Origin of the sequence: Paludibaculum fermentans (genome assembly GCF_015277775.1) — a bacterium.
Taxonomy (GTDB): domain Bacteria; phylum Acidobacteriota; class Terriglobia; order Bryobacterales; family Bryobacteraceae; genus Paludibaculum; species Paludibaculum fermentans.
The window spans coordinates 749,475-864,817 of sequence record NZ_CP063849.1; the positions used below are offsets into that span (position 1 = coordinate 749,475).

A 115,343-nucleotide genomic window follows, 5' to 3' on the forward strand; every position below is an offset into this window, starting at 1 on the left:
GGCGAGATTCTTGCCTCCGGGCCATTCGTCGCGGGTGAACGACATGGGGCAGTTCTCGATGCCGATCTTGACGCCGTTGGCTTCAGCCAGGGCGATGAGCGGCTTCCAGGTTTTGAGGAAGCGCGGCCAGTTCTCGTCGACGCTCTTCGTGTGGTCGCGGCCGATGAAGGTGTTGACGACCGGCACTTCCAACAGCGCGGCGGCCTTGATCACCTTCTTGAGGTGGTCGGTATAGACCTTCGCTTCGGCCAGGTTCGCCGTCAGCGGGTTGGGGTAGTAGCCCAGGCCGCTGATGGAGACACCCGTCTCGGCGCACTCTTCCTTGATGCGGGCCGCGTCGGACTTCTTGAGGTCGACGACGTCGATGTGGGTGACCCCGGCGTAGCGGCGTTCCGCTTTCCCCTTGGGCCAGCACATCAACTCGACGCAATCGAAGCCGCTCTCGGCGGCAAACTCCAGCACCTCGGTGAGGGTCTGGTCCGCGAGGATCGCGCTGACGAATCCCAATTTGAGCATTCGGTAATCTCCTTAATATCCTGAGGGCGCAACGGCGCCTTGAAAGTGGATGGCGGGCAGCCCGAGGCGTTGACGGGCGTCCTCCAGCATGGAAGCCGTGCGGGTGGCGCCGCAGCGGGTGACGCCCAGCGCGCGCACGCGCAGCAGGGCATCCAGGTCTCGAATTCCGCCGGCGGCCTTGACCTGGACCGAGGCCGGCGAGTATTGGCGCATCAGGCGCAGATCGTCGTCCGTCGCGCCGGAAGGGGCATAGCCGGTGGAGGTCTTCACCCAATCGGCCTGCAATTCGGCGCAGATCTCGCACAGACGGACCTTCTGCTCGTCGTTGAGATAGGCGTTCTCGAAGATGACCTTGATCTTCTGCCCGGCGGCATGGGTGGCTTCTTCAATTGTCCGGATGTCATTGGCAACATAGCCCCAGTCGCCGCTGAGCACGGCGCTGATGTTGACGACCATGTCCAGCTCTTCGCCCCCGTCGGCCAGGGCCTGGCGGGTTTCAGCGAGCTTGATGGCGGTCGAGTGACAGCCGTGGGGAAAGCCGATGGTGGTGCTGGCTTTTACCTGGCTGCCGCGCAGGCGTTCCGCGCAATGGCGCAGCGCGTAGGGCAGGATGCAGACGCTGGCGGTGTCATAGGCGAGCGCAAGATTGATGCCTTGCTCCAGATCGTCCCACTTCAGGGTTGGATTCAGAAGCGAGTGGTCGATCATCTTCGCAACGTCTTCGTAGGTGTAGTCGAGTGACATGGCGATGCGGGCTGGACCGCATAGTCCTCCCGTTCCAAGATATCGCGTGCGGGGGCGCGGGTGGGCATTCATACAGGCTACGGAACGAAATTAAGAGTTTCGGCGTATCATGTTCTGACATCTGGACGGATCAATCTATGGACGCGGTACATCTGCTGGCCACCACGTTGGGGTTGGGTTTCGCCGCGGGTTTGCGGCTCTACTCCACTGTTCTGGGACTCGGGCTGGCCATCCGGTTCGGGTTCCTGCGACTGCCGGAGACGCTGCATGGGCTGGAAGTGCTGGCGCATCCGGCCGTGCTGATCGCCGCTGGAGTGGCCTTTGCGGCCGAGTTCGTGGGAGACAAGATTCCCTGGGTTGACAGCGTCTGGGACTCGGTGCACACCATCATCCGGCCCATTGGCGCGGTGGTGCTGGCGGCCACGGCCTTTGCGGATCTCGATCCGGTTGTCCGGCTGGTGCTGGTGATCCTCTGCGGCGGGGTGGCGTTGTCGAGCCATGCTACCAAGGCGGCGACGCGGCTGGCGGTGAACCACAGTCCGGAGCCCTTCTCCAATGTGGCGCTGAGCCTGATGGGCGATGCGGCGGCGCCGTTCATGGTGTGGCTGACGACGTCGCACCCGATGATTGCGCTGGTCCTGGTGCTGGGGTTCCTGGTGATGTTTGCCTGGCTGGCGCGCCGCATCTGGCGGCTGTTGCGCGGTGGATTTGAACGGCTGCGGCGCTGGTCGATGGCCTAGCGGCTAAACTGAAGTCGGATCCATGCCAGAACCGACGTTGCTCACATTAGCTCCCCAACCTGCTTTGGTGATCCGGGCGACCACCGCTCCGGACCAGATCGCGGCCGTACTGCACCGCTGCCTGCCGGCGGTATGGCAATGCGCGGTGGCGCGCGGGGCGACGATCTCCGGCGCGCCGTTCACCCGGTACCTGCAGTTTGACGAGCAGGGTCTGATGGAGATCGAGGTGGGCATGCCGGTGCTCGAAGCGGTCGAGGGCCAGGATCCGGTACAGGCCGTGGAGTTGCCGGGCGGCCCGTGCGCGACGCTGGTACACGAAGGCGTCTACGAACGGCTGCCGGCCACACACATGGCGCTGGACGAATGGCTGGAGTCGAAGGGGCGGCAACCGGCGGGGCCGCGCTGGGAATCATATGTGACCGATCCCGGCAACACCCCGGATCCGTCTGACTGGCGTACCCTGCTGGCGCAGCCTCTCGTTCCTGAGTAGACAAAGCAGCGCCTCTGATTGCTGCAGCCGGCGGCTTGGATTCCGAATCTATACCCCATAGTGCTGTCTCGCCGTAGTTGCGGCTACCATAAGGACAGATCCAGCAGAGGAGCGCTATGGCTGAACCTATTTCCGAAATTGGCCTGATTGGCCTCGCCGTCATGGGCCAGAATTTCGCCCTGAACGTTGCCGACCATGGTTTTCCGATCTCCGTCTTTAACCGGACGACGGCCACGATGCAGAAATTCGTGGCGGAGAACCTGAATACGCCGGGCGGACTGAAGGGCTTTGCGACGCTGGAGGAGTTTGTGGCGTCGCTCAAGAAGCCGCGGCGGGTGATGATTCTGGTGAAGGCCGGCGCCGGCACGGACGCCGTGATCAACGGCCTGATCCCGCTGCTGGAGAGCGGCGACATCATCATCGACGGCGGCAATGCGAACTGGAACGACACGATCCGGCGCGAGCGCGAGTTGAAGGCCAAGGGCCTGCGGTTCATCGGCTCCGGCGTCTCGGGCGGGGAAGAGGGCGCGCGGTTTGGTCCCTCGCTGATGCCGGGCGGCGATCCGGCGGCGTATGAGTTCATCCGTCCCATCTGGGAGGCGGTGGCGGCCAAGGTGGACAAGGCTTCCGGCAAGCCGCTGGAAGGCGCCGCACCGGGCAAGCCGATTCAGGGCGGGGTGCCGTGCACCACGTACATCGGACCGGACGGGGCGGGGCACTACGTCAAGATGGTCCACAACGGCATCGAGTACGGCGACATGCAGATGATCTGCGAAGCCTACGCGCTGATGACGGGTGTGCTGGGCTACACGGCTCCGGAGTGCGCCAAGGTCTTTGCCGAATGGAACAAGGGCGTCCTCGACAGCTTCCTGATTGAGATCACGGCCGATATCCTGGGCCAGGCGGATCCGGTGACGGGCAAGCCGATCGTGGACGTGATCCTGGACACGGCCGGGCAGAAGGGCACGGGCAAGTGGACTTCGGTGAGTGCCCTGGACATGGGCGTTCCGGCACCGACGGTGGCCGAGGCGGTGTTTGCGCGCTGCATCTCGGCGGTGAAGGAAGAGCGCATGGCCGCGTCGAAGATCCTCACCGGGCCGGCCGAAACCTTCAGCGGCGACAAGGCCGGCATGGTGCAGGCGATTCACGACGCGTTGTACTGCTCGAAGATCTGCTCCTATGCGCAGGGTTTCCAACTGATGCGCGAGGCGCAGAAGGAGTACAACTGGACGCTGCACTTCGGCGAGATCTCGATGATCTGGCGCGGCGGCTGCATCATCCGGGCGCGGTTCCTGCAGAAGATCAAGGAAGCCTACGACCGGGACGAAAAGCTGGCGAACCTGCTGCTGGATCCCTACTTCAAGAGCGAGATCGACCGGTGCCAGGAGAACTGGCGGAAGGTGGTGTCGGCGGCGGCCACCTATGGTGTGCCTGCTCCGACGTTCTTCTCGGCGCTGGCGTATTACGACAGCTACCGGGCTCCGCGGCTGCCGGCGAACCTGCTGCAGGGGCAGCGGGACTTCTTTGGGGCGCACACCTATGAACGGGTGGATCAGCCGCGCGGGAAGTTCTTCCACATCGACTGGCCGAAGCCGGGCCGGCCCCAGTTGGATATATAGACGGTAAGTTCCTGCGCCCGGGCGGTTTTACCAGCGCCGTCCGGGTGCCTTTCGAGGCTTGTACGGGTGTGATGCGGTGCGTGTTGCGATAACATGACAAGCATCACCAAGTGAGGAGCCGGGCTGGGATGCGGGCTATCTGGATTACTGCTGTTTTGCCGGGCGTGCTGTTTGCCGCAGGCGCCAAGAACGTCGATTTCGACCGCGAAGTGCGGCCGATCCTTTCCGACAAGTGTTTCCAGTGCCACGGCCCTGATGAGAAGACGCGGAAAGCGGGCCTGCGGTTTGACGATCGCGAGAGCGCCTTCGGCAAGGGCGTGATCTCGCCAGGCCATTCGGCCGACAGCAAACTCTACAAACGGATCAGCCACGAGAAGAAGGGCCTGCGGATGCCTCCGCCGACTTCGGGCATGTCTCTGACAGACACCGAGATCGGGGTGATCAAGCGCTGGATCGACGAAGGCGCGAAGTGGGAGACCCACTGGGCGTACCGGCCTCCGAAGCGGGCTGAGCTGCCTGTGACGAAGCGGAAGAACTGGGCGCGGAACCCGATCGACTCCTTCCTGCTGGCGCGGATCGAGAGCGAAGGACTGCAGCCCTCGCCCGAGGCCTCGAAGGCGACCCTGATCCGGCGGGTGACGTTCGACCTGACGGGCCTGCCTCCGACGACGGCTGAGGTGACGGCCTTCCTCAACGACAAAGCTCCGAACGCGTATGAGAAGGTGGTGGACCGGCTGCTGGCGTCTCCGCGCTATGGCGAGCGCATGGCGATGCAGTGGCTGGACCTGGCGCGCTACTCGGATACGCACGGATACCACATCGATTCGCACCGTGACATGTGGCCTTGGCGCGACTGGGTGATCTCGGCCTTCAACCGGAATCTGTCATTCGATCAGTTCACGGTCTGGCAACTGGCCGGCGACCTGCTGCCGAACGCGACGCGCGAGCAGCGCGTGGCTACGGGGTTCAACCGGAATCACATGATCAACTTCGAGGGCGGCGCGATTCCCGAGGAGTATCAGGTGGAGTACGTGGCCGACCGCGTGGAGACGACTTCCAACGTCTGGATGGGCACCACGCTGGGCTGCGCGAAGTGCCACGACCACAAGTACGATCCGATCCGGCAGAAGGACTTCTACCGGTTCGGCGCGTTCTTCAATACCTTGCCGGAGAAGGGCCTGGACGGGCAGAAGGGCAACGCGGAGCCGCTGCTGGAGCTGCCGGATGACGCGCAGGAAAAGCAGATGGCGGAGCTGAAGCAGTCGCTGCAGGCGCGCATGGATGTGCTGGCGCCGGAAGACCTGATGCTGGCGCAGTGGGCCTGGGAGAAGGCGAGCTTTGACGGCGCGAATCCGAGTTCACCGACGGAAGGGCTGCGGGCGTGGTACGAGCTGGATGGCAACCTGACGGACATCAGCGGGCACTTCCGGAACGGGCGTGTGTTGAAGGGCGATATCGTCTATGGCTCGGGCGGTCCGGTGAACCGGGCGGCGGACATCGATACTTCGGCGGTGGTTCGCTGGCCGGCGGGCGTGCTGGAGCCGGGCAAGCCGTTCACGCTGGCGTTCTGGTTCCGCATTGGGCGGCAGAAGGAATCGAAGATGTTCCAGGTGCTGGAAGGCCCGAAGGGCTTTGAGGTGGGCTTCGGCGAACCGGAGACGCTGCCGAGGCTGAGGCGCGGGCATCACCTGGAAGTGCGGTGGTTTGACGGAGCGGCGAAGGAGTACGCGCTGCGCTCGGACGAGTGGATTGAGCAGGGCCGGATGTACCATGCGGCGCTGGTGAGCGACGGCCGGCAGGTGAGCCTGTTGCTGGATGGCCAGCCTTCCAAGCTGATTGTGGAGAAGCAGACGCTGAGCGGGCCGCTGGACGTGAACGGGCCGATCGACTTGAACAACACGGCGACGGGCGGCTTCTTCCGCGGCCGGCTGGACGATTTGCGGGTGTACGGGCGGGCGCTGAAGCAGGAAGAGGCGGTGCGGCTGGCGGTGGACTATCCGGCCGAGGTGCTGCTGGCGACGCCGGGCAAGCGGTCGAGCGATCAATACGGGCGGCTGCGCGAGTACTACCTGACGAAGGCGGGTCCGGCGGAGTGGCGGCAGGCCTATGCGGAGTTCAAGACGCTGAGCGAGCAGAAGGAACTGCTGGAAGAGAAGATCCCGACGACGATGGTGATGGAAGAGGCGAAAAAGCCTCGCGAGACCTACCTGCTGGGGCGCGGCGATTACACGAACAAAGTGGAGAAGGTGATGCCGGGCGTCCCGTCGATGCTGCCTCCGCTGCCGGCTGGCGTGAAAGCGGACCGGCTGGCGCTGGCGCAGTGGCTGGTGAATCCGAATCATCCGCTGACGGCTCGGGTGGCGGTGAACCGCTACTGGCAAATGTACTTCGGCACGGGCATCGTCAAGACTTCGGAAGACTTCGGTTCGCAGGGTGAACCGCCGGTGCATGCGGAACTGCTGGACTGGATGGCGACCGAGTTCATGCGAACGGGCTGGGACGTGAAGGGCATGCAGCGGCTGATTGTGACGTCGGCGGCGTACCGGCAATCGTCGAAGGTGAGTCCGGCGCTGCATGAGAAGGATCCGGAGAACCGGCTGCTGGCGCGGGGGCCGCGGTTCCGCATGCCGGCGGAGATGGTGCGCGACAATGCGCTGGCGGTGAGCGGCCTGTTGAAAGAGAAGATCGGCGGGCCGAGCGTGCTGCCGTACCAGCCACCGGGGCTGTGGGAAGAGCTGGCGTTCGGCGAGGCGTTCTCGGCGCAGGAGTACAAGCAGGATCACGGGGACAAGCTGTACCGGCGGTCGATGTACACGTTCTGGAAGCGCACGGTGCCGCCGGCGTCGTTGAACACGTTTGACGCTCCGGATCGCGAGAAGTGCACGTCGCGGCGGGCGGTGACGAACACTCCGCTGCAGGCGCTGGTGACGCTGAACGATCCGACGTATATCGAGGCGGCGCGGAACCTGGCACAGCACCTGCTGGAGAAGAAGGAGACCGACGACCAGCGGCTGCGCGACGCGTTTGAGCGGGTGACGGCGCGGCCGCCGTCGAGCGCGGAGCTGCAGGTGCTGCGGGCGTCGTTGAAGGGCGAGATGGCGAGCTACCAGCAGAATGCCGGGGGCGCCGAGGAGCTGCTGAAGATTGGTGAATCGGCGGTGGACCGCAGGGTGGAGCCGGCGGTGCTGGCGGCGTGGACGAATCTGTGCACGGTGCTGTTGAACCTGGACGAGACGATTACGAAGGAGTAGATGACATCATGAATCGCCGCGAACTCCTGACTCGATTGCCCATGGGCATTGGCGTGGCCGCGCTGTCGCATCTATTTGGGGCCGAAACAAAGAAGGGCATTCCCGGTTTGCCGGGGCTGCCGCATTTCGCGGCGAAGGCGAAGCGGGTGATCCTGCTGCACCAATCGGGCGGGCCGTCGCAGATGGACCTGTTCGACTACAAGCCTGGGATGAAGAAGTACCAGGGCGTGGACCTGCCGAACAGCGTCCGGAACGGGCAGCGGATTACGGGGATGACCTCGGGGCAGGCGACGTTCCCGGTGGCCTCGTCAATGTTCCAGTTTCAGCAGTATGGGCAGACTGGCACGTGGGTGAGCGAGCTGTTGCCGCATACGGCGAAGATCGTGGATGAGCTGGCGCTGATCAAGACCGTGCATACGGAGGCGATCAATCACGATCCGGCGATCACGTTTTTCCAGAGCGGCAGCCAGCAGCCGGGCCGGCCGAGCATTGGCGCGTGGGTGAGCTACGGGCTGGGCAGCGAGAACGAGAACCTGCCGGCGTTTGTCGTGATGGTGAGCCAGGCACACGCGATCAACACGGACCAGCCGCTGTTTTCGCGGCTGTGGGGCAGCGGGTTCCTGCCGTCGAACTACCAGGGCGTGAAGTTCCGGGCGTCGGCGGATCCGGTGCTGTACCTGTCGGATCCGAAGGGCATCACGAAGCAGAACCGGCGTTCGATGCTGGATGCGATCGGGAAGCTGAACGAGATGAAGTTCCAGCAGGTGGGCGATCCGGAGATCGAGACGCGCATCACGCAGTATGAGATGGCGTACCGGATGCAGACGTCGGTGCCCGAGCTGGTGGACCTGTCGAAGGAGCCGGAGAGCACGTTCGAGATGTATGGGCCGGAGTCGAAGAAGCCGGGGAGCTATGCGCGGAACTGCCTGCTGGCGCGGCGGCTGGCGGAGCGCGGGGTGCGGTTCATCCAGCTTTATCACCGGGGCTGGGACCAGCATAACGACCTGCCGCGAGATTTGGCATTGCAATGCCGGGGTACGGATCAGCCGACGGCGGCGCTGGTGGCGGACCTGAAGCAGCGGGGTCTGTTGGAGGACACGCTGGTGGTGTGGGGCGGGGAATTCGGGCGGACCGTGTACTGCCAGGGGCGCCTGAGCGAGTCGAATTACGGCCGGGACCATCATCCGAGGAACTTCTGCATGTGGATGGCGGGCGGCGGCGTGAAGGCGGGCGCGCGGGTCGGGGAGACGGACGATTTCAGCTACAACATCGTGCAGGATCCGGTGCATGTACACGATATGCAGGCGACGATTCTGCGGTGCCTGGGGATCGACCATAAGAAGCTGACGTACCAGTTCCAGGGGCGGCATTTCCGGTTGACGGATGTGCATGGGGAGCTGGTGGAGCCGGTGTTGAGTTAGGGACGGGGTTGGCTGGTCCGGGCTGGTCGAGTGTCAGAGATGGACGGGCGCACGAGGGGGTGACGATACCTGGCGCGCCCTTTTTGCGTGGGGGCGGTTTGGGTGTCAAAGAGCGGGTGGGGTGCGGCTTGGCGCGGGTGCCCCATTTGGTTGGTGGGTGTCGGTTTGCAGAGGGTGGCTGGGGCGCCGGCCAGGGGACCGGCTGCGGACGAGGGCGTCCGCCGTCCCAGCGCGGGGCGGCGTCTGGATGGTTAGGGGGAGCGTGCTTCTGGGTGGGGGTGGATGGCCCTGGTTGCCGGTTCTGATGCCGGGGGCGGTGTTGGGTTTGTTCGCTCGTGGAGAGTGGATTTCGGGGGCTGCGCGGGTCTCTTCTGAGTGTGGCTTTTTGTGGACGCGGAGGAAAGCTCGGGGGTGGTTGGGTACGGGTGGGCTTCGTGGTGGGGGCTCGTTGTGGTCGCGGTTGTCGATTGGGAGGATGGCCCGGTCGTTGGCTTTGATGCCTCGCGGGGAGTGGATTGCGCGGGTGTGGGCGTGGTCGCGGGGTGGTTGGTTGGGGACTTTCGGTTGGCTGCCCGCTCGTTGACACTCGCGGCTCGGTTCGTGGTTGCGGGGCTGGGCGCGGGGGCGTCCGTGGTGTCGGGGTGTTCGGGCGTGAGGGGCTCGGTGGGTGTCGGGGGAACGGGGGGCACTGGTTGTTGGTGGGTTGGGGACTTTTGGCGGACTATCCGCTCGTTTACACTCGCGGCTCCGTTTGCGGCGGCTCCGTTTGCTTCGCTGGCCCGGTTGGCTTCGTTTGACGGGGTGGGCTTGCGGGCGTGCTTGAGACAGCGGAGGCTTAGGCCGGGGGCTGTGGGTGGACGGATGGCCTTCACAGGTTGCGGAGCTGGGACCGGGCGGACGGGGCGGCAGGCTCCTCGGGCTTCCAGGAGGGGTTGGCGGCATGGGGGCGGAACGAGATTGCTATTGCCTGACGCAGGCGCTTGGTCTTCGGCACCGATTGGTGTCGTGCGGATTGCTCCGGCTTGCGCGGTTAAGGCTATGGGCCTGGTGGAACCTGCGGCCGCGGCGAAGAGGGCCTGGACCCGGGCGGGGATGGCGGCCTGATGCAGCGCCCGATCAGGTAGAGGCGCGCTTCGATGTCTTCCGGCAGGCGGTGCGGGCCGGAGTAGAGATTGTGGCGGGTGGCGTTCTGTGAGACCCGGAGCTTGCCTTCGGCGGTGCGGGGGCCGGTCGATTTCTGGGCGTTGGCTCGGTTGGCGGCGAGGCGGCGCTCGGAGATGGGTTGGTTGGCCATAGCGGTGGTTCCCTGGGCCGGACCTCAGCTGGGGTTGCTCCTCAAGGCCTGGAGGGCGGCGATGTCGGCCCGGCTGCGGCGCCAGGAGCGGGTCTCGAAGTCCTGGCCGGCGCGGACGCAGGCGGTGTCGCGGGGGCCGAACTGGCGGAAGGCGGCGTAGGTGCGGTAGGCGGGATCGGCGTTGGGGCACTCCTTTGTCACCGAATCCCAGTCGCGCTCGATGGCGGCGGAGAGAGCTGTGCTTTCGAGGAGCGAGTAGCGGGCCTTGCGCCAGAGTTCCTCGGCGATGGAGTCAGCGACGTGCTGCTCGAAGCGGGTGGCCGGGGTGAAGTGTTGGTGGACGTCGTCCCGCAGTCCCGAGAAGAGGGCTTGATCCTCGATGCACGCGATCAGGCTGGCCGAGTCGTCTCCGAGTAGGAGGGCGTTCTCGGCGCTGGTGGTTGCCAGGAAATGGCGCGACGGTACCATGTCGTCCCTATTCGTATTGAAAATCCGCATAGTTGTTCTCCTTGGGCAACGTTATACAGGCAGGATCCAAGGCTGTTGGGGGGGCTTCCCCGTAACCGATTGATTCGAAAGCGACGATAAATTTCGAACTTGGGAACTGGTTTTGAGGGAGGGGCGGAAATGGGGGAGAAGTCGAGCGGGCGGGGGTGCGGGGGTTGGTGGCGGGGTGGCTTCGTGAAGGCGGGGCGGGCCCTAGACGGACAGGGACACAGGCACCCATTCCAGCGGGGTTTTCTTCCTCCTGATTGCAGACGGTTTAGTACTATTTAAGGGATATGGCGCAGGATCGGGCTGACACGATCGATTCGGGCGTGGCGGCTGGCGATGGTACCGAGAAGGATCGACGACTAGAGGCAAACTGCCTCCCTTGGGGGTGGGAAACTCCAATCGAAGTGCGGATTCTGACCTATTGCGTTGGAACTGGCGGCGGATCGCCTGTTACCAATCCAAATCTTCCCTCAGCCTGTCGAGCTGGTCGCGGAACTGACGCTTCAGGTGCTCGGCGTTGTCGTAACTGGTGGGGAAATGTCCCAACCCCTTGAGCTTCTCCTGAAAGGCCCAAAGCGAGAGGAGATCTTCCTTTCGCGCGCTACCGGTTTTGATGTCCGCATTCTTGAAGTAGGTAAAGATGCTGGGCCGGCCGCTTCTCATAAACTGCCCGTATGCTACGTCGAATTCCTCCTCGGTGAACTTGCCCGTCTTCGTGAAGAACAGGCCGACGAAAATATCACACGCCCGAACCTTCTTGTTGTATTCATCCTGGAGCCGCGTCCCGGACATGGCATCCAGGAAGTTCTCCCAGCGGTCAATCTGGAGATAGAGTCCTTCCTTGCGGAGGTCGTCGGTCCGCTGGCGAAAGTAAAGTTCGAAATCGTCCCGGTCTTGCTTCAACTCCATCGAAGAGGCGAGAAAGATCCGAATCGTGCGATCCCTCGCAGGAGCCGGCTGGGCCCAGCGCGGTAAGTCGTCCGTGGCGATACCATCCAATAGCCCGAGGACATTTACTTCCGAGTAACTGAGCGGACATTCCACTGTCAGGCGGTGGTGCTCCTTGCGCCGCAGCAGATCCTTCTCCTTGAAGAATCCGGGGACTGCCTCCGCCCGGCAGAGCGAACAGTTACAGGGGATCAGCTTCTCGACCTTGTCGCGGAGCCCCTGGAACGATGCGTTGACGGCATCCAGGTCGGCGGCAATCACGCTGAGAAGGGCCTTCTGCTCCGGACCACGGGCGCGCAGCTCGATTTCGTTTCCGTTCGGTAGCAACTCCACCAGCACCGACGTGCCGTCCCTTTGGAACAACACGCCCGTCACCCACGCCAGTTCCGGATCGTGCACAAAACGGTGCAAACGGACGGTCATGCGGCTGATGATGCCTTTGGGGAGGAATGCGTAGCAGTAGCGCAATACCAGATCCTCCGGCTGGCCCCACTCCGCCAAGCCTTCCGGCTTCGAAGGCGGTAGCAGTTGGGGAGCCAGCCAGGTCGGCGGCTGGCTGTCTCGCAGTTCGTAGCAAAGCTCAAAGCGCTGCATCAGCGCCAACAACTCGGGGTGCATCTCCGCGTACACCGAGTCCCTCCACAGGCGCTCGCAATCGCCGTCGTCGAATCGGCCTCGCTTCGCTTTCACGGTCTCGTCGTCGAGAATCCGGAAGACCGCCTCCGTCGCCCATTCATTTTGGAGGATTACCGTGCGGGTGAGCAGCCGGTCGTCCTGAAAATGCAGGAACACGCCCAGATCATGCAGATAGCGACTCAGGTGCCGCGCTTTGGTCCTGTCGAGTTCCAGATGCCTGCCGTAGATTTCGAAGAATTCGCTCTCCGGAATGTAGGGCACTTGCCTGGCGCGGGCTTCGACATCGGCCCGCACCTGGATCCAGCGGGCGGGCAACTCCTCGCCAATGTGGTCGAGGTGGCTGGCGAAGAACTCAATGCCCTCGCGCAACGAGGTGGCGGAACCGCTCAGTTCCAGATTGCCGGCATAGCGCTGCTTCACGTTGTCGTAGCGGCCGGCGATGCCCGCCATGTCGATCGCCTTGCTCCGGCCGCCCTTCTCGTTTTGGAAGATGAGCACCGGGCTATGCTCTCCAAAGACGTCGATCAACTCCAGCCAGTACTTGAACCCCGGGTCCGATACTGACTTCTGGTCCTTGCGAGTGTCGTCCACCAGCAGGTACAGCGAGCGGCGCGTGAGGAAGAACTGGTGCGTGGCGTGGTAGATCTCCTGGCCGCCGAAGTCCCACACATTCAGGCGGAAGCGCCGTCCATTGGGCAGATCGAATTCATGCCGGTGGATGGCGATCCCTCGGGTGGTCTCCTGCTCCGTGGGCAGCGACAGGCCGGGTTGGTACAAACGGCGGAGCAGGCTGGTCTTCCCCGCGCCACCCTCTCCGAGGATCAGCACCTTAGCCTCATACAGGTGGTCGACCTCACCTTGCGCGCGCTCGTGAAAGTAGTTCAGGACCGCGTCTTTCCCCTGCTTCACGATTACCGGCGGCGGACTCGTAAGCGGGCAGCCCTCGAGGTAGATGCCGCCTTCGCGCCAGGATTCTGAACTCCACTGGACAGGGCAGTCTCGCCGAATGAGCGGAACGAGGGGAGAGAGGTCTGCAACCTGCGAGGCCACGAGATCGAGTGTTCGGAGGGCCGTCAGCTCAGACAGCGCCCTAAGGTCGCTCACTTGCGTATTTGAGACATTCAGAGTCTGAAGGCCAGTCAGCCCAGACAGCGGCCCAAGGTCGCTTAATTGCGTCCCGGAGACACGCAGCGTCTGAAGGCCAGTCAGCCCAGCCAGCGGCCCAAGGTCGCTCACTTGCGTACCTGAGACATTCAGCGTCTGAAGGCCAGTCAGCCCAGACAGCGGCCCAAGGTCGCTCACTTGCGTCCCAGAGACATTCAGCGTCTGAAGGCCAGTCAGCCCAGCCAGCGCCCCAAGGTCGCTCACTTGCGTGTATTTTGAGACATACAGCGTCTGCAGGCCCAGTCAGCCCCAGACAGCGCCCCTCAGGTCGCTCACTTGGGTATTTGAGACATACAGCGTCTGCAGGCCAGTCAGGCCAGACAGCGCCCCAAGGTCGCTCACTTGCGTAATTGAGGCATACAGTGTCTGCAGGCCAGTCAGCCCAGCCAGTGCCCCAAGATCTCTCACTCGCGTATTAGAGACATTCAGCGTCTGCAGGCCAGTCAGCCCAGACAGCGCCCCAAGGTCGCTCACTTGGGTATTTGAGACATACAGCTCCTGCAGGCCAGTCAGGCCAGACAGCGCCCCAAGATCGCTCACTTGCGTGTTTGAGATATCCAGCGTCTGCAAGCCAGTCAGCCCGGACAGCGCCCCAAGGTCTCTCACTTGGGAATTTGAGATGTACAGCGCCTGCAGGCCAGTCAGCCCAGACAGCGCCCCAAGGTCGCTCACCTGCGTCTCGGAGACAAATAACGACCGCAGGGCAGTCAATCGAGCGAGAGGTCCAATCTCGATCAATAGTTCATTCTTGGCGCCGCCGTTCTCGGTATGCCGCCAGTCCCACCTCCGACCATCGACATCCAACCATTCGCTCGCGAACGACACGGATTCCAGCCAGACCAGGTCGGCAATCTCCGCAGGGACCTCGGAGAGCCCGCAATTGCCCAGATCGAGAAAAGTGGCCCTGGATTGTTTGTTCTTTGCGATGAGCTGCCGCGCAAGGTCAGACATTGGGTACCGACTCCAAATACCGATTCATTCTCGAAAACAGAGGGTGATTTCGAAATGATTCTAGCAGCCCATCCCACCAGAGTGGGTACTCGAAACCGGCTGGGGCGTCGTCTGATGCGGCTTCCTCACGCCGCCTGGAGCGCTTAGCGCACTCCCACGTGGCATTCCCCTCGGGGGACACCTGAAAACCGGCCAACGGAATCGTGGCTGGACAAGGGTTGCTATCCCTCGCCGGTGGGCATTGCGGCAATCCGTTGTCTCCGATTTGCTCCGTTCCCGCTTATGCCGGCTGCACCTGCTCAATGCTACGCGCCGTGATCCACGGACTGAAGGGACGAGCGAAGCGCGCTTCCGGCAATGCGGGCGCGTTCAATCGGGGGCCGTGCGAGAATTCGGTTGGCAATGCGAGGGACCAAGGCAGGCGGAGGACGTCCCTTTTGCTGGGACGTCCCAGTCGCCGAATCAGTTGGCCGTTGGCGCGGCGGGCTGGCGTTGGACCACCGTGCGGTAGGGGATCACCTCGCCACGGAAGACCTTGTTCTTGACAGCCGGGTCGGCATCGAGAATCTGCTGGGCCGCGGCGGCGTCCGGGGCTTCCACCACAATGAGGCCGAAGAGCCGCTTGGGCTGGAAGGCTTGCCCGGCCGAGACCAGTTTGCCGGAGGCCAGCAACTCCCGGAGGTAGGCAGCGTGGGCCTGGAGAACAGGCATCTCTTCGGCGGTCACATTGCTGAGCGCAAAGTCCGCGCGCACCGGTTCAATCTGCAGCAGGAACTGGCGCACCGGTGGTGTCTGCGCAAACAGCTCCGCGCAGAGGGGGAGGATCAAGAGAAATCGTCGTCGCATATTTAGGATGACGGAGTCCGAAAGGGGTTTGTTCTTTGCGTGGCGGGTCACAAGTGTAACTTCAGATGATCCCGCCGACTGGACCGGGGTGCAGTCCTCCGCCAGGTGTTGCAGCCCATGACAGAAGTAGCGCAGCCGCATTGGCACCGCCGCCGGTACAGGAATGGAACCGCAAGTGCCATTTCGAAGCCGCACCGAAGCGAGTCGCCTGATTCAAGGTGGAAGGCCCGCGCCGGAGCGAATCCAAAGGGTGAGAAGTGGTCGCGGCCCACGGCAGTGTCGAGCCGGCGTCCGTGGGGCCGGCACAGGCTCGGGTGACGGGGCGCCGGAGTATCGAGAGCCAAATCACGAGCCGTGCGATTCGATTGGGAGCGAGAATGGCTGGGCGTCGAGGAGGGGCTACCAGCCCGGGGCGTTGGCGATGTCGGGCTGCATGTAGTGCATGATGGCGTAGATGCTTTGGATGCGATTGTTCCTCACTACGAACAACTCGCTGAGCAGGTTCCGTGGGTAGGGCGTACCGTCGCCGCGGGTGGCGCCGGGCGGCCGGTTGAAGACGGCAAAGGCCAGCACGACGCCGGCCTCTTCGTCGATGACCGGGAAGCGGCGGTGGTCGACGGCGGCGATGGTTTTGCCGAAGCCTTCCAGGGTAGTGCAGTCGGCCAGGACGACGATTCCAGGGATGGCTGCGCGCGGCGGGCGATTGGAGCCGGGGGCGGACGCGGTGAGGACGCCATTTTCAATGCGTGGGCAGCCTTTGACGGCGAGCACGCGGGAGCCGTCGTGGTGCTGCACGCCATCCAGGTAACTTTGCGCGGCGGCGACCATGGCCTGGCGCGAGGAGGCGGCCGCGCCGGAGGGCCGGGCCTGCGGCGGCGGCTCGATTGCGAAGCCCTTGCCATCGAAGATGCCGTCCGATTTGCGAGCCACGATGGATTCTCCTTCCGTGATCTGTCCATCCACGACGCGGATGCGCAGGGTGGCGAGATTGGTGAGGCCGCTTTCCTCGATCTGGCCAAAGTAAGCTGCCTGGCCGGTGACGGGGTCCAGGTAGCGGCGCTGGACCTGGCCGAGCGCGGAGGCGGTGCTCCAGATGCCTGTGCCCGGTCTGGTGACGGCGGCGTTCTCGGTGTAGCGGAAGCCGGGCGCGAGGGGGGCGGCGGCCGGGTCGTGCTTCACGATTGCGGTCAGGTATTGGTCGAGTGCCTTGGCGAGACAGGGGCGATCGCAGGTTGCGGCCGCGGAGCCGAGCGTGCACAGGCTGAGAACCAGCAGGGCGCGGAAGATAAAAGAGAAAGATGTCTCCATTGATAGCGTCCACGGTATCATGGCGGGCGGAGGGTGGCTGCTCTGTCGAATGGGCCAACTTTGGCGCCTTGCGCACCGGAACAGGCGCTCCTGAACGGGCTGGGCGCCGCGCGCGCCCCAGTTGGTGATCCGCCTCCGGCTACGTTGAACGGGCGTGCCGTTCCGGCGCCTGACCATCCCTGGTCTTTTTGACCACGGGCGGTCGGCCTGACCACCTGTGGTCAACCTGGCGATGGGAGGTCACCTGGGCTTGCTCCGTTGTGGCCGCAATTCCTTGGGGGAAAGCTTTGCAATGGCGCCGCCTGGGAGTTGGCGCATCAATTGCAAAACCTATCTGTTTGCAGCAGCCACAGCACAACGCGAAACCGGAAGAAATGAAGCCCCATCTACACATAGAACCTGCCGGATCCCTGCAGTCCCGGCCCGAGCCGCAGGCTGTCCTGTCTCCCTGGCTCGTCGAAAACGGCCTGAGAGAACTCCAGTCGCTCTTCCGTGCCGTCGTCTTCCACCCGTCTTCGCCCATCCTGATTGCCGATGATGATCGCAATTATCAGGAAGCCAGTGTGGGCGCGGGCAAGCTTTTCGGGCTGCAGCGGGAAAACATCATTGGCCGCCGTCTCGACGACTTCCTGGCGCCCTCGGTCTCCTCACTCCTGCAGGAGCGCTGGCAGCAGTTCCTCAAGGATGGCGACCAGGTGGGCACCCTGCAACTGCTGCGCCCGGACGGAAGCTCATACGATGTTGAATACCGCGCCCGCGGCAACGTACTCCCGGTCCGTCATCTGCTGCTGCTGAAAGACAAGCTCCCGTCATCCGGAGGAGCTGCCAGCGCCGAGGAGATGCCCAACTGGGTGCAGGACTACGCCCTGTGCCTTCTCGACGCCGATGGCCACATCGTTGCCTGGTACGGCGGCGCAGAGCGGATGTACGGCTACAGGTCAGAGGAAGTCCTTGGAGCCGGCCTTGCGTTCTTCTATCCGGCCGACGACAGGCAGCTCGTCCGAATGGAGCGCAAACTGCTGCGCGCGGCCCGGGAAGGCCACGCTGCCAGTGAAGCCTGGCACTGCCGAAAGGACGGCTCCCAATTCTGGGCGAACTCCGTCACCATGGCACTCCGTGACGAAGCGGGTATCCTTCAGGGTTATGCCCGCGTGGTGCGTGACTTCACTGACCGGCATGAGCGCGATGAGGCACTCGATATCCGGCGCGCCGAGCTTCGGACCGAGGCCGACCAGTCCACCATTGCGGGCGTCGCCTCCGGCGAGTTCGAACGGATTGCCGAGATGAATGACCCGCTGCTCGAGATGCTCGGCTATACGCGCGAAGATCTCCTGGCCGGGCGCATCGTTTGGGCCTCCCTGACGCCGAAGGAGTACGCCGCCGCCGACGAGTTCGCCCACGAAGAGGGTTTGCGCTTTGGCGCCTCCAGTCCGTTTGAGAAGGAGCTGCTCCGCAAGGACGGCACTCGCGTGAGCGTGCGTGTGGCTACGGCGGTTCTCAAGCTGTCTCCGTTCCGCTGGATCAGCTTCGTGACGGATCTGCGGTCGGAACCCGGCGCGCAGGTTTCGCTGGATTCCCTGGTCGAGAAGCCGCAACACAACTTCCCGGAGATTGTGGGGTCCAGCCGCGTCCTGAAGAGAGTTCTCGCCCAGGTCGAGCTCGTCGCACCCACGGATGCGACTGTGCTGGTGCTGGGGGAAACCGGCACCGGCAAGGAGATGATCGCGCTCGCGCTGCACCGGCTGAGTCCCCGCCGCAATTTCCCTTTCGTCAGCGTGAACTGCGCCGCCATTCCGACCGGCCTGCTGGAAAGTGAACTGTTCGGCTATGAGAAGGGCGCCTTTACGGGCGCCCTGCAGCAGAAGATCGGCCGCTTTGAGATGGCGCACCGGGGGACGTTGTTTCTCGACGAGGTCGGGGACATTCCTCTCGAACTGCAGCCCAAGCTGCTGCGCGCGCTGCAGGAGAAGTGTTTTGAGCGTCTTGGGAGCACGCGTACGACTCCCATTGATATTCGACTTGTCGCCGCCACGAACCAGAACCTTACCCAGATGGTGGGCGATAAGCTCTTCCGCAGCGACCTTTATTACCGCCTGAAGGTGTTCCCGGTGACGCTGCCGGCGCTTCGTGAGAGGCCGGAAGACATCCCTCTGCTCGCGCGCCATTTCACGAAGAAGTACGCGGAAAGAATGGGCCGCCGGATCGATCTCATTTCTTCGGCGACCCTGGCGGCCATGGTCGATTGGCCGTGGCCCGGCAACATTCGGGAACTCGAGAACTTTATCGAGAAGTCCGTCATCCTGTCCCGCGGCACCAGTCTGCGCGCACCCCTGGCCGAACTGCGCGCCACGACGCCGCTTCAGACCGGCTCCGCCCTGGAAGACGTGGAACGCGACCACATTGTCCGCATCCTGCGGGAGAGCGGCGGTGTCATCAGTGTGGCTGCCCGCCGGCTGCGCATCCCCCGCACGACCCTCAACGCCCTCATGAAAAGGCTGCATGTCTCCCGCACGGGTCTGTAGCGCGGCTACGGGGCCTGGGTGGGAGGGGTGCCTCGTGCTGAGGAGCAGCGGCGCTCGAGAGGCGATCAAAGGTCGATTTCAATGTTGGCCAACGGTGTTGAACAACAGATAAGAACGTCGCCAGGCGCTGGGGGCTGCAACGGATCCGGTTGATACTGGACACTGCCTCCGATCAGCGGGCATTCGCACGTGTGGCAAACCCCTGTGCGGCAGGACCACTGGACGGGCACGCTGCAAGCTTCGGCCAGTTCCAGCAGGCTGGAGAACCGCGAGTCCCAGGGAACAGTCAGGCCGCTGCGGACAAACGAGATGGACGGGCCGGTGCCTGGTTTTCCCTCAGGAGGGAGGGGCGGCAACTGGGGCGATGGCGCGATGCCCGGCGTGATGGATTGTTCGGGACCAAAGGACTCCGTATGAACTCGGGCGGGGTCCACAGCCCATGTTTGCAGGCCCTGTGTCAGTTGGTTCATGAATACCGGCGGGCCGCACAAGTAGAAATCGGCCTCGCGAGGAACGCCCAGGGAATTGAGCAGTTGCGTGTCCACGTGTCCGACGGAGTCGTAATCCGAACCCGGCTTGTCTTCCGAACCCGGCCGGCTGTAGACAACATGCGTTCGGGCGTTCCCGAGCGTGTGCAGGAGTTCACGCGACTCCTTCGCAAAGGGATGCTCGGCCGCGTTGCGGGCTCCGTAGATCCACCACACTTCGCGGCCGGACGCTTGTGACGACAACGAGTGGAGCATCGCGAGAACGGGCGTCGCGCCGATGCCGGCGCTCAGGAAGACGACGGGTCCGCCGCCCGAGGCCAGAGTAAAGCCACCGCGAGGGGCACTCACTTCCAGGAGGTCGCCGGCGCGCAGGTGCTCGTGAAGATAGGAGCTGACGACGCCGTGGGCTTCGCGTTTGACGCTGATGCGGTATGCGCCGCCGCCCGGTGTGCCCGACATCGAGTAATTTCGAAGCAGCAACGCGCCGCCGGTCGTGGTGCGCAGGCGCAGCACGAGGTACTGGCCGGGCAGGGCTGGGGGCAAGGATGTCCCGTCCGGAGGCTGGAGGGCGATCGAGACGACATTCGCGGTCTCGCGATCCAGACGGACGACGCGCATGGGTCGAAAGCCGGGCCACGCCGGCGGGGGGCCGGCTGACGCCTTGAGACCTGGATTGCCGCCCTGCGAACTGTTCGGTTGGAGGAGAGCCTGGAAGGAGCCCTTCCAGCCGGCACTGAGCGCGGGGATGCGCAATGCGCGTTCGAGTTGGTCTCGCGAGGGGTTGGGCAGGTAGAGCAGCGCGTCCAGTTCGGCCACCGTCATGCGTTCCGGGCCGTCCGCCACCTTCACGATTTCATCGCCGGCGCCCACGTCGCCTTCCCTCAGGACGCGAAAGTAGAAGCCGGGCCGGTGATGGGAGACGAGTAGAGCCGCCATTGCCGGTTCCTCCAATCGGATGCCCACGCGATAGCAGGTGACGCGGGGTTGGGTGACCTCGAACAGCGCGCTGCCGATGCGGTACTGATCGCCGATGCAGACCTCGTGATCGGGCAAGCCGGAGATTGTGAAGTTCTCTCCAAATTGGCCGTAGGGGAAAGCATGGCGGCCGAGGTGGGCTTCCCAGTAACGGTAAGAGTCCAATTGATAGACCATGACGGCGCGGTGTTCGCCCCCATGCCCCGCGAGATCGCCTTGCCCATCGCCTGCCAGATTCAGGCGGCCGACCGCGATCCTGCCCTGTACCGGCTGCTTCCAGATGGCGGTGCGGACCGTTTGCTCTTTCCACTCGATGTCACGCGGAAGCCCGACATTGACCGATACCAGTGTTCCCATGAAATGCCCCTTTGCGATGTGCGCGGCGGAGGAACGAGGCAGGCGCCTCCGATCGTTCCCGCTTACTGCAAAAGATGCCGTTGGTGGCACCTCTGATTCCTGGAGTTTGACTGGAGGCGCGACGGGTTAGGGGGTGGGCGGCGGAAGCGGCACGGCAACCTGACCCGGCGGTGAAGTTTTTAGCGGGACTCGATAGAATCGTGTCTCCACCACCATGCCGCGACGCTCACTGCTCCGATTCTCTCTCCGTTTTCCGCCGATCCAGGCGGCGATCCGTGTGATGGCGATGGTTTGGGTGTTGGCGGGGTTGGCTCCGGCGGCGGAACTACCGGCCGGGGCGGGGCAGGCCGAGACGGTGAAGTTGTGCGGGAAGTGCCATTCGCTGGAGCAGGCAGTTTCGCTGCGGCAGGGCCGGCCGGCGTGGAAAGAGACGCTCTCGAAGATGGTCAACCTGGGGGCGCAGGGTAGCGACGAAGAGCTTACCGCGGTGCTGGGGTACCTGGTTAAGTTCTATGGAGCCGCGCCAGGTGGCCCGACGGCGGGCGTTTCGGAAGTGGCGGCAACGGACGCCGCGGTGGCTGGGACGGCGGCTGCGCGGCCTCCGGTGCGAGAGGGACGCGCAGTGGGCCGACTGCCTTCGGATGGCGCGGCCGTGGATCCGGAGAAGGAGTGGCGTACGTATGGCCATGATCCCGGCGCGATGCGATTTTCGCCGCTGACGCAGATTACGGCGGAGAATGCGGGCCGGCTGAAGATCGCCTGGATTTACCACATGAAGCCGGAGGGTTTCACCGGAAGCGCTACGCCGCCCGCCCGGCGGAATCCGGCTGGCCCGGTGGGGGATGAGCCGGAGCCTGGTGGGCGGCCTGCCCGGGTCCAGTTCGGCTCCGGCTTCCGGCCGAGCGAGGTGACGCCGCTGGTGATCCACGGCATTATGTATGTCGCCACGCCTTACGGGCGAGTGGCGGCGGTGGATCCGGTGAACGGCCAGGAGCTGTGGTCGTATGCGCTGCCGGCGGGCAACCCGTCGACGCGCGGCCTGGAGTACTGGGGCGGCGAGGGGCGGACGCCGGCACAGGTCGTGTTTGGTTCCAGCGACGGGAAGCTGTTCTCGGTGGATGCGAAGACGGGCAAGCCCAATCCGGCTTTTGGGGATAACGGCGTGGTGAACCTGAATACGGCGGAGATCATGCACGGGCTGCCGGGCCGCAATGGGCTGACGTCACCGCCGATTGTCTACAAGAATCTGGTGATCACGGGCGGGACGACGCAGGAGAATCCGCCGCACGGCCCGGCGGGCGATGTGCGCGCCTGGGATCTGCGGACGGGCAAGCTGGTTTGGACGTTCCACTCGATCCCGCAGGCGGGGGAGAAGTACAACGACACGTGGGCCGGCGACAGTTGGAAGAACCGGTCGGGGGTGAACGTGTGGGGGTTCCTGACGGTGGATGCGCAGCGCGGCATTGTGTACATGCCGTTTGGCGCGCCCTCGGTGGACCAGTATGGGGGCGACCGGGCGGGCGACAACCTGTTCGGCACCAGCCTGGTGGCGGCCGATGCCAACACCGGAAAGTACCTGTGGCACTTCCAGGTGGTCCATCACGACATCTGGGATGCGGACATGACCGCGGCTCCGGCTTTGATCGAGGTGAAACACGGCGGCAAGACGATTCCGGCCGTGGTGGCGATGAATAAGAGCGGGATGGTGTTCCTGCTGAACCGCGTCACGGGCAAACCGATTTATGGGGTGGAAGAGAGGCCGGTGCCGCCGAGCGAAGTGCCGTTGGAGCGCGTATCGAAGACGCAGCCTTTTCCGCTGAAGCCGCCGCCGCTGGTGCGGATGACCTTTCGCAAGGACGAAGTGGCGACGGTGACTCCGGAGTTGGAGAAGGCGTGCCGGGCGATGCTGGAAGGCATGGCGGTGGGCGGGCCTTATCTGCCTGCGACGTACAACCGGCTGCGCGTGCAGTTCCCAGGAAACCATGGCGGAGTGAATTGGGGCGGAGTCTCCTTTAGTCCCGAGTTGGGTTACCTGTTCGCGAATCTCAATGAAGTGGGGCAGGTATCCGGGCTGCGCGACCACGATGGGAAGAGCGGTCCGGCGATGGCGAACGGGCAGGGCAACCGGGTGGATCCGGATGGGCCGTATGAGGGGTTCCCGGGAGGTGGCCGTTTCAGCGTGAAGGGTCCGGGTTTGCAACAACTGCCGTGCCAGCAGCCGCCGTGGGGCGAACTGGCGGCGGTGGACGTGAATACCGGGCGGATTGCCTGGAAGGTCCCGCTGGGTGTGACGGACAGCCTGCCTGAAGGGAAGCGCGAGACGGGCCGGCCGGGGAATGGGGGCACGATTGTGACGGCGGGCGGCGTGGTGTTTGTGGGGGCTACGGATGATGCCCGGTTTCGCGCGTTCGATGCGAAGACCGGGAAGGAAGTGTGGACGGTGAAGCTGCCGGGGGCAGCCGAGGCTACGCCGATGACGTATGAGGGCCGGGACGGGCGGCAGTATGTGGTGATCGCCGCGACCGGCGGAGGGTTCTTCAATAATCCGGTGACGGGGGACGGGCTGGTGGCGTTCGCGCTGGATGGGCGGGAGTAGGGGGGGACGGGTAAGTTGTCCGTGCGCACGGTTGCGCTTTGGTTGGGCCCCCAGCAGGGCTGGGGGAAATGCTGGGGGGGCAGACGGCGAGGTTGGGGTTTTTGTTGCGGATCGGGATGGTGGTGGCCGGCGCTGGAGTGGAGATCGGCCCTGGTAAGGCCAAGTGAACTGTATCCCTCATGCCGGCGGCCTTGCATGGAGCAGTTGCCAGGGGTTGGGATCCCAGTGCCGGACAGCGGAGCGCGCTGCCGGCACTGGATGGACGGCGGATTACTTGCCGCGGCTGAGGGTGCGTTGGTACCAGGAGGCGAGGTCGCTCTTGAACTGCTTGAGCGCGTCGACATTCAGGTAGATCATGTGGCCGGCGGGATAGTAGCTGAACTCGACGTTGGGGACGAGTTTCTTCTCGAGATCCATCTGGGCGAGGTCGAGTTCGGTCTGGAAGAACGGGGTCGCGAGATCGAACAGGCCATTGGCGGATAAGACCTTCAGGTAAGGGTTCTTACGCATGGCGTCGGCGAGGTCGCCGGCGACGTAGGCGTCGCGCATGGCCGCGTTGGGGCCCACGGGTCCGCCGCCTGCGCCGGGTGCGCGGTGGGTGCGGTCCCAGGTGCCGAGGAAGGGGCTGCCGCTGGGGCGGTAGTCGAGGTCAGAGGTGTACTTGAGCTGCTGGTCGAGGTAGTTGCGGAAGGAAGTGACGTAGGCTCCGGTGATGCCGGTGCTGGACGGGTCGTAGCCCGGGTTTTCGCCGGCGGCGTCGACGTCGGAGCCTTCGAAGCGGGTGTCGTAGCGGCCGAGGATCAGGCGTTCGCCCCGGGCGAATTCCTTGCGGAAGCGGGTGGGCGCGATGCGAAGGTTGGAGTCCTTGATGTAGGCGGCGCTCAGGCCGGTGAAGCCGGCGAGTTTGGCGGCGACGGCCTCAAAGCGGGCGGGCGGCAGGTTGTGTCCCTGGGCGAGAGCCTCGGCGTATTCCCCGCGCGCAAAGACGCGAGCGGCCTCGATGAAGTCCTTTTCCGTGCCTTTGTGCGGAACCTTCTTGAAGTACCAGGCGGTGGCGGCGTAAGTGGGCAGGTTGCCGATGTACTGGTTGAGAATGCCGGGCGAGCGGTTGAAGTAGTTGAGGACGCTGGAGAGGAGGATGACGCCATTGACGGAGACGCCGTCGTTTTCGAGGGAGTTCACCAGGGCGGCCGAGCGCGTGGTGCCGTAGCTTTCGCCGAACAGGAAGTGGGGCGAGTTCCAGCGATGGTTGACGGAGATCCAGCGCTTGATGAACTTGTTGAAGGCGGTGACGTCCTGGTCGACTCCGGCGAAGTCCTTGGCGGCGCCTTTGCCGACGGCGCGGGAGTAGCCGCTGAGGGGTGCGTCGATGAAGACGAGGTCGGTGTGGTCGAGGAGGCTGTATTCGTTGGGGACGACGTCGTAGGGTCCGGCGCCGGTGGCTTCCGGGCTGGCCGTGATGACGCGGACAGGGCCGACGGAGCCCATGTGGAGCCAGATGGAGGCGGAGCCGGGGCCGCCGTTATAGAGGAAGGTGACGGGCCGGCGGGCGGGTTCGGCGTCGTCGAGGGTGTAGGCGACGAAGAAGATGGAGCCGTAAGGTGTTTCGTCCGCGCCGGGGATGTGAAGGGTTCCGGCGGTAGCGGTGTATTTGAGGGTCTTGCCCCCGAGGTCGAGCTGGTGCCGGGTGACGGAGGAGGTCTCTTTCGGGATGGGGGCCGTGGCCGGCTCGGAGGTGGAGGTTCCAGGTTGCGCCTGGGCGCGGGTGGTGCGTTCCTGAGCGAAGGCGGGATTCAGGAGCAGGGTGAGGAGGAGGCCCGAGGTGATCCACGGAGTGGCCGTGGTGGGCAGGTACTGTCTGGACATGCCACATTGTTTCACAGGGGGCGTGGTCCAGATACCGCGGCTGCCGCATGACTGATCTTGAAGAGCGAGTCGTCTCCCTGGTCGTGGAGGAAAGGCACATCCACTCCGAACAGTTGAATCCCGAATCCCGGCTGTCAGGCTCTCTCTACTGCGGCATGGAACTTCATGAGGGCCGTTCTTCCAATTCCCGCACCGCGCGCTCCGCTTCCAGCAGTGCGTGCTGCGGGAAGACTGCCAGGCCTTCCGACCGGAGTAGGGCCGCGGTTACGCCCATCTGACCCGGCCGCATGCCGCTGCCGAACCTTCCGTCGTGGATGGTTGTGCTGCCGCAAGAGGGGCTGCGGTCGGTCAATACGGCGACCCGTGCTCCTTGTTCCCGGGCGAGCGCCAAAGCCCGGCGGGCTCCCTCGACGAAGAGTGCTGTGATATCCCGGCCCATGGGATCCTCCACGCGCGCCGATCCCTGTAGCACCGCCAACCCGCCCCCCTCACCCTGGATCTCCGCCGGCGGCCTCGGGACACCTAAGCCGCCCGCTAGTTCGGGACAGATGGGGACCAGCCGCCCCTCGGCCTGCCACCGGGCGAGAATTTCGTCTTCCACCCGTTTGTCGCCGCCGTCAAACCGAACCGGCTCCCCCAGAAGGCACGCACTGATTAGGACTCGAATCATCTTCCGATTGTCGCCGAGCCTGGGGTTTCGGTTGGCGACTGGAGTGGCGAAGGCCCCGGGCAGTATCCCGCGGCCTGCGTATCGCCGGCTTGAGGCTGCACCCCTGCCCTCCATCCTGCACGCGCTATTTGACCCGGCGGTACGGCAACCGGCCAGCGGAAGTGATGCGAAGGGATACGATGGAGCATGAGCAAAGTCCTTGTTCTCTACTATTCCAGCTACGGCCACATCGAGCAGATGGCTGAGGCAGTAGCAGAAGGAGCCCGTGAGACTGGTGCGGAGGTCGACATCCGGCGGGTGCCTGAGACGGTGCCCGAGGAGGTGGCCAAAGCCAACCACTTCAAGCTGGACCAGAAGGCTCCGATTGCCACGATCGACGAACTGGCCAACTACGATGCCATCGTCGTCGGCGTGGGCACGCGATTTGGACGCATGGCTTCGCAGATGACGAGCTTTCTCGACCAGGCCGGGAAGCTGTGGATGAGCGGCGCGCTGAATGGGAAGGTCGGCGGGGCTTTCAGTTCCTCCGCCACGCAGCATGGCGGGCAGGAGACGACCTTGTTCTCGATCATCGCCAACCTGCTCCACTTTGGACTGATCATTGTGGGCTTGGATTATGGCTACGCGGGGCAGATGGGGGTTGAGGAGGTGATGGGCGGCGCGCCGTATGGGGCGACCACCATTGCCGGCGGGGACGGTTCGCGGCAGCCTTCGGAACGCGAGTTGAATGGTGCGCGCTACCAGGGGCGCAGGGTTGCGGAAGTTGCGAACAAGCTGAAGGGGTAATTGGTGTGGGGCTGCCGGCCACGCGTGGGATCCCAGCAGCCAGAGCGGCGGGGATCCACTTCAACCAAGCAGTGCAATGGGCATATAGTGAAGTGTGGGAGTGGCATTATGAAATACACCATGTTCCTCGCGTTGGCTGTCCTTGCACTCACGGGCTGCGGTGGCGGACCCCACCATCAACCGAGCGAAAAATACTATCTTGTCTGCGCTAATCCGAAAATCCCCTACTGGCAGGAAGCCGGCGCCGGGTTGGTCAAGGCGGCTACGGAGCTGAATGTCCAAGCCGAACTCATCGGTCCGGATGTCTACGACGCCAAGTCGGAACTGGCGGAGTTCAAGCGCATCATGGCTAACAAGCCCGCGGGGATCCTGATCTCGCCGGGTGATTCGACGGTACTGCGGCCGGAGATCGACGCCGCCGTGGCCGCCGGTGTTCCCGTCATTACAGTCGATTCTGATGCTCCGCAGAGCCAGCGGCTCTTCTTCATCGGTACTAATAACTATCAAGCTGGACAAATGGGCGGGGCGCTGCTGGCCAAGCTCCTGAACGGGAAGGGCAACGTTGTCTTCTACACAATCGCCAACCAGAAGAACCTCGAAGAGCGCCTGGACGGCTACCGCGCCGCCCTGGCCGCTTCACCCGGGATCAAGGTGACGCAAATCATCGACATGAAGGGCGATGCGCGCGTGGCCTTCGACACGACCACTGACCTTGTCGACAAGAAGACTGCGGTGGATGCTTTCGTCTCCCTGGAATCGCTCTCCGGCAGCGAGATTGCCGAGGTGCTGGAGCGCAAGAAGGTGGACGGCAAGATCATTCTTGCCATGGACACGGCGGCCAGCACGTTGGGTTGGATTGAGAAGGGCAAGATCGCGGCGACCCTGATGCAGAAGCCCTACACGATGGGCTATTACGGCCTGAAGACGCTTGCGGGCATCGTCCTGGAGAAGCAGTCCGCTAGCGGCAGCGGCAAGCCGAATGCGGCTGATCCGAAGGCGCCGTTCCCGGTCTTCATGGACACGGGCACGATGCTGGTGGACAAGACGAATGTGGCCCAGGTGAAACACTAGGCGGCAGGCGGCTTGCTCCACTAGTTTTTGCGAGTGATGAGGCGTGCAGCCGTCAGGCCAAGTGGAAACCTCGGCTTGTCGCAACACGCAGGCAATGAGCGGGGAGCGGCAGTCCAATAGTGGACGGCCGCTCCCCGTTTTGTCTTTAGGTGAGGCTGGGCAGGGCTTTCCGGGCGTCCCGGTCGGGGTCGTTTTCCACCTTGCAGGTGTCGTCGAGGACCATGGTTTCGCCCTTGGCGGAAGAGTACTTCGGCCAGGGAGGCAGACCGCCGCCGTTGGGATCGCCGGTCTTCATGAACTGAAGGAGCGCTCCGGCCATTTTGGTCGAGAGGGCTTTGGGCCTGGGGCCCCCGCCGGTGTGGGTGAGCATCACGTCGGTGTTGTAGAGCCAGAAGCAGATGTCGACGCAATGGAAGGCTCGCGCGCGGCTGTCGAACAGCGGCGGCTGCCAGGTGAACCAGTCGACAAAGACGGGCGCGGGCTGCTTGGATTTCACATCCGCCAGGGCGACCACGGATTGCCGGTTGCTGCTCACGAGCGACCAGATCTCCACGGGTTTCTTGCCGGGGAATGCCTTGGCGTAAGAGTCCACCACATCTTTCGCTTTGTCGCCGAAGCCAGCACCGAAGCCGGCCCGGAGTTTGACCTTCTCCGCCACCTCATCCAGGGTGACGGCTTCGAGCGAAGAGTCGAGCCAACTGGGCGACTGCTCGTTCTCGACGGAGCTGATGATCATGGGCACATTGGCGGCGGTGGGCGCGCCGATGGGATCGTAGGGGTGCTGCGGCAGGATCGTGCCATCGACGACGGGACTGAAGCCGCGCATCATGCCGCCGCCCGGGCCGGCTTCCCTGGCCACGGCCTGCTGGGCCTTGGTGGCGAAGGCGTAGAACTCTTTCCACGGCATGGCCTGGAGTTTGTCCAACTGGGTGGGGCTGAGGCCGGCTTCTTTCACGACCGCAGCGCCCAGCTTCTCTGAGAAGTCCTTCTCGCCGGATTTGCGCGACGCTCCGCTGAGGACGACCGCTTTGTGGAAGAGACCCTTGGCCGAGGGCATGGCGGTGAGGATGCAGACTTTGGCTCCGCCGCCGGACTGGCCCATGATGGTGACGTTGCCCGGATCGCCGCCGAAGTTGGCGATGTTGTCGCGGACCCACTCGAGCGAGGCCACGATGTCCATCATGCCGACGTTGCCGGAGGCGGCAAACTTCTCGCCACCCACGCCGGCGAGGTTGCAGAAGCCCAACGGGCCCAGGCGGTGGTTGATGGAGCAGACGACCGCGTTGCCCAGGCGGGCGAAGTTTTCACCACCGTAGCCGTCCTGTTCGATGGCGTTGCCGGCGGTGAAGCCGCCGCCGTGGATCCAGAAGAGCACCGGGCGCTTTTTGCCGTCGTTGATGCCGGGAGTGAAGACGTTGATGCGGAGACAGTCCTCGCTGACGTCGCCGTAGTTCCAGTGGTCACGGAACGAGGCGTACTGGTTGGCGTAGCGGTTGTCCATGTTCTGGGGCGCCGAATTGCCGTAGAAGAGCGCGGGATAGACGCCGCTCCAGGCGGTGGGCTTGCGCGGCGGCATGAACCGGTTGGCGCCTGAGGTATCGGCGCCGTAAGGCATGCCGAGGAAGTGATGGATGCCGCGCAGGACGTAGCCGCGAACTTTTCCATATTGGGTATTGGCGACGGCGATATTGTCGCCCACCAGGAGCAGTTGGCCGTCGTTGCCTTTTGCCTGTGCGATTTCAGGGGCCGAGGTGAGGGCTGCCGTACCTATGGCGAGTCCGGCTGAGCTGGTCCCGAGAGCCTGCATGAAGTGCCGTCTGTTGGCTTTCATTTTTAGTAGTGCCTCGCAATCTTGCAGGGGCTGCTCTTTGCGGGCGGTCCCGGCTGGAGACAGTGTATACCCGTCGTATGACGATTGCGCGGCGCAGGGCAGTCGCACGGCCGGTTGGATGCGGGTTCAGAGAAGGCGCCGCGCGAGGAAGGCGCCCGCATAAGCGGCGGCTATACCGGACAGGCTCAGGCCGGCGAGCAGGAGGACGCCGGGTAGGATCATGCCGCCGCCAGCGGTCTTCGCCGCCATCGCGGCCAGTTGCCCGGCGAATGGGGCGCAGCCGATGGCGACGGGCGCTCGCCGGGCCAGGAACCCGAACAGCAGGGCCGCCACAAGCATCAACGGCAGGCCGACTGACCAATAGGAGGACGCGTCCCAGCTCTCACGACGCTGGCTGATCTGTCCGAGCATGAGCTCGACCGCAATGCCGGTGGCCGCCGCGGCGGCGATGCACAGCCAGAGGATTGTCCGTTGGGCCATCTGTCACAGTGTACGCGGATCAGGACGAATGGTTGGGAGCCCGAAGGTTAGGGGGAGATGTCCCGCCTAAGGGTGGAGTGGGGCGGTATCGGCTACGCCCTTTCCAGCTCGAGAGTCAGATGTCCGCCGTCAGCACTCACCGCGTACGTGTAGCGTCCGGCGGGCAGCTCCGTTTCGCCCAGGTAGTCTGTGGCCTGGAGGGAGAGGGCCCGGCCGGCGGCCTGGGCGGAGATGCCGGCATAGCGATAGGCGCGGCCAGCCGAGTGGAAGGCGGAGAGACTGCCTTTCGGCACGGAGCCGTAGTCGACTTCGAGGCCGTCAGGAAAGCTGACTCGGATGTGGTCGAGATCCGCCTCGCCGGCATTCCGGATGCGGATCTCGACCTGGGTGCCCGGTTTGTTGCTGGTTGAGTCCATAAGCGGGTTTCCTTCGGCAGCGCCGGATGAAAGGATGGGGGGACCCGGCGCGACGCTTTGGCGCCGCGCCGTTCAGGGTATTGGCTGCCCGGCGCGTGTCTAGAGTTTGTCGAAGAGCCAGCGCTGGCTGTCGTTGTTCTTGGCTGTTCTCGTGACCACCCCAAAGTCGTTGTCCGACGCTTCGTAGGCGTCCACGAACCGGCCGCCGCTCAACTGCTGGATGGTGAAGCTTCCATTGCCGGCCAACATGACGATCCAGCGTTGGGTGTCGTTGTTCTGGTTGGGCCGCGTGACCACCGCGAAGTCGTTGGCGGAGACTTCGTGGGCGTCCACGAAACGGCCGTTGCTCTTCTGGCGCACGGTGAAGACCGCGCCGACCTGGCCGAAGATCCAGCGCTGCGAATCGTTGTTCTGCGCAGGGCGGGAGACCACGGAGAAGTCTTTGTCCGAGGTCTCATGGGCGTCGACGAAGCGGTTGTTGCTCTTCTGCTGCAGGGTGAACAGATTCGTGCCCACATTGGTGAGCAGCCAGCGTTGGGTGTTGTTGTTCTGGGCTGGCCGGGTGACCAGCCGGAAGTCTTCGCCTTCAATTTCGTGCGCGTCCATAAACCGAAGATTGTTGAGCTGGCGGAGGGTGGAGCTGCCGTCGCCAACGGGTACGACGATCCAGCGTTGGCTGGCGTCGTTCTGGGCCGTGCGCGTGACCAGGCGGAAGTCGTTGGCGGCGCTGTCGTGGGCGTCCAGGAAGCGGCCGTTGACTTTTTGGCGGATGGCAAAGACCGCGCCCACCGACGCGAGTTCCCAACGTTGTGTGTCGTTGTTCTGGGCTGGACGGGTGACCAGGCGGAAGTCTTTGCCGGCGATCTCATGCGCGTCCAGGAAGCGATTGGAGCTCTTCTGGCGGATGGTGTAGGTGCCGGGTGTTGGAATGCCCGCGGGATACAAGGCTTTGACCCCGCCGAGGTCGTCCGCGGTCAGCGATCGCTTGGTGAAGTTGGATGAGACGGTGGGGAACATCACGGAGCCTGCGACGTTCGAGTGCTGCAGGCCGAGGAGATGGCCGAACTCGTGCAGTGCGACCGTTTCGACATCGAAGCCCCCGGCGACCGACCCCACCACCCACTGGTGTTCGGAATCGTCGAAGTGGAGCGGCTTCGGCAAGCCGTCAGTGATCACGCTGCAGCCTGGCGGAAAGTCGGCGTGGGCGAGGATTCCACCCACCATGGAGTGGTCGGGGTCGTTGGCGGGCCGCCAGTCGATGGCGATATCCGGGTTCTGGTTCCGCCCTACTTCGGTGAATTTCAGGGGTGCGGCAGCGGCCCAGGTGGCCACTGCGTTGCGGACAGCCTGGAACTCGGCGGCTCCGCCGATGTCGTTCGTCCCGTCTTCAAAGGCGAAGGTGAGGTTTGGGTTCGGCCACGAGCAACCGATGCTGAAGGCAATTGCGGAGGCCGGGTCAGGCATGCCGCAGCGATGAGTGCCCATCATGTCGCGGGTGGGATTGTCAAAAACACCGGTGGTGGGCAGGCCGTGCTGCCGCTGGAAGCGCAGCAAGCCTTCCTCCGTGGGTTCGTCCAGTTGGTTCGCTTTGAACGTGTTGGGGCGAAGGTATCCGAAGCGCAGCAGGAAGTCCTGCACTGCTGTGAATCCGGGGTCTTCCTGGCCCTTTGAAAGTGTGCGGGCCGAGGTGACGGCGGCAAACGGTTCGATGCTCTTCTGAGGCATGGCGCGTGCTCCTTTGATCCGTGGAACGGATCGGCGTACCAGTTGCTGTTGATGCGTTAACCAAGTGAGGCCGGGTCACGTCGTCATACAGCTAAAGCTACGAAGTGCCGCACCCAGTGGCATGGAGTGTCCCTGTTCTTATGGGACTGTCGAAAGATACGTGATCGGCAGGCGTCAAACGTTGCAGGCGGGCGTGGAAAAATCCTTGTGAACGGCTTTGAGGCTTCGAGGCGACTAGTATGCGGAACGGCAGGGAGCGAACGGCGAAAGGCGGAGATGGAGCCCATCCGCCGGCCTGGAATCGCGCCTCGTTCGGCCTTTGATCGCCGGCCGCTCGCGTGGGCAGAAAACGCGAACGGTGATAGCTTCACTTCGCATTGCCGCTGAAGTTGACCCGTAAGAAACTTCTGCTTCTGGTGACTACCTTGAATGTGAGTGGCAATTCGCCCATCCCGGCCGGGTCTGTCCGACAGGACGAACTGTACACGGAAGCGGCGGCGGAATTCGGCTCCGCGCTGGAACGGCTCACCAGGGCCTATGAGGCTGATCCGGAGAAGCGCCGCGACCTGAGCCAGGACATTCACTTCCAGTTGTGGCGCAGCTTCCAGCGCTATGACGGGCGTTGTTCCATGAGGACGTGGGTGTACCGGGTGGCCCACCACGTGGCTGCCTCGCACGTGATCCGCGAGCGGCGCATCTTCTCGAAACTGGTGACGCTGGAAGAAGTGGAGTTGTTTCCGGACAAGGCCCTGGCGCCGGAGGCTGCCCACCAGCAAGTCGACCTGGATCGGATCACCGCGTTGATTCAACTGTTGAAACCGATCGACCGGCAGGTGATGCTCTGCTACCTGGAAGACATGGACGCCGCGTCGATTGGAGAGATCACTGGCCTTTCCCCCGGCAATGTGGCCATCCGGATTCATCGAAGCAAGAGTGTCCTGTCGAAGTGGTTCCACGAAGGAAAGAATCATGAATGATGAATTTCCCGGTGACCGGCTGAAAGCAATCTGGCACAACCAGGCAACGGAGACACACACCATGACCTTCAAACTGATCCAAATGAAGGCACGCGAGCTGCAGGCGAAGACCCGCAGGAAATTGCTGGGGACTGCTGTGGGCCCGCTAGCCGCCGCGCTGTTGTATGCATTCGGCCTCAGGCAATTTCCGCGGCTTTCGAACACGCTGCATCCGCTGTTTCTGCTCGCGCTGCTGTGGAGCCTGTGCGGCCTGTACTTCCTGAACCGGGCGATGTGGTCCCCGTTGATGCCGGGCGATGCGGGGCTCAACACGGGTCTGGAGTTCTGCCGCGCGGAGCTCGCGCGCAGGCGGCAACTGTTGCGGAGGCTGCTGCTGTGGTCGTTGGGCCCGCTGCTGCTGACATTGGGGACATTCATCCTGGCCGTGGCGATGTCCGGAGCAGGGAACCAGCGGCTGCTCCCAAATGGACTTCCGTTCCTGATTCTGGTCGTTCTCTGGATCGTCGCCTATTTTGTGATGCGAGCGAGAGAGCAGCGTGAACTGCAACGGGAGATCGAGGAGTTGGACGAGATCGGGCGGTTGGCCGGGTAGCGCAGCAGTACGGCTCTATCGACGGCCAGCCGTGTCCGTTAGTGCCGCGCCGAGCGCACACATCCCTCGACCAGTGGTTACTGCCGCGCTTTTTCCCGGTAGAACTCCTGGAGCACGAAGAAGGCCTTCTTCTTCTCGCCTCGTTCGGAGACCAGTCCCTTGCGGTTGAAGAAGTCCTGCACGTTGGGCAGGACGCGTCGCGGGCTGCGGAAGTCCATCAGCACCCAGGGCGAGGTTCCGCGCAGGAACGGGATCTTGTTCAGCATGCCCACCTGATGGTGGTAGATGTTCTCCTGGAACTCCTCGGTCCAGCGGGTACCCTCGTCTCCATGCAGGCCTGACAACGCGTCGGCGCCGAACTCGCTCATGATCAGGGGCTTGTTGTAGGGACTCTTCCAGGTCACGCGGTCAGCCTTCTCGGGCGCGCCGTCGTACCAGCCCAGATACTCGTTGCAGCCCAGGACGTCGAGCACGTCGCCCAGCGGATCGTCGAGGACCACCTCCGTCGTCCCGGCGACCTCATGATGCATCATGGCGGCCGTCGTCAGGCGCGTGGGGTCCTCGGCCTTTACCAGCGCGGCGAGCTTCTTCAGGAACGTGTTGCGCGCTTCGGTGATCGGGGTCTCGTTGGCCACGGACCACAGGATGATGGCGGCCCGGTTGCGGTCGCGCGTGAGGACCTCGGTGAGCTGATTGCTGGCATTTAAGAAGGTTTCCGGATTCTCCCAATCGATCATCCAGTAGACCGGCGCTTCGGACCAGACCAACACGCCCATGCGGTCCGCTTCCCGCAACATGTTTTCGTTGTGCGGATAGTGCGCGAGGCGGATGAAGTTGCAGCCGAGTTCCTTGGCCCACCCGAGCAGCGTACGCGAATCCTCGGCGCTGAACGCACGTCCGGCGCGGAAGGGTGCTTCCTCGTGGGCCGAGATGCCACGCAGGAAGAGCGGCTTGCCATTGAGCAGGATTTCGGTGCCTCGCGTTTCAATGGTGCGGAAGCCGATCTGCTCCCTGACGGAATCGCCTTCTGCCTCGACACGCACCTCATACAGTGTCGGGTTGTCGGGCGTCCATAGAGTGAGCTGGGCCGGCAGCGAAAAAGCCGCGTAGCCCTGCGCGTTGGTCCTTACCGTCACTGAGGCATGGGCCTCTGGAATGCTGACGGTGACGCGCTGCGCCGGCTGGGCTCCGTTGAGCCGGACCCAACCGGCGATGGTATCCATCGACCCCTTCTTCAACTGAACGAAGTAGTCCTTGACGAAGGTGGCTGGAACTTCCACGAGAGTCACTTCGCGAGTGAGGCCGCCGTAGTTCCACCAGTCGGTATTCAGTGTCGGTACACCGTCACGCCGCCGCTTGTTGTCGACCTTCACGATGACGAAGTTGTCCCTCGCGCGCACTTTGCCTGTGATTTCGAAGTCGAAGGGCGTGAAGCCGCCGACGTGCATGCCCAGGCGCTCGCCATTGAGGAAGACGATCGTCTCGTAGTTGGCTCCGCCGAAATGGAGAAAGATTCGATTGCCAGGCTTGGCCTGGTAGTCGAAGGACTTCTTGTACCAGAGGGTGCCTTCGTAGAAGAACAGGCTGTCTCGCTGGGAATTCCAGTCGCCAGGGACATTCAGGGTTTCGGAACTGTCGAAGTCGTACTCGACGCGGTCGGCTTTGTCTTTCGGCTTGAGATTGAGGAAGTAGCCCTCGCGGCTGAGCTGCATGCGGAAGTCGTAGTAGCCGTTCTCGTAGGGATCGACGATCGTCCGCCATTTGCCGTTCAGGCTGGTGACCTTGCGCGCCTGCACATTGGTGATCTGGAAAGAAGGACCGCCAGCCGGTCCGAGCTGCAGTTGGGCAGACAACTGCACCGGCCACGCTCCAGCCATGCACAACAGGATCGTCAGCGCCGCCCGGTACCCGTTCATGAACGTCTCCTTGCCGAAATACTGCGGCTGGCGCGGCCTTCGGGCGCACAGCCTTTCCGGCGCCGATTATATCAACGGGGTTCTGTGAATAAAAGACGTGCGACTCCGCTTAGCGCATTGCGAAGGCCGCACTGCCAGGCTACCGGTCACTTCTGCGCGTCGTCGCCTGAATCCTCCGGCTGTACATCGTCTTCAGGGACTTCCCTCGTCTGTACCTCGGAGACATCGGGATCCGCAGCCGTTTCCACGCCCAGGAGGACCTCGGCCTCGAAGAACTGGCCCTCTTCCAGCAGTTCCGTCACGCTCTCCGATCCGGCCTCAGCGACATCCGGCAGGCCCTGCGTGTCTCCGGACTGTCCGGCTGATCCAGGACCGCCGCCCTTTTCCTTAACCAGGAACGTGGGGTAGGTCCTCGGAACTTCACTATTCTGCTTGCTCATGAAGATGTACCTGCACGCGATAGGCCTGATCGTTTGGAGGGCCCGGGAAGGGAAGGCCAAAGGGCGTTCCCGCCTGGGCCCTGGTCGAGGGGGCGGGCTTTATCTAGCGGCCAATGGCTGCATAAGCGGCAGCATGACTGACCTCTTCAACCCAGTAAGGCGGACGCCCGTAGTGGAAGTAGAGCCGGTTCTCATATTCGCGGTCAATCGGTACCGTGTCCAGGTACTCCGGACAGGTTTGTATGGCCTCGCGAGTAACGGCGACGAAGACCTTGGATTCCTCCCAACTCACCCGTTCGACCCACGCCGGCGAGAGAAGCACTTTCTTCCCCGGCCACCAGTTCTTCGTGGCCACCTCGAGGTAGCGGATCGCCCAGGCTTCGTCGTCGATAAGGAAACAGTCGACGTGGCCAATCTCACCGTCCTTTGCGTCAATCTGGTAGCCGGAGACGGCCTCCGTGCTGCGCAAGTGCGAATCGGTGGACTGGGTCTTGATCCGGTCGGCAAGAGCATTTTCACGCGACATCAGAGGGGGCTGGGCCGTCGGAAAGTACGAAGGGCCCCACATATAAGGACCATCCCAATAGTAGGGATAGCCGTAGTACCCGAAGTATTCTGCTTCGTGCTGTCGCGACACGGGTTTGTGTGTGTCGATCCCCGGCGCGTTCTCCACCTGTTTGCGGGTCAGCGACACATCGATCCGCCCGGCGTTCCAGTCAGTTTGCAGGATCGAGAGTGGCGAGATGAGGACCTTTCGCCCGTCCAGCCAGTTCGTCGTGTTTACTGTCAGATAGCGGACCGCCCAGATCTGGTCATCAAAATACAACTGGTCAATCGTTCCGATCTCGCCGTCTGTGGCGCGGATCACCAGGTTCTTCAGGTGTCTGTTGCTGGTTAGCATGGACATGGCCCTCCATGGGCCGCGGACTCAACACTTTGCCGGTCAGTTGCAGGTTTCCATCGCGATGGGGCGTCGTTTCGAACCGGAGCACGGGCGCCGATGGCTCAGCGAGCGCCTGCTGCCACGGCTTCGCAGGAGTGCATGGAATTACTCACCGGGCGAGTGGTCTCCAGGATGCTTCGGGCCTTGCCGGCTTCGGCGGCCGAGCCGTTGACCATCAGCAGGTATTTGTCCGTCTTCAGCGCCATTTCGTACTCAATCACGCTGTTCTTCGGGATGCCCATGCCGACAAGGCCCGCGCCAATGGCGCTGAGTCCGCCCACGACAACCGCGCCTTCCAGCGCCCCCACAATCCAAGCCACGATCGGACCGGCCACCAGGATTGGACCAATGCCCGGAATGGCAAAGAACGCTGAACCGAACAGCAAACCCCAGAAGCCCCCCCAAAACGCTCCGGTCTTGCCCCAATACTTCATGCGGTCGCCAGTGTTGTAGTAGCCCACTACGTGCTCATCGGTGTGCGTATCCTTGCCAATGATGGACAGGGCTCGCATGTCGATGCCTGCGCGCTGGAGTTCCCTGACGCCCAGTTCTGCTCCTTCGTGCGTGCCGTAGACGGCAACCACTGCGTTTGTATCTGACATGATCACTTCTCCTCTTATGTATGGTCTAAGTGCGATAAAAGTCCGAATCGCCCAACTGCCAGGGTTGCGCTGAGGCAACCGGAAGGCTTGCAGCCACAGCGGGATGGCTTCGTGCCCGAAGCCTGCGGCTGTAAGGTTCTCATGCCTCCTTTTTCGGCTGGGCGGAGTGCTTGTAAGCGTTCTGGGAATGCTCAAGGGCCTGCCTGGAGCGCTCGTGGCCAGTCAGATGGTCCTGTTTTTCGTGAGCCTCGGCAGCTACCAGGTGGGCGTGCGCGGCGGCATCGTGAAGTTCAGCCGCCTGTTGATGATGTTCGTTACTCGAGGTGTTGGGTTTGTGAGTGGACATGGTTAAAGGCTCTCGATCTGTCCGGATTTGTTGTGGGCTTCCTTGGCCAGCTCATAGGCGCGATCAGAGAATTCCTGTGCGCGTTGCATGTGCCAGTTGCCGGCCGGGTTATCGCCTTTTTCGTTGTGCTCGGAGGCGGTGCGATGGGAATGGGCCGCGAGTTCGTGTTGCCGGGCGGCTTCCCGGTGTAGCTGGTGAATAGTGTCTTGATTCATGGGCGTTTACGCCCCTGGTAGGAGCACGGGACCAGCCAAAGTCCCTGACGCGTCATTCCACAATCAGACACTGCCTTCCGCGGCGATTCGGCCTGGCGATGTTGGTGTAAGCGGCTTCGGCCGTCGGCTGAATGCAGTCATTTGACCGGATACGGTCAGGAAGGACAGCGCACCGAACGAGCAGTCGCGGTTGGCGGCCCGGCAATCCGGAGCTCATTGCCGAGGTCGGCTTTGGCCCGGCAGATGCAGTTCCTTGGCCATGACACTACTGACACTTAAATGGGAACGGTCATGACCACGAAACCGAGCGCGTACCTGGTTGGCGCAGGAATTGGTTCCCTTGCTGCCGCGGCGTTCATGATCCGGGATGGGGAAGTCCCCGGGGTGAACATCACGATTCTGGAAGCGTCTCCCATTGCCGGCGGAAGCCTGGACGGAGCCGGCAACGCTGAGGACGGATACTCGATGCGGGGTGGGCGGATGGTGACCACCGACAACTACGAATGTACCTGGGATCTGTACAAGTCGATACCGTCCCTGACGCGTCCAGGCCGGTCTGTGTTCGAAGAAACCCTCGAGTTCAACGAACGCCACAAATCGAACTCGATGGCGCGTCTGGTGGATCGGCGAAGGGCGAAAGTCCCAGTTGCCTCCATGGGATTCTCCATGCAGGATCGCCTGGAACTATTGAAACTCAGCCAGTCCAGCGAGGAGAGCCTGGGCGCCAGCCGCATTACCGACTGCCTGTCCCCCGGCTTCTTCGAGACGCCGTTCTGGTACATGTGGTCGACCACGTTCGCGTTTCAGCCCTGGCACAGTGCGGTGGAGTTCAAACGCTATCTGCTGCGTTTCGTACTGGAGTTCTCGCGCATAGAAACACTGGCCGGTGTCAAGAGGACCATTTATAACCAATATGACTCCATGGTTCTTCCTCTGCAGAAATGGCTCCTTGACCAGGGCGTCCACCTCATTCTTGACTGCAAAGTGACGGACATTCTGCACAAGACCGAGGACGGCAAGTTCACCGTCACCGGTTTGGAGTTTGAGCGGACAGGCGCGTGCGAAACGATTGCCGTGGCCGAGGGGGATCTTGTCTTCCTGCAAAACGGCTCGATGACGGACGCATCCAGCCTGGGCTCGATGACGAGTGCACCCGCCCAGTTGACCAAAGCGGATAGCGGCGGCTGGACGCTCTGGGAGCGTCTGGCCGAAGGGCGGCCGGAATTTGGCCGTCCCGCGGTCTTCAACAGTTCGATCGCACAGGCGTGGTGGGAGTCGTTCACGGTGACGCTGAAGGATCCGTCCTTCTTCCGCCAGATGACGCAGTTCAGTGGAAATGAGCCGGGCACCGGCGGCCTGGTGACCTTCAAGGATTCCAACTGGCTGATGTCCATCGTGCTGGCCTTTCAGCCGCACTTTGCGAACCAGCCCGCCGATGTCCAGGTGTTCTGGGGGTACTCGCTGTTTCCCGACCGTGTCGGCAACTTCGTACCGAAAGCGATGACGGACTGCAATGGAGCGGAGATCCTGCGGGAGTTGTGCGGTCATCTGCGGTTCGACCTGGAGACGATGGCGACGGCCAACTGCATTCCCTGCCGGATGCCGTATCTGACCAGCATGTTCATGCCGCGGGAGCCGGGCGACCGGCCATTGCCCGTGCCAGACGGTTCGAGGAATTTAGCCTTCGTCAGCCAGTTCGTCGAAATCCCGGAGGATGTGGTCTTCACCGTTGAGTACTCCATTCGAGCGGCTCAGATGGCTGTCTACGAATTGCTGGGTATTGAGCGAAAGGTGCCGGCCGTGACACCACACGCGAAGTCGCACCATGCGCAGTTTGATGCCTTCCTCAAGGCTTTCAGATAGGCAATAGCGAATTACCCGCCTCGCCCGGCAGAAAGCTGGCGGCCGGTGGTGGCGTCCATTCCGGAGAGCCTCCACAACGAGGCTAGTTAGGTTCGCGCAGCCTGCTGTAGCCGCGCTCGCATATGCTGCCGGGCGCTGCCGCAGGCAGGATTGTTCCAATCAGCCCAAGCCGCTTCGATATGATGGCCCGTGACAAGGCTACGCATATCGAGACCGCATGGACTGTAATCGACGAGACCTTCTGAAATCGCTGCCGGCCGCAGCTCTGGCCAAAGCCGGGCAGGCGCCGGTCCGGGGCGCCGCATCTGGAGAACGGCCGAACCTCCTGATTGTGATGGCGGACCAGCAGCGCGCGGGGTTGACGCGAGGCTCCGGGTTCGCGCAGGACACCATGCCGGCGCTGGACGGCCTGTCGGCGCGTGGGGTGAGCTTTGACCGGGCTTACACGACGGCCCCGTTGTGCGTGCCGGCTCGCATCAGCATGCTGACCGGACGCTGGCCGCATGCACACCGGGTCAGGCAGAACAGCGCGGCGAATGCCGCAACCTTCGATAAAGACTTGTTTCACGTTTGCCGGGATCTGGGGTATCGCACGGGCCTCTCAGGGAAGAATCATTCGCACCTGACTCCGGGACGAGTGGATCTCTGGCGTCCTTTCAGCCACCTGGATGGATGGTTGCCTGATCCCGCCCCGAAGGATCTCGTGGCCTTCGAACAGTGGATGAAGCACTTGAATCACGGGACCGGCCAGGAAGCCACTCCATTTCCCGTCGAGACGCAGTTTCCTTACCGCATCGTCTCCAGCGCAATCGACTTCATCGACACCGCGAAGGACGACCCGTTCGCGCTGTGGGTGAGCTTTCCGGAGCCGCACAATCCTTACCAGGTTCCGAAGCCGTACTTCGACATGTTTCCGCCGGAGCAGGTGCCGGCCCGGGATGTCGGCCTGGAGGCGCTGGCCTCGAAGAGCTTCCGGTGGCGCTGGCTGCGGCAGTTGGAAGAGCGCACCTATCCAGGCTATGCGGATCGCTGGCGGCGGACGAGATCGAATTACCTGGGCATGCTGCGGATGATCGACGACCAGGTTGCGCGGCTGCTGGGGCATCTCGAAGCGACGGGCAAGGCTCGGAACACGATCGTCCTGTACCTCGCCGATCATGGCGATTTCTTCTGCGACTACGGTCTGGAGAGGAAGGGCACCGAGCTGCCGGAAGTACTGACGCGGATCCCGATGTCCTGGTCCGGGTGGAACATCCGGCCGCAATCGAAACTGCCGGCCTTCGTGTCGACGGCGGACGTGCTGCCCACCCTGTGCGAAGCTATCGGAGCGGAGATCCCCTTCGGCTGCCAGGGCCGGAGTCTGTGGCCGATGCTCACCGGCCAGCCTTATCCAAAGAGCGAATTCGAGAGCATTTACTCGGAGGTCGGCTTCGGCGGGTTGAGCTACGGGCCGGGCGATGCGCTGCCACCCAACTCCGGGCGTGGCGGGGGTGGCGCGGACGCAATTCCGACTTACGACGAACTGAACCCGGTGACGCAAAGCGGAACCATGAAGATGGTTCGCATGGGTGACTGGAAGGTGGTGTTCGACTCCGAGGGTGGCGGGCAAATCTTCAACGTCGTTCGCGACCCGTATGAGTTGAAGAACCTGTGGGACGCTCCGGAGGCCGCCGGGATCAAGCCGCGGCTCTTGGCGGAACTGCTGCAGTGGACCATGCGAACCCAGGACGACCTGCCGCGAGCGGCGTATACGACGAAGCGGGCTCCGCACGGGTGGTATGCGCGGTAGGGTGGACCGGCGGGAGTCCAGTTAATTCCGTTGACGAGCGTTGGTCGCGGCTGCTTTCCAGGCGCTGTCCGGCCGGCGGGCCGGATGTTGTGTTGCCGTGCTGAGCCGCTGAGTCAGATGCTCAGCACCGGGCAGGGCGCCTCCCTCACAATCCCGTAGAGTTGCGAGAAGAGCTGGTTGAGCTTGTCATGGTCATGCCCGCGCCCGACGATGATGAGATCCGCCTTCCGTTTCAGTGCTTCCTGGCTCACTTGGGGCGCGGTTGCCCCCTCCAGTACAACCACTTCGGCGTCGATCGCCGCTTCTCGGATCATGCTGCGCAGTTCCAGGTCCGCGTTGTCCATCAGTTCTTTCCTGAACGCGGCGAAGTCGACTTCAAAGGACATGGGCGGGGTCTCGACCGCGTGCATGATCGAGAGTTTCGCATTGAATGCCAGGGCCAGGGTCGCGGCGGCCTTCAGGATCTCCGGGGTTTCCGGATCGAGACCGGCCGCGCACAGGATGGAGCGGCAGGGCAGGTGGTCTGCCGGTTTGCTGAGGGCTGCATGGACGCCGGTCCACACCGGACACTGCACATCGTGCAGCACCTTGGACGTCACCGATCCGAGCAGCAACCTGCGGAAGGTTCCGAGGCCCTTGGTCGGCATCATGACCAGATCGATCTCCGTGTGCTGGATGACACCGCGGATCACCGTGGCGGGGTCTCCGGTCTCCAGGAGTGTTTCCACGTTGGCAATGCCAGAGAAGTGGGCGGAGGCGAAGTCGCGAAGGCGATTTTCCTCCAGGTTGCGGAGGTTCTCCATGGATTCGGTGAGCGGGCCGGATTCGCCGGGAAAGTGCAGGCCGCCATCCAGGGCATGCAGCAGGATCAGGCGGGACGAAAAGCGCCGGGCTATGTCGTTGACATAGGGAATCAGGGCCTGGCAGTCTTCTGAGAAATCAAGCGGAAAGAGAAGTTTTTCGAAGTGGAGCATGATCGTACCTTCCTGGCGCAACGGCAGCGTCCCCCGGCTTGAGGGCTGGCCGGCCGCGGCGTTTTGCTGATTGATCTCGATGTCCAGCGGTTAGTGGAAGACACTAAAGAGGTTGGCAAGGAAGCCGCCCTCTTCCTTTTGGATGGCCTCCAGTTCACCTTTCTCCAGCCAGAAGCCTTCGCAGGCCGAGCATTTGTCGACGCGCACGGCGCCAACCGATATCTCCTGCAAGGGCTGGCCGCACTTCGGGCATTTCATGAAGTGCAGCTGCTTTTCGCGTTCGCGCGCTGCTTCCAGTTGTATGGCTTGATTCTCCTGGGCCGCCAGGTTGGTTCGCTCCACTTCCTGCAGCGCGAAGTAGGTTTGTTCATTCGAGAATGGGTCTTTTGGCATAGTTTCCTCTGAGATTGAGATCGATCAATTCCGCCGGAACTCCGCTACAGAGCCCGGAGCCGCCGCTGCCAGGACTGAATCAGCCGGGCCATTGCCAGCCGCGGATCTCCGGCATGTCCTCGCCGAACCGGTCGATGTACTGCTTGTGCTCAATGAGCTTCTCCCTGAGCTGGCGCTTGAGATAGGAGCCCTTCTCCCCGGTTTGCGGCAGACGGTCGATGGTGTCGATGACCAGGTGGAAGCGATCCAGGTCGTTCAGCACGGTCATGTCAAACGGAGTGGTGATGGTGCCTTCCTCCTTATAACCGCGGACGTGGATGTTGTCGTGGTTGGTGCGGCGGTAGGTCAGGCGGTGGATGAGCCAGGGGTACGCGTGAAAGGCGAAGATGACGGGCTTGTCCCGGGTGAAGAGCTCGTCGAACTCGATGTCGCTCAAGCCGTGTGGATGTTCGGTCTGCGGCTGGAGTTTCATGAGGTCGACGACGTTAACCACGCGGATCCTCAGCTCGGGCAGGTGGGTCCGCAGGATGGAGACGGCGGCCAGGGTTTCCAGCGTGGGCACGTCTCCGCAGCAGGCCATCACCACGTCGGGTGCGAGACCGTCGCCGGTGCTGGCCCATTCCCAGACACCGATGCCCTGGGCGCAGTGCCGGTCTGCCGCCTCCATGCTCAACCACTGCGGGGCGGGGTGTTTGCCGGCGATGACGACGTTGACGTAGTGGCGGCTGCGCAGGCAATGGTCCATCACCGAGAGCAGGCAGTTGGCATCCGGAGGAAGGTAGACCCGCACCACTTCGGCCTTCTTGTTCACGACGTGGTCGATGAACCCCGGGTCCTGGTGCGTGAAGCCGTTGTGGTCCTGGCGCCAGACGTGCGAGGCGAGCAGATAGTTGAGCGAGGCGATCTGGCGGCGCCAGGGCAGGTGGGCAGTGACCTTCAACCACTTGGCGTGCTGATTGAACATCGAGTCGATGATGTGGATGAAGGCTTCGTAGCAGTTGAACAGGCCGTGACGTCCGGTGAGCAGGTAGCCCTCCAGCCAGCCTTCGCATTGGTGTTCACTCAGCACTTCCATCACCCGTCCGGCGGGCGCGAGGAATTCGTCATTGGGCTTGGTGCCCGCATCCCATTGGCGGTTGGTGACTTCGAAGAGCGCTTCCAGCCCGTTCGAGAGCGTCTCGTCCGGACCGAAGATGCGGAAGTTGCGTTGCTCGGCGTTCGCGGTGGCCACATCGCGCAGGAAGCGGCCCAGGACGCGGGTGTCGCCGGGGCCCTTCACGCCGGGCGCCGGCACTTCGAAGGCATATTCGCGGAAATCCGGCATGCGGAGATCGTGCAGCAGCAGGCCGCCATTGGCGTGAGGATTCGCGCCCATGCGCCGTTCACCGTGAGGCGCAAGTTCGGCCAGTTCCGGCCTGAGCTTCCCCTGGTCATCGAAGAGCTCGTCCGGCCGGTAGCTCCTCAGCCAATCTTCCAGCAACTGGAGATGACCGGGGTGGGTGGCGGGATTGGAGAGCGGCACCTGGTGCGAACGGAAGGTCCCCTCCACCTGAAGTCCGTCGACGACCTTCGGGCCTGTCCAGCCCTTGGGCGAATTGAGGACGATCATGGGCCACGACGGCCGGCCGGTGATGCCTTCCACTCGCGCGTCGTATTGGATCTTTCTGATCTGTACGATCGCTGTGTCGAGCGCCGCGGCCATTGCCTGGTGCATGGGGGCGGGCTCATGGCCTTCGACGAAGATGGGCGTCCAGCCGTAGCCTCGGAATAGCTGCTCCAGTTCCTCGCGGGGGATGCGCGCCAGCAGGGTCGGATTGGAGATCTTGTAACCGTTCAGATGCAGGATGGGCAGGACGGCGCCGTCGGTGGCGGGATCGAGAAACTTGTTCGAATGCCAGGCCGTGGCCAGTGGGCCTGTCTCCGCCTCGCCGTCGCCCACGACACAGGCGACAACCAGTTGGGGATTGTCAAACACGGCTCCAAAGGAGTGACTGAGCGAGTAGCCCAGCTCACCGCCCTCGTGGATGGAGCCCGGGCATTCCGGCGAGGCGTGACTGGGGATGCCGCCGGGAAACGAGAACTGTGTGAAGAGCCTGCGCAGCCCGGCCTCGTCCTGACTGATATTCGGATAGATCTCGCTATAGGTGCCCTCCAGGTAGGTGTTGGCCACCACGGCCGGGCCGCCATGACCCGGACCGGAGATGTAGATCATGTCGAGGTCATATTTCCGGATCACGCGGTTCAGGTGCGCGTAGATGAAGTTCTGGCCGGGGGTTGTGCCCCAGTGGCCCAGCAGCATCCGCTTCACATCCGAGAGCACCAGGGGGCGTTTGAGCAGCGGGTTGTCGCAGAGGTACATCTGCCCGACGGACAGGAAGTTGGCGGCACGCCAATAGGCGTCGATACCGACTAGCGAAACAGGAGAGAGCAACTCATCCATTACAGGGCTCCTTGTGTATTCCAGCGCTCGATTCGGGCTCCGGCCGGGTATTGATCAGGCGCCGGACTTCACGAGCAATCATCAATTCTTCGTCGGTGGGGATCACTCGCACGGCCACCCGGCTTGCGTCATCCGAGATGAGCGGCGCGCTTACGGCGTTCCTGGCTTCGTCCAGCTCGATGCCCAGGAATTGAAGTCCCTGGCAGGCCCGAGATCGCACTTCACTTGTGTTTTCGCCGATTCCGCCGGCGAACACAAGCGTGTCCAGGCCGCCCAGGACTGCGGCGAAGCCTCCAATCCATTTGCGGGTCTGGTAGCAGAACAGCTCCACCGCCTCGGCGGCGCGCACATCACTCGCCTGCAGCGCCATCAGGTCCCGCATGTCGGAACTGGTCTCGGAGACGCCCAGCAGACCGCACTCGTAGTTGACGAGATGGTTGAATTGCTTCGAGGTCAAAGCTCCGGTTTGCATCAGGTACCAGGCGACACCAGGGTCGAGGTCGCCCGGACGAGTGCCCATGGGCAGGCCGGAGGCAGGAGTGAAGCCCATGCTCGTATCCACACTGTGGCCGTCACGCACCGCGGCCAGGCTTGCGCCATTGCCGAGATGGGCCAGGATCACGCGCCCGCGCGCCTGGTCAGGGCCGGCCACTCGAGCCAGTTCGTCCATCAGGAAGGTGTAGGAGAGCCCGTGGAAGCCATAGCGCTGAATGCCCATCGCCTCGAAGCGGCGCGGGATGGGCAGAAGGCGAGCGACTCGCGGCATGCCGGCGTGGAACGCGGTGTCGAAGCAGGCGACCTGGGCGAGGTCCGGATGACGGCGGGCGCAGGCTCCCATCAGTTCGATCTCGCGCGGCAAATGCTCCGGGTCGTATGGGGTGATGCTCCGCAGCTCCTCCAGCAATGCGCGGGTCACTCGGGTCGGCTGCGTGTAATGCATGCCGTGGACAACTCTGTGACCAATTGCCGCCAGCGTTTCGAAGGCGACGTGATCCTCCAGCCAATCGAGGATCGATTCCACCGCCGGCCGCTGATCGGCGGAGTCTAGCTCGAGGCGGCCCTTCCGATCGCGCGTGTCGTCGCGGAAGGTGAGTACCGTACCGCCGAGGCCGATGCGGTCGAGTTTCCCGTGCAGACTCCGGACTGGCGGATCGCCCGCGCTGAAAAGGGCGAACCGGATGCTGGACGAGCCGCCGTTGATCGTCAGCACGGAGGCGAGCGCCGGATTCGCAACTGAATTCGCGGGCATCATGCGATCTGCCTGGTTGTGGCGGGCCCCAATTCCTGCATGGTGCCCAGAAAACTAATCACGTCGTCGCGGCTCAACATGCCCACTACGAGGTCTCCTTCCATTACCGGGAGTTGATTGACTCCATCGCGATCCAGCAGTTGCAGTGCGGCCCACAGGTCCGTCCGCGGGCCGATGCTCTTCAGCTCCCGCATTGGGTGCATGACTGTGGCCGCGGTCGTACTGGCCCACTGGGAGCGTGGCACCTCTTTAATCCGGTGAAGCGTCATCATGCCGAGCGTCTGGCCGCCCTGGACAACCAGAAAACAGCGCCGGCCGCCGCCCAGGACGTGCTCATCTACAAGTTGCTGCAGTTTGATGTCAGGCGCAACGGAGGGGCAATGGCTGCTCATGGCTTGCGATGCCGTGTGTCCGGCGAGCAGGCCCTGAAACGCTACCTGGTGCACTTGCGCGGAGGCGGCGTTCTCGAGGAACCAGCCCACGAACGCGATCCAGAGTCCGCCCAGGTCGCCGGAGAGCGCGCGCCAGACACCGCTGAAGATGAACAGGAAGCCGAAGAATCGACCAGTATTGGCGGCAATGAGCGTGGCTCTCCGCATATCCTTAGTAGCGGCCCAGACGATGGACCGGAAGACTCGTCCTCCATCCAGGGGAAATCCGGGAATCAGGTTGAAGACCGCCAGGGCGAGATTGATGTAGGCGAGGTATTTCACCAGGCCCAGCAGCGGCTCGATGCCGGCGAGCGCCGGCTGCAGCACGTTGAAGAGCAGCGCGAGGGCGAGACTGACCGCCGGTCCGGCAATGGCGATCAGAAACTCCGCCTTAGGCGTCAGTGGTTCCGCGCCGATCTGGGCCACTCCGCCGAAGATGAACAGCGTGATGCTGCGCACGGGGATGTTGGATCGCAACGCAACAAGCGCATGCCCCAACTCGTGAAGTAGAACACTGGCGAACAGCAGCAGGGCGGTTGCGGCGCCGGTCACCCAGTACATCGCAGGGGTCCAGTGCGGGAACTCCTTTGGATAATAGTTGCCGGCCAGCATCCACGTGAGCAGGCCGAAGATGAGGAACCAGGAGTAGTCGAGATTTATGGGGATCCCCAGGATCCGGCCCAACGGAACCGTTGCCCGGGCCATCGGATTGCCCTGCTGGAGTCTCTTCTTCCAGGCGAGGGAGCCTCCGGAGTCATCTCCTCCGCGAGTCAGGCCGGCCATGGGAGTGCCTGCGGGTGATTGGTGACAGCGGACGGACTGCTGCTGCGGCCTGTGATCGTCATCGGAGTCATGGCTATCCCAAGACATGCACGAAGAGTGCCAACCCGTTGAGCTTTCGATCCCCTGCGGGTTGATTGGTCTCAAGGGGGTAGCCGGTCTCTCACTGTGGCCGAGGGGGGTAACGCTATGTGGTCAGGTGGCAACAGGCGGTCACGAAGAGTCCGCATTGGTCTCCGAATGTAAAAAGATCAAAGGGTATTGTCAGTGAAACACAGCCATAGTAGAATCACAAACAGGCATAGTAGATCACCATGGCACTCCCCAAGCTGACGAAACTGGAACTTCAAATCATGGAGGCTCTCTGGAACAGGGGCTCCCTGTCGATCCGCGAGATCCAGGAGGCCTTTCCCGATGATGGCCGCCCGGCCTACACCACGATCCAGACGACGGTTTACCGATTGGAGACAAAGAAGGCGCTACGGCGGGTCAAGAAGATCAGCAACGCGCACATCTTCGAGGCAGTGATCGCCCGCGATGCCGCACAAGGCAAGTTGATCGATGAGCTGTTGAGTCTGTTCGGAGGCAGGTCGCAGCCCCTGATGGCTCATCTGGTGGAGACGGGCAAGCTGACGTTGGAAGATGTGGCGGAAGCGGAAGGGTTGCTGCGGAAGCTGGCTGGAAAGGAAAAGGCGAAATGATGCTGGGAGAGCTGTCTCCGGTTGCCAATCACCTGTGGCAATCGACTGTTTTCGCTGCTGCAGCCTGGGCGGCTGCGGTCACGCTTCGGCGCAACCGGCCTCAGTTGCGGTACGGTGTGTGGCTGGCCGCTTCACTGAAATTCCTGATGCCCTTCTCACTATTGGTGGGCGCCGGGAGCAGGCTTCACTGGACCGAGGCTCCTCCGGTGGCCGCCCCGGTTTCGTCGGCCATCCGGCAGATTGGCCAGCCGTTTGAGGCCCTGCCGTTCATGAGCGCCGTGAGTGTATCCACTCCTGGCCGGGACGCCTGGAATCCGGAGACCTTGCTCATATGCTTATGGATACTGGGCGCTGTGTGCGTTCTCAGCCAGCGTTGGTTCCGCTGGCGCAGCATTCGATTGGCGTTGGCGTCGGCTTCCCCCGTGCCTATTGCGGGTCCGGTTCCGATTCTGTCTTCTCCTGCCCGGCTGGAGCCCGGCGTGTTTGGAATTCTGCGGCCCGTCCTGTTGCTGCCTGAAGGCATCGGAGAGCGGCTGGCGCCCGCGCAACTGCAGTCGATTCTTGAGCATGAGTTCTGCCACGTCAGGCGGCGCGATAACCTCACAGCCGCCCTGCACATGCTGGTGGAGACCATTTTCTGGTTCCATCCCCTGGTGTGGTGGATTGGAGCACGCCTGGTGCAGGAGCGGGAAAACTGCTGCGACGCCGAAGTGCTGTCGACGGGTAGTGAGCCGGAAGTCTATGCGGCGGGCCTTCTCAACGTCTGCCGGCACTACCTGGAGTCGCCGTTGGCGTGCGCTTCCGGTGTGACGGGGGCGGACCTGAAGAAGCGGGTGGAGGCGATCATGACCTACCGTAGAGCGCACCGGCTGAGCCTGGCCCGAAAGCTGATGCTGGGTGTCGCTGGCGTGGCTGCCGTCGCCGGCCCCCTGCTGGTGGGCGCGCTGAGCGTTCCCGCGAGCTTCGCACAGCCAGGAAATGACGCAGGGTCCTTTGAAGTTGCCTCGATCAAACCTACCGATCCCGCTTCACGCGGCATTCGCCTGGGCCTGCTGCCGGGCGGCGGGTTGCGCTGCCAGAATGTCCGATTGAGGCAGTTGATTGAATTTGCCTACGAAGTTCAACCGTTCCAGATCTCCGGCGGGCCGGACTGGCTGAACGATCGTGGGTTCGACATTGTAGCGAAAGCGCCGCGATCGGCCGAGGCCATTGATCTGGAGCAGCTGAACTTTGCACAGCAGAAGTCCCTGGAAGTCCTGGTCCGGCAGCGGACACGGTCCCTGCTGGCCGAGCGGTTCCAACTGACGATCCATCGGACGACGAAAGAGATGCCGGTTTACTCGTTGGTGACGGTGAAGGGCGGCGCGAAGCTGAAGGCCGCTGACGGCGCAGAAGGCAACAAGCAGCAGATGCGGGGGAATCCCGGGCGATTGATCGGACAGAATATGGGGCTCGACTCACTGGCCAACCACCTGTCGCGACTGCTGAGCCGTCCGGTGATCGATCGGACCGGGCTGGCCGGCCGCTTCAATTTCGAACTGGAGTGGACCCCGGATCGTGAGATGGAAGGGGGGCCACGTGGGCCGGGCCCAGCAGACAAGGCCGCTACGGCGGCGGCTCCTGACCCGACAGGTCCTTCCCTCTTCACGGCGTTGCAGGAGCAATTGGGGTTGAAACTGGAGTCGACCAAAGGACCCGGGGAGATCGTCGTGATCGACCGGGCAGAGAAGCCGTCGGAAAACTAGCCACCACCCGGACATTTTGGGGCGGGCCTATCTATGAAGATCCACACAATGCCAAGGGTGTGCGCGCTGATCCCCCTCTTCCTGGCGGCGATGCTCGCGGCCGGGCAGCGGGGCATCGTAAAGTTCAATGGCCAGCCTGTGCCTGGAGCCAGCGTCACGGTCCTGCTGGACGGCCGATCCGCCACCGTTGCGACCGGTGCGGATGGAACCTACGAGCTGACGAACCTGGCCGAGGGTGAATACCTGTTCAGAGTGGAGATGCCGGGTTTCGCCACAGTGGAGGCAGCCGGAAGGGTCCCTGGCAGTGTGGCCGTGCGGGAATGGGTGTTGGAGATGCTTCCCCTGGCGTCGATGCCCACGAAGAGTGACCCGCGCTCAAACTCCGCGACCGTCCCGGCGTCGGTTCCGGTGGCTGTGCCGCGAGGCAAAGCGTCTCAGGGGAAGCCGTCCACCACCCAGGCACCCTTCCAGAGGACGGAGCTCACCGCAGCTGGCGGAAGCGCCCAGACCGGTGCCGCGCAGCCTGACGCCAGTGGGGCATTTGAGAGCACGGATGCAGCGGAACTCCGCCGCCGCGCCGCGTATGGGTTCCTTGTGAATGGATCGGCCAACAACGGCGCGAGCTCGCCGTTCGGCCAGGCTCCGTCTTTCGGCAATCAGCGCCGGGGACCGGGATCACAGTACAACGCGAATCTGGGCTTCACCCTGGGCAATGCGGCGTTGGATGCGAGGCCCTACTCGTTGACGGGGCAGGGCGCGCCCAAGCCGGACTACACCCGTACACAGGCAATGCTGTCGTTCGGGGGCCCGTTGAAGATCCCGCGCCTATTGCCCCACAACGGGCCAAACCTGACCTTGAACTACCAGTGGTTACGCAGCTCCACTGTCACCGCGCAGAGTGGACTCGTGCCCACAGCGGCGGAGCGCATGGGCGATCTCTCGCAGCTTTCGAAGCCCTTCTTCGACCCGTTGAGTGGCGCGCCGTTCCCGGGGCAGCGTATTCCAGCGAACCGGCTCAGCCCCCAGGCCGAGTCCCTGCTGGCGCTTTATCCGCTGCCGAACTTCCCGAACGCCGGGCGATACAACTATCAGGCGCCCCTTGCCGTGGAGACTCATGACGACAATCTGCAGGCGCGCTTCCAGCAGCGGATCCGTCAGAGAGACCAGTTGTTCGGGAGCTACGACTATGCAAGCACCCGAACCGACGCGTCCAGCCTGACCGGTTTCCTGGACAAGACGAACTTAGTGGGGATGAGCGCCGCCATCAACTGGGCACACTCGTTCTCGCCGGTCTTTCGGGTGGTCGCGGGTGCTCAGTACAGCCGTCTGGATACGGGAGTCCAGCCGCACTTCGCTGGGCGGCGAAACGTCTCCGGTGAGGCCGGCATCGCGGGCAACGATCAGTCGACGGCAAACTGGGGGCCGCCCACGCTCACGTTTTCCAGCGGCTTGGCTGCGCTCACGGATGCCCAGAATGGGCTGACGCGAAACAGGACCGCCGGCGTGTCAGTGGACTTCGGCAGAAACCGGGCGGCGCACAGCCTGGCTTTCGGCGGACTCTGGCGGCGCCAGCAATTCAACCTGCTGGCGCAGGAGAATCCACGCGGGACGCTCGCGTTTACGGGCGCCGCGACGCAGCAGATGGTGAATGGCTCTGCCTTGCCCGGGACCGGATCGGATCTTGCTGGTTTCCTTTTGGGGATCCCCGACACCATCGCGCTTGCGCGAGGCAATGCGGACAAGTACCTGCGTGCGCCAACCGCGGCGGTCTACTTCACTGACGATTGGAGACTGAACCCCAGGCTTTCACTCAGCCTGGGCGCGCGCTGGGAGTACAGTGGCCCGGCCGTTGAACGATACGGCCGCCTGGTGAATCTCGACATTTTACCGGGCCTCGGTGCGGCGGCTCCGGTGGTCGCCACCGAGCCTACCGGTCCATTGACGGGACAGCGGCTGCCTGGTTCGCTCATCCGGCCAGACCGGAATAATCTTGCTCCGCGATTGGGCTTTGCCTGGCGGCCCCTGGCGGCATCCTCCATGGTCGTGCGCGGCGGGTATGGCGTGTACTTCGATACGTCGATCTACCAGGCGATGGCGACGCAGATGGCGCAACAGCCTCCGCTCTCCATCAGTTTCCAGGTCGCCAACCGCCGTGAGAACCCGCTCAATCTGGCGAATGCGTTCAGCTCCGCAGCCGCGTCGGCGCGGAATTCCTATGCGGTCGATCCCGATCTGCGCACGGGGTATGCGCAGAACTGGAACCTCTCGGTGCAGAGGGACCTGCCGGGCAGTCTTGTCGTCATCGCGGCCTATCAGGGTGGAAAGGGGACTCGGGCGCAACAGCAGATTCTGCCCAACACCGTGCCCACGGGTGCGGCCGACCCATGTGCGGCCTGCCCGCGTGGATTCACATACCTCATGTCGAACGGGAACTCGATCCGGCATGCCGCGTCTGTCGATTTGCGCCGCAGATTGCGGAGTGGGTTCACGGCCTCCGCGCAGTACACTTTCTCGAAGTCGATCGACAATGCTTCCCTGGGCGGGCGGAATCAGTCCGGCGCACTGATTGCCCAGAACTGGCTGGATTTGCGGGCGGAAAGGGCGCTCTCCAATTTCGATCAACGCCACATCCTGAGCGGCTCGGTGCAGTACACAACCGGCATGGGCTTACGGGGCGGTGCGCTATCCGGGGGCAGGAAGGCGAGGCTGGTGAAGGAATGGACGGTCAGCACCCAGTTGACGGCGGGCAGCGGACTGCCCCTGACGCCCGTGTACTTCACTGTGGTTGACGGTACCGGGGTCACGGGCAGTGTCCGGCCTGATTACACGGGATTAGCCCTGTACGATGCTCCACCGGGCCTCGCGTTGAATCCCGCTGCCTATGCTGCGCCTGCCGCCGGGCATTGGGGCAACGCCGGGCGAAACACCATCTCCGGTCCATCCCAGTTCACCCTGAATGCGGCGGTCAACCGGAATTTTCCTTTCGGCGACCGCTGGAGCCTGGACGTCCGTGTCGACGCCTTCAACGCCTTGAATCACCCGGTGTTTCCCAGTTGGGTTACGACGGTAACCAGCTCACAGTTCGGATTGGCCAATACTGCGGATCCGATGCGGACCCTGCAGACCGTGGTGCGACTGAGGTTTTAGCAAATGCTTCGTCCTTTGATCCTCGCGCTTCTGATTGTGTCTGCCTCCAGCGCCCAGCCGCCTGTCGACGAGACTCCTACGTTCAGGACCTCGACACAGTTGGTGGTGGAAACAGTGACGGTTCGCGATGGAAAGGGACGCTCGATCGAGAATCTCACCGCCAAAGACTTTACCGTGCTCGAGGATGGCAAGCCGCAGAGAATCGCCTTCGCCGAGTATCAGAAGCTGCCGGAGGAGGGGCAGGGTGAGCCGGCGGAGCTCTCAGTTCGCGCCAGCGTCGTGCCGCGGCTGACACGCACCCAGATTGCAGCAGAGCGGCCCGGTGAGGTCCGGTATCGTGACCGGCGCCTGCTGGTACTGTATTTCGACACGACAGCGATGCCGGCGCCAGACCAGATCCGCGCCCTGCAGGCGGCTCAGCGGTTCGTCCGCACGAAAATGACCTCTTCCGACCTGTTGGCCGTCATGATGTATTCAGGCGGAGCTGTCCAGGTATTGGAGGACTTCACAGCCGATCGCGACCACCTGCTCACCACCCTGCAGACGTTGATCGTCGGGGAAGAAGAGTGGGCTGTGGCGGCCCAGCCAGGAGCCTCGGATACCGGCGCCGCTTTCGGGCAGGATGACAGCGAGTTCAATCTGTTCAATACAGACCGGCAGTTATCCGCTCTGCAGACCGCGGCCGCCATGCTGGGCCGTTTGAGCGAGAAGAAGGCGCTCATCTACTTCGCCAGCGGGCTGCGCCTGAATGGCGTGGATAACCAGGCGCAGTTGCGGGCCACACTGAACGCGGCGATTCGTGCCGGAGTGAGCTTTTGGCCGGTGGATGCCCGGGGGCTTGCCGCACAGGCTCCACTGGGAGATGCCGCCCACGGTTCTCCCGGCGGGATTGGTGTGTACAGCGGCACCACGGCGGCGGCGATCACCTCAAGCTTCGAGGGATCGCAGGACACACTGTATGCCCTGGCGGCGGACACCGGCGGCAAAGCGTTGCTCGACTACAACGACCTGACACGCGGCATCACGGAAGCCCAGAGCGCCGGATCCAGCTACTACCTGATTGGCTACTACACCTCAAACGAGGCGCTGGACGGCAGGTTTCGCCGCGTGAAGATCACCCTGAACGGCGGACTGCAGGCGAGCCTCGACTACCGCAAGGGCTACTACGCCGGTAAGCAATTCGGCCGGTTCACCGCCGCTGACAAGGAACGCCAACTGGAGGATGCCCTCCTGCTGGGGGACCCGATTACGGAGCTCACAATTGCCATGGAGGTGAACTACTTCCAACTGAATCGGGCGGAGTATTTCGTGCCCATCGCCGTGAAGATCCCGGGTAGCGAACTGGCCCTCGCCAAACGGCGCGGGGCGGAGCACACAGCGATCGACTTCATTGGGGAGATCAAGGAGGGATCCACCACGGTGGCGAATGTGCGCGACAAGGTCGACATCAAATTGAGCGGAGCGACCGCTACCGAGCTCTCGCGGCGCGCCATCGCCTACGATACCGGCTTCACCCTGCTGCCCGGCCAGTACACGTTGAAGTTCCTGGCGCGTGACGCGGAGACGGGGCGAATCGGCACCTATTTGACGACTTTCGTAATCCCCAACCTGAACAAGGAGGACGTGCGGCTGCCCATCAGCTCTGTTGTGCTCAGTAACCAGTCGGTTCCGCTGGAGGAGGCCCTCTACAGTGTAGGCAAGAGCGCCGCGCAGACGTTCAGCCCGCTGGTGCAGGGCGGGGAAAAGCTCATTCCCAGCGTCACTCGTGTATTCTCGCGGAGCCGGGAGATGTTCGTTTACCTGCAGGCCTACCAGCAAGGGGCCAGTGAGCCACAACCTGTGATGGCATTCGTGACGTTCTATCGCGGGCCGTCAAAGGTCTTTGAGACCCCGCTGATGCGAGCTTCGGAAGGGCTGAACAACAGGCTGAATACAATCCCGCTGAAACTTCGCTTTGCCATTGACCGGCTGGAGCCGGGCGAGTACACCTGCCAGACGACCGTGCTCCACCCCGACGGGAGGAAGGCTGCATTCTGGCGGACCCAGGTGATGGTCATTCCTTAGCACCCCTCGATGGAACCCTCTTCCCACCCGCTATTCTGGGAGAACATGCGGATACTGCTGCTTGGGATTTGGCTGGCCGGAGGGTTGATGGCTGAGACTGTGTTTGATGCCGCGGCTGCCGGGAGGTTCGCGAAACTGGCCCTGGACTGCGTCCACTCCGAGTATCCGAATAAGATCGCACACTCCTTGAGTTCCGATGCGGATGTAAAGCCTCCTCGTGAACTGACGCCCGCCTTTTATGGCTGTTTCGATTGGCACTCCTGCGTACACGGACACTGGCTGCTGGTGCGGCTGGCGCGGCAGTTCCCGCGAGCCGGGTTTGCGGCCCAGGCTCGAATGGCTGTGGGGCAAAGCCTGACTCCGGAGAACATCGCGCAGGAGGTGCGGTATCTGAACGCCCCAGGGCGCGGGACGTTTGAGCGGCCCTACGGGCTGGCCTGGCTGCTGCAATTGGCGGCGGAGCTGCATGAATGGGATGATCCGGACGCCCGGCGCTGGGCCGCCAATCTGAAGCCGCTGGAACAGGCTGCCACGGTGAAGCTGGGTTCGTGGCTGCCCAAACTGGCCTGGCCGATCCGGACAGGCGAGCACAATAACACGGCGTTCTCGTTGGGACTGATGATTGACTACGCCCGGGTGACTGGAAACTCGGAGTTTGGGCGCCTGGTGGAGTCACGGGCCCGCGAGTATTACCTGAAGGACAAGGCGTGTCCGGTAGCGTATGAACCTTCGGGCGAGGATTTTCTATCGCCATGCCTGGCGGAGGCCGATGTCGTGCGCAGAATCCTGCCGGCGCGAGAGTTCGCTGCCTGGCTGACCGCCTTCCTGCCGCGGATCGAGATGGAACCTACCGTCGTCACCGACGTGACCGACGGGAAGATGTGGCATCTGGCCGGCCTGAATTTGAGCCGGGCCTGGATGCTGGAGGGCATTGTGTCGCGGCTGCCGGCGGCGGATCCGCGCCGCAAGCCGCTCAGCGCCCTCTCGGGCCGGCTCAAACAGGCGGGGCTGGCCAGCATCACGGGTGAACACTATGAAGGCGGCCATTGGCTGGGCAGCTTTGCGGTTTACCTGGTGAGCGGCCGGGGCCTGAGTTCCAAGTGAAGCAGGTGTCTGGGGCGGTAGGCTGGATAGCATGAACCGGCGAGATGCTTTGGGTGTTCTGGCTGCCGCGGCGGCACGGCCATTGATGGGTGCTCCGGCACGACCAACATTTGGGGTCGAAGGCGACCGTTTCGTTCTGAACGGCAAGCCGTGGGTGATCCGGTCCGGCGAGATGCACTATGCGCGCGTGCCCCGAGAGTACTGGCGCGACCGCATGCGGAAGATGCGCGCCATGGGGCTGAACACCCTCTGCATGTACTCCTTCTGGAACCTGCACGAGCCCCGCCCGGGCGAGTTCGATTTTACCGGCAATCTGGACATCGCGGCGTTCATCCGCACGGCGCAGGAGGAAGGGCTGTGGGTGATTGTGCGCCCGGGTCCCTATAGCTGTGCTGAGTGGGAGTTCGGCGGCTACCCTTCGTGGCTCTTCAAGGATCCGGACATCAAGGTGCGCACGACCGATCCGCGCTTCCTGGAGCCGGCCGGCCGGTATCTGAAGCGGCTGGTGAAGGAAGTGGCCCCCCTGCAGATCACGCGCGGTGGACCGGTGATCCTGGCACAGGTGGAGAACGAGTACGGCTCGTTCGGAAAAGACAAAGAGTACCTGAACGCGATCCGGAAGATGCTGGTGGACGGCGGCCTGGAGATCACCCTTTACACCTCGGACGGCTCTCTGGATTACATGCTGAGCGGCGGGACCCTACCGGACCTGCTGTCGGTCGTGAACTTCGGCGGAGACCCGCGCGAGGAGTTTGCGAACTTCGCCAAGTTCCGCAAAGGCGTGCCGCTGATGTGCGGCGAATATTGGGTGGGCTGGTTCGATCACTGGGGTGAACAGCATCACACGGGGGACAACAAGGTTCACCTGGATGGCCTGAACTGGATGCTGGAGCGGAACATTTCGTTCAACCTCTACATGGTGCACGGTGGGACTTCATTCGGTCCCATGGCCGGTGCGAACTTCGACAAGGTCTATCAGCCGGATATCACGAGCTACGACTACGATTCACCCATCGATGAGGCGGGGCGCCCGGCGAAGAAGTTCGCGGCCTACCGCGCGGTGATCGAGAAACACCTGCTGCCGGGCGAAGTAATTCCGGAGCTGCCGGCGCCGCTGCCGATGATTGAGATCCCGCGATTTGAGCTGAAGGAGTCGGCGCCGCTGCTCCCGGAGATGCAGCCGGTACTGACGGCAGATAAACCCCAGACGTTCGAGTCGATCGGTCTGGACTATGGGTTCGTTCTCTATGAGACGCCCATCACCGCCGCAGGTGCCGGCAAGCTGCGTGTGGAAGGACTGCACGATTATGCAGTCGTGATGCAGGGCACTCGGGTTCTCGGGCGGTTGGACCGCCGTCTGGAGCAGGACTCGCTGGCGGTGGAATTGCACGCAGGGGAACCGTTGCGAATCCTGGTGGAGAACATGGGCCGCATCAACTTCGGCCTGAAGCTGATGGAGGATCGCAAGGGCATCCTGGGTGCGGTCACCCTCAATGGCGAGGAGCTGCATGGCTGGAGCATGAGTCCTTACCAGATCGGGAAGCTGCGGAAGCTGGCGTTTGCCAAACGAGCCGAGGCGGCTCCTGCGTTCTGGCGCGGGACGTTCGCGCTGGCCGCCGCGGCCGATACCTACCTCGACACACAGGGCTGGGGCAAGGGCTACGTCTGGGTGAACAGCCATTGCCTGGGCCGGCGCTGGAAAATCGGGCCGCAGCAGACGTTGTATTGCCCCAAACAGTTCCTGAAGCGCGGCGTGAACGAGGTGGTGGTGCTCGACCTGGAAGACGGAGGCGCGAGGACCCTGGCCGGCGTCAAGGATCCTGTCTGGGCGAATACCTGAGTCCGCTCAGGCCGGACAGGGCTGGTCTCCGTACTCCTTCTGCAGGCGGTCGAGCAGTGCTTTGAGCTCGACGGCCGCCTTCAGGAAATTGCGGCGCAGCATGGCTGCTATTTTATGGCTTCGCGCGACCAGTTGCGGATGGAGGCGATCTCGTCTTCCGGAATACACAGAAATTCGAGGAAACGCTGGTGGTAGTCCGGGTCCATTCGTTCGAAGTCCTGGTGCCAGCGGTGCAGGTCGGTGTCGGTGAAGCCGGAAGCGCGCAGCAGTTTGGTCCAAGTCTCGCGGTTCATGATATTGACGCGTTCCAGCAGGCGGCGGTTCTGCAGCAGGCCGACAATGATGCGCTGGCGATTGCGCAGCGATTCGATCTCGGTGGCAAGGTGCTGGAGTTGGCGCTCCAGCGAGGCGGAGAGGTCCTTGCGGGGCTTGTCGATGACTTTGCGAATCTCTGAGAGCGGCAGCCCAGTCTGGCGGTAAAGGCAGATCTGGGCCAGGCGCTGCTCGTCGCCGGCCGTGTACCGGCGGTAGCCGTTCAACTGGCGGCCGGTCGGGGTGAGCAGGCCAATCCGGTCGTAATACAGCAGGGTGGATCGGGACAGCCCGTGCCTGCGGCCGAGTTCCGTAATATTCATGACTCCAGGTCACCTCACGACCCCATTGTGAAGTGTGAAGCTGTAGTCGGGTCAAGCCCTTCTGGAGTTTACAGGGGCAATCACCCTCCGCATGCTAGGATTCGAGGTGTATGAGGCAGATTTGTCTTCTTCTCCTGACCGCTTCGTTAGCCTTTGGCCAGACCAAGCTATTGCGGTTTCCTGACATTCATGGCGACAGAGTCGCGTTTACTTATGCCGGTGATATCTGGACGGCGTCTGCCTCCGGCGGCACGGCGACTCGGTTGACGGCCCATCCCGGGATGGAGCTATTTGCCAAGTTCTCTCCGGACGGGAAATGGATCGCTTTCACGGGGCAGTATGACGGCGACGAGCAGGTCTACGTGATGCCCTCGACGGGTGGGGTGCCGAAGCAGTTGACCTACTATCCGGCGCGCGGACCCCTACCCGCCCGCTGGGGCTATGACAATCAGGTCTATGGTTGGACCCCGGACGGGAAGTCGATCCTCTTCCGGTCAGTACGCGATTCCTGGGCGGTGGCGGATTCCAGGTTGTACACCGTGCCGGCGGCCGGTGGTCCAGCCAAGGCGCTGCCGATGCCGAAATCAGGCCCGGGCGTCATGTCGCCCGATGGGCAGAAAGTTCTGTATTCTCCCTTGTTCCGCGATTTCCGCACCTGGAAACGCTATCAGGGCGGCTGGCAACAGGATCTCTACATCTACGACCTGAAGACCAACGACGTAGAGGCAATCGCCAATTCGCCGCGGACCGAACGTGAGCCGATGTGGATCGGTTCCAAGGTCTACTTCTCTTCTGACCGTACGGGCACCTTCAACATTTACGAATACGATCCGGGTTCCAAAAAGGTGAAGGAACTGACGAACTCCACCAAGTGGGACGCGCGCTGGGCCAGCGCCGATCGCCAGGGCCGCATTGTCTACGAGTTGAACGGCGAACTCCAGGTGCTGGAAGCGAAGAACGGGCAGTCGAAGAAGATTTCCATCGATGTTCCGACGGACGGAGTCGCCTCGCGGCCTTCGACCGTGAATGTCGGCGGGCAGGTGGAGGGTTGGGACCTCAGCCCCAAAGGCGAGCGCGCGCTGTTTGTGGCGCATGGAGATATCTTTACCGCCCCCATTGAGAAGGGCGTGGTCCGCAACCTCACGCACAGCTCGAATGCGCACGACAAAGCGGCGGAATGGTCTCCGGACGGCCGGCGGATTGTCTACATCAGCGACCGCACGGGGGAGGAAGAGCTATGGGTGATCAACCAGGATGGTTCCGGTCAACCGGAGCAACTCACGACGGGTGGACGCGCGATGCGCTACCGGCCCACGTGGTCGCCGGACGCGAAGAAGATTGCCTTCAGTGACAAGGATGGGAAGTTGTTCGTCCTGACCTTGTCGGACAAGTCCGTAATTGAAGTTGCGCGCGACCGGCGCGGCTCCATGCAAGAGTACGTCTGGTCGCCGGATAGCGCCTATATCGCTTACAGCCTGGACGATACGAACGGGTTCCGCTCGATCTGGATCTGGAGCGCCGGCGAGAACAAAGCGCATCAGGTGACAGGTGAGATGTTTAACGAGTACTCCCCCGCGTGGGATCCGGAAGGCAATTACCTCTGGTATTTGAGCGATCGTGAGTACGCGCCCATCATCAGCGCCTCCGAGTTCAACTACGCAACGGCGCGCAACACCCTGATCTACGGCTTGGCCCTGCGGAAGGATGTGAAGAACCCCTTTGCGCCGGAAGACGACTCGGTGCAGCTCCAGGACGACAAGAAGGCAGACGAGAAGAAGGCTGACGACAAGAAGCCGGAAGAGAAGAAGCCCATTCGCATCGACTTCGATGGCATCAGCGCCCGGGTGGTGCGTGTGCCCGTGCCGGCGGCCAATTACGGATCATTAACCGCAGTTAAGGGCCACCTGGTCTATGAAAAGGCGGGGAACCCTTACTATGGCCGGGAAAGCGAGACGCCGCCGTCCATCCAGATCTTCGCGCTGAAGGAACGCAAGGAATCGAGCCTGGTCGAGGGCGCCGGCGGCTACGCGACGTCGGCTGACGGATCGAAGATGCTGGTACGGCAGGGCGGCGGTTTCTCCCTGTACGATGTGAACCCCAAGGGCCGCGACTCCAAGAAAGCCGTGTCGACAGCGGATCTGAAGCTCGAGCGGATCCCGTCGCAGGAGTGGGCCCAGATCTTCAACGAGGTCTGGCGGCGCTACCGCGACTTCTTCTATGCGAAGAACATGAACGGCTACGACTGGGAGGCGCTCCGCCAACAGTACGCACCGATGCTGGAGTATGTCGGCCACCGTTCCGATCTGAACTACATCATCGGAGAGATGATCGCGGAGTTGAACTCGGGCCACGCCTACATCGACGGCGGGACCTGGGACCGGCCGGAGCGTCCGCGTGTGGCGCTGCCTGGCGCCCGCTTCGAGTTGGAGGAAGCATCCGGACGCTACAAGCTCGCCCGGATCTTCGCCGGCCAGAACGAGGAAGCGGTCTACCGGTCGCCTCTGACCGAGGTCGGAGTGGACGTGAAGGCCGGCGACTACGTGCTGGCGGTGGACGGCGAGGAACTGAAGGCCAACGAAGATCCTTACCGGTTGCTGCGGGGCAAGGCCGGGAAGGCGGTCCGGTTCACGGTGAACAGCAAGCCCGAGATGAATGGTTCAAGGGAGATCACGTTCCAGCCTTTGGATAGCGAGACGGACCTGATCTACCTGGAGATGATCGAAGCCAATCGGGCCAGGGTGGACAAGGCCACGAACGGGCGGGTGGGCTACCTTCACGTCCCCAATATGGGCGCCGAGGGCATCCGCGAGTTCATCAAGTGGTACTACGGCCAGACGCGCAAGGACGGGTTGGTGATCGACGACCGCGGCAATGGCGGAGGCAATGTCTCCCGCATGCTGATTGAGCGGCTGAGGCGCCAGATGCTGGCGACCGGATTCTCGCGCAATTCGGATGAGCCCACCACCTACCCGGACGGAGTGATGATTGGCCCCATGGTGTGTCTGTTAAACGAGACATCCGCCTCGGACGGCGATATCTTCCCGGCCATGTTCCGTGAGGCGAAACTGGGTCCACTGATCGGGAAGCGCAGTTGGGGCGGCGTGGTTGGCATCACCAATCACGGGAATCTGGTCGACGGCGGCGTCGTGAACGTGCCGGAGTTCGGATTCGCCAATACGAAGGGTGAATGGATCATTGAAGGGGTTGGCGTGGAGCCGGATATCACGGTGGAAAATGACCCGAAATCCGTGATAGCAGGGCATGATCCGCAGTTGGAGCGGGCCATCGACGAGGTGATGAAGCGGATCCAGCAGGGGGGCAAAAAGCTGCCCAGCCGGCCTCCGGACCCCGTGAAGACGAAGTAGATCGAAAACTCATTTTCGTTCCCTTCAGCATTGGAGAGGGGGAGACCGCTAAAATGAAAGATTACCTCCTCTTCAATGACGATCTCTTCTAAACTCGCCTATCAGTTTGACCGGCGAGTTCAATTCCGAGGCCAGGATCTCTTCGCGGGTGGTGCGGTGACTGTCCGCCAGGCCAGTCCGCGGCATCTGATCGCGGATGTCCAGGGTTCGCGGCCGTATCGAGTGACCCTGCGTTACGACCTGAACCGGTTGTACGTGGAGTGTAACTGCCCTTATTTCATCGATGAAGGGCCTTGCAAGCACGTTTGGGCCGCGGTGATGGCGGCCGATGATCGCGGATCGCTGGCTGAGGCGGCGGAAGCGCGTTCACTCCAATTGCGGGATGATCCTCCGCAATCGGTTCCGGGCACCACGCCGCCGTTCGCCCCTCCGGCTCCGCAACTGCCCCTATGGAGCGAGCAGTTGGGCTCCATCGAGAGGCAGTTTCAAGGTCGGCGCGTGGACGGCCCGGAACTGCCGGTGGACTTTGAGATTCAATACGTTGTGGAGAGTTCGGCCTCGCAATCGGCTGGCGCGATCGTGCTGGATATCTACTTCCGCAGCAGGAAGAAGAACGGCGAGTGGACGACGCTGAAGGACTTCCGCATCAGCGCGCAGCAGGTGGCCTCGCTACCGGATCCGGTGGATGTGGAAGTGCTGGCGTCACTGATGGGGGCGCAGGAGACGTACATGATGTACGCTCCGGCGCTGGGTTCGCAGCGGCGGCGTGCCTTGCCGGCCGCACTGGCGCAGCGCCTGGTTCCGCTGATGGCGGGCACCGGACGCCTGTTGGTGCGTGGCGTGGGGGCGGTGGGGGATCTGTCTCCGGCGGTCTGGGATGACGGCGCCCCGTGGCAGTTCTGGCTGGAGATCCGGCAGGACGACCACGATCAATGGGGCATCGAAGGCTCCCTGCGGCGCGGCGACGAGCGCATGGAATTGGAAGAGCCCACCCTGATGTCCGGCGCGGGGTTCCTGTTCGCGCAAGGCCGGGTAGCCCGCCTGGAGCAGCCGGAATCGCACCCCTGGATGTCGCAACTGCGTGAATTCAAACGGATTCCGTTCCCTGACCGGGAGCGGGACACGGTGATGGAGCGGCTGCTGGCGAGTCCCGTACTGCCGCATCTGGATCTGGATGAGGCGCTTCGGTTCGAGGAACGCAGCGGTTCGCCACGGGTCGGCTTGCGGATCTCCCAGAAGCGCGAAATGTGGGGTGAGGAGTACTTCCAGTCGCGGCTGATCTTTGAGTACGGTTTCGGCTGGAAAGAGGAAGCTTCGGCCGGCCGCGGCTTCTGGCTGCCTGAGGAGCGGGTGTTTTTCCTGCGGGATCAAGGCCTGGAAGAAGAAGCCCGGGGCATGCTGCGCAGCCTGGGCCTGCGGCCGCCCAGCGACGGCCGGGGCGCCTGGCGCCTGGCGACGAAGGCAATGCCCAAGGTGGTGCGCGAACTGGTGCAGGCGTCGTGGCACGTGGAAGCGGAAGGTAAGGCATTCCGGAGAGCGGGCGAGGTCCGTGTGGATGTCCGGTCGGGCATTGATTGGTTCGAACTGCACGGGTCGGTCGACTATGGCGATACGACGGTGCAACTGCCGGCGCTGCTGGCGGCGCTGCGGCGCGGCGATGGAATGATCCAGCTCGGCGACGGGACGTTCGGCCTGCTGCCGGAGAAGTGGCTGCAACAGTTCGGGCCGTTGGCCGGGCTGGGGCAGAAGCAGGAAGACCACCTGCGGTTCCGGATGAATCAGGCGATGTTGCTGGATGCGCTGCTGGCGGCGCAGCCGGCGGTCCAGTTCGACCAGCAGTTCCAGGGCATCCGGGAACGCATGACCAGCTTCCGGGGTGTTGACCCGATGGAGCAACCGGCCGGGTTCGTCGGGCAGTTAAGGGACTACCAGCGGGTGGGGCTCGGGTGGATGGCGTTCCTGCGGGATTACGGGTTTGGCGGGTGCCTGGCAGACGACATGGGTGTCGGCAAAACGCCACAGGTCCTGGCTGCGCTGGAGCAGAGGCGGGCCGAAGGACATGGACCGTCGATGGTGGTGGCGCCGCGGTCAGTGATCTTCAACTGGCGGCAGGAAGCGGCCCGGTTTACTCCCCAGCTGCGGGTGTTGGAGTACAGCGGATTGGCCCGCGACGCGGCGGAGATCCTGGAATACGATCTGGTCCTGACTACCTATGGGACCGTCCTGCGGGATGCACCCCGTTTGGCGGAGATCGAGTTCGACTATCTGGTGCTGGATGAAGCGCAGGCGATCAAGAACGCGTCCACGGCGTCGGCCAAGGCCGTCCGGCTGCTGCGCGGCCGGCACCGGTTGGCGCTGAGCGGTACGCCGGTTGAGAATCACCTGGGCGAATTGTGGAGCCTGTTTGAGTTCCTGAATCCCGGCATGCTCGGCGAGGCGAAGGTGCTGCAGATGGCCGGCGGCCTGGCGCGCAATCCGAGTGACGAAGCCCGGCGGCTGCTGTCGCAGGCGCTGCGTCCCTTCATCCTGCGCAGGACGAAGAAGCAGGTGGCCCGCGAGTTGCCGGACAAGACGGAGCAGACCGTCTACTGCGAGTTGGAACCGGCGCAGCGGCGGCAATATGAAGAGTTGCGGGCGCACTACCGCGAGTCTCTCCTGCAGAGGGTGACTGCGCGCGGACTGGGGCGCTCGAAGATGCACGTCCTGGAGGCTTTGCTGCGGCTGAGGCAGGCGGCTTGCCATCCCGGTTTGCTGGATCCGCGCAGGTCGAATGAGCCGAGCGCGAAGATCGATCTATTGATCGATCAGCTTGAGGAGCTGCGCGATGAAGGTCACAAGGCGCTGGTGTTCTCGCAGTTCACCAGCCTGCTGGCGATCGTCCGGGCGCGTTTGGACAAGCTGGGGATCCGCTATGAGTACCTGGATGGAGCGACGCGCGACCGGCAGGCGCGGGTCGAGAACTTCCAGAATGATCCGGAATGCGGGTTGTTCCTGATCAGCCTGAAGGCCGGCGGACTGGGGCTGAATCTGACCGCGGCCGAGTATGTGTTTTTGCTGGATCCGTGGTGGAATCCGGCGGTGGAGGCCCAGGCCGTGGATCGCGCGCACCGCATCGGCCAAACGCGCCAGGTGTTCGCTTACCGCCTGATTGCGAAGGGCACGGTGGAGGAGAAGGTGCTCGAGTTGCAGAAGAGCAAACGCGACCTGGCCGATGCGATCCTGAGCGAGGACAACAGCTTACTCAAGAACCTGACGCGTGAGGACTTGGAGTTGCTGCTCAGCTAGCCGAGATAGGCTAAACTAACAGTAGTGGCGGTAGTCACTGCCACCCTGCTCCCCGATCGTCTAATGGTAGGACAGCGGCCTTTGGAGCCGTGAATCGTGGTTCGAATCCATGTCGGGGAGCCAACTCATCACTTCTTCATGCCATAGAAGCTCTTCATAACGAGCGTCAATGCTTCGGGCACTCGGTTTTGGGATAGGCGCCCTAATTCTCTGAGCCCATGGATGCGCGCGTGGCTGACGGAAAGCTATGCTCGGATGTAAATGAAACTGAGGCTCACGCTGGTACTCGCAGGTCTCGTCTCTTCCTTGATCCCTGCCCTTGCCGCCGATCCTGCCCAAAAACAGTCCATCGCGCAGCGCGAATTCTTCTACATCGGCGGGCGATACCGCGGGGCAGGCGCCGGCGAGGTGATGACGGGCCAGATGTATGTCGAGGTCCTGCGCCCGGTAAAGATAAGGCGCAGGTACCCGCTGGTCTTGATTCACGGTGCAGGGCAGACGGCTACTAACTGGATGGGTACGCCGGATGGCCGCGCGGGGTGGGCCGATTACTTCCTCTCCGAGGGCTATGTGGTCTACATGGTGGATCAACCTGCCCGCGGACGTTCGGCTTGGCATTCGTCGACCAACCCCATGCTTACGGCCATGTCTCCCGCAATGGTCGCGCAGCGATTCACCGCGCCTGAGGTCAACGGTAATTGGCCGCAGGCGAAGAAACATACGCAGTGGCCGGGCTCCGGTCCGGGCAAGGGCCAAAAGGGCGATCCGATCTTCGACGCCTTTTACGCGACTCAGGTCGAATATGTCGCCAGCAACGCCGAGACCGAGCCCATGATGCAGGCTGCCAGCACAGCTCTCCTGGATCGAATCGGGCCCGCTGTCATTCTGACGCATTCGCAGGCGGGACTGTTCGGCTGGCCGCTGGCGGATGCCAGACCAAAGCTGGTGAAAGGGATCGTGGCAGTGGAACCATCGGGACCGCCCTTTGAAGACGTTTTGACGGGAGTGGACGGGAAAGCTCGTGCCTGGGGGTTGACGGATTTTCCTCTTACGTATGATCCACCGGCGACTGGGGCCAGCGACCTGAAAGTCGTGCGTGATGCGGGGCCGGACGGCCCTGGGCTCGCGACTTGCTGGAAACAGGCCGATCCGCCGCGCCAGTTGCCGAATCTGAAGGACATTCCGGTGCTGATCGTGACGTCCGAGGCTTCCTACCACGCCGCTTACGATCACTGCACCGCAAGATATCTAAGCCAAGCAGGGGTGAGGAATACCCATCTGCGTTTGACGGATGTCGGAATTCGCGGCAACGGGCACATGATGATGTTGGAAAAGAACAGCGCCGAAATCGCCGCGAAACTTCACCAGTGGATCGCAGCGAATGTGAAATGAGGTTAGCGTTTGGATCCCGCCGTCGCAAATGCTCGAATCTTCCGTAAGGCGGCCCCGACCTCCGGTGGAGGGCAGACCACCAGAGTTCGAAACGCGTCCACGGCCGGGCTTGGGCGTCGTTCGGCTTCCTGGGAAGATGGGCTCGCGACTGGACTCCGGCCGTGCACCTACTGATCCAATGAGAACCCGGACGGCAGGGCTGCCTCCAGATTGATTGGTTCTCCGCTGATGGGGTGGCGGAGGTTCAGATACTGGGCGTGCAGGAAGTAGCCTCCGTCGCCGGGGAGGCCGGGGAGGTTCTCCAGCGGCTGGCCGGTGGGACCGTACAGGGGATCACCCACCAGGGGATGGCCGATGGAGGCCAGATGGATCCTGATTTGATGGGGACGGCCCGAGTACAGGGTGACCTCAAACATCGTGGCGCTGGCGGTGCGGGCGATCACCTTGGCCAATGACTTTGACGGTTTGCCTCCTGGGTTGGCCGCCCACACGGAACCGATGCGCGGATGCGGCACGAGGCCGATGGGCGTGAGGATTTCGTAGACGTCCTGCTGTGCGGCGTTTTGAGCCAGCGCCCGGTAGATCTTCTGAACCCTGGATGTGTTCCAGTTTGCATTGAGATATGCGGCTGCTTGCGGCGTCTTTGCGAAGAGGACAATGCCGCTGGTGGCTCGGCCTAACCGGTGGACCGGGTTGGCGGTAGGGCTTTGCTTCTGCACCAGGCGCAGCAGGGTGTTTTCCATGAAGCCGCCGCCGGGCAGGGTAGGCAGCCCGCTGGGCTTGTTGACGGCCAACAGGTAGGGGTCTTCCCACAGGACTTCGAAGTGGCAGGGGGCGTCCGGTTCGATCCAGGGTGGACGATTCCAGACCAGGGTTTGGCCCGCCGCGAGCGATTCGCTGCCGAGGGCCGTGACTCCGTTGAGGGTGACTTCGCCGTTGTTCAGCCTCTGCTGCCAGGCTTGCGCAGTGGAGTGGGGGTAGAGGCTGGCCAGGTGCAGGAGCAGCATTTGCCCATGGTGTTTGCTGCCGATGATTGTGGTGCACGGATAGCCCTGGTTGAGCATCTAATTCGAGTGTAAGGGATGGCCTCCACACCGGCGCACACTCAGGCAGCCGGGTGCGCTACTTCTTGAATCCGGCCTCCGTGCCTGACCGCTGGATCGCTGCCTCGTCGATCGTGCCGGGCTTCCAATCCCGGGCCATTTGCACATCCGCGGCCACCTCTTCCGTCAGCTTCGGGATGTCCACCCAACCGCTGCGGTTATAGAGCACCGGTTGAACATACTGCCGGGTATAGGCGGCCGAGTAGTGCTTCCAATGCTCCAGGGCAGCGGTGAGGTGTTGCGCCGCAGCCGCCTGCCTCGCGGCCTCGCCTGTCTTGTCGAACACAGCCAGTTCGCACGCGCCGTTGATCTTCTCGGCGTAGTACAGGCCCAGGTGCGCCATGGCTTCCATGTCGTCGAGCGTGGCTGCGTACTCTTTTCCGTTGCCGATGGCAGCCACTCCGCCACGTCTCAACCGCGGCAGGGCCAGCAGCGCCTGAGTGGCATTCTTCGCCAGGGTGGAAGCGATTTCCAGCGGTGTCACTCCGCCGGGCATCTTCCGGGACAGCAGGCCGTTCCTCCACTCGATGATGTTCAGGACGCCCGCGCCTGGCATGGTGCCGCCTTCGATGAAGTGGCGGACGTTGTAGTAGCCGGCCTTCCTTCGGCTCGCCTCGGGAAACCACTTCAGGTCGATGTCGCCCCAGAAGAACCTGGTGATGTACGGAAATGTCTTCGATGCATTTGCCCAGGCCTCTGTCAGCGTGGCCACATCGGCTCCAGGGAAACGGGCGGCGATGAGCCGGGAGAAGGTGGCCTCCGGCAAATCCGGCTCGAAGGCGAGACGGCCCCACATCGCGAAGGAGAGCCACTGTTTGTGCATCACGGTCTGGCGGGGCGACGACGCGTCTTTGCTCAGGAAGTCCCGGCCCCAGATGTAGCCGTCCGGGCCCATGTAGAAGCCCGCGATCTTGTCGGGTCCGGGCATCGCCTTGATGAAGGCGCGCGCGTAGTCGAGGTCGGCCCAGCGGAAGCTGTAAATGTCGTCATTGCGGACGGTGAGCCAGCTTCGCAGTTGGGGCGAGAGCAACGGCAGCAACGGATCGATCATCGTGGGCCGGGGCACTGAGTACATGTGCGCAATGGCGTACTTGAAGCTCAGGTCCAGGGTGCACGGCAGTTCTTTGAACGTCTCCTGAATCTCGGTCAGCCCCGTCATGTGGAAGCGGTGGATCAAACGGAATTTGCGTTGAGGGTTGTCCTTCAGCGCGTCGCGAATTCCTTCGCCGTAAGTCGTCCAGAGCCATTGCTCCTTGCTCATGCCTCCGATGCTCATGGGCATGCTCTCGCCGGCTGTGATGCCGATGCCGGCGAGCAACGGATAAGTCCTGATCGTCTCGCGGACGCTGGCACGGAAATACTCGATTGTGCGCGGAGCGCCCTTGTCGGAGGTGATGCCATCTTTGCCCTCGGCCCCATGGAGGAAGATATTCCAGGTGAAGAAGTACACGTCGATGCCCCGGTCCCTGGCCAGTTGCATTACCTCGCGCCAGAACCGGATCTTCTCCTGAATGGACAGCTTCTTCACTACCTCGTGCTTCGCCAGCATCTCCGGCCGCACAAAGTCATTCCCTGCGTTATCGAACTTCTCGTCCAGTTTGGCAGTGGTGCGCCAGACATCATCCAGCGCCACATGGGGAAATTCGGGGACCTTTACGAGACTGGGGAAGGGGTGGAGGTTCCAGAGCGAGATGACGTTGTAGCGGTGGCGCGCCATGTCGTCGAAGAACTCGCGCCAGAACTCGATGCTCCACATCTCGGGGATGTTCGCCTGCGCCGCGTCGGAGGGGTCTGAATAACTGGGTGTCCGCACATCCAGGGGGATGTTGAACTTGATGCCGCGCTGGGCGATGTGGGGCTTGTGGCTGGAGTCCTTCATCATGTCGAGCGTCGAGGTATGAATCGCCTCTGCGACATCGAGCCCTCCGTACATTGCTCCGGCCGGGTCGGCGCCGCGTACGTGGATCGTGGCCCTTCCATCTTGACGCCGCACCTGTATCTCGTAGCTTTGAGCCTCGGCGCCGGCAGCCACGGCGAGCGTGATCACCGTTGTTCCGGCCGGCGCGGGGGCACCAGCGGCGGCGACGGGGACCCCGCGCTCGGCCGCCGTGCGGCGGATCTCCGCCTCAGCGAACCGGCCGGGACCACCCGCTGCCGGGTCGACCTTGATCGAGATACCGGGCGCGGCCCACACCGTGCCCGCCAGAGCGCACAGCAGTACACAGAAGCCGGTGACATGCTTCGTCCGGAGCGGATGGATCAACAAGGATCGGTTCATAGTTCTGCCGTTCGCCTTCGGAGGGTGATGCGAGGGCGCTGGCCCTCTGCGATAGATTCTCTCTCAAAGGCGGGCAGCGGAGTGCCGGGGATGCAGCCCGAGGTTCAGGGCTTGGCGGCGGGTGTCAGGTGATGCAGTTGGAGGCCGAGGGCCCAACGCCGCTGGAACCCCTTCCAATACGTCTGGCCGTCCTTACCCGTGCCTTGATTGTAGGCAGCGCCTGGCCGTTCGCCGCGGGCCAGAGGCCAGGCTCCATCGTTGGACCGGACCACCGGCACATCGAGGTAAGCGCGGCGGCTTTCGTCACCCTTCAACTGGAGATCCAGGAACGCGGTGATGAAGTGTTGATTGATGGCGGCGATGCGATCCTTGCGCCAGACCGGCTCGTCGAAGCTCTCCTGGGTGCTGAACTCGGCAAGAGCCTCGGGCGGAGGCGGATTCCCGCCCACGTTGTGCCGGGCATTCTCGTAGACCAGCATCCAACGGTCGGAGTGGACTGCCCCTTCAAAGGCCGGCTTCACTCCGGCCGCATAGTCCGAGATGTCATCCTGGTCGCCGTCGATGAATAGCGAGGGGACACGAATGCCAGCCAGCCCGGCTTTGTCCCAGGCATTCTGCGGGGGTTGCCCGCCCCAGGGGGCAATCGCGACAATCGCTTTCAGGTTCTCGCGGTGGAGGCCCTCGAACTCAGGACTGCCGGCGAGCAACTTGTTGAAGTAGCCACCTGGTACCATTCGCGCGATGGCACTGGCTGCGCTATAACCTGCCCCGCCGCTCGCCAGGGCTCCGTACCCGCCCATCGAGTAGCCGACGATGGCGACTCGCGAGGCGTCGAGCAGGCCGTGCAGGAAGTTGTCCGACGCGCCGGCCAGCTTGGCGAGGGCCTCCACCGTGAATAACTGGTCGAGGGAGCGATTGAGCAACGTGCTCTGAAAGCCTTTCACCGCGCCAAAGACGGAATCGGTGTGATCGATCGCAGCGACGACGTACCCTTTCGACGCCAGGTTCTCAGTGAGGTAGCTGAGGAATGTTCGGGACCCCGGGTACCCATGGGAGACGACCACCAGCGGAAAAGCCTGACCCTGCTCGGCAGGAGCGTCCCGCAAGGCTTTGCCCGCGATTTCGAAGGTCTTCGGCGTGCCGGCCGGGGCATTGCCGGGCAGGGCGCTTTGATAAGAAGTCTGCTCCTGTTGGCCGGCCGGGATGGTGGCCGGGTACCAGATCTCCACCGTGAGGGGGCGGTCGTAGGTGGGCGCCTTGCCTGACTCCCTGTCAAACTTGAGGATATCCACCTGTCCGGAGTGGACCAGTTCCAGCGTCCGCACGCCGACGGAGTGTGCGCCCCTCCGGGCCAGTTCCGGTGCATCTGCCCCGGGCACGCTGAAGTAGCGCGGGGCAGCGGATTGGGCATAACTCAGCGCGCAGATCGAGAGCGTCGTGGCGAGAAAGCGGCTGTAGCGGTGGAAGACCATGCAATCATTCTGTGACGAGGGCCGCCTTATCGCAAACACGGCGCACCCGCAAGAAGCACGTTGGATACAATCCGCTGTATGCTTGGCCCCCTGCTCCGCCGGAGAGACCTGCTGGCCGGCGCGCTGTTCGCCGCCTCCGGCAAGCTCGCGATCCGCAAGCTCACGACGAGAAAACACTCCATCCAGAACCGCGACTACCTGTTTCTCGAAATGGAAACCGATGCGGGTATCACCGGGTTGGGTGAGGGCTCGATCTCGGGTCGAGTTGAGATTGTCGAGAAGGCGATCGAATGGTTCACGCCTTTCCTCACGGGCAAGGACCCCGCCGGGATCGAGGATCATTGGAACCGGAACTACTACGAATTCTCGCGTTACCGTGACGGCTCCGTTCTGATGACGGCGCTGGCGGCTGTCGACATCGCCCTGTGGGACATCGCCGGCAAACGCCTGGGGGAGCCGGTCTGGCGGCTGCTGGGATCATCGAGTCCCAAACCCATGCGCGTCTATTACAGCCATTGGAGCCAGGGGTTGGAGCCACGCACTCCGGAGCGCCTGGCGGAACTGGCGGCCCAAACGCGCGCGGCCGGGTGGACGTGTCTCAAGTGGGTCTTGCCCAAGGGTGGGACGGAAGCGGAGCGCTTGCGCCGCCTGGTGGCGGAAGTGGAAGCGGTTAGAAAGGGCGGGGGCCCGGATCTCGAGATCGGGCTGGAGATGTGGGAGACGTTTACGGTGCGTTCCGCAATCGACTTCGCGAACGCGGTGGGTCCGTTTCGTCCCTTGTTCATCGAAGAGCCAACCTGGCGCGAGATGCCGCAGGCGCTGGGCGAGATTGCGGCGAAGAGTCCGGTGGCGCTGGCGGGCGGGGAAGGGCTTGTGTCCCGCTACGAGTTCAAGCACTTGCTGGATGCCAAGGGTGCGAGGATCCTGCAGCCGGACGTGATCCACTGCGGCGGGATCACGGAGATCCGCAAGATCGCCTCGCTGGGTGAAGTTTATGGCGCGGAGATGGCGCCGCACATGTACTACGGCCCTATCGCGCATGTGGCCTCCCTGCAATCGATGGCGGGTGTGCGCAGCTTCCTGATGCAGGAGTGGGACGCCGGTATGGAGTCCACGTTCAGCGGCATCACGCGCGGGACATTTCCAGTTGCCAGGAATGGCCAGGTGACGCTGCCGGACAAGCCCGGCCTGGGGCTGGAGATGGATTGGGCGGAACTCGACCGGCGATTCCCTTATCGAAGTCAGAGCCTGCGCCCACCTGGCGGACGGTAGGCCTGCAAAGAGGGTGTTGATCGTCCTTCGCTTGGGTGAGGGGCCGCGGTGTGCCGGCACGTCCAGTTCCGCCAGGTTTCTGGAGGGGATGTTGAAGGGGAGCGGGGCGTGCCGCGGCTGATGGCGGACGGAGAGGACTCGAGGATCGGTGGCGCTTCGGGGGCCCGTCGCCGACGGCCTGCGGGAATGAATGCGAGAGTTAGAGGCGCGGACACACGAAGGGTGTGGTGGCCACGGCCCGGGGGGCCTCCTCGTGGGGGAGGGAAGAGGTGTGGTTTTCAAAGAGCAGTGCCCTGGGGCGCCGATCGCGGGGTGTGACCGGATGCCGAGTCCGCCGGCGGCTTCGTTTCGTCAAGGCGTGGCGACGTTGCGTGGATGCGGTGTTCAGCGCTTGGAAACGTTGTAGAACTGGGCCGGCAACCCGCCTTCAGAGGCCAGGCCGGCTTCGTTTCGTGGAACGCGGATCGGCTGGAGCTCGGCCAGCGGATCCTGGTTGTCCGGATGGTTTGTATCGATGCCGGTAGTGAGGTGTTCGAGGGCCCGGCGCGGGGCGCCGTAGCCGTCGTAGAAGAAGAGTTCCTCGGTGTTTTTGGTCAGGCGGGTGATTTCGGCCAGGGGGACGTGTTCGCGGATGCCCTGGACGACGTGGGGGTGCTGCTGGCCCAGGGCGGCGCGCTCGGTTTGGAGTCTGCTGAGTTCCCGGATGGCGCGGTAGAGGCCGCGTTCGAGATCGCGACGGTAACGGGCGTAGCGTTCGAGCTGGCCGTCGTGGGTGTTGGTTTCGGCCAATGGGTCCGTTTCGCCTAGGATGATGCACTCGAAGGATTCGATGCGGCGCAGGTTCCAGGTGTGGGTGAGGATGCGATGGAAGATTTCCTCTTCCAGGCTGGTTGCGGGGCGGGTGTCGAGGCGGAGGGCGGCTTCGAGGGCTGTGAACGCGGCGCGATCTTCGGGCGTGATTGTGAGGTGCTGGGCGGTGAAGCCGTGGCGGCGGGCGTTCTGGGATGAGCGGGCCTTGCCGACGGGGGACACGGGTCCGGTGGATCGTTTCGCATTCGCCTGATTGGCGTTGATCTGAGCTGCGGTCGCCATAACTAAAATCTCCTTGTAAACGAAAATGGCCGGCGTGGGTGCCGGCGCGATTCCAGGGTAAGGGGGGTGTCAAGGGGAAAGGGGCTGATTTCGAGAGGTGGGTGTTGCAAAGAAAGAGAAAAAAGAGTTTCAGGCCTGGTGACTGAAGAATCCTTAATGAGGGAAGTGGGGGAGAAGTGGGGGAGGTGAGTGGGTTTTCGCGGCTGAGGGGGGGGCAGGAAGATCGGGACTCGCCGCGGAGCACGGCTGGTGCCCTGGCGAGAATATTGGGGATGGGTGCCCATACCAACTGGGTTTCTCCTCCTCCTGGCTGATTGCAGACAGCTAAGTACTGTTTGTGGGATATGGCACAGGACCAGGCTGCTTAGGCTGGCGGGGGCCTCCGCTGCGGGCTCGGTGTCTGGCGAAGCGGCGGAATTGCAGAGAGGAACCGGCGGATTGCGGTGAGTTCCATGGTGATTCGCCAAAAATGGCGACTGAGTTGTAGTGTCTCGTGGTGCGTCGGGACAGGCTGCTGGGGCGTCCTATCGGCCAGGTTCTACACGCATACTTGGTATTTGACCGTTATACCTGTGCGAGACCGTTATTGATGATTCCTCCGTTGTTACGAGCCATGCGTTGTTTGCTGTGCTACTAAATAGGGTCGCCGGCATACAAAGAGTAAGACGAATGCAGTCCAATGCGGTGTGTAAGCGTAAACATTGTCCATTGTACTATTGGGATTAACGCGAGATGGCTGTCTCGCTTCGCGACGCTATTCTCGAATTGAGACATTCACCAAATGCGCCGCATTGGCAGCATTGGGCTTGGGTTTGGTCCTAAACGTGCACGACTGTGTCCAACCCGCTACATCGGGAAGAAGCACAAGCAGGGAGTAAACTTTCATGGATGAGCCAGCGTTTGCACAGGCGGCAGGCGGGCAGAGCAAGCAATCCACACCGGAGTCCGACGAAGGCCAGCCAGCATCCTGCGCAGACCAAATGTCAGCGGCTGAAATGGGGCAGCCGACTGCAAGCCTCAGCGCTGCGTTGGCAGTGGCCGCTCGGACTGCCCTTCCTTCTGGCGTTGGGGTCGCAGCGGCCCGACCCGGACGCGGCGATATGCGGTCGGAGCCTCGCTTTCTGGTAAAGCACGATCCGGCGCTCGTTACCGCCCTTGTCGGCGCTGAGTTGGTACCGGTTCAGGCGCGCCTGCTGGACCTCTCGCATTCAGGCCTGGGCATGCTTGTGGACGTGCATCTGCCGACGAACGCGTGGATCAAGGTTGAGTTTGGGGCCACCATTATCTTTGGCGAGGTGCGCCATTGCCGCCTGATGCAGGATGGTCAATATCGACTGGGTGCGCACTCTGATACGGTCCTGTTTCGCCAGGTTCAGGCGGAGCCAGTCGACGCGGCCCGGCTTTCCCGCGCACTTTGGCCGAACCCCGGCTTGGTCAATCTCACCGGCCCGTAGAGTGTGGCCGGTTCACTCAACCCGGGCAGGATGCGCGACTCGGCACGCGCCGCCGGCGCCGCCGATAGGAGTTCCGACAACCAACGCCCTGGCATCCATCAGTATTGGCTAACCCGGTTCGATCTGCTCAAACATTGGTCTCCGCGAATTCACTCGCACCAGAGCAGCGATATCAATGGAGGGTCATGATGAATCTGCAAGAGCAGACTGTCCCCTGGAAAAGCACGCCGTTACCGAATGCAGTTGATGCTGCGACTACATCCGAGATTGCATCGGCCATCTTCCTTGCTTCGCGGCAGCACGATCTGCTCCGCCTGTCCTCCGCACTCGACGACGCGAACTCCTGGTGCGCGGCCGTGGGTGCATCGGGCGAGAACCCCGATGAACGGTGCGACCTGCTCCTCTTCCTGACCCAACTCATTCGAGAGAACATCTCTGTTTAGGGTTCCAGCTATGATGATCCGCCCGCCAGGTGGCAGGCCATCCTTCAACTGCTGCGCAACCTGGCTGTCGACGCTCCATCCTTTGACCGGTATTCCGCACATGAATAGGCCGGCGGAATTCGGGGCTGGCGTGGGTGAACCTATTCCTCACTTGCCACCCCTCCAGCACGCTCCATTGGCGGCGCGCGACTCGGGGTACGACCCGCTTTGCTGGTTGGTTGGAGGCTTGCCGTTGCTCCCCCGCTCCTTTCAGTCGCGGCTCAATTTGTGGCTTCCTCGGCTTTGGGGGCCTGTGGGCCAGGGGGATTCCATTGAAACGTCCGTGTAGCCCGTCGCTGCGCTCTGGGACTGGGGACGAGTGGGCGGCCTCCTCCGCTTTGGCGGCCCGTGGGTACAGGACGGCGACAGCGTTTTCACAGAGCCGGATCCACCTAACGATTCGACCCAGAGAATTCCTGCCTCGGTCCGAGACCGCCGGAAGAGAGGCGGCTACGCAGTTCCTGGCGGAGGGGTATGCCGATCCGATTTGGGAGACGGCCCGCGCAAGCTTGGGCGCCGTCTGATGCGACGCCGGGTGAGCGAAGTGGTTTCCGGCGTTCGGTTCGACGAGGCAGAAATCTTCGGCGATGCGGCACCGCTTGTATCCACGTCCGCATCGGGCGATCCGCCGCAGGTTCACTTTGCAGGCGTGGGGCGTTTGAGAATGGCGGCGAGATTCGGGAAGCCGGCTCGCTCCGCCGTTTCCAGCGGTGTGCGCCCTTGAGCGTCTTTCAGGGTCAGATCCGCGCCTAGCGCCACTAGTGCTTCTGTTGCTTTCGTCCGGCCCATGGCGGCGGCCACGTGTAGCGGGGTCTGGGCCTCGTCCCTTGTGCGGGCGTTCACTTCTGCTCCCTGCCTTACGAGTTCGCGAATGATTTCCGGATGATCTCCCAGGGCGGCGTCGTGGATCGGCTGCGTGCCGATCCGGCTGATGGCTGCGGGCTTGGCTCCGCGGGCCAGCAGCGCGCGCACACTTTCGAGATCGCCCTTCAAGGCGGCCTCGGCTAGAGGTGTTGTGCCTCCGGTGCCGGCGGTGTTCGGATCGGCACCCAGAGAGAGGAGCATCTTCGTGACGCCGGGCTGACCGTGTTTGGCGGCATACTCGAGGGACCACGGAGCCGGCGCGGACTGTGCCCGCGACGACGGTGCTCCGATATTCCGGAGCATGTATTCGATCCTGCTCCGGTCCTCCGCGTCAGCAATCCGGGCAGCGGCGTCGAAGGGGGTCCGGCCTTGCCGGTCGAGGGCTTTGCGATCGGCGCCGGCTTCGAGCAACATCCAGACACAGGCCCTCTGGCGGGCGTCGATGGCAATGTGCAATGGAGGCAAGCCGTTTTCGTCCGGTTCGTTCAATGCCGGGTGCTGAGCGAGCACCTGCCGCATGCGTTCGGTGTTGCAAGTGCGCGCGGCCTGATGGACTTCGGCAGCGTGGGCTACCGCCAGAGACGCGAGCAGAGTGATGATCGTTCGCATGTGGCCAGGATATCCAACTGCCGGAGGGCCTTGGTCCCGGGCAACACCCGCGATTAGGCGACGCGCAGCAGGGCTCGGGCTACCGCGTCGCGAACGACACCGCCATATCTTCCTTCGGCCAGGGCATCGGCCACCTTGGCGGCCAGTTCGTAGAAATGCTTTGCTTCCTCACGGTTGCCCAGGTCTTCGTGGGATTTGCCGAGGTTCAGATAGAGCGAGGGATAGAAGTCGCGAACCCGGTCATCGTCGACAGCCGCCGCGTGATTGAGAGACTTTTGGTTCCACGCCAAGCCGCCGGCCGGCGTCTCCTGATGGCGGGCCATGTAGTGGGCGGCGATGCAGCGCTCGAAGTCGTCCGTGCTCTGGTTCCAGGCGGTTAGAAACGACCGGGCCGCGCCGACGAAATCGCCGGCGAACTCGCACTCCATGCCCTTGACGCAGAGGCGCACTACGGGGTTGTCCGGATCCATTTCGATGATGATAGCGCGGAGTGGGGGGCATCTCTAGGCGCACGGGGATGGCCTGGGGCGGCATTTGGGCTTCCATTGGGTCGACAGAGAAGTTCAGGCAGTTTGCCGGCGCGCGACGCAACTTGTTGGGAGTGGCGCACAGTGAGTGTCACTCCGGCTGGAGTCCTATCAGTTTGAATAGGCAAACAGCGCGGCAGATTCTGGCGTTGGCTGGGATTTGCCGCCAGATCACGAGGTTGGGTGGGGCTCCTGCCCGTTCAGGAAGTGGGTTCGCACCTGCGGCGGGCCCTGGGCAGTGCCCAGGGGAATGCTGGGGGTGGCGGCTTCGGATGTTTAGGGTACTGGCGATTACTACTTGAGATGTGGAGGTGGGGTCGGATTGGCGGGAGAAGGCAGGGAGGACGGCGCTTCGTTGAGATTCAGGAAGTGAATTGTTTGTACGGCCGCGGACATGGGTGACAATCTGGTCTACCGACATGGGTAACAGTCGTCGCGGGGGCTTGTCTGATCGCCTTTCGCGATTCTAGCCGGATTCGTACGCCTGTGGAAATGTGGGAATCGCGTAGCGATTTCCAAGCGCGGTGGGAAGCGAGGGAATCCTGTTTTTGGATTTCCTCGCTTTCCACGGTGCGTCATTTCCATGGGCCTTACTCAGCGGCCGGCACCGCCGCGGATTCGTCGTCCTGTTGCTCCAGCGCCTTCGGCTTCTTCCTCATAAACCGATTACGCTCTATGTCCAGCCAGCCGAGCAACAGCATGCCGTAGAACACTTCGAAATAGCGATCGTCAACCTGCCGCAGTCCAAGCAACTGACGCGCAAAGATCTCGCTGATGAAAATCCTCTGATCCTTGTAGTAGAGATCTCCGTGATTCTGGATCCGTCGTAGCACGAGCCCTGCCGGGTACTCCACCTCCGGGATCCGACGTGGCATCGGGCGCAACGACGGCTGATAGTGTTTTGCCGGCGTATCGTAGTCCAGGGCTTCATGGGGCCGCTGCTCGTTGTAGATCCTTTGAAAGTCGTGAAATCGCTTCTGCTGCTGGCGCGGGTTGGCCGCCGGCGGATTCAGCGTGTCCTGTTTCAACGTCCGATGCATGCGCTCGTGGCGGCCGTTTTCCTGCGGTGAGGCCGGTGCTGTGCGCTCCGGCAGAATGCCCAGCCGAACCCAGCGCATCGACAACCGACTGAGTCCGCCAGGCGCCCGCGTCGAAAACGGCGTGCCATTGTCCGTACGAATCACCTCCGGCAGACCGTACTCTCGAAACGCCGCCTCGAAGATCGCAGCCGCATGCTTTCCATCCGTCTTCGGCGTAATTTGGCAGCGCAGCAAGTACCTGCTGTGGGCGTCCGTGATGGTCAATGGATCGCAACGCACGCCATCACCTGTACGGAACCAACCCTTGAAGTCCGCGCACCACGTCCGATTGGGTCCATCCACGGACGCAAAGGGCTGCCCGAAGGGCGGCGTCCGCAAGCGTCGCTTTCGTGTGACACTCAGACCCGCTCTTTTCAGGATCATGGCGATGGTGCTGGGCGCCGGCCAGTGCTTCCTCTCCGGCTCCGCCTCGGCCAACTTCCTCAATAGCTTGCGCGGGCCCCAGTTCCACTTCCGCCGCTCAGCCAGGATGCGCTCTATGACTTCCTGACTGACTTCCTGCGGGCTGGTATGAGGCGCCCGGCTGCGGTCCTGCAAACCGGCCACGCCTTCCTCCTCTCGACGCTTGATCCACTTGTGGACCGTCTTTCTCGATACGCCATAGGCTTCCGCCAGTGCGGTCACGGTCTCGCCTTCGTCGTACTCCTGCAATAGTTGAACCCGTTGGTCCATTGCTCTGGTCTCCTTCCACGGCATCGACACTCATCGTGCCGTACCGATAAGGCGGATCAGATCTCTTGCGCCGCTGATCTGTGTTACCGATGTCGCCGGTCCAATTCGTTACCTATGCCCGCGGACCGTACCTGTTGCGGGCCCCCGGCTGGCGCCGGGGGTATAGCTGGGGGCGGCAGTTTTCGCTGTTCAAGGTGCACGATATTACTGCTCGAAATGCGGTAGCTTTTAGGCAGATGCGGAAGCTGATTGTTTCCATGTTCCTGGTATTGCCCCAAGCGGTATTGCTCGCTTGCCAATGCAGTGGTCCTGCCACGCCCTGCGCGGCCGCGGCTGGGGCCGATGCGGTGTTCACCGGCACAGTGATCTCGATTTCCTCGCCCACGCAGGAGGCGCGGCGGCTCACCGGCAAATTCCCGGAGAAGCCGATGCCTGGATACCTTGTGCGGCTGCGGGTCGGCTCCGTGCTGCATGGCGTTCCGGCGGGGCAGGAGGAGATGGAGATTGGGACCGACGACGCGCGCTCCTGCGGCTTCGGCTTTGAAGTGGGGCAGGCATATGTGGTTTACGCATCCCGGATTGCGGCGGGGTGGCTGCAGACGGGCCGTTGCTCCGGTACGCGGAGTATCGATGAGGCGGCGAAGGATCTTGCCTTCTTTCGAGAGCGTGCGGGCTTGCCGAGCAGCGGGAGCCTGCGTGTGCACACCAATGCTGAGGGGGCCCGCCAGAAGGGCCCGCTGACGATCGCCCTCGAACACGACGGGTCGCGGGCGTTCAAGGCCAAGCCGAATCGCCAGGGGGAATTCTTCTTTCCCAGCCTGCCCGCGGGCAGCTACACGTTGCACTATGAGCAGGACGGCGATATGGAGGGCGATCCCAGAGTGCAGGTGCGGCCCAACGGTTGTATGGAGACCTACTTCCACCGTGCTCCGCGGATGACCGGGCGGCTGAGGCTGAGGTCGGGAGAACCGGCGGCGCATGTGGAGGTGGGGGCTGTGGACGGACAGGATCTCACCATCGTCACCACCATGACCGATGAGCAAGGCCGCTTTGCATTGCGCGCCATGGAAGGTGACCCTCATTATCTGGGCGTCAACCTGGTGGACGCGGCGACCGGGCGCGCACCTTATCCGCGCTGGTTCCATCCCGGGACTTCCGATCGCGCCGCGGCCACGAAGATCAGCTTCGCCGGGGAGCGCGAGTCCAGGTACTTTGAGCTCACGCTGCCGGACCGGCTGCCGGAGCGCACCGTCGAGGTAGTTGTCCTGAACGCGGATGGGACGCCGAATGCCTCAGCTACAGTTCGAATCGTGACTGCAAGGGGGGACGAAGTGGCGAACACCAGGGGCAGAGGAAGCCCGTTCCTCGTTAGCCTACTGGCCGGGACGAGGTACCGGGTTCTGGGGACCACAAGCGGCCTGGATGGCCTATCGCCGACCGCCGCCGACCCAGTGGAGATCGAGGCAGGGACGGAACCCGTTCACCTCACCCTTCGACTCCCCTGGCGAAGCGGCTCGCCTACGGAAGACCAGCAGCGGCCAGGCGCGATCGGCCACTAGGAAGCCAGGGGCCGCGACATCGGCGCCGGACGTCCGTCGAGCGGGATTACGACTTGGTTGGCCGGGTTCCGGTGGTGCGGCGGGTCGCCCCATGGCGAAGGTTGCTGCTTCAGTTCAGCACTTCGATGGCTGCGCGGATGATGGACAGGGCATCGATCTGGTAGTGCTGATAGAGTTCCTGCCTGGAGCCGGATTGGCCGTAGCGGTCCACGCCCAGTGCTACCGTCCTGGCTCCGAAGACGCTGCCCAGGAAGGAGAGCGCGTGCGGGTGGCCGTCCATCACGGTCACGATGGGGCAGTGGGCCTCGTTGCGGGGCACCAGTTGTTCCAGATGGTGGGCTGCGGGGCGGCCCTGCATGCGTTCCCGATTCGCACGCACCCACTGGCGGTGCAGCAGGTCCGGGCTGGTGACGCAGATCACATTTACGAACAGTTCGTCGGCGGCGAGTTCGCGGGCGGCGTCGACAGCCTGGGGGACCATGGCTCCGCAGGTGAAGAGGTTGACTACGTTCTCACCGGGTTTGTACTCCGCGCGGTTGGAATAGTCGAGCAGGCGGTAGCCTCCGTCGAGTACGCTTTGCCGCAATGCGGGACGGTCGTGGGGCAGCAGGTCCTGCCGTTGCGGCACGGTGGAGAGCCGCAGGAACAGGCTTTCCGCGGCGGGATCCTCGAGAATGCGGCGTATGCCTTCGAGGAGGATCCACTCCACCTCCTTGGCGAAGCAAGGCTCGTAGTAGGTGATCAGAGGGCTTTCAATGCCGAAGGACGGAGGCATGAGGGACTGGTGCAAACCACCCTCCGGGCCCAGGCTGATGCCGGAGGGCGTTCCGATCACGATGAACTTGCCGCCGTTATAGATGGCGTAGTGGAGGGCATCGAGGCCGCGGGAGATGAAGGTGTCGTAGAGCGTCCCAATCGGCACGAGCGGCACACCGAACAGGTCTGACGAGACGCCCAGGGCTCCGAGCATCAGGAAGAAGTTGTTCTCGGAGATGCCGAGTTCCACATGCTGGCCGTGATTGCCCTGCTTCCACTTCAGCGCGACCGGCACGGACCGCTCACCGAAATAGTCGATGCGGTTCTGGGGCGAGTAGACGCCGACCTTCTGAATCCAGCTTCCCAGATTGGTGGAGACGGCCACGTCCGGGCTGGTGGTCACCAGCCTGGCGCGGAGCTCCGGATGACGGGTGAGTTCCGACAGGATGGAGCCGAGGGCCTGCTGCGTGGAGACCTCGCCGTGATAGTCGGGCGCGAAGCTCTCCGGAACTTGCGCTTGCGGGTGCGCCGGTGGTGAGGAGGCGGGACGCTGCGCGGTTCGATCCAGATGCAGCCGCTGGCGTGTCTCCAGGCAGGCACGCGCCTCGGGCGATCCGGCGGGGAACGCCGAGAACTCGCCGCCCTCCTCGATTCCGCAGTGCCCGCGCAGTTGCTCGATCTGCTCCGCCGTCACGAGGCGCGAGTGGTTGCTGGGGTCGCCGGCCAGGGGGAGCCCCCAACCTTTTACTGTATAGGCCACGATGGCGACGGGCCGGTCTGTGATGGCGGCGGCCTCGCGAAAGGCGTCGAGCAGCCTGCTGAGGTCGTGCCCGCCGAGGTCGGAGACCAGGCTTCGGAGATCGTTTTCCGATTCGCCGGCCAGCAACCGGGCTACGGCCTCATCGCGGCCGTCGGGAAACGTACAGAGTTGGTGGGCGAGTTCTTCGCCCGAATGGACTCGCAGCAGGGCCTGGTATTCGTCGTTGGGCATCTGCTCGATGCGATCGCGCAGGCGTGGACCGCCTGGACGGGCAAAGGCGGCCTCCAGCCGGGCGCCGTATTTGACCTCAATGACGTGGAAGCCGAAGGAACGCAGGGAGGCCCCAAGCTTCTGGGCGCGGCCGTTGGGGACGACACGGTCGAGGCTTTGGCGATTCAGGTCCACCACCCAGATCACATTGCCGAGGCTCTGCAGGTTGTCGTCGCCCAGGGCTTCCCAGACGTTGCCTTCGTCGAGCTCGGCGTCACCCATGAGGGCCAGGAAACGGTGCTTTTGGGCATAGCCGAAACGGTCCGTCACATAGTGGTTGGCGAGCGACATGAAGTGCGGCATGACCGCGCCGAAGCCGACGGAGCCGGTGGAGAAGTGGAAGGAGTCAGGATCCTTCAAGCGGCTGGGATAGGCCTGCAGGCCGCCGAACTCCCGCAAGCGGAGCAGCTTGTCCTGGGGCAGGTTGCCCAACAGGTATTGAATGGCGTGATAGACGGGTGCGGCGTGGGGCTTGATGGAGATGAGGTCGTCCGGCTCGGCGGCGGCGAAATAGTAGGCGGTGAGGATGCTGACGGCAGAGGCGCAGCTTGCCTGGTGCCCGCCCACCTTGAGCGAGTCGGGATTCTGGCGCACATGATTGGCGTAGTGGATCATGTAGGTGCTGAGCCACAGGATCCGTTGCTGGATGCGTTTCAGGAGTTCCAGGTCAATGTCGGGGTGCGCTGCCGTAGATGAAGATGAGGCCATGAATGAAGCTGCTCTTGTAGAAAAAGAGGTCTATATCCGTTGTAACAGGTCGCTGTGGGTGGTTGGTGGAGCGGGGTTCACCTCTCCGAGGCAGTGCCAGCATGGCTTCGGTTTGAGCCGGCCGGCCTGACTTTGAACTGCAGGAACAGAGTGCAGATCGTCTATTGCCGGCGGACGCCGCGGGGCCAGCTTGAGATGGTCGACTACAGTACGCCCTGGCGGTGCAGAGAACTTAGGGTACGAAGGGTTCTGTCAGGCGTGCCAGGCTGGTCCGGCCGTGCTTTGCGGCGAGGCGGAGCAGGCGCTGGAAGACCAGGGCCGTCATGAAGGCGTCGCCGGCGGCGGTGTGCCGGTCGTGGGGGATGATGCCGAAGAGCGTACACAGGGCATCGAGGGAGAACTGTTGGATGGGGTCGCGACCGGCGAAGGCTCCGTCGCGTTCGAGGTGCAGGGTGAGGTCCATCGTATCCAGGCTGGAGTTCTGCAATCGAAAGCCGAAGTGGCGCTCGTAGCCGGCGTTGAAGGTTTCGACGTCGTGACTGATGTGGTGGCCGACAATGACGCCGTCCCCCAGGTAGGTGAGGAACTTCTCCAAGGCCTCTCGTTCGTCGAGGCCCGCCAAGCTTTGTTCACGGGTGACCCCGTGCACCGTCACGGCGCTGGAGTTGTAGGCCACCTTCACCATGGCCTCGAACGAATCCTCGAGCAAAATCTCGTTGTTGACGATGGCGATGGCGCCGATGGTGACGATGCGGTCCTTGCGCGGGTCCAGGCCGGTCGTTTCGGAGTCGAGGACGACGAAGCGGACCTGCTCGTTGGGTGTTTCGGGTGGCCAGCTCAAACCGCCTCCAACCATGCCCAGGATGCGGTGAATTCGAGCAGTTTGTGGATGGAACGGAATCCGCTCTTGATCACCTGGCGGTCGTGGCGGCTCAACAAGGGGAGCGGCAATTCGGCGCCGCTGGTGCGCTGGCGCAAACCGGCGCGAGCCTGGTGGAAGAGCATGACGCTCATTGTGCCGGCGGCCTCGTGGAAGATGCTCTGCTGGGCGGGCAGGAGACCGGCCGCTGCCTCGAACCGGGTCCGGGTGGAGGCGCCGAGGGGATGGCCGGCCGCCAGGCTGAAGACCCGGGCGACATCGGCGAGGGGTTGCAGGGCGCTGCTTTCCAGGCGGAATGTGTCCGTGACCTCGCCGGATTCTTCGACGACGAGATCGCGGAAGAAGGTCAGGGGCGGGAGGTTGGCGAGGCAATCGTTGGCCAGAAGCTGGAGGAAGCCGGCCTCGGCGGCGAGCTCGGCGCGAATGTGCGATTCCAGGTGGTTGAACGCGAGTTCCGGGCCATGCACCGGGCGGAGATCGAAGAACGGGCGCGAGCGGTACATCTCACGGCGGATGGGATCGCGGATCCAGCCGGAGAAGCGGTCCTTCCATTCGTCGAGACCGGCGGCGGCGGGCGCTTCGGCGGAGAGGTAGCCGCATTCGGCCAGCGCGGCTTCAAGAGAGGGGGATACGGGCGAGGTTCCGATGATTGCGATGGACGGGGCGATGGAAGTGAGGAGTTCGTGGCGTCCGGCGGTGCCGTAGAAGCACCAGCACTGACCGGCCTGATCGAGGTGGAGGAGAGCGAGAAGACGTTTGACGATGCTGCGGTTGACGAAATCAGAGAAGGCGGCGAGCCAATCGGCGGCGGCCGGCGCGGAGAGGTTGTCGAGAATCCAGGCACGAGCGCGTTCGTTGAGGGCGCGGAGCGAAGCGACATTGGGCGCTGCCGCAATTTCGCGCAGGATGGCGACCGGATGATCGCCGAACGCCGGCGTGAGGCTGGGAATCGTGATGATCCGCTGCAGGGCGCTGTGCGGTGAACCGTCGCTGGTGAGAGCGGCCGCATAGGCGCCGACTTCCGCCATGGCGAGGACGCAATCGCTCACCAGGGTGGAAGGGGAGACGGTGACCGATTCCGGATTGACGATATTGAGTGCCGGCTGCCGTGGGTTCGAAGCGCCGGCCGCGACCCATTTCAGCACGTCGCCGGAGGTGAGGATGGCGGCGAACGCTCCGGCGTGGGTCAAGGCAATGGCTTGCGCGCCGGATTCGTGCAGGAGGCGGGCGGCCACCTGGAGGGGCGTGGAACCTGGGCAGTGCAAGGGGGCTCGATCGCGCAGCAGGTCAGAGAGGAAGATCTGGTGGGGGTAGGGCCGCTCGCCTGGGGCTTCGTAGTCGGCTGTGACGGTGGAGTAGGCGACGACAAACTTGCCGGCACGGGGGTAGCGCTGGAGCAGGGGTTCGAAGTCGGCGGCATAGAGGGCGTAGAGAACGACGTCGCTGGTGGCTTTGGCGGAGAAGAGATTGGCGGGGGCTCCGTTGAAGCGCTCAAGCCCGATGCAATCGCCGGCGCCCCGGATGTCGCGGAGGACGGGCGGGGTGGCGGATTCGTCCCAGAGAGACACGGAGCCCTGCTGGATGACGTAGAACAGGGCGGCGTGCGGCGCGGACTGCCAGCAGATGTACTCGTCGGCTTCGTGGAACTTCACCCGGCCGCGCGCGACCAGGGCGACAAGATCGGCCACGTCCATGAACTCGAATGGCGGGTGTTGCTTGAGGAAATCCGCGACGCGGTAGGCAATTGCGGCGGTTTGCATTCTGGATGTACGACTTCGTCCCCCTTACTGCTGCAGCGGCGTTGCTGCCGGGCCTGGAACGAAACGAGGTCCAGTGGTTCATAGGATTCTAGCATTGAAAGTTTGCCTTCATACGATTGGCGGGGGGCCGGCAACCCACGGAGGGATCTACAATCGCGGGCTCCCCTATCGCTGCACGGCTTGGCCAATTCCTGTGGATCGCCACGTCTCCACCGTTGTGTCCAGCTCTGCCGGCTGCGGCCACGGCGCGGCGCGATAGGATGGTGCCGTTCGGGACCACCCCCGGTTTGGATGAGTTTCGCTCCAGGAGGAACAGTGACCATGACGCGAAGGGATGTGATTGGGCAGACGTTGGGAGCGGTCGCGGCCTCGGCCGGCTCCCACGCGCAGGACTCGGGGGGAGCGAATGCCGGGGACGAAGGGCAGAGGATGTTCCTCCGGCTGCTGAAGGCCAACGACGAGACCGTGAGGCGGATGCTGCAGCAAGCGCCGGCGCCGGGTGGGGCGGCCGTGCGGGTGGGCCGAGGGGGCGACCTGGCCGCTTTGATGGCGGCGTATTGTGCGCCGGAATCCTCCTTTTCCCGATCAGAGAGTTTGATCCCGAGGATCGAACGCAGCGCGCAGGCATTGCTGGACGCCCTGCATCCCGACGGGCTGCTGGATGCGGGCAATCTGTCGTCTCCACCTGATACCGGGTTTGTGGTCGAGGCCACGGCCGCTGCCCTGGCCGTTGCGCGCCGAAGCAGGGACGAGCGCCTGGCGCAGGCGCAGGAAACCCTCGGCCGGTTCCTGTTGAGAGTGGGCGATGCCCTGGTGACCGGCGGCATTCACACGCCGAATCATCGCTGGGTGATCTGCTCCGCACTGGCGCGGATCCACTCGCTGTTTCCGTCCTCCCGGTATGTCGACCGAATTGACGACTGGTTGGGCGAAGGGATCTACCAGGATGCCGATGGACTGTTCCCGGAGCGGAGCCCAAACTATGCGCGGGTGGAGGTGAACGCCTTCGTGACCATGGCCCGGCTGCTCAACCGGCCTGTGCTGCTGGAGCTTGTGCGGAGGCACCTGCTGGCGAATCTGTATCTGATGCAGCCGGATGGTGAACTCGAGACGATCCATTCGCGCCGCCAGGACCAGGACCGGCCGGTGCACGTGGCCAATTTCTACCTCCAATACCGCTACATGGCCATTCTTGAGAACAACCCCGTCTTTGCGGCGGTGGCGCGGTTGATTGCGGAGCGGCCCGGCGAGGGGCTGGTGGAGGGGATGAACCCGGTCGTACACTTCCTGGACGAACCGCTGCTGCGCAAGCCGTTGCCGGAGGGCGGCGCGATCCCCGCCGACTATGTGAGGGTCTTCGCCAACAGTCACCTGGTGCGCATCCGAAGGGGGGAGCGGGCCGCGTCGATTTACGGTGGCAACGACCGGCCGCTGGGCATCGCGTCCGGGCTGGCCCACAATCCAACGTTCTTCCATTTCCGCAACGGCAGTGCGGTTCTCAATTCAGTGCGCATGGGTGGGCCGTTCTTCAGTCTTGGCGTGTTCCGGGCAGAGGGGGTGAGCGTCGCCGGGAATCAGACCCTCCTTCAGCAGCGGTGGGAGGCTCCGTATTATCAACCGCTGCCGAAAGAGTATCGCAACGCCGGCGGCGACTATGCGCTCACTCCGGTGAAAGACGGGCGATTCTGGAGCAAGCTGGATTTTCCGCACCGGCAGATGAGCGGGGTGCAGGTGCTGGACCAGAAGGTCACGGTGATCGAGAAGCCGGGTGTTTTCGAACTGCACATCGAGATTACCGGTCACGACCGCGTTCCCTATGCGATCGAGCTTGCGTTTCGTCCGGGCGGCGAGTTTGGCGGCGCGATCCGGGCGGGGGCGCTGAGCGGGCGTGGGGGTGAAGGTAAGGCGCTGTTCCTGGCTGAGGGCATGGGGTCCTATCGGGTAGGCGGCGAGGGGATCGAGTTTGGACCGGGCCAGGCGGAGCATGAGGTGATCAGTCTTTCCGGACATACGTACCAGGCGCATGGAGCCGTCTTGCGAGCCGCCGGAAACTGCGTCTACATCACCGGGTATACGCCCTTCCGGAAGGTGATTACGATCCGGGGTGTGTAATGGGGTTTGGGCATCCCGCGCGGGAAACCGCGCCCACGACGGTGAGGCGCCCATGGGACCTGGATTTGGGAAGCCGACGAGTGGCCAGCGGAAGTTCCGGCACAGGCTGTTAACATACTACTCGATGAAGATCCTTCGGCTGTTCCTCTTCGCGTTGATCGCAGTCCTGTCCGCCGCCGCACAAGCTCCCAGCCTGGAAGACGCACTGGCTAAGCCGATTCTGGCTGCCAACCAGCCGCTGGTGGAGGTTCAGGTCTACACCGCTTCCCACGTGAAGTCGATGCCCCTGGTGAGCAGCGCGCAGCAGTGGACGCAGGCGAAAGAGGAGCTGCGGCAGCGTGTGCTGAAGGATGTCGTACTGCGCGGGGAGGGCCGGAAGTGGGCGGAGGCGAAGACGCGAGTGGAGTGGCTGGACGTGATCCCGGGCAACGGCTACCGCATCAGGAAGCTGCGGTACGAGGTGATTCCGGGACTATGGATTCCGGCGCTGTTGTATGAGCCGGAGAAGCTCGCGGGCAAGGTTCCGGTGATCCTGAACACGAACGGCCATGAGGGCGCCGGCGTGGCGAACGACTACATTCAGATCCGCTGTATCAACCAGGCGAAAAAGGGCGCGCTCGCGCTCAATTTCGAATGGCTGGGCCTGGGTCAGCTGAAGGCGGACGGCTTCAGCCATACGCGGACCAACCAACTGGATCTGCTGGGGACCAATGGCGTCGCGCTGCACTACCTTTCCCAGAAGCGCGGGCTCGACATCCTGCTGGCGCAGCCGAACGCGGACCCTGCCCGCGTGGCGGTGACCGGTCTTTCCGGCGGCGGCTGGCAGACTATCTTCATCAGTTCGCTGGATCCACGGGTGACTGTTGCCATTCCCGTGGCGGGGTATTCAAGCTTTGTGACGCGCGCACAATTTCCGGACCAGGACCTGGGCGACAGTGAGCAGACTCCGGTGGACCTGGCGAGCATTGCGGATTACACGACGCTGACGGCGATGCGGGCTCCGAAGCCCACGATGATCAGCAATAACGCGTACGACAATTGCTGTTTCCGGGGCGACTATGCGAACGCCCCGCTGATCTGGGCGGCGCGCCCCTACTACGCGCTGTATGGCGCCGCGGACAAGCTGACGGCGCATATCAATTTCGATCCGGGGCACAACTACGGCCAGGAGAACCGGGAGGCGTTCTATCGCTTCGTCCGCGACAATTTCTATGGCGGCGCTGAGCAGGCGTTCTCCGAGAAGGAGATTCCGTCCGAGAGCGACGTCCGGACGCCGGAGCAGTTGCGGGTCGAACTGCCGGCTGACAACATTGATATCCACAGGCTCGCGCTGAAGCTGAGCGAAGGACTGCCGCGCAAGACAGGGGCCGCGAAGCTGTCGGACGTCGTCAAAGCGCATGTGTACAAAGTGAGCGCGACGGAGGCCGGGACCGGGCAGGAAGTGGAGGGGATTCCCGTTCGCACCTGGCGGCTGCGGCTCGACAACGACTGGACGCTGCCAGTGGTCGAGATGGGCGATCCGTCGAATCAGAAGGTCACCTTGCTGATGGGCGACCAGGGCCGGGCCGCGCTGGCGGCGGAAGTCCGCAGGCTGGTGAAGCAGGAGGGCCGCCGGGTGATCGCGGTGGATCCCTTCTACTTTGGCGAATCGAGGATTGCGAAACGCGACTGGCTGTTCGCGCTGCTGATCTCCTCCGTGGGCGACCGTCCGCTGGGAATCCAGGCCAGCCAGATTGCGGCAGTTGCTCGCTGGGCGAAAGTCGGGGTGACGGTGGAATCCTTCGGGCCTCGCACCAGCCTGATCGCCGCGGTGGCGGCCGAGCTGGATCCGAAAGCCATCCCGGCGACGAAGACCCATGGAGAGTTGTCGTCCTTGCACGACGTGCTACGCAGCGACATGACGGTGGACAAGTTCCCGGAGTTTTTCACTTTCGGCCTGCTGGAAGCCTGGGATCTGCCTGGCGCCAACCAGTGGCAGTCCCTGTTCGACGGCAAGACCTCAGCCGGCTGGCGGACACTCGCGAGGCCGCAGTTCCCGGCCAATGGAGGGTGGACGGTAGAGGACGGGACGATCCAATCGGTCGCCAAGGGCAAGCGGGCCGATATCTCCACGGAACGCAGCTTCCGTAACTTCGAGCTGATGTTCGACTGGAAGCTGGCGAAAGGCACCAACAGCGGGGTGAAGTACCTGGTATTCGGCATGCGGCCGAATCCGGAGGTGGGGCGGATCGATCCGGAGGTGCCCAAGGCCCTGGGGCTGGAGCTGCAACTGATCGACGACGAACGAGTGGCCGATGCCAAGGTGGAACCGAGCCATGGAACCGGAGCGCTGTACCTGTTCGCAGCACCCACGGTGAAGCTGCCGCCGCTGCCGATCGAGCAGTGGCACTCGGCGCGGATCCTGGTGCAGGGTAGTCACGTGGAGCACTGGCTGGACGGGGTGAAAGTGCTCGACGCCGATCTGGAAGCGGAGGCGCTGCGCAGGACCATGGCGGCACAGGGGCGGGAAGATATCCCGAAGCTGAAGAATCTGGACGAGCTGAAGGCCGACCCCTCAAAGAGGTACCCGCTGGTGATCACGCATCACGGCGGGGACGCCTGGTATCGCAATATCCGGATTCGAGAGCTGGAGTAGCGGAGGGCGCGACTCGGCCGGGAGCGTGCCGGGCCGGCGAATGTGAGGTGTCGATTTGCTACCATTTTGTGTACTCGCCCCGTGATGCGATTCTGCTGCCTGGTATGGTTCTGATTCGCAACTCCCGCATGCAATTACTACTGGCCGTTCCTGCTCACGAGGTTGAGGGCAAATGATCGCTGACCGGTACGAAATCCTTGCGACCCTGGGGAGGGGCGGCATGGGCGAGGTGTATCTCGCTCGCGATCATCGACTCGATACCGAGGTGGCGCTGAAGCGGGTGCCGCTGGAACTGGCGATCGAGCCGCGGGTGCGGGAAGCGCTCGTGCGTGAGGCGAGGATCCTGGCGCGACTTTCCGATAACCACATTGTCCGGCTGTTCGATCTGGCCGATACGGCCGATGGGCTGTTTCTTGTTCTTGAGTACGTTTGCGGGCCGAGTCTCGACAAAGTGCTGAGCAGGCGGGGGAAGCTGCCGCCTGAAGAACTGCAACACGTTGTGGACCACGTTGCGCAGGGCTTGAAGCGCGCGCATGCGATGGGCGTGATCCATCGCGACCTGAAGCCGGCGAACCTGCTGGTTCAACTCACCGGAGACGAACGCCGGCGCTATTTGAGGGACGGGGCACTGCCGCCGACACTGCTGAATGCCGACATCAAGGTGACGGACTTCGGGCTCGCGAAGGCGGTGCAGCAATCGCGGGTCGAGATGTCGCAGAGTATCTCAGGAACACCGGCATACATGGCTCCGGAGCAGTTTCGCGGCGAGATGCCAAGCGCCGAAACGGATATTTACGCGCTTGGCTTCGTGGCCTACGCCTGCCTGGCGGGGGCGGTTCCGCTCGGCAATGCGCAGCCGGTCTATTTTCACCTGCAGGTGACGCCGCCACCCATTGCCTCTGTTCCGGCGCATATGAATGCCGCGATTCAGAGAGCGATCAGGAAAGAGCGGGCGGATCGATTTCACGATGTCACGGACTTTGCTGTCGCGTTGCGGCAACCGCCACCGGCGGCCCCGATGCCAGTGGTGCCCGCCGTCGCGCCGCAGCCAGTGCCAGATGAAGCCAAGACGAAGTCGATGTCCCGGGCGGGTTGGCGCTTCCGGACGAAGAAGGGGAAGGCCGCCACGCCCGCCGGTATCGTGGCGGTTGTGCTGGGATTTCTGATTTTGATCCCCTTCCTGATCCGCGAGTCAGGCAAGAGTCCGGTTGCCTCGCAGCCGGGTGAGGTGCAGAGCGCGGCGGCACCACAGGAGCTCCCGCCGCTGGCGCCCCTCAATCCGGCTCAACGAATCGAGGATCTGCCGCCAGTGATCGAGGGGGCACAGATGCGCAGCGTGCCCGAGCCGCTGCCGCGCGGAATCGCCAAACCGGAGATTCTGACACGTTTTCGCGCGACGGGCGCGCGGATCCTGGCCTTCGGACCCGATGGCACGCTGTATGTTTCCAGCAATGGAGGGGATATCGGGGCGATTCGCGACGGCCGGGTTCTCTGGCAGTACCGGCTGGCTGGAGATGCTGCGAGGCTGTCGATCGCGGCGAATGGTCTCCTCTGGATCCGTTCCTACTACGGAGGAGAGAAGCTCTTCTGCTTCAACTCGGCGGGTCAAGGCGGCGAGATTACCGATCCAGCGGTGGTCGCCAGGCGGTCGCTGGAGCTGAGCCGTGAGGCGGCGCTCATTCCCACCGCCCGGTGCGCCGACGCTGGGGGCGAAAGACGCGAGCCAGCGATCGAGATGCCTTTGAATCCCCTAAAACTCAAGTGGCGAACGACGCTGGACTATGAGTGCAACCGGGACCCGGTAGTCGGGCGAAATGGGAACATTGCCGCGCAGACACGGTCGAACACCGAGTATCTGTTGGCGAGCGACGGACGAGTTCTTTGGACGTACGCGGCTGAGTGCCCATTCTCCAGCCAGATGCTGCTGGCCAACGGCACCGTACTTGGGCTTTGTTCCAGCCCACAGCAACTGCTGGGTATCCGCGACGGGCGCAAGGTGTTCACGATTGCCTCGGAGCACGGTGTGTCGAGTCCATTCGCGCAGGATGCCGGCAGTGATTTCTATCGGCTCGAGAGCTCGCAGCTATATGACGAGAAGCGGCTGATTCGAACAGATGCCGAGGGCAAAGAAGTGTGGAATGTGGGGCTGAAGTTGAAACTCAGTACGGAAGCCGCAATGGGTCCGGATGGCAAAATCTACATTCTCAGTACAGGTCCGGCCGGGGCTGAGGCGATGATCCTCGGAGACCGGCGGCCCTGACCGGTTATGACACCGGGGAACGCCTGTAACGCGCTGATTCCAGGTAGCTTTTCCGGCAGTTCCGACTGTGTGGTCCAGGGATTTGCTGGGGGTGCTGGCCCCCAAGTGGTTTGTCGGGAGCCCGTCGAAGCGCCGGTGCCCTTCGATTCCCACCGCTCGACCGGCCACGACTCGCTAGAATAGAAAGTTACCCCTCAAAGACTGCGAATCACCATGGGTCACATTCTCCAATCTCTTCCCGCCGGCGAAAAGGTCGGCATTGCCTTCTCGGGCGGACTTGACACCTCCGCCGCCATCTATTGGATGCGCCAGAAAGGTGCGATCCCGTATTGCTACACCGCGCACCTGGGCCAGCCGGACGAGGCGGACTATGATGCCATCCCCCGCAGGGCATTGGAATGCGGCGCTGAGAAGGCCCACCTGATCGATTGCCGCCAGCAACTGGTCCGCGAGGGCCTCGCCGCCCTGCAATGCGGAGCTTTCCACATCACGACCGCCGGCGTCCCCTACTTCAACACCACACCGATTGGACGCGCGGTCACCGGCACCATGCTGGTCTCCGCCATGAAGGAAGACGACGTCAACATCTGGGGGGACGGCTCCACCTACAAGGGCAACGACATCGAGCGGTTCTACCGCTACGGCCTGCTGGTGAACCCCAAGCTGCGGATCTATAAGCCGTGGCTGGACCAGACCTTTATCGATGAGCTCGGCGGCCGCAAGGAGATGTCCGAACTGCTCGAGAAGGCCGGCCTCGGCTACAAGATGAGCAAGGAGAAGGCGTATTCCACCGACTCCAACATCTGGGGCGCGACGCACGAAGCCAAGGATCTGGAGTTTCTCGCCAACGGCATCAAGATCGTGGAGCCGATCATGGGCACTGCGTTCTGGCGGTCCGATGTGGACGTTCAGCCGGAAACGGTGACCGTCGGGTTTGAAGAGGGACTGCCGGTTACTTTGAATGGCAAGTCGTTCGCCGATCCCGTGGATATGGTGCTCGCCGCCAATGCGCTGGGTGGACGCCACGGCCTGGGCATGTCTGACCAGATCGAAAACCGCATCATCGAAGCGAAGAGCCGCGGCATCTATGAAGCGCCGGCCATGGCGCTGTTCTTCATCGCCTATGAGCGCCTGGTGACGGGCATCCACAACGAAGGTACGCTGGAGCAGTACCACACCATGGGCCGCCGCCTGGGCCGCCTGCTCTACGAGGGACGCTGGTTTGATCCGCAGGCTTTGATGCTTCGCGAGACACTGCAGCGCTGGGTGGCCAAGGCTATCACCGGCGAGGTGACTCTCGAACTGCGGCGCGGTAACGACTACTCCATCCTCGATACCAAGAGTCCGAATCTCACCTACAAGCCCGAGCGGTTGACCATGGAAAAGCACGAAGGCGCGTTCTCGCCGCTCGACCGCATCGGCCAGCTCACGATGCGCAATCTGGACATTACGGATTCGCGCGACAAGCTGTTCGTCTACGCACACGCCGGACTGATTGCGCCGCAGACGTTCGAGGGGATGCGTTTGCTGGACGGAGAAAAAGAAGAAGAGTAGGGCTGCTCCGATTTGGGCAGGCCGCCGGCTCGGTGTCTGGGATCGATGGCAGAGAGCCAGCCAGGAATTGGTCGGCAGGCACGACTATGCCCAGGAACTTTCATTCAAGGCGGCGTACCCGGCATCGCTGACCGAGACGTGCGGGCATCCGCGTTTGCCGTGGATGCCCGCTTGTCGATTGGAAACCGTGGGCCAGGGTTTAGTGGCTGGCGGGCGTGCTGGGCGAATCGTCGGCGGGCAGGTCGCCCAGGGCGTACTGGATGCCGGCGAGCATGTGGGCGACGAAGGGCCGTGAGAAGTAGACCTTTTCATCGTGGCCGTGGGCTTCGTAGAAGACACGGCCCTGGCCGACGCGCTGGATATAGCTCAACGCGTAGTCGCCGTCGGTGCGTTTCGTGTTGGCCGGCTCCTTGGCCTTGTCTTCCGCGCTCATCTTGGCGTAGTTCACGCTGGTGAGGACGTGCACCTTGCTGCGGCTATAGGAATCCTGCGCGAACGTGTACGTCTCATCGACGATCTCGTAGCCGCGCGCCGGGAACATGGACGTGAGCGGGCTCTTGGGGTCGTCGATCTTCACGGTGATGAGGGTGGGGTAGACCCAATGGAACTTGAAGAATCCGCCCATCACTTCGTTGAACTCGGGCCAGGTGCCGGTGAGAATGGGCGCGGCTTCCGGTGTGGCTCCGCGGGTGGTCTTGTGGTAGCAGTCGGTGGCGGCGTGGATGCCGGCGATGCCTTTGCCCTGTTTGACGAAGTCGAGCAGCGCCTTGCGGCGGATGTCGGTGACGGGCTTATCCTTGGGGTCGTCCAGGAACTCGCCTGTGGTGCTGGCCAAGAAGACTGCGTCGTACTGCTTCAGGTTCTCCGGGTTGATGTCGGCGGCATCGTAGGTGATGGTGGTCATCCAGGCGCCGGTCTTGTCGCCGAGGTATTCGACCATCTTGGCGGCCAGGGGAATGGAAGTGTGAACCCAGGTCACGGCGCGGCCGAGCACCAGCACGCGGCGGACCTTCTGCGGAGTGGCGGGGGCTTTGTCGGGCAGGGCGGCCATCATGGCAGCAATGTCCGAGGGGTATGCGAATTGCCGTTGCGGGCAGCCTTTGGTGAAGCCGCCGCTAAATCCTTCCGGCGGGCAAACCAGGGGCTTTTCCGGAGCCGCCGCCTGTTGGGCAAAGCCCACCTGACCAACCAACGCCACCGCTGCGAACGCAGCACAGAGGCCGAATGCCATCCTCTTCGTCATCGTTATACTCCTGAGTCTCGAGATGCCAGTCATTTTCCAACGACGACCAGGATCGAAGAGATCAACCACCCGGTGCTTCCCTGGCAGGACCCAAGGGCCGGCTCCACGATCGAACTGATCGCCCAATGAGAACAATCCTCAATCGATGCAGCCCGACGAGGGTTCCCGGAGGTGGCTGCCCCGATGAATGGTTTCAAAGTGCCGATCTGACAATACATCATCTCTCGCATCTCTGTCGAAGGCGCGGCCTCGGCGGCAGCGGCCGGCGCTACCACCAATTGATGAGATTGCGGAGCATCAGCCAGATGGAGACGACGATCATGACGGCGAGAATGGTGTTTGTGGTCCACCCGTTGGTGTAGGCTCCCAAACGCTTCCTGTCGTTGGTGAGACGGAGCAGGGCCAGGGCGAGGACGGGAATGAGCACGACCATGAGGGAGTTCACGATCAGGATGATCACGACGGGTTCCCATTTCGTGAACAGCACGTAGAGGGGCGAGAAGCACCAGAAGGCGACGAAGCCCCGGAAGTAGGGGTCGCGGCGTGTTTCCGGCGCCGGGCGTTTGGAGGCGAGACCGGCGGGCCTGGCATCCGCCGCATGGTCCGGTGCGCGGGCGCTCACCATTCCATTCCGAAGGATGTCTGTGACCATGAGCGCGTAGCCCGTGGTTCCTCCGATGAAGCCGGAGAAAGCCGAGGCCCACATGCCGGCGCCGAAGATGAGACGCCCGGCCACGCCCAAACTCTGCGAGAAGATCTTCACGAGGTCGTTGGCATCCTTGAGTCTCAGGCCGAGCGGGTGGATGGAGGCAGCGGCGGCGATCTGGACGAGGGTTCCCAGAAGAAAGATGCAGGCGATGCTGGTGAAGAGGTCGAAGCGCTGGCGCGGCAGGTCTTGGGCCGTACTCCAGCCTTTGGCCCGGAGGAAGTAAGAGTAGGTCAGGTTCGTGAGCGAGCCGGCCTCGGTTCCGATCAAGGCCATGACGAGCAGGGCCGCGGAGTAGGCGCCTTTGTCGGCGGGCAGGCCGGGCAGGATGAGAGCCTTCCAAAGGGCGGCCGGGTCGGCGTGGGAGAGGAACGCAGCGACGATGAGGGAGGCGGTCATGACCGCGACCAGCGCCTTGCAGCAGTGCTCGATGACCTGATAGCCGCCCCAGAAGATCATCGTGAAGGCGAGCGCGATGGAGAAGACCGACCAGAACTGGGCACTCCAGGGGAAGGGCAGGGGGAGCAGAAGGTGGATGCAACTGCCGAGCAGAACCACCTTATACATATTCGAGAGGTGGCGGACGACGATGGTGCCAGCCAGCACGATCCGGACCAGCGGCTTGCTGAGCCTGCGGTAGCCATCGAGCAGCGTTTCGCCGGTTACGAGGACATACCGGGCGGACGTATCGAGCCAGGCATAGCGGAAGAGGAGCGTGAAGCCGAGCGCCCACACGAGGGCATAGCCATAGGTTGCTCCGGCTGTGGCGTTGGACACGAAACTGCCGGGTCCGCTGGCCGTGAGGGCGAATACGATGCCGGGGCCGATGGAAGCGCTCCACCGCGCAAGTCTCGAATCCTGTTTCATCTGTTGATATACAACGGCAGGATTTTGCCGGCTTTCGTCGTGAAAGGCTCCTGCCGTCTGATCTGCAAAGTGGAGCCGTCCTGCCAGAAGTTGGCCATGAGCTGGTGGCCGCGGGAGTATGAGGCCAGGAACTCAAGAGCGGTGCGGACCATTCGCGGCTCGTCGATTGGGCCTACGCTGGGCCTGACGACGAGTTGCACGCGCGAGAGTCCACCCTCTTCCTGCTCCACTAACTGATAGTCGGAAGGGCCTCCACCGAAGGCACGCGGCAGGACTTCTTCCAGGAGCGCGATCAGTTCGGTGCCGAGGAAGTGCATGCCTTCGCTGGTCAGTTTCTCGTAACTGCGAATGTCCCGCAGGTGGAGGTCGAAACCGAGGTTACCAAAGGGGCAACCGCAGGCGCGGCGTTCGAGGGTGGCCGTGTCTCCGGTCTCCACATTGAGCATCAGTTTGGGGCAACTGGGATCGATGGAGGTGAAGAGCAACGCGCCGTCGGCCCGCTGGATCACGGCGACTTTCGAGAGCAGCAGATGAACGTCGTCCACACCGATGCTGTCCGCGCAGGCCATGGCCACGGGGCCGAGTTCGGACATGGAGTAGTGGCAGACGATGCGGCAGCCGGCTTCCGCGACGGCCTGCGCCTTGGCCTCAGTGAGCGCCTCGCCGCCGACACGAAATAGACTGCCGCTGATATCGAGGCCGGCCGCGCGGGCGGCCTGGCACACACGTACCGCGCTGCTGGCGAGTGTGTCCAGGTAGGCCGGGCGGCCTTTAGCCCGCACCTCGGCCAGGAACTCCGCGACACGGATCGCATTGGAAAGCGGCACATGGACAGGCGCCGGTTGTGCCTGGCGAAACAGCTTGCAGATGGCCAGGGTCTGGCGCGTGAAGCCGTAATACTTCCATTTGCCTTTACCGGCATCCACCGGGGACTGGGAGAACCAGCGGGCCGTGGGGCGTCCGAGCTTGGCCTGCATGAGGATCTTCTTGACGCCGGAGTTGTCGGGTGGCACGGGGCGCCAGACGGCATACGGACGTTCCAGCGCGTTCAGGCCAGCCAGGTGAATGTAGTGGCAGGCGGCGTCGTGCGCGATCAGATCGAGATCGAGCAGCAGGCGGCGCGAGTGCCCCCGCGAACCGCCGCTGCGGCCGGAGAACTGGGCGCGCAGCAGGGGATTGTCAAAGTCCTCGGGCCTCAAGGCCGCGGTGTAGCCGTTTCTGGACAGGGCCCGCTGGCCCTTAAACTCGGCCAGTTCCATGAAGATGCCGGCGTCGAACAGCGACTGGAGAGCGCCCTCGACGCCCAATTGGGACGTGCGCCTGGTGAGTTCGGCAAGATCGATGCCGGAGCGCTGGAAAAGCGGCAGGTACGGGCCGCCAGGGTTCTGGAAGATACCTCGTTCGGCTAGGGCAAGAAACGACGCACTTCTCGAGGCCATGCGCCTGCGGATCAGTTCAGCACACTGCGCAGGCGTTAGCGGATGGCGCAGGAACGCGGGCAGCCCCCGTGTATAGCGCAAGGTCATCCGGATCTCGTCGAGGAAGCTCACGAAATTAAAAGACCACCTTAATGCCGAATTGGATCTCGCGGCTGGGGCCGGCGCTGGTGATGCGGCCCACATCCTCAGGCGTGGACGTGCTGCTGAAGACCTGCATGCGGCTGGGGTCGGGGAGATCGAAGTTTGTATGGTTTGTGGCGTTGTAAGCTTCCGCGCGGAAATCGACCTTTACCCGATCGCCGGTCCATGGGGGATGGAAGACGCGGCCCAGGAAGAGGTCGGCCTGGAAGAGTCCGGGTCCGATGATGGTGTTCCGGCCGAGATTGCCGAGGTAGCCGGGCACGGGGCGCTGGAACGCGGAAGGATCGATCCAACGGAGCGGATCGTGTGTCACGGGGTTGTTGGAGGCCCCGGGCTTGAGGTCGGGGCGCTGGCCGCCCAGGCGGTCTGGTCGTCCGGTGAGAGTGCGTGCGGCATCGTAGCCGAGGGTTGCGGAGAAGGGCAGGCCGGAGGCGACGGAGACCACGCCGCCGATGCGCCACGCGCTGATGAGCCGGCCCCAGCCTGAGGATTTCGTTGGCGCCAGCCACTGGGTGTTGGTGACAAACGAGTGGCGCACGTCGAAGTTCGACAAGGCTCGATTGAAGCGCGGATTGTTGACGGGAATGCCGATGGAGTTGGAGGATTCGTTGTGGGCGAACGTGACGGAGTCATCGTCGATGCTCTTCGAGAAGGTGTAGGCCGATTGCAGCGTCAGGCCGCGGCGCCATTGGCCCGTGAAGTTGAGCTGACCGGCCTGGTAAAAGGACTGCCCATCAAACGTGCGGTTGCGAATCATGCCGAAGGCGGGATTCTGCCGCTTTCCTCCGGCGGCGAAGTACAGCCGCCCGTCGGGGAGGATCTGCGGCACAGCCAGGTTCGCGTCCTCGATGAGGGCCGAGAGATGCAGGCCATGTGAGCCGACGTAGGCCAGTTCCAGGTGGCCGGCGCGGCCGAGGGGTTGCTGCAGGTTGACGTTCCATTGCTGGACGTAAGGCTGAGTGAAGCTGCGGGGAATGCGCTCGGCGCGCAAGTCAATACTGGGCGAGTTGACCAGCCGCTGATAAAGCCCGGAGGGGAAGTCGCCGGGCGAGACGGCGTTCGCGTCACCGCGCAGGTAGAAGGGCGGATTGCGCACGCCGGTGATCAACAGATACTGCGAGAGGACCAGGTCAGAGTAGATGCCGTAGCCGCTCCGCAGCACGGTGCCCGGGCGGCCAGGCAGGTTCCAGGCGATGCCGGCGCGCGGGGCGAAATTGCGGCGGGAAGGATTGTCGAACAGGGGGCCGGAGGTGCGCATTTGCGGGCTGGTGAGATCGTCCAGGTTGGACATGCGTCCATTCACTTCCGTGGGCACGCTGGTCCATTCGTAGCGCAGGCCCAGGTCGATGCGGAAGCGTGGGGTGATGCGCCAGGCGTCCTGGAGGTAACCTCCGGCGATCCATTGGCGGAAGCCGCGGACAGTACTGGAGCCGGGCAGTTGGGCCCTGAGGCGCTGGGGCCTGTTCGTGAGGAAGTCGGCCAGAGAGGCGAAGGTCAGTTCGCCGTTCTGGCTGCTGCGGCTGTCCTGGTTGAACCGCGTTCGTTCGACAAACGCACCGATGTTCAGGATGTGCCGGCCGGAGCTGACGGTGAAATCGTCGTACGCCTGGAAGGAGGAGAAGGCATCGAGTTCCGCGTCCAGCGCCTCGGAGCCGCCGGGGAACTGGGTGAGGCCGGGTACGTTCACCAAGCCGATGGAACGCGCGCCGGGCACGAAGATCAGGCTGGGGTCATCGACAGCCGGATCAGAGGCGTGGGTGACGTTGAAGTTTGTGACGGAGCGGCTGAAGCCCAGGCGGGCGGCATTCATGATGTGGGCGGAAAACACATGCTGCGATTCCAGAACGGCGGATTGGGTCCGTGTGTTGTTGAGCTGCTGTCCGAGGGCGAAGGGCGTCTGGCTGTTCCGGTTGCCGGAGTCGAGGTTGTAGCGCAGAAACAGCGAGTCGCTGGAGGAGGCCAGCCAGTCCACTCTCGTCGACAGGAAGCGCTCGTTGCCGGTTGTCTGGTTGGCGAAAATGAACAGGCCCGTTTCACCGAAATCCTGACCATTGGCACGAGGGAAGAGACTGAGCAGCCTGGCGATGGCTGGATCGACGGTCACCGTCCGGTCTTTCAGGATGCCCGCGCGAGTGCGTTCGCTGATGGTGGTGTTGATGGTCGTGGAGCCGCGGGCCTGCCAGAGCGCTTCCGCATTGGCGAAGAAGAAGAGCCGGTTCTTCGCGATGGGTCCGCCCGCGCTGGCGCCTGACTGGTTCCGGCGGAACTCCTGCGGGGCGGCGCCGTCAAAGAAATTCCTGGCGTCGAAGTTGTCGTTGCGCAGGAAGTGATAGAGCGTGCCGTGGAACTCATTGCCGCCGGAGCGTGTGGCCGCGTTGATGACGCCTCCGGCCGCGCGTCCGTACTGGGCGCCATAGGTGCCGTTGAGCACGACGAACTCGCGGATCGCATCGACCCCGAGATTCAGGCCGTTGATGCTGCCGGGTGTGGAGCTGGTGTGGTCGGAGATGCTGATGCCGTCGAGCCGGTAGCTGTTCTGAACGGGGCGCGAACCGGAGATGGACAACTGGATTCCGAAGCCGGTGTTGGCATTGCGCCCCTGCGCGCGCGCCACCAGGACGCCGGGTTGGAGGGTTGCGAGTTGCAGGTAGTCGCGGCCGTTCAGGGGGAGTTCGCTGATCTGCTCCTGGCCCACCAGGGAGGATAGGGCAGCGGCGGACGTGTCCATCGAATGCACTTTGGCGCTGACCTGGAGAACGGAGGTGTTGCCGGCGACTTTCATGGCCGGATTCACGACCACTTCGCGGTCGAGGGTCAATTCCACGGGGCTGACGGATTGAGGAGTGAAGCCGGCGGCTTCAAAGGTCACCTCATAGCGGCCGAGTTCCAGAAAGGCGATGCGGTACCGGCCGGATTCGTCGGATTGCGTCGAACGCAGGTTGCCCGTATCGAGATTTCGGATGGCAATCGAGCTTCGGGGAATGGATGCACCGGATTCGTCGCGGACCTCACCGGCAATGGCGCTGGTCCGGCCTTCGGCGTGGAGCACCGTGGCGAGTAGGCACATTGCGAGACAGGATGCTGGACTCCGGCTAATCACTTGGTTGCCATATTATAGCGTTGGCGGAGGCACCCAGCCGCCGCCGCTCGGGGCTGCCGGATGAGGATCCCAAAAAGTTAAGCTAAGTCGAAAGATTTCCCCATCCTGGTCCTGGCAAACGGCGGTGCACGACCCGAGAAAAGGTAGAATCTACCTCATTGCACGAAACGCCGATCCATCCCGGGAAGAATCTGGCGGAAGCTGTTGTGGCGGAGCGGGCCTGGGTTTCGTTCCAGGATACGGGGCATTTCGGCAGCCTCGACGGTTTACGCTGCCTGAGCATTCTCGCCGTGATCTGGCAGCATGGGCCGGGTGCGGACCGCCAGGGCCTGGCGGGCAGCGGGTATATGGGCGTGGGGCTTTTCTTTGCCATCAGCGGATTCCTCATTACAACCTTGTTGCTGAGAGAGAACGCGCGCTTCGGCCGCATTTCCCTGGCGAGCTTTTATTGGCGCCGCTCGTTGAGAATCTTTCCGTTGTACTTTGCCGTACTGGGCACCTACTGCATTATGGTTTGGGCCACAGCCTCGGGTACAAGCACAGCGCGGAAATTCTACGCCAACGTGCCTTACTTCCTCACATACACCTCCAACTGGTTTGTAGGTGCCCAGGGAACCTTCGCGTTTGCATGGTCGCTCGCAGCGGAGGAGCAGTTCTATGCATTCTGGCCATCCGCGCTCCAATTCCTGCGGCCGGCACGGGCGGTCTGGCTGGTGGTTGCGATGTTGATCACTACCGTGGCCTGGAACTCAACGGCCGTCTGGGCTGGAATCCGTTCGCATCCCGCAGGTGTCGTCCTCGGGAGCCTGCCGATGGCCATTGGGTGGGGTAGCCTGGCAGCTTTACTGCTGCACCGCCGGGCCGCTTTCACTCTACTTTGGAAGTTCCTTGGCCTCCGATGGGCATCGCTAGTTTGTGCCGGTTCGGTGCTGGCGGCGATCAGCGTTTTCCCGGCCAATGAGATCGCGCCGCATTTCCTGTTTGCGGCACTGGTCGCGTGCTGTGTCATTCGGGAAAACGGTATCCTGGCACCAGTTTTGCGTCATCCCTGTGTCGTTCATTTGGGCAGAATCAGTTACGGTATGTACCTGCTGCACGGGCTGGTCGGAGTGCTGCTTGGCAAAGCCGCCACGCAGCTTCCAGCCGCCCTGGGGCCGCATCAGGCGGGGGGCTATTTCCTCACTGTGATAGTGACCGCCGCGCTAGCGACGCTGTGCTTTCGCTATTTCGAGACGCCTTTCCTCCACATGAAGTCGAGGTTCGCGCCCACGCGAAACACAGCGGCGGCGGAGCTGGCCAGTTTCTCCACGGCAAAATAAACCGGGCGGCCCACAAGTGAGCTCGCCCGGCTGTGTTGAGGATTTACTACTGATTGGAGCGAACTAATCCGGCCACGTTTCAAACGGCGCCTTGGGCATCCGATGCCCCCAGGCCTCGGGGCCCCAGCAGCGGGTGCCGACCAGCGGCTCAGTCGCACTGGTGTTGACCAGTTTGACTCCGCCCTGTTTCGCGGCGGCGTAGGGGATCACGAACTCGTCGTTTAGCGGTTCGCCGAGGCGGATGCCCGACTTCACCTCGACCTGATGGTTCGCGATGGTGCCCTGGCCATGGCTGAAGTGGATGATGCAGAGGGCAGCGGGCCCGGTGAGAACGGTCTCCGCGCCGGGTGCGAGTTCGAACTGGCGCAGGCTGAACACCTCGTCGCCGTTCGGCTTGCCGTAGACGCGCCACTCGTCGTGGAAGCCGCCCTGGCTGGCTTCCTCGTCCACGACAGGCAGCAGGAGGTGCTTCTCTACGATGTACGGATCCTTATTCCGGCGCATATCGATGTCGGAGACAAGGCGCTGCACGCGGTCCTCGCCTTCAAGCCCTTCCGGCAGGTGGCGGTAGAGCAACTCCTGCCCGAGGAAGACCTCACCATCGGGACACAGCACGTGGCTCTGGTAGAAGCGGAAGTCGTCGCGATCGCGCTGCGGTTCTTCCGTATTGACGGCAGCGGGTCCGTGCAGGATGCGCGTGGGGGTGAAGAAGCCGGTGCCCATGCGGATGAGCAGATTGCGCGCGTGGCTGCGTAGGTGGTTGTCCTTGCCGGCAATGAAGTCGCGCACGCTGTCGGCCATCATCTCTTCGTCGAAGTACTCCATCAGGCCGAGCGAGGTGTGGCAATCGTTCTTGTAGCGCTTGTTGCGCCAGGGGTTGAAGTTGTAAGCCTCAGGCTTCCACGGATGCATGTGGTGGCCCAGCGGATAGAGGTTGTCGAACTCCTTATTATAGAAGCCCGTGCCGCCCAGGGTGCGGTACAAGGGGCCCACCATGAAGTCGGGTGCGCCGTGCACCGCCGCGTTCATCGGGATCAGGAACCCGTCGGGATGATGGAAGTGGCACAGGCCTTCGCCGTGGATGCCGTTGCCGGTATCGGCGAGAATGGCGCTGCCGTTCCATCTTTCATCGATGGCCCAGCCGTTGGGGCCTTCCGGGAAGTAGTCGGCATCCACCAGTTCCAGGTTCTTGCCGGGCAGGCAGAACTTGCGTCCGACAAAACTGGGGAAGCACCGGAGTACGCCGCCGCCGGCTTCGGCCGCGGCCTGTACGGTATCCGCGGCGCCATCCTCCATGATCGACAGGTCGGAGCGGTAGAGCTTGACGTTGAGAGCAGTCCTCATCTTTGTACCTATTTCGTCCCCTTCAGATTCCACATGGTCTCAGCAACATCTGAGAATAGCAGTACTCGAAAAGCTGACGGTATCGCAGCGGAGAGACAGCCGTCAACCCCTGCAGGGAGGCCGGAAACCGAGTTGAGGCGCCGCGCCGGGCATTCGCCGCAGCTTGTTGAGGCTGCGTGAGTTAGCGGAGTGCCCAGGGCTCCTCGTGAACGCGAGTTCTGCACACTTTCCGGAGGTTTGGATCGGCGGCGGTTACTCCAGGATGGCCTGCATCACGGCGTTCTCGAAGTCGCGTTGAACCGGGGTCACCTGCGTCTGGATCATGACGATGGTGACCATCTTCTCCGCGGGATCGATCCAGGCCTGCGTGCCATAGGCGCCGTCCCAGCCGAAGCTGCCGGTGGACACGCGGAGGCCGGCGGCGACGGAATCTTCGACGACGCCCACCAGCAGCCCGTAGCCCATGCCTGCGGCGGGCCGGCCGAGTTTTCCGTTGAACATGCCGCCGACGTGATTGGAGGCCATCAGCTGGACAGTCCTGGGGCTGAGGAGGACATGACCATTCAACTTGCCGCCGTTGCAGAGCATCTGGGCGAATTGAAGGTAGTCCTCGGCGGTGGACATGAGGCTGCCGCCCGCTCCGAAGAAGGTCTTCGTGGAGAAGCCGTCCTGGTTGTCGGCCTTCTTCAGGCCTTGCGGGCTCTTTGAATAGAGGGTCACCATGCGCGGACGGCGGTCGTCCGGCGGGTAGAAGAACGTATCCTTCATGCCGAGCGGTTCAAAAATGCGGGTCCGGAGGAATTGATCGTAGGGCATGCCGGAAACGATCTCCACGATGCGGCCCAGCACTTCGGGCCCGGCCCCGCCGCTATAGGCCCACTGCGTACCCGGCTGAAAGTCAAGCGGGACTGCCGCGAGACGTGGAACATAGGTGGCCAGCGTGTCGGAGGGTTGCCTGGGATTGATCTTGGGGGCTTCCTTTGCGCCGAGGCCGCCGCTGACCAGGCCGGAGGTATGCGTGAGCAGATCGCGGACCGTGATTTCGCGATAGGCGGGGACGAGGTAGAAGCCGGGGTCAGCGGCGCGCGCCCCCACGGGCCTGGGTGTGATGGAGTCGGTGGGCAACGCGACCTTCATGTCCTTGAACTCGGGGATGAACCTCGAGACGGGATCGTTGAGCCGGAGCTTGCCCTCTTCCACCATCATCATGACCGCGACCCCGGTGATGGGTTTCGTCATCGAGGCGATGCGGAAGATGGCATCCGTCGACATGGGCTTCTTCGAGTCCAGATCCATCAGGCCGTGAGCCTGGAAATGGACGACCTTGCCGCGCCGGGCGACCATCGTCACTGCTCCGGAGATAGCGCCCGCGTCGACATGGCGCTGGATGGCTTCGTGGATGCGCTGCAGGCGCTCCGTTGACATGCCCACGTCCTCCGGCTTTCCGGTTGGCACGTGACCGGCGGAGGCGAGCCCCGCAACCAACGTGGTGATGGCCGCAAACCCCGTGAACCTCGATCCGATTCGCAACATGGCTGGACTCCCTATTCCACAGATCCGGACGCGGGCCACCAAGCCTGGATGCCCATAGTCCAAAGACATAGTACCTGCAAGTAGTGCCGCCCGCATTCCGGAGCGGTGGCCGCGGGCGGATGGTCCGAGGCGTAAACCGGAAGGCCGGCGATTCTTCGATGGGAAGAGCGCCGGCCTTCGTTGTGGGCGGACTGGACCCGTTGCCGGAGTGGCTGGATCCGAGGGCTAGAACTGGAACCGGAGCGCCATCTGCAACTGGCGCGGGTTCCCCACGGTGCTGGTGATCTGGCCCACCTGGGCGTTGCCGATGTTGGCATTCGGCTGGCCGAGTTGGGGATGGTTGAAGATGTTGAACGCCTCGGCGCGCAACTCGAAACGCATCTGGTCTTTGATCACGAAGTTCTTGAACAGGGACATGTCCCAGTTCCAGCGGCCGGGTCCAAAGAGAATGTTGCGGCCCGCGTTGCCATAGGTATAGGCGGCCGGGGTACCGAAAGCAGCGGCGTCAAACCAGCGAAGGCGCGTACCGGGGTAGCTGATGGGGCCGACCACGTCTGGACGGCTGCCGGTGCCGTTCGTGGTTGAGGTCTGGAGGACCGGCGAGAACGGCAGGCCGCTCTGGATCACGAGGATGCCATTGGTCTGCCAGCCGCCGAGCACCGCGTTGGCGATGCCGCCGTGATTCATCAGCGTCTTGCCTTTGCCGAAGGGCAGTTCATACAGGTAGCTCACGGTGAGGCGGTGGCGCATGTCGGTGATGGAGTTGCCGCGCTCGGCTTTGATGTTGCGCGGATCCTGGGGTTGGGGGCCGGCCGAGCCGCCGCCGAACTCCAACGGCACGTTGTCGATGGAATGCGACCAGGCGTAGCCGACCAGCGCGCTCATGCCCTTGGCGAAACGCTTGTCGAGGGTGAACTGAAGCGAGTGGTAGGAGCCCAGACCGTCCGTGGAGAAGTAGCTCACGTCGCTGATGTTGGGCGCGATGCCGTAGAGCGGCCGGCGCGTGTTGAGGGCCGCGGCTCCGGGGATAGGCTGGTTGGCATTGTAGGTGTTGTACAGCCGGCGGCCGAGGTTGCCCACACCGGCTAACTTCACGACCATGGCGAGCGGTGTGATTTCGTGCTCCAGGGTCAGGTTGTACTGTTCCGCGTAAGACGGCCGGAATTTGGCGTCGACCGCGAAGACGGCGCCGAACGGCCTGTCGGCCAGTGTGTAGTCGACGGGCACCAGCGGAGCGAACCCATCGCGAACACGAGGTCCGACGTTGATATCGCCCGGCGAGACGGTGACCGTTGAGCCAAAGGGGAGTTGGCGGAACAGACGGAGGCTGCCGCCCTCGCTGCCGGTGGGGTTGTAGAACATGCCGAAGCCTCCGCGCAGAACGGTGCGTGGCATCAACTGGTAAGCAAAGCCGAAGCGCGGGCCGAAGTTCTTGCGGTAGGGCTGGACTCCGGCATACTTGTCCACGCCATTGCGGCCGGCGATGTCGATTTTGGCGGTGGAGATGTTGAAGTTGGCCCAGCGGTTGGCAACTTCGCTATAGGGCGTGTAGTAATCCCAGCGAAGTCCGAGGTTGAGGGTCAGTTTGCGAGTAATGCGCCAGTCATCGGCGAGGTACAGGCCCCATTCGCTGCCGCGTTCGCCTGGCCAGTTGAGGGTGTAGTCGTGGGCGGCGGTGGTGGCGAAGCCGAGCAGGAAGTTGGCCATGCTGTCACCGCCGGAGCCGGCGCGCGAGTCGGTCAGGGCCGGCGAGAAATTGAAGCGGCCGTTGCCCTGGTTGGTCTGGTAGATGGTGAGTTGGCGGCGGCGGAAATCGAGACCCCATTTCAGCGTGTGCTTACCGCTCGTGAAGCTCATGTTGTCGACGATCTGATAGGTGTTCTCGCGGCGGAAGATGGGCAGCGAGCGGGTCTGCCCGATGCCGATGTAATTGCTGGGCGAGAAGATGGGCAGATTCTGCTCGTTAGGCGTGACGTTGGCGTTGGGGACACCCAACTGGTTGCCGAGCGCCTGGCCGGGGGCGAACTGATCGGCCGTGTAGTCCAGGCGGAACCGGTTGAAGCCCAGCCGGAAATCGTTCACGAGCTTTGGCGTGATGACACGCGCCCAACTCGCGACGGCGTGCTGATCCGGCGAAAACGATGTGCCCGCGAACGACCCTTCGTCGCCCAGGTTCACGGGAATCGAGATGCCCGGGATGCTGGTGGAGGGGAAGCTGCTGGGTACGCGTGTTTCGGTGTTCTGGATGGACCAGCGGGCGAAGAAGTTGTCCTTCGAGGAGATCTGATGGTCGACGCGAACGTCGCCCTGGTTCCACTTCTGGTTCTGGACGAGGTTCGCCAGGTAATTGTTGAACCGCCCGCTTGAGGTGGGGTTGGGATAGGCGCGGACCATCTTCAAGGCGATGGGATCGAAACGGTCGGACGGGATTACGTTGTTCGCGAACGCATCGCGAATGACACCTGTGCCGTTGGGGTTGGGCCGGGTGGAGAGCGGATCGTAAATGGTGGCGGTCTCGCTGAAATCGCCGGTCCGCATTTTGGCGGTAGGGATGTTGCCAAGCAGCAACTGCTGCGAGTCGCGGCGATAGCCTTCGTAGTCGAAGAAGAAGAACGTCTTGTTCTTGCCGTTATACAGCTTGGGCAGGACGACGGGTCCGCCGAACGAGCCGCCGAACTGGTTCAACCGGAAGGCGGGGAACGCCGTGCCTTTGGGGCTGAAGTAATTGCGGGCGTCCATGGCCGAGTTGCGCAGGAACTCAAAAACGCTGCCATGCATCTGGTTGGTGCCGGACTTTGTGATGACATCCACCACGGCTCCGGAATTGCGGCCGACGTCCGCGCTATAGAGGTTGGTCTGGATTTTGAACTCGCGCACGCCCTCGACGGGAGGACGCAGCACGATGGAGAGCGTCAGGCGCTCGTTGTCATCGATGCCGTCATACAGGAAGTTGTTCGAGCCCTCGCGGTTGCCGTTGGAGAAGATCTCGGTGCCGGGACGCCGGTCGTCCGGACGCGACCCGCTCATGATCGTGCCGCCGGCGGAGTAACCCACGCCGTTGACGCCAGGGCTGAGCGTGGCCAACTGGACAAAGTTGCGGCCGTTGAGCGGCAACTGGTTGACCAGTTGCTCGTTCACGACCGTCCCCAGGACCGAGGATTCGGATTCCAGCAACGGAGCCTGCTCCGTTACTTCGATCACTTCCGAAGTCTGCCCCAGTTGCATCGTCAGGTCCAACTGAGTCTGCTGGTTGACCTGGAGCGTGATGCCGCTTCGAACCAGGCGGCGGAAGCCCGGCGCCTCCACGGTGACTACGTAGTCACCCGGTGACAGCAGCTGCACAATGTAGCCGCCCGTCGTGTTGCTGAAGGTTTCGTGATCCCGGTTCGTACCGGAGTTGGTGACCCTGACTTTGGCGTTGGCAACAGCGGAACCACTGGAATCCAGGATGGTCCCACTGATTTCGGCCGAAGCGACCTGCGCGTACACTGGCGCGTTCAGGGCGCAAAGGAATGCTACCAAGCACATCCATTTCGACATTGAAGTACCCCTCTCGACTTGGAAGATCGGACCCAGACTTCACACTCAGTGCGAGCGGATCGAAGCGTTCCCAGGCTTCCTCCAGTCCCCGATGGGGATTCGCCGCCCACAAAGCTGTGTCAGACAGCCTATAACATTTCATTGCAGATTTCTGATATTTCAGTTGGAGGCCCGCAGCCAGGGCCCTGGACGGCCATCGCGGCGGCCGCTTCCGGCGATTTCACGTTTCTCTCACGAGTCTGCAATCACCTTTCAGGCACAATGGAGAGACATCCGGCGGCGACCCGGTTCGGGCCGCTGTCCTCGAATCGTCCGCACACCAATCTGGAGCTTCATCCGCCCGCACGCCCTATGTCTACGCGCAGAGACTTCTTCAAACGCGCCGCCGCCCTCTCCGGTTCGGCCAGCCTGACCCGCTCGCTGCTTGCGTCCGTCCAACGGGCGTCGGCGATCGAGCCCACTCCCGGCAGTTCCTACCTGGACGCCGAGCACATCGTCGTCCTGATGCAGGAGAACCGCTCCTTCGACCACTGCTACGGGCGCCTGCGCGGAGTGCGCGGCTTCAACGACCCGCGCGCGGTGGAGCTGCCGGATCGCAAGCCGGTCTGGCTGCAGACGAACGACAAGGGGGAAACCTATGCCCCGTTTCGGCTGAACATCAAGGACACGAAGGCGACGTGGCTGGGCTCGCTGCCGCATTCGTGGCGTGACCAAACCGATGCCCGCAACCTCGGCAATCACGACAAGTGGCTGCAGTCGAAGGAATCAGGCCGGAAAGAGTGCGTGGGGATGCCGCTCACGCTGGGCTACTACGATCGGGACGACGTCCCGTTCTACTACGCGATCGCCGACGCCTTCACAGTGTGCGATCAGCACTTCTGCTCGTCGCTGACCGGGACGACCCCCAACCGGCTCTATCTGTGGACCGGCACGGTGCGTGAGAAACCGGAGCTGCAGTCGGTGCCCAATGTGAGGAATTCCGAGGTCGACTATGGCGTGCCGGGCCGCTGGACCACGTTCCCCGAACGGTTGGAAGATGCCGGCATCTCGTGGAAAATCTATCAGAACGAACTCAGCGTCCCCACCGGCTTCAGCGATGAGGAGGAAGCCTGGCTGGCGAACTTCACCGACAACCCAATCGAGTTCTTCGAACAGTTCAATGTCGGAGCCTCGGCCAACTACCGCAAGGAGTTGGAGCGGCTCTCGAAGGTGCTGCCTGGAGAGGTGGAGGCGCTGAAGAAGCAGGTGGATGCGCGCACCGACCAGTCCACCGAAACCCGCAAGCTGAGGAAGCAGCTTGCCGACCAGGAACGCCTGCTTGCTTTCGTGAAAGTGGAGCAGCCGAAGTGGACGGACGAGGCTGTCGCGAAACTCACCCCGCGCCAGCGTTCGCTGCACGACAAGGCCTTCGCGACAAATACCGGTGATCCCGACTACCGCAGCCTGGAATATGTCGAATACCAGGACGGCGCGGAGAGCCGCAGGATGCCGATGCCCAAGGGCGATGTGCTGCACCAGTTCCGCAAGGACGTGGAGGGGGGCTCCCTGCCGGCCGTATCGTGGCTGGTGGCGCCGGAGAACTTCTCTGATCATCCCGGCGCACCCTGGTATGGGGCCTGGTACGTCGCGGAGGCTTTGAACATCCTGACCCGCAATCCCGAGGTTTGGAAGAAGACGATCTTCGTCCTCACCTACGACGAGAACGATGGTTACTTCGACCACGTGCCTCCGTTTGTGGCCCCGGATCCGGGCAATCCGGAATCCGGCAAGACCTCTCCGGGCCTGCAAGCGGAGCTCGAGTACCTGCCGTTGGAGCAGGACCTGAAGCGCCGGCCGCGGAGCGAGGCGCGCGGCGGATCCATCGGCCTGGGCTATCGTGTTCCGCTGGTCGTCGCCTCCCCCTGGAGCCGAGGCGGCTATGTCTGCTCGCAGGTGTTCGATCACACCTCTGTCCTTCAACTGATGGAGAACGTGCTGAGCCGGCGGCTGGGGAAGCCGATCCGCGAGACGAACATCACGAACTGGCGGCGCGCCGTGTGCGGCGACCTGTCCTCAGTCTTCCACCAGGCGCCGGAGGATTCGTCGCGGCCGCTGCCGTTCCCGGCCCGCAAGCAGTTTCTCGAAGGCATCCACAAGGCTCAGTTCAAACCCATGCCGGCCGGTTACCGGCTGCTGACGGACGCCGATATCGAGAAGGGCCGGACGAGGCTGGCTGAAGCGGATTGGATGCCGCACCAGGAGCCGGGTACGCGGCCTTCCGCGGCCCTGCCATACCAGTTGTACGCAGAAGCTTCGCTCAGCCAGGACCGGAAGAGTGTGGAGATCTCGCTCCGCGCGGCGAACGAGTTTTTCGGAGCTCGCTCGGCCGGGTCGCCCTTCCACGTATACACGCCGGGTTCGTTCCGCGGCGGGACGGCTCTGAGAACCCGCGCCTATGCCGTCACCGCAGGCGAAAGCCTTTCCGACCTGTGGGCGCTCGAGGGTTTCGAACGGGGCTTGTATCACCTGCGGATCTGCGGCCCCAACGGCTTCTATCGTGAGGTGGCCGGCGCCGCCGGTGATCCCGAACTCGCCCTCCACTGCGAGTATCAGCGCGATTCCGAAGCGGGCGGCACGCCCACCGGCAACGTAGTTTTGGAACTGAGCAACCGGTCATCCGGCCAGGCATTGCATTTGCAGGTGCGCGACAACGCCTATGGCGGCGCTGCTCGCGCAGTGGAGCTACGGCCCGGAGGGACGGAACTCGTGGTGCTGAACCTGGAACGCAGCCAGCGCTGGTACGACTTTAGTGTGACGGTGGACGGCGCCGCCGGATATTTGCGGCGCTATGCCGGCCATGTGGAGACCGGCCGGGCGGGCTTCAGCGATCCGGCCATGGGCCGGTAAAGCACCTGATTCAGCCCTACTGGAAATAGTCCCGGAACCATCCCCCTATTGGGGTAGAAGCGTCCTGTGAGCGCTTGGGGTGTCGGCCCAGGCGTCAGGAGCCTTACTCTGCAAAGGAACGGTGGCGGACGCGCAGATGCACATGCGCTCCGCCTCCCGCGCAGTCATCCGCGTTGGACTGCGATCCCTGCACGCAAGGAGACCTCCTGAATGAACAAATCCACGGCCAATGGCAATGGCGCTCGCAAGAGCCTGAGTGAGAAGGGGCTGCTGACCCCGGACAATTGCGTTTTCGCCCTCATCGACCACCAGGGGCAGATGATTTTCGGCGTGTCGAACATCGACAGGCAACTGCTGATCAACAACACGGTCGGCCTGGCGAAGAGCGCTCGGGTCTTCAATGTGCCCATGGTCTTGTCCACCGTGGAAACCAAATCATTCAGCGGGCCGCTCTGGCCGCAACTGCGTGCGGTCTATCCCAACGTCGAACCCATCGAGCGCACCTCCATGAACGCCTGGGACGATGAGAACTTTGTCGAAGCCATCCGCCAGACGGGCCGGAAGAAGATCGTCCTGGCCGGGCTCTGGACCGAGGCCTGTGTCACTTACCCGGCCGTGCAGGCCATCCACGACGGCTACGAAGTATACGTGGTTGTTGATGCGTGCGGCGACGTTTCCCAGGTGGCGCACGAAGCGGCCATGCAGCGCGTCATTCAGGCCGGCGCCAAGCCCGTGACCTGGCTCCAGGTGCTGCTGGAACTCCAGCGCGACTGGGCGCTACGCGGAACCTACGATGCCGTGATGGACATCGTGAAGACCCATTGCGGAGCCTATGGCGCCGGGGTCGAATACGCCTACACCATGGTGCACCACGCGCCCGAAACGAAGTTCCCCGAGTACGAGCCTGTCTTCAGCACAGCCGGTCACTAAGCGCGCAGGGAGCGGAGCCGCACCATGATCGCAGATACCATCATTCGCAATGCCCGGGTGGCCACTTTGGGAGCGGGCAACCAGCCCGCTTCCGCCGTGGCGATCGCCGACGGGCGCTTTGTGGCCGTAGGTTCCGACCGTGACGTGGAGCCCTACCGGGCGCCCTTGACGCAGGTGATCGACGCCGGCGGACGCACACTCATCCCCGGGCTGAACGATTCGCACCTGCATCTCATCCGAGGCGGACTCAACTACAATATGGAGCTGCGTTGGGACGGCGTGCCCTCGCTGGCCGACGCCCTGCGGATGCTGAAGATGCAGGCCCAGCGGACGCCGGCTCCCCAGTGGGTGCGCGTCGTCGGCGGCTGGAACGAGTTCCAGTTTGCCGAGCGGCGTTTGCCCACCTTGGATGAAATCAACGAGGCAGCTCCGGACACTCCGGTCTTCGTTCTCCATCTCTACGACAGGGCGCTGCTGAATGCGGCCGCGCTGCGGGCTGTCGGCTACACGAAGGACACACCGTCGCTGCCCGGCACCGAGATTCAGCACGACCATCGGGGCAACCCGACCGGCCTGCTGATCGCGCGTCCGAATGCGTCGATCCTCTATGCGACCCTTGCCAAGGGTCCCAAATTGCCCTATGAGGATCAGGTGAACTCCACCCGGCAGTTCATGCGCGAGC

The 115,343-nt window shown here is 63.2% G+C and carries 78 protein-coding genes and 1 tRNA gene (2 of these 79 cut by a window edge); 36 read left to right on the top strand and 43 right to left on the bottom strand.

Going from position 1 to position 115,343, the window contains the following annotated elements:
• Both IRI77_RS03040 and deoC read right to left on the bottom strand, forming a co-directional pair.
• Positions 1-516 carry the 5' portion of a sugar phosphate isomerase/epimerase family protein gene (locus tag IRI77_RS03040; protein WP_194450616.1) on the bottom strand. It extends 399 nt beyond the left edge of the window, so 516 of the gene's 915 nt are visible here — the first part of the coding sequence; it begins with the start codon at positions 514-516; the stop codon falls past the left edge of the window.
• A 12-nt stretch (positions 517-528) separates the two neighbouring features.
• Complete coding sequence (deoC, locus tag IRI77_RS03045; protein WP_194450617.1) at positions 529-1,260, bottom strand: deoxyribose-phosphate aldolase; 732 nt, start codon at positions 1,258-1,260, stop codon at positions 529-531.
• Positions 1,261-1,397: 137 nt separating this feature from the next.
• On the opposite strand from deoC, the gene IRI77_RS03050 reads away from it, so the two are divergent.
• The 5 genes from IRI77_RS03050 (at position 1,398) to IRI77_RS03070 (ending at position 8,781) form a co-directional block, all read left to right on the top strand.
• The gene (locus IRI77_RS03050; protein ID WP_194450618.1) at positions 1,398-2,000 is read left to right on the top strand and encodes a DUF4126 domain-containing protein; all 603 of its coding nucleotides are present in this window, start codon (positions 1,398-1,400) and stop codon (positions 1,998-2,000) included.
• A gap of 22 nt (positions 2,001-2,022) precedes the next feature.
• Positions 2,023-2,490, top strand: coding sequence for a GyrI-like domain-containing protein (locus IRI77_RS03055; RefSeq protein ID WP_194450619.1), 468 nt, complete (start codon positions 2,023-2,025; stop codon positions 2,488-2,490).
• 116 nt (positions 2,491-2,606) lie between these two features.
• Positions 2,607-4,109 carry an NADP-dependent phosphogluconate dehydrogenase gene (gene gndA / locus IRI77_RS03060; RefSeq protein WP_194450620.1) on the top strand — a complete coding sequence of 501 codons (1,503 nt, stop codon included), beginning with the start codon at positions 2,607-2,609 and terminating at the stop codon, positions 4,107-4,109.
• 128 nt (positions 4,110-4,237) lie between these two features.
• Positions 4,238-7,360 carry a DUF1553 domain-containing protein gene (locus tag IRI77_RS03065; protein ID WP_194450621.1) on the top strand — a complete coding sequence of 1,041 codons (3,123 nt, stop codon included), beginning with the start codon at positions 4,238-4,240 and terminating at the stop codon, positions 7,358-7,360.
• A gap of 8 nt (positions 7,361-7,368) precedes the next feature.
• Positions 7,369-8,781 (top strand): DUF1501 domain-containing protein, encoded by a 1,413-nt coding sequence (locus IRI77_RS03070; RefSeq protein WP_194450622.1) that lies wholly within the window; start codon positions 7,369-7,371, stop codon positions 8,779-8,781.
• Positions 8,782-9,817: 1,036 nt separating this feature from the next.
• On the opposite strand, the gene IRI77_RS03075 is transcribed toward IRI77_RS03070, so the two are convergent.
• From IRI77_RS03075 to IRI77_RS03100, 6 genes are all read right to left on the bottom strand, one after another.
• Positions 9,818-10,075, bottom strand: a complete 258-nt coding sequence (locus tag IRI77_RS03075; protein ID WP_194450623.1) for a hypothetical protein — start codon at positions 10,073-10,075, stop codon at positions 9,818-9,820.
• A 24-nt stretch (positions 10,076-10,099) separates the two neighbouring features.
• Positions 10,100-10,573 carry a hypothetical protein gene (locus IRI77_RS03080; protein WP_194450624.1) on the bottom strand — a complete coding sequence of 158 codons (474 nt, stop codon included), beginning with the start codon at positions 10,571-10,573 and terminating at the stop codon, positions 10,100-10,102.
• A 447-nt stretch (positions 10,574-11,020) separates the two neighbouring features.
• On the bottom strand, positions 11,021-13,522 hold the full coding sequence (locus IRI77_RS03085; protein WP_194450625.1) for a COR domain-containing protein: 2,502 nt from the start codon (positions 13,520-13,522) through the stop codon (positions 11,021-11,023).
• A 39-nt stretch (positions 13,523-13,561) separates the two neighbouring features.
• Complete coding sequence (locus IRI77_RS03090; RefSeq protein ID WP_194450626.1) at positions 13,562-14,269, bottom strand: leucine-rich repeat domain-containing protein; 708 nt, start codon at positions 14,267-14,269, stop codon at positions 13,562-13,564.
• A 462-nt stretch (positions 14,270-14,731) separates the two neighbouring features.
• Positions 14,732-15,097, bottom strand: a complete 366-nt coding sequence (locus IRI77_RS03095; protein WP_194450627.1) for a YciI family protein — start codon at positions 15,095-15,097, stop codon at positions 14,732-14,734.
• A gap of 417 nt (positions 15,098-15,514) precedes the next feature.
• Complete coding sequence (locus IRI77_RS03100) at positions 15,515-16,423, bottom strand: hypothetical protein (protein WP_194450628.1); 909 nt, start codon at positions 16,421-16,423, stop codon at positions 15,515-15,517.
• A 374-nt stretch (positions 16,424-16,797) separates the two neighbouring features.
• Here IRI77_RS03100 and IRI77_RS03105 point away from each other — a divergent pair, with 374 nt between their 5' ends.
• The gene (locus IRI77_RS03105; RefSeq protein WP_194450629.1) at positions 16,798-18,945 is read left to right on the top strand and encodes a sigma 54-interacting transcriptional regulator; all 2,148 of its coding nucleotides are present in this window, start codon (positions 16,798-16,800) and stop codon (positions 18,943-18,945) included.
• Between the two features lie 65 nt (positions 18,946-19,010).
• On the opposite strand, the gene IRI77_RS03110 is transcribed toward IRI77_RS03105, so the two are convergent.
• On the bottom strand, positions 19,011-20,765 hold the full coding sequence (locus IRI77_RS03110) for an MOSC and FAD-binding oxidoreductase domain-containing protein (RefSeq protein WP_194450630.1): 1,755 nt from the start codon (positions 20,763-20,765) through the stop codon (positions 19,011-19,013).
• A 214-nt stretch (positions 20,766-20,979) separates the two neighbouring features.
• Between IRI77_RS03110 and IRI77_RS03115 the strand changes: the two genes are divergently transcribed.
• Complete coding sequence (locus IRI77_RS03115; protein WP_228486570.1) at positions 20,980-23,361, top strand: pyrroloquinoline quinone-dependent dehydrogenase; 2,382 nt, start codon at positions 20,980-20,982, stop codon at positions 23,359-23,361.
• A 270-nt stretch (positions 23,362-23,631) separates the two neighbouring features.
• Here the strand turns inward: IRI77_RS03115 and IRI77_RS03120 are convergent, their stop codons facing one another.
• Both IRI77_RS03120 and IRI77_RS03125 read right to left on the bottom strand, forming a co-directional pair.
• Positions 23,632-25,227 (bottom strand): S10 family peptidase, encoded by a 1,596-nt coding sequence (locus tag IRI77_RS03120; RefSeq protein ID WP_194450631.1) that lies wholly within the window; start codon positions 25,225-25,227, stop codon positions 23,632-23,634.
• Positions 25,228-25,390: 163 nt separating this feature from the next.
• Positions 25,391-25,897 carry a DUF523 domain-containing protein gene (locus IRI77_RS03125; protein ID WP_194450632.1) on the bottom strand — a complete coding sequence of 169 codons (507 nt, stop codon included), beginning with the start codon at positions 25,895-25,897 and terminating at the stop codon, positions 25,391-25,393.
• A 186-nt stretch (positions 25,898-26,083) separates the two neighbouring features.
• Here IRI77_RS03125 and wrbA point away from each other — a divergent pair, with 186 nt between their 5' ends.
• Both wrbA and IRI77_RS03135 read left to right on the top strand, forming a co-directional pair.
• Positions 26,084-26,683 (top strand): NAD(P)H:quinone oxidoreductase, encoded by a 600-nt coding sequence (wrbA, locus tag IRI77_RS03130; protein WP_194450633.1) that lies wholly within the window; start codon positions 26,084-26,086, stop codon positions 26,681-26,683.
• Between the two features lie 108 nt (positions 26,684-26,791).
• The gene (locus IRI77_RS03135) at positions 26,792-27,754 is read left to right on the top strand and encodes a substrate-binding domain-containing protein (protein WP_194450634.1); all 963 of its coding nucleotides are present in this window, start codon (positions 26,792-26,794) and stop codon (positions 27,752-27,754) included.
• A 145-nt stretch (positions 27,755-27,899) separates the two neighbouring features.
• Here IRI77_RS03135 and IRI77_RS03140 read toward each other — a convergent pair whose 3' ends face one another.
• From IRI77_RS03140 to IRI77_RS03155, 4 genes are all read right to left on the bottom strand, one after another.
• Entirely contained in the window at positions 27,900-29,585 is a 1,686-nt protein-coding gene (locus tag IRI77_RS03140) for a carboxylesterase/lipase family protein (RefSeq protein ID WP_194450635.1), read from the bottom strand.
• Positions 29,586-29,711: 126 nt separating this feature from the next.
• A complete protein-coding gene (locus IRI77_RS03145; RefSeq protein WP_194450636.1) occupies positions 29,712-30,065 on the bottom strand; it encodes a hypothetical protein in 354 nt (117 codons plus the stop codon).
• 92 nt (positions 30,066-30,157) lie between these two features.
• Positions 30,158-30,481, bottom strand: a complete 324-nt coding sequence (locus IRI77_RS03150; RefSeq protein ID WP_194450637.1) for a hypothetical protein — start codon at positions 30,479-30,481, stop codon at positions 30,158-30,160.
• Between the two features lie 99 nt (positions 30,482-30,580).
• Positions 30,581-32,206 carry a matrixin family metalloprotease gene (locus IRI77_RS03155; RefSeq protein ID WP_194450638.1) on the bottom strand — a complete coding sequence of 542 codons (1,626 nt, stop codon included), beginning with the start codon at positions 32,204-32,206 and terminating at the stop codon, positions 30,581-30,583.
• 416 nt (positions 32,207-32,622) lie between these two features.
• On the opposite strand from IRI77_RS03155, the gene IRI77_RS03160 reads away from it, so the two are divergent.
• Together IRI77_RS03160 and IRI77_RS03165 are read left to right on the top strand one after the other, a co-directional pair.
• Positions 32,623-33,183, top strand: a complete 561-nt coding sequence (locus IRI77_RS03160) for an RNA polymerase sigma factor (RefSeq protein WP_228486571.1) — start codon at positions 32,623-32,625, stop codon at positions 33,181-33,183.
• Positions 33,176-33,775, top strand: a complete 600-nt coding sequence (locus IRI77_RS03165) for a hypothetical protein (RefSeq protein WP_194450639.1) — start codon at positions 33,176-33,178, stop codon at positions 33,773-33,775. The genes IRI77_RS03160 and IRI77_RS03165 overlap by 8 nt, the downstream gene beginning before the upstream one ends.
• Before the next feature lie 77 nt (positions 33,776-33,852).
• Here the strand turns inward: IRI77_RS03165 and IRI77_RS03170 are convergent, their stop codons facing one another.
• The 4 genes from IRI77_RS03170 to IRI77_RS03185 form a co-directional block, all read right to left on the bottom strand.
• Positions 33,853-35,691: a glycoside hydrolase family 2 protein gene (locus IRI77_RS03170; RefSeq protein ID WP_228486572.1), complete on the bottom strand. Its 1,839-nt coding sequence runs from the start codon at positions 35,689-35,691 to the stop codon at positions 33,853-33,855.
• Between the two features lie 146 nt (positions 35,692-35,837).
• Positions 35,838-36,131 carry a hypothetical protein gene (locus IRI77_RS03175; RefSeq protein ID WP_194450640.1) on the bottom strand — a complete coding sequence of 98 codons (294 nt, stop codon included), beginning with the start codon at positions 36,129-36,131 and terminating at the stop codon, positions 35,838-35,840.
• Between the two features lie 103 nt (positions 36,132-36,234).
• A complete protein-coding gene (locus IRI77_RS03180) occupies positions 36,235-37,038 on the bottom strand; it encodes a hypothetical protein (protein WP_228486573.1) in 804 nt (267 codons plus the stop codon).
• A gap of 98 nt (positions 37,039-37,136) precedes the next feature.
• On the bottom strand, positions 37,137-37,676 hold the full coding sequence (locus IRI77_RS03185) for a general stress protein (protein ID WP_194450641.1): 540 nt from the start codon (positions 37,674-37,676) through the stop codon (positions 37,137-37,139).
• A 214-nt stretch (positions 37,677-37,890) separates the two neighbouring features.
• Here IRI77_RS03185 and IRI77_RS03190 point away from each other — a divergent pair, with 214 nt between their 5' ends.
• On the top strand, positions 37,891-38,028 hold the full coding sequence (locus tag IRI77_RS03190) for a hypothetical protein (protein ID WP_194450642.1): 138 nt from the start codon (positions 37,891-37,893) through the stop codon (positions 38,026-38,028).
• Here the strand turns inward: IRI77_RS03190 and IRI77_RS03195 are convergent.
• Entirely contained in the window at positions 38,025-38,237 is a 213-nt protein-coding gene (locus tag IRI77_RS03195; protein ID WP_194450643.1) for a hypothetical protein, read from the bottom strand. The two genes, IRI77_RS03190 and IRI77_RS03195, sit on opposite strands and share 4 nt — an antisense overlap.
• A 291-nt stretch (positions 38,238-38,528) precedes the next feature.
• Here IRI77_RS03195 and IRI77_RS03200 point away from each other — a divergent pair, with 291 nt between their 5' ends.
• Both IRI77_RS03200 and IRI77_RS03205 read left to right on the top strand, forming a co-directional pair.
• Positions 38,529-40,100, top strand: coding sequence for an oleate hydratase (locus IRI77_RS03200; RefSeq protein WP_194450644.1), 1,572 nt, complete (start codon positions 38,529-38,531; stop codon positions 40,098-40,100).
• 217 nt (positions 40,101-40,317) lie between these two features.
• On the top strand, positions 40,318-41,889 hold the full coding sequence (locus IRI77_RS03205; RefSeq protein WP_194450645.1) for a sulfatase family protein: 1,572 nt from the start codon (positions 40,318-40,320) through the stop codon (positions 41,887-41,889).
• A 113-nt stretch (positions 41,890-42,002) separates the two neighbouring features.
• Here the strand turns inward: IRI77_RS03205 and IRI77_RS03210 are convergent, their stop codons facing one another.
• The 5 genes from IRI77_RS03210 to IRI77_RS03230 all read right to left on the bottom strand — a co-directional run bounded on the left by IRI77_RS03210 (position 42,003) and on the right by IRI77_RS03230 (position 48,159).
• A complete protein-coding gene (locus IRI77_RS03210; RefSeq protein ID WP_194450646.1) occupies positions 42,003-42,863 on the bottom strand; it encodes a universal stress protein in 861 nt (286 codons plus the stop codon).
• Between the two features lie 90 nt (positions 42,864-42,953).
• Positions 42,954-43,256, bottom strand: coding sequence for a TFIIB-type zinc ribbon-containing protein (locus IRI77_RS03215; protein ID WP_194450647.1), 303 nt, complete (start codon positions 43,254-43,256; stop codon positions 42,954-42,956).
• A gap of 79 nt (positions 43,257-43,335) precedes the next feature.
• On the bottom strand, positions 43,336-45,696 hold the full coding sequence (locus IRI77_RS03220) for a phosphoketolase family protein (protein ID WP_194450648.1): 2,361 nt from the start codon (positions 45,694-45,696) through the stop codon (positions 43,336-43,338).
• Entirely contained in the window at positions 45,689-46,948 is a 1,260-nt protein-coding gene (locus IRI77_RS03225) for an acetate/propionate family kinase (RefSeq protein WP_228486574.1), read from the bottom strand. The genes IRI77_RS03220 and IRI77_RS03225 overlap by 8 nt, the downstream gene beginning before the upstream one ends.
• On the bottom strand, positions 46,945-48,159 hold the full coding sequence (locus IRI77_RS03230; RefSeq protein ID WP_194450649.1) for a site-2 protease family protein: 1,215 nt from the start codon (positions 48,157-48,159) through the stop codon (positions 46,945-46,947). Before IRI77_RS03230 ends, IRI77_RS03225 begins: the two co-directional genes overlap by 4 nt.
• Positions 48,160-48,470: 311 nt before the next feature.
• Here IRI77_RS03230 and IRI77_RS03235 point away from each other — a divergent pair, with 311 nt between their 5' ends.
• Genes IRI77_RS03235 through IRI77_RS03260 form a run of 6 tightly spaced genes read left to right on the top strand, consistent with a single transcriptional unit; the run spans position 48,471 to position 58,757 of the window.
• Positions 48,471-48,857 carry a BlaI/MecI/CopY family transcriptional regulator gene (locus tag IRI77_RS03235; protein ID WP_194450650.1) on the top strand — a complete coding sequence of 129 codons (387 nt, stop codon included), beginning with the start codon at positions 48,471-48,473 and terminating at the stop codon, positions 48,855-48,857.
• A complete protein-coding gene (locus IRI77_RS03240) occupies positions 48,854-50,602 on the top strand; it encodes a M56 and DUF3738 domain-containing protein (protein ID WP_194450651.1) in 1,749 nt (582 codons plus the stop codon). Before IRI77_RS03235 ends, IRI77_RS03240 begins: the two co-directional genes overlap by 4 nt.
• 33 nt (positions 50,603-50,635) lie before the next feature.
• Complete coding sequence (locus tag IRI77_RS03245) at positions 50,636-53,749, top strand: TonB-dependent receptor (protein ID WP_194450652.1); 3,114 nt, start codon at positions 50,636-50,638, stop codon at positions 53,747-53,749.
• A 3-nt stretch (positions 53,750-53,752) separates the two neighbouring features.
• Positions 53,753-55,813: a VWA domain-containing protein gene (locus tag IRI77_RS03250; protein WP_194450653.1), complete on the top strand. Its 2,061-nt coding sequence runs from the start codon at positions 53,753-53,755 to the stop codon at positions 55,811-55,813.
• Positions 55,814-55,858: 45 nt separating this feature from the next.
• Positions 55,859-56,917 carry a DUF2891 domain-containing protein gene (locus IRI77_RS03255; protein ID WP_228486575.1) on the top strand — a complete coding sequence of 353 codons (1,059 nt, stop codon included), beginning with the start codon at positions 55,859-55,861 and terminating at the stop codon, positions 56,915-56,917.
• A 31-nt stretch (positions 56,918-56,948) separates the two neighbouring features.
• The gene (locus tag IRI77_RS03260) at positions 56,949-58,757 is read left to right on the top strand and encodes a glycoside hydrolase family 35 protein (RefSeq protein ID WP_194450654.1); all 1,809 of its coding nucleotides are present in this window, start codon (positions 56,949-56,951) and stop codon (positions 58,755-58,757) included.
• Positions 58,758-58,864: 107 nt separating this feature from the next.
• Here IRI77_RS03260 and IRI77_RS03265 read toward each other — a convergent pair whose 3' ends face one another.
• Entirely contained in the window at positions 58,865-59,392 is a 528-nt protein-coding gene (locus IRI77_RS03265) for a MerR family transcriptional regulator (RefSeq protein WP_194450655.1), read from the bottom strand.
• A 110-nt stretch (positions 59,393-59,502) separates the two neighbouring features.
• On the opposite strand from IRI77_RS03265, the gene IRI77_RS03270 reads away from it, so the two are divergent.
• The 4 genes from IRI77_RS03270 to IRI77_RS03285 all read left to right on the top strand — a co-directional run bounded on the left by IRI77_RS03270 (position 59,503) and on the right by IRI77_RS03285 (position 67,434).
• A complete protein-coding gene (locus IRI77_RS03270) occupies positions 59,503-62,757 on the top strand; it encodes a S41 family peptidase (protein WP_194450656.1) in 3,255 nt (1,084 codons plus the stop codon).
• A gap of 75 nt (positions 62,758-62,832) precedes the next feature.
• Positions 62,833-66,042 (top strand): DEAD/DEAH box helicase, encoded by a 3,210-nt coding sequence (locus IRI77_RS03275; RefSeq protein WP_194450657.1) that lies wholly within the window; start codon positions 62,833-62,835, stop codon positions 66,040-66,042.
• Positions 66,043-66,091: 49 nt separating this feature from the next.
• A tRNA-Gln gene (locus IRI77_RS03280) sits at positions 66,092-66,165 on the top strand.
• A 138-nt stretch (positions 66,166-66,303) separates the two neighbouring features.
• Positions 66,304-67,434 carry an alpha/beta hydrolase gene (locus tag IRI77_RS03285; RefSeq protein WP_194450658.1) on the top strand — a complete coding sequence of 377 codons (1,131 nt, stop codon included), beginning with the start codon at positions 66,304-66,306 and terminating at the stop codon, positions 67,432-67,434.
• A gap of 167 nt (positions 67,435-67,601) precedes the next feature.
• Here IRI77_RS03285 and IRI77_RS03290 read toward each other — a convergent pair whose 3' ends face one another.
• The 3 genes from IRI77_RS03290 to IRI77_RS03300 all read right to left on the bottom strand — a co-directional run bounded on the left by IRI77_RS03290 (position 67,602) and on the right by IRI77_RS03300 (position 72,287).
• Positions 67,602-68,498, bottom strand: coding sequence for an RluA family pseudouridine synthase (locus IRI77_RS03290; protein WP_194450659.1), 897 nt, complete (start codon positions 68,496-68,498; stop codon positions 67,602-67,604).
• Positions 68,499-68,556: 58 nt separating this feature from the next.
• Positions 68,557-70,815, bottom strand: coding sequence for a carbohydrate-binding family 6 protein (locus IRI77_RS03295; RefSeq protein ID WP_194450660.1), 2,259 nt, complete (start codon positions 70,813-70,815; stop codon positions 68,557-68,559).
• 104 nt (positions 70,816-70,919) lie between these two features.
• Positions 70,920-72,287, bottom strand: coding sequence for an alpha/beta hydrolase family protein (locus IRI77_RS03300; protein ID WP_194450661.1), 1,368 nt, complete (start codon positions 72,285-72,287; stop codon positions 70,920-70,922).
• A gap of 78 nt (positions 72,288-72,365) precedes the next feature.
• Between IRI77_RS03300 and IRI77_RS03305 the strand changes: the two genes are divergently transcribed.
• A complete protein-coding gene (locus IRI77_RS03305; protein ID WP_194450662.1) occupies positions 72,366-73,559 on the top strand; it encodes a mandelate racemase/muconate lactonizing enzyme family protein in 1,194 nt (397 codons plus the stop codon).
• Positions 73,560-73,943: 384 nt separating this feature from the next.
• Here IRI77_RS03305 and IRI77_RS03310 read toward each other — a convergent pair whose 3' ends face one another.
• Positions 73,944-74,651 carry a hypothetical protein gene (locus IRI77_RS03310; protein WP_194450663.1) on the bottom strand — a complete coding sequence of 236 codons (708 nt, stop codon included), beginning with the start codon at positions 74,649-74,651 and terminating at the stop codon, positions 73,944-73,946.
• Between the two features lie 1,100 nt (positions 74,652-75,751).
• On the opposite strand from IRI77_RS03310, the gene IRI77_RS03315 reads away from it, so the two are divergent.
• On the top strand, positions 75,752-76,105 hold the full coding sequence (locus IRI77_RS03315; RefSeq protein WP_194450664.1) for a hypothetical protein: 354 nt from the start codon (positions 75,752-75,754) through the stop codon (positions 76,103-76,105).
• 185 nt (positions 76,106-76,290) lie between these two features.
• Positions 76,291-76,548, top strand: a complete 258-nt coding sequence (locus IRI77_RS03320) for a hypothetical protein (RefSeq protein WP_194450665.1) — start codon at positions 76,291-76,293, stop codon at positions 76,546-76,548.
• A 675-nt stretch (positions 76,549-77,223) separates the two neighbouring features.
• Here the strand turns inward: IRI77_RS03320 and IRI77_RS03325 are convergent.
• The 3 genes from IRI77_RS03325 to IRI77_RS03335 form a co-directional block, all read right to left on the bottom strand.
• A complete protein-coding gene (locus tag IRI77_RS03325; protein ID WP_194450666.1) occupies positions 77,224-78,060 on the bottom strand; it encodes an ankyrin repeat domain-containing protein in 837 nt (278 codons plus the stop codon).
• A gap of 53 nt (positions 78,061-78,113) precedes the next feature.
• Complete coding sequence (locus IRI77_RS03330; RefSeq protein WP_194450667.1) at positions 78,114-78,530, bottom strand: tetratricopeptide repeat protein; 417 nt, start codon at positions 78,528-78,530, stop codon at positions 78,114-78,116.
• Between the two features lie 647 nt (positions 78,531-79,177).
• A complete protein-coding gene (locus tag IRI77_RS03335) occupies positions 79,178-80,359 on the bottom strand; it encodes an IS481 family transposase (protein WP_228486229.1) in 1,182 nt (393 codons plus the stop codon).
• Between the two features lie 236 nt (positions 80,360-80,595).
• On the opposite strand from IRI77_RS03335, the gene IRI77_RS03340 reads away from it, so the two are divergent.
• A complete protein-coding gene (locus tag IRI77_RS03340; protein WP_194450668.1) occupies positions 80,596-81,918 on the top strand; it encodes a hypothetical protein in 1,323 nt (440 codons plus the stop codon).
• Positions 81,919-82,027: 109 nt separating this feature from the next.
• On the opposite strand, the gene IRI77_RS03345 is transcribed toward IRI77_RS03340, so the two are convergent.
• The 3 genes from IRI77_RS03345 to IRI77_RS03355 form a co-directional block, all read right to left on the bottom strand.
• The gene (locus IRI77_RS03345; protein ID WP_194450669.1) at positions 82,028-84,412 is read right to left on the bottom strand and encodes a transketolase-like TK C-terminal-containing protein; all 2,385 of its coding nucleotides are present in this window, start codon (positions 84,410-84,412) and stop codon (positions 82,028-82,030) included.
• Between the two features lie 232 nt (positions 84,413-84,644).
• On the bottom strand, positions 84,645-85,253 hold the full coding sequence (locus tag IRI77_RS03350; RefSeq protein WP_194450670.1) for a 3'-5' exonuclease: 609 nt from the start codon (positions 85,251-85,253) through the stop codon (positions 84,645-84,647).
• Positions 85,250-87,052 carry a putative nucleotidyltransferase substrate binding domain-containing protein gene (locus IRI77_RS03355; protein ID WP_194450671.1) on the bottom strand — a complete coding sequence of 601 codons (1,803 nt, stop codon included), beginning with the start codon at positions 87,050-87,052 and terminating at the stop codon, positions 85,250-85,252. The genes IRI77_RS03350 and IRI77_RS03355 overlap by 4 nt, the downstream gene beginning before the upstream one ends.
• A gap of 321 nt (positions 87,053-87,373) precedes the next feature.
• Here IRI77_RS03355 and IRI77_RS03360 point away from each other — a divergent pair, with 321 nt between their 5' ends.
• From IRI77_RS03360 to argG, 4 genes are all read left to right on the top strand, one after another.
• The gene (locus tag IRI77_RS03360) at positions 87,374-89,164 is read left to right on the top strand and encodes a hypothetical protein (protein WP_194450672.1); all 1,791 of its coding nucleotides are present in this window, start codon (positions 87,374-87,376) and stop codon (positions 89,162-89,164) included.
• A 124-nt stretch (positions 89,165-89,288) separates the two neighbouring features.
• The gene (locus IRI77_RS03365; RefSeq protein ID WP_194450673.1) at positions 89,289-91,799 is read left to right on the top strand and encodes a 3-keto-disaccharide hydrolase; all 2,511 of its coding nucleotides are present in this window, start codon (positions 89,289-89,291) and stop codon (positions 91,797-91,799) included.
• Positions 91,800-91,971: 172 nt separating this feature from the next.
• A complete protein-coding gene (locus IRI77_RS03370) occupies positions 91,972-94,059 on the top strand; it encodes a serine/threonine-protein kinase (RefSeq protein ID WP_194450674.1) in 2,088 nt (695 codons plus the stop codon).
• A 213-nt stretch (positions 94,060-94,272) separates the two neighbouring features.
• Positions 94,273-95,613, top strand: a complete 1,341-nt coding sequence (gene argG, locus IRI77_RS03375) for an argininosuccinate synthase (protein ID WP_194450675.1) — start codon at positions 94,273-94,275, stop codon at positions 95,611-95,613.
• A gap of 199 nt (positions 95,614-95,812) precedes the next feature.
• Here argG and IRI77_RS03380 read toward each other — a convergent pair whose 3' ends face one another.
• The 4 genes from IRI77_RS03380 to IRI77_RS03395 form a co-directional block, all read right to left on the bottom strand.
• Positions 95,813-96,856, bottom strand: a complete 1,044-nt coding sequence (locus tag IRI77_RS03380; protein ID WP_228486576.1) for a ThuA domain-containing protein — start codon at positions 96,854-96,856, stop codon at positions 95,813-95,815.
• A gap of 268 nt (positions 96,857-97,124) precedes the next feature.
• Complete coding sequence (locus IRI77_RS03385) at positions 97,125-98,429, bottom strand: Nramp family divalent metal transporter (RefSeq protein ID WP_194450676.1); 1,305 nt, start codon at positions 98,427-98,429, stop codon at positions 97,125-97,127.
• Positions 98,426-99,979 (bottom strand): phenylacetate--CoA ligase family protein, encoded by a 1,554-nt coding sequence (locus IRI77_RS03390; protein ID WP_194450677.1) that lies wholly within the window; start codon positions 99,977-99,979, stop codon positions 98,426-98,428. Before IRI77_RS03390 ends, IRI77_RS03385 begins: the two co-directional genes overlap by 4 nt.
• A gap of 4 nt (positions 99,980-99,983) precedes the next feature.
• On the bottom strand, positions 99,984-103,076 hold the full coding sequence (locus tag IRI77_RS03395; protein WP_194450678.1) for a TonB-dependent receptor: 3,093 nt from the start codon (positions 103,074-103,076) through the stop codon (positions 99,984-99,986).
• 191 nt (positions 103,077-103,267) lie between these two features.
• On the opposite strand from IRI77_RS03395, the gene IRI77_RS03400 reads away from it, so the two are divergent.
• Entirely contained in the window at positions 103,268-104,428 is a 1,161-nt protein-coding gene (locus tag IRI77_RS03400; RefSeq protein ID WP_194450679.1) for an acyltransferase family protein, read from the top strand.
• Positions 104,429-104,491: 63 nt separating this feature from the next.
• Here IRI77_RS03400 and IRI77_RS03405 read toward each other — a convergent pair whose 3' ends face one another.
• The 3 genes from IRI77_RS03405 to IRI77_RS03415 all read right to left on the bottom strand — a co-directional run bounded on the left by IRI77_RS03405 (position 104,492) and on the right by IRI77_RS03415 (position 110,833).
• Positions 104,492-105,772: a hypothetical protein gene (locus IRI77_RS03405; protein ID WP_194450680.1), complete on the bottom strand. Its 1,281-nt coding sequence runs from the start codon at positions 105,770-105,772 to the stop codon at positions 104,492-104,494.
• 252 nt (positions 105,773-106,024) lie between these two features.
• Positions 106,025-107,305, bottom strand: a complete 1,281-nt coding sequence (locus IRI77_RS03410) for a serine hydrolase domain-containing protein (RefSeq protein ID WP_194450681.1) — start codon at positions 107,303-107,305, stop codon at positions 106,025-106,027.
• Between the two features lie 225 nt (positions 107,306-107,530).
• Positions 107,531-110,833, bottom strand: coding sequence for a TonB-dependent receptor (locus tag IRI77_RS03415; protein ID WP_407674027.1), 3,303 nt, complete (start codon positions 110,831-110,833; stop codon positions 107,531-107,533).
• A gap of 363 nt (positions 110,834-111,196) precedes the next feature.
• On the opposite strand from IRI77_RS03415, the gene IRI77_RS03420 reads away from it, so the two are divergent.
• The 3 genes from IRI77_RS03420 to IRI77_RS03430 all read left to right on the top strand — a co-directional run.
• The gene (locus IRI77_RS03420) at positions 111,197-113,731 is read left to right on the top strand and encodes a phosphocholine-specific phospholipase C (RefSeq protein ID WP_194450683.1); all 2,535 of its coding nucleotides are present in this window, start codon (positions 111,197-111,199) and stop codon (positions 113,729-113,731) included.
• 252 nt (positions 113,732-113,983) lie between these two features.
• Positions 113,984-114,661 (top strand): hydrolase, encoded by a 678-nt coding sequence (locus tag IRI77_RS03425; protein WP_407674102.1) that lies wholly within the window; start codon positions 113,984-113,986, stop codon positions 114,659-114,661.
• A gap of 24 nt (positions 114,662-114,685) precedes the next feature.
• Positions 114,686-115,343: the 5' end (the start) of an amidohydrolase gene (locus tag IRI77_RS03430; protein WP_194450685.1), read on the top strand. The gene runs 1,151 nt beyond the window's last position; only the first 658 of its 1,809 coding nucleotides appear in the window; it begins with the start codon at positions 114,686-114,688; its stop codon lies off the right edge, out of view.

Bases quoted from the DNA above. Each gene is read 5' to 3' on its own strand.
- IRI77_RS03245 (WP_194450652.1), top strand. From the start codon at position 50,636: ATGAAGATCCACACAATGCCAAGGGTGTGCGCGCTGATCCCCCTCTTC.
- IRI77_RS03380 (WP_228486576.1), bottom strand. From the start codon at position 96,856: ATGACGAAGAGGATGGCATTCGGCCTCTGTGCTGCGTTCGCAGCGGTG.
- IRI77_RS03230 (WP_194450649.1), bottom strand. From the start codon at position 48,159: ATGGCCGGCCTGACTCGCGGAGGAGATGACTCCGGAGGCTCCCTCGCC.
- IRI77_RS03120 (WP_194450631.1), bottom strand. From the start codon at position 25,227: ATGTCCAGACAGTACCTGCCCACCACGGCCACTCCGTGGATCACCTCG.
- IRI77_RS03295 (WP_194450660.1), bottom strand. From the start codon at position 70,815: ATGAACCGATCCTTGTTGATCCATCCGCTCCGGACGAAGCATGTCACC.
- IRI77_RS03225 (WP_228486574.1), bottom strand. From the start codon at position 46,948: ATGATGCCCGCGAATTCAGTTGCGAATCCGGCGCTCGCCTCCGTGCTG.
- IRI77_RS03415 (WP_407674027.1), bottom strand. From the start codon at position 110,833: ATGTGCTTGGTAGCATTCCTTTGCGCCCTGAACGCGCCAGTGTACGCG.
- IRI77_RS03250 (WP_194450653.1), top strand. From the start codon at position 53,753: ATGCTTCGTCCTTTGATCCTCGCGCTTCTGATTGTGTCTGCCTCCAGC.
- IRI77_RS03315 (WP_194450664.1), top strand. From the start codon at position 75,752: ATGCGGTCGGAGCCTCGCTTTCTGGTAAAGCACGATCCGGCGCTCGTT.
- gndA (WP_194450620.1), top strand. From the start codon at position 2,607: ATGGCTGAACCTATTTCCGAAATTGGCCTGATTGGCCTCGCCGTCATG.
- IRI77_RS03365 (WP_194450673.1), top strand. From the start codon at position 89,289: ATGAAGATCCTTCGGCTGTTCCTCTTCGCGTTGATCGCAGTCCTGTCC.
- IRI77_RS03235 (WP_194450650.1), top strand. From the start codon at position 48,471: ATGGCACTCCCCAAGCTGACGAAACTGGAACTTCAAATCATGGAGGCT.
- IRI77_RS03050 (WP_194450618.1), top strand. From the start codon at position 1,398: ATGGACGCGGTACATCTGCTGGCCACCACGTTGGGGTTGGGTTTCGCC.
- IRI77_RS03270 (WP_194450656.1), top strand. From the start codon at position 59,503: ATGAGGCAGATTTGTCTTCTTCTCCTGACCGCTTCGTTAGCCTTTGGC.
- IRI77_RS03205 (WP_194450645.1), top strand. From the start codon at position 40,318: ATGGACTGTAATCGACGAGACCTTCTGAAATCGCTGCCGGCCGCAGCT.
- IRI77_RS03070 (WP_194450622.1), top strand. From the start codon at position 7,369: ATGAATCGCCGCGAACTCCTGACTCGATTGCCCATGGGCATTGGCGTG.
- IRI77_RS03240 (WP_194450651.1), top strand. From the start codon at position 48,854: ATGATGCTGGGAGAGCTGTCTCCGGTTGCCAATCACCTGTGGCAATCG.
- IRI77_RS03055 (WP_194450619.1), top strand. From the start codon at position 2,023: ATGCCAGAACCGACGTTGCTCACATTAGCTCCCCAACCTGCTTTGGTG.
- IRI77_RS03155 (WP_194450638.1), bottom strand. From the start codon at position 32,206: ATGCCTCAGAAGAGCATCGAACCGTTTGCCGCCGTCACCTCGGCCCGC.
- IRI77_RS03145 (WP_194450636.1), bottom strand. From the start codon at position 30,065: ATGGCCCAACGGACAATCCTCTGGCTGTGCATCGCCGCCGCGGCGGCC.
- IRI77_RS03410 (WP_194450681.1), bottom strand. From the start codon at position 107,305: ATGTTGCGAATCGGATCGAGGTTCACGGGGTTTGCGGCCATCACCACG.
- IRI77_RS03110 (WP_194450630.1), bottom strand. From the start codon at position 20,765: ATGGGAACACTGGTATCGGTCAATGTCGGGCTTCCGCGTGACATCGAG.
- IRI77_RS03140 (WP_194450635.1), bottom strand. From the start codon at position 29,585: ATGAAAGCCAACAGACGGCACTTCATGCAGGCTCTCGGGACCAGCTCA.
- argG (WP_194450675.1), top strand. From the start codon at position 94,273: ATGGGTCACATTCTCCAATCTCTTCCCGCCGGCGAAAAGGTCGGCATT.
- IRI77_RS03325 (WP_194450666.1), bottom strand. From the start codon at position 78,060: ATGCGAACGATCATCACTCTGCTCGCGTCTCTGGCGGTAGCCCACGCT.
- IRI77_RS03345 (WP_194450669.1), bottom strand. From the start codon at position 84,412: ATGGCCTCATCTTCATCTACGGCAGCGCACCCCGACATTGACCTGGAA.
- IRI77_RS03305 (WP_194450662.1), top strand. From the start codon at position 72,366: ATGCTTGGCCCCCTGCTCCGCCGGAGAGACCTGCTGGCCGGCGCGCTG.
- IRI77_RS03150 (WP_194450637.1), bottom strand. From the start codon at position 30,481: ATGGACTCAACCAGCAACAAACCGGGCACCCAGGTCGAGATCCGCATC.
- IRI77_RS03180 (WP_228486573.1), bottom strand. From the start codon at position 37,038: ATGTCCATGCTAACCAGCAACAGACACCTGAAGAACCTGGTGATCCGC.
- IRI77_RS03340 (WP_194450668.1), top strand. From the start codon at position 80,596: ATGCGGAAGCTGATTGTTTCCATGTTCCTGGTATTGCCCCAAGCGGTA.
- IRI77_RS03090 (WP_194450626.1), bottom strand. From the start codon at position 14,269: ATGTCTGACCTTGCGCGGCAGCTCATCGCAAAGAACAAACAATCCAGG.
- IRI77_RS03105 (WP_194450629.1), top strand. From the start codon at position 16,798: ATGAAGCCCCATCTACACATAGAACCTGCCGGATCCCTGCAGTCCCGG.
- IRI77_RS03115 (WP_228486570.1), top strand. From the start codon at position 20,980: ATGCCGCGACGCTCACTGCTCCGATTCTCTCTCCGTTTTCCGCCGATC.
- IRI77_RS03165 (WP_194450639.1), top strand. From the start codon at position 33,176: ATGAATGATGAATTTCCCGGTGACCGGCTGAAAGCAATCTGGCACAAC.
- IRI77_RS03185 (WP_194450641.1), bottom strand. From the start codon at position 37,676: ATGTCAGATACAAACGCAGTGGTTGCCGTCTACGGCACGCACGAAGGA.
- IRI77_RS03285 (WP_194450658.1), top strand. From the start codon at position 66,304: ATGAAACTGAGGCTCACGCTGGTACTCGCAGGTCTCGTCTCTTCCTTG.
- IRI77_RS03395 (WP_194450678.1), bottom strand. From the start codon at position 103,076: ATGTGCCTACTCGCCACGGTGCTCCACGCCGAAGGCCGGACCAGCGCC.
- IRI77_RS03210 (WP_194450646.1), bottom strand. From the start codon at position 42,863: ATGCTCCACTTCGAAAAACTTCTCTTTCCGCTTGATTTCTCAGAAGAC.
- IRI77_RS03175 (WP_194450640.1), bottom strand. From the start codon at position 36,131: ATGAGCAAGCAGAATAGTGAAGTTCCGAGGACCTACCCCACGTTCCTG.
- IRI77_RS03195 (WP_194450643.1), bottom strand. From the start codon at position 38,237: ATGAATCAAGACACTATTCACCAGCTACACCGGGAAGCCGCCCGGCAA.
- IRI77_RS03255 (WP_228486575.1), top strand. From the start codon at position 55,859: ATGCGGATACTGCTGCTTGGGATTTGGCTGGCCGGAGGGTTGATGGCT.
- IRI77_RS03300 (WP_194450661.1), bottom strand. From the start codon at position 72,287: ATGGTCTTCCACCGCTACAGCCGCTTTCTCGCCACGACGCTCTCGATC.
- IRI77_RS03310 (WP_194450663.1), bottom strand. From the start codon at position 74,651: ATGGCGACCGCAGCTCAGATCAACGCCAATCAGGCGAATGCGAAACGA.
- IRI77_RS03335 (WP_228486229.1), bottom strand. From the start codon at position 80,359: ATGGACCAACGGGTTCAACTATTGCAGGAGTACGACGAAGGCGAGACC.
- IRI77_RS03355 (WP_194450671.1), bottom strand. From the start codon at position 87,052: ATGCAAACCGCCGCAATTGCCTACCGCGTCGCGGATTTCCTCAAGCAA.
- IRI77_RS03360 (WP_194450672.1), top strand. From the start codon at position 87,374: ATGACGCGAAGGGATGTGATTGGGCAGACGTTGGGAGCGGTCGCGGCC.
- IRI77_RS03170 (WP_228486572.1), bottom strand. From the start codon at position 35,691: ATGAACGGGTACCGGGCGGCGCTGACGATCCTGTTGTGCATGGCTGGA.
- IRI77_RS03075 (WP_194450623.1), bottom strand. From the start codon at position 10,075: ATGGCCAACCAACCCATCTCCGAGCGCCGCCTCGCCGCCAACCGAGCC.
- IRI77_RS03065 (WP_194450621.1), top strand. From the start codon at position 4,238: ATGCGGGCTATCTGGATTACTGCTGTTTTGCCGGGCGTGCTGTTTGCC.
- IRI77_RS03385 (WP_194450676.1), bottom strand. From the start codon at position 98,429: ATGAAACAGGATTCGAGACTTGCGCGGTGGAGCGCTTCCATCGGCCCC.
- IRI77_RS03275 (WP_194450657.1), top strand. From the start codon at position 62,833: ATGACGATCTCTTCTAAACTCGCCTATCAGTTTGACCGGCGAGTTCAA.
- IRI77_RS03265 (WP_194450655.1), bottom strand. From the start codon at position 59,392: ATGAATATTACGGAACTCGGCCGCAGGCACGGGCTGTCCCGATCCACC.
- wrbA (WP_194450633.1), top strand. From the start codon at position 26,084: ATGAGCAAAGTCCTTGTTCTCTACTATTCCAGCTACGGCCACATCGAG.
- IRI77_RS03405 (WP_194450680.1), bottom strand. From the start codon at position 105,772: ATGAGGACTGCTCTCAACGTCAAGCTCTACCGCTCCGACCTGTCGATC.
- IRI77_RS03330 (WP_194450667.1), bottom strand. From the start codon at position 78,530: ATGGATCCGGACAACCCCGTAGTGCGCCTCTGCGTCAAGGGCATGGAG.
- IRI77_RS03215 (WP_194450647.1), bottom strand. From the start codon at position 43,256: ATGCCAAAAGACCCATTCTCGAATGAACAAACCTACTTCGCGCTGCAG.
- IRI77_RS03220 (WP_194450648.1), bottom strand. From the start codon at position 45,696: ATGGATGAGTTGCTCTCTCCTGTTTCGCTAGTCGGTATCGACGCCTAT.
- IRI77_RS03100 (WP_194450628.1), bottom strand. From the start codon at position 16,423: ATGGAGACATCTTTCTCTTTTATCTTCCGCGCCCTGCTGGTTCTCAGC.
- IRI77_RS03420 (WP_194450683.1), top strand. From the start codon at position 111,197: ATGTCTACGCGCAGAGACTTCTTCAAACGCGCCGCCGCCCTCTCCGGT.
- IRI77_RS03135 (WP_194450634.1), top strand. From the start codon at position 26,792: ATGAAATACACCATGTTCCTCGCGTTGGCTGTCCTTGCACTCACGGGC.
- IRI77_RS03320 (WP_194450665.1), top strand. From the start codon at position 76,291: ATGATGAATCTGCAAGAGCAGACTGTCCCCTGGAAAAGCACGCCGTTA.
- IRI77_RS03200 (WP_194450644.1), top strand. From the start codon at position 38,529: ATGACCACGAAACCGAGCGCGTACCTGGTTGGCGCAGGAATTGGTTCC.
- IRI77_RS03370 (WP_194450674.1), top strand. From the start codon at position 91,972: ATGATCGCTGACCGGTACGAAATCCTTGCGACCCTGGGGAGGGGCGGC.
- IRI77_RS03125 (WP_194450632.1), bottom strand. From the start codon at position 25,897: ATGATTCGAGTCCTAATCAGTGCGTGCCTTCTGGGGGAGCCGGTTCGG.
- IRI77_RS03260 (WP_194450654.1), top strand. From the start codon at position 56,949: ATGAACCGGCGAGATGCTTTGGGTGTTCTGGCTGCCGCGGCGGCACGG.
- deoC (WP_194450617.1), bottom strand. From the start codon at position 1,260: ATGTCACTCGACTACACCTACGAAGACGTTGCGAAGATGATCGACCAC.
- IRI77_RS03080 (WP_194450624.1), bottom strand. From the start codon at position 10,573: ATGCGGATTTTCAATACGAATAGGGACGACATGGTACCGTCGCGCCAT.
- IRI77_RS03290 (WP_194450659.1), bottom strand. From the start codon at position 68,498: ATGCTCAACCAGGGCTATCCGTGCACCACAATCATCGGCAGCAAACAC.